The 115,343-nt window shown below is 61.5% G+C and carries 98 protein-coding genes and 1 pseudogene (2 of these 99 only partly in view); 47 read left to right on the top strand and 52 right to left on the bottom strand.

What is annotated here, in order from left to right; genetic code table 11:
- The 5 genes from LJX93_RS06230 to LJX93_RS06250 form a co-directional block, all read right to left on the bottom strand.
- On the bottom strand, window positions 1–54 hold the 5' end (the start) of the coding sequence (locus LJX93_RS06230) for an ABC transporter ATP-binding protein (protein WP_033700744.1). The gene continues 936 nt to the left of window position 1, outside the view; 54 of the gene's 990 nt are visible here — the first part of the coding sequence; its start codon is at window positions 52–54; its stop codon lies off the left edge, out of view.
- A 1-nt stretch (window position 55) separates the two neighbouring features.
- The gene (locus LJX93_RS06235) at window positions 56–847 is read right to left on the bottom strand and encodes an ABC transporter permease (protein WP_033700743.1); all 792 of its coding nucleotides are present in this window, start codon (window positions 845–847) and stop codon (window positions 56–58) included.
- On the bottom strand, window positions 837–1,676 hold the full coding sequence (locus LJX93_RS06240; RefSeq protein ID WP_033700742.1) for an ABC transporter permease: 840 nt from the start codon (window positions 1,674–1,676) through the stop codon (window positions 837–839). The genes LJX93_RS06235 and LJX93_RS06240 overlap by 11 nt, the downstream gene beginning before the upstream one ends.
- Window positions 1,673–2,479, bottom strand: a complete 807-nt coding sequence (locus LJX93_RS06245; protein ID WP_033700741.1) for an alkaline phosphatase family protein — start codon at window positions 2,477–2,479, stop codon at window positions 1,673–1,675. The genes LJX93_RS06240 and LJX93_RS06245 overlap by 4 nt, the downstream gene beginning before the upstream one ends.
- A gap of 144 nt (window positions 2,480–2,623) precedes the next feature.
- Window positions 2,624–3,688: an ABC transporter substrate-binding protein gene (locus LJX93_RS06250; protein ID WP_033700740.1), complete on the bottom strand. Its 1,065-nt coding sequence runs from the start codon at window positions 3,686–3,688 to the stop codon at window positions 2,624–2,626.
- A gap of 328 nt (window positions 3,689–4,016) precedes the next feature.
- Between LJX93_RS06250 and LJX93_RS06255 the strand changes: the two genes are divergently transcribed.
- Entirely contained in the window at window positions 4,017–4,730 is a 714-nt protein-coding gene (locus tag LJX93_RS06255) for a UTRA domain-containing protein (protein ID WP_047581729.1), read from the top strand.
- 9 nt (window positions 4,731–4,739) lie between these two features.
- Here LJX93_RS06255 and LJX93_RS06260 read toward each other — a convergent pair whose 3' ends face one another.
- From LJX93_RS06260 to minC, 7 genes are all read right to left on the bottom strand, one after another.
- Window positions 4,740–6,893: a mechanosensitive ion channel family protein gene (locus LJX93_RS06260; RefSeq protein ID WP_033700737.1), complete on the bottom strand. Its 2,154-nt coding sequence runs from the start codon at window positions 6,891–6,893 to the stop codon at window positions 4,740–4,742.
- Window positions 6,894–6,937: 44 nt separating this feature from the next.
- On the bottom strand, window positions 6,938–7,105 hold the full coding sequence (locus LJX93_RS06265; protein ID WP_167334464.1) for a hypothetical protein: 168 nt from the start codon (window positions 7,103–7,105) through the stop codon (window positions 6,938–6,940).
- Between the two features lie 144 nt (window positions 7,106–7,249).
- A complete protein-coding gene (locus tag LJX93_RS06270) occupies window positions 7,250–8,539 on the bottom strand; it encodes a M18 family aminopeptidase (RefSeq protein ID WP_033700736.1) in 1,290 nt (429 codons plus the stop codon).
- 88 nt (window positions 8,540–8,627) lie between these two features.
- Window positions 8,628–9,263, bottom strand: a complete 636-nt coding sequence (locus tag LJX93_RS06275; RefSeq protein ID WP_047581731.1) for an RluA family pseudouridine synthase — start codon at window positions 9,261–9,263, stop codon at window positions 8,628–8,630.
- A 151-nt stretch (window positions 9,264–9,414) separates the two neighbouring features.
- On the bottom strand, window positions 9,415–9,669 hold the full coding sequence (gene minE / locus LJX93_RS06280; protein WP_003252572.1) for a cell division topological specificity factor MinE: 255 nt from the start codon (window positions 9,667–9,669) through the stop codon (window positions 9,415–9,417).
- Window positions 9,670–9,672: 3 nt separating this feature from the next.
- Window positions 9,673–10,485, bottom strand: a complete 813-nt coding sequence (minD, locus tag LJX93_RS06285) for a septum site-determining protein MinD (protein WP_033700734.1) — start codon at window positions 10,483–10,485, stop codon at window positions 9,673–9,675.
- Window positions 10,486–10,584: 99 nt separating this feature from the next.
- A complete protein-coding gene (minC, locus tag LJX93_RS06290) occupies window positions 10,585–11,343 on the bottom strand; it encodes a septum site-determining protein MinC (protein WP_033700733.1) in 759 nt (252 codons plus the stop codon).
- 111 nt (window positions 11,344–11,454) lie between these two features.
- Between minC and LJX93_RS06295 the strand changes: the two genes are divergently transcribed.
- Window positions 11,455–12,390, top strand: coding sequence for a lipid A biosynthesis lauroyl acyltransferase (locus LJX93_RS06295; RefSeq protein WP_033700732.1), 936 nt, complete (start codon window positions 11,455–11,457; stop codon window positions 12,388–12,390).
- A 25-nt stretch (window positions 12,391–12,415) separates the two neighbouring features.
- Window positions 12,416–13,558: a patatin-like phospholipase family protein gene (locus tag LJX93_RS06300; protein WP_227696844.1), complete on the top strand. Its 1,143-nt coding sequence runs from the start codon at window positions 12,416–12,418 to the stop codon at window positions 13,556–13,558.
- Window positions 13,559–13,675: 117 nt separating this feature from the next.
- Here the strand turns inward: LJX93_RS06300 and LJX93_RS06305 are convergent, their stop codons facing one another.
- A complete protein-coding gene (locus tag LJX93_RS06305) occupies window positions 13,676–14,419 on the bottom strand; it encodes a VacJ family lipoprotein (RefSeq protein ID WP_050506139.1) in 744 nt (247 codons plus the stop codon).
- A 73-nt stretch (window positions 14,420–14,492) separates the two neighbouring features.
- Window positions 14,493–15,791, bottom strand: a complete 1,299-nt coding sequence (locus LJX93_RS06310; protein WP_033700729.1) for a serine/threonine protein kinase — start codon at window positions 15,789–15,791, stop codon at window positions 14,493–14,495.
- 190 nt (window positions 15,792–15,981) lie between these two features.
- Here LJX93_RS06310 and LJX93_RS06315 point away from each other — a divergent pair, with 190 nt between their 5' ends.
- Window positions 15,982–16,344, top strand: coding sequence for a hypothetical protein (locus LJX93_RS06315; RefSeq protein ID WP_156310818.1), 363 nt, complete (start codon window positions 15,982–15,984; stop codon window positions 16,342–16,344).
- Between the two features lie 13 nt (window positions 16,345–16,357).
- On the opposite strand, the gene LJX93_RS06320 is transcribed toward LJX93_RS06315, so the two are convergent.
- Window positions 16,358–17,926: a beta (1-6) glucans synthase gene (locus tag LJX93_RS06320; RefSeq protein ID WP_227696845.1), complete on the bottom strand. Its 1,569-nt coding sequence runs from the start codon at window positions 17,924–17,926 to the stop codon at window positions 16,358–16,360.
- 197 nt (window positions 17,927–18,123) lie between these two features.
- Between LJX93_RS06320 and LJX93_RS06325 the strand changes: the two genes are divergently transcribed.
- The 3 genes from LJX93_RS06325 (at window position 18,124) to LJX93_RS06335 (ending at window position 21,119) form a co-directional block, all read left to right on the top strand.
- Window positions 18,124–18,984, top strand: a complete 861-nt coding sequence (locus tag LJX93_RS06325; protein ID WP_033700726.1) for a glycine betaine ABC transporter substrate-binding protein — start codon at window positions 18,124–18,126, stop codon at window positions 18,982–18,984.
- 162 nt (window positions 18,985–19,146) lie between these two features.
- Complete coding sequence (locus LJX93_RS06330; RefSeq protein WP_033700725.1) at window positions 19,147–19,458, top strand: DUF485 domain-containing protein; 312 nt, start codon at window positions 19,147–19,149, stop codon at window positions 19,456–19,458.
- Entirely contained in the window at window positions 19,455–21,119 is a 1,665-nt protein-coding gene (locus LJX93_RS06335; RefSeq protein WP_033700724.1) for a cation acetate symporter, read from the top strand. The genes LJX93_RS06330 and LJX93_RS06335 overlap by 4 nt, the downstream gene beginning before the upstream one ends.
- A gap of 67 nt (window positions 21,120–21,186) precedes the next feature.
- Here the strand turns inward: LJX93_RS06335 and LJX93_RS06340 are convergent, their stop codons facing one another.
- On the bottom strand, window positions 21,187–21,339 hold the full coding sequence (locus tag LJX93_RS06340; protein WP_012271016.1) for a DUF3309 family protein: 153 nt from the start codon (window positions 21,337–21,339) through the stop codon (window positions 21,187–21,189).
- 206 nt (window positions 21,340–21,545) lie between these two features.
- Between LJX93_RS06340 and LJX93_RS06345 the strand changes: the two genes are divergently transcribed.
- Window positions 21,546–22,355, top strand: a complete 810-nt coding sequence (locus tag LJX93_RS06345; protein WP_033700723.1) for an SDR family oxidoreductase — start codon at window positions 21,546–21,548, stop codon at window positions 22,353–22,355.
- Window positions 22,356–22,475: 120 nt separating this feature from the next.
- Window positions 22,476–22,664 (top strand): carbon storage regulator CsrA, encoded by a 189-nt coding sequence (gene csrA / locus LJX93_RS06350; RefSeq protein ID WP_033700722.1) that lies wholly within the window; start codon window positions 22,476–22,478, stop codon window positions 22,662–22,664.
- A gap of 3 nt (window positions 22,665–22,667) precedes the next feature.
- Here csrA and LJX93_RS06355 read toward each other — a convergent pair whose 3' ends face one another.
- The 5 genes from LJX93_RS06355 to mnmC all read right to left on the bottom strand — a co-directional run bounded on the left by LJX93_RS06355 (window position 22,668) and on the right by mnmC (window position 29,992).
- A complete protein-coding gene (locus LJX93_RS06355; RefSeq protein WP_016501031.1) occupies window positions 22,668–22,895 on the bottom strand; it encodes a YheU family protein in 228 nt (75 codons plus the stop codon).
- Between the two features lie 87 nt (window positions 22,896–22,982).
- On the bottom strand, window positions 22,983–24,170 hold the full coding sequence (locus LJX93_RS06360) for an osmoprotectant NAGGN system M42 family peptidase (protein WP_033700721.1): 1,188 nt from the start codon (window positions 24,168–24,170) through the stop codon (window positions 22,983–22,985).
- 86 nt (window positions 24,171–24,256) lie between these two features.
- Window positions 24,257–26,002: an N-acetylglutaminylglutamine synthetase gene (gene ngg, locus LJX93_RS06365; RefSeq protein WP_033700719.1), complete on the bottom strand. Its 1,746-nt coding sequence runs from the start codon at window positions 26,000–26,002 to the stop codon at window positions 24,257–24,259.
- Window positions 26,003–26,005: 3 nt separating this feature from the next.
- The gene (locus tag LJX93_RS06370) at window positions 26,006–27,793 is read right to left on the bottom strand and encodes an N-acetylglutaminylglutamine amidotransferase (protein WP_033700718.1); all 1,788 of its coding nucleotides are present in this window, start codon (window positions 27,791–27,793) and stop codon (window positions 26,006–26,008) included.
- A 231-nt stretch (window positions 27,794–28,024) separates the two neighbouring features.
- On the bottom strand, window positions 28,025–29,992 hold the full coding sequence (gene mnmC, locus LJX93_RS06375; RefSeq protein ID WP_033700717.1) for a bifunctional tRNA (5-methylaminomethyl-2-thiouridine)(34)-methyltransferase MnmD/FAD-dependent 5-carboxymethylaminomethyl-2-thiouridine(34) oxidoreductase MnmC: 1,968 nt from the start codon (window positions 29,990–29,992) through the stop codon (window positions 28,025–28,027).
- A gap of 121 nt (window positions 29,993–30,113) precedes the next feature.
- Between mnmC and pap the strand changes: the two genes are divergently transcribed.
- Together pap and LJX93_RS06385 are read left to right on the top strand one after the other, a co-directional pair.
- Entirely contained in the window at window positions 30,114–31,607 is a 1,494-nt protein-coding gene (gene pap / locus LJX93_RS06380) for a polyphosphate:AMP phosphotransferase (RefSeq protein ID WP_047581747.1), read from the top strand.
- 130 nt (window positions 31,608–31,737) lie between these two features.
- On the top strand, window positions 31,738–32,703 hold the full coding sequence (locus tag LJX93_RS06385; protein WP_033700714.1) for a DMT family transporter: 966 nt from the start codon (window positions 31,738–31,740) through the stop codon (window positions 32,701–32,703).
- A gap of 37 nt (window positions 32,704–32,740) precedes the next feature.
- Here the strand turns inward: LJX93_RS06385 and LJX93_RS06390 are convergent, their stop codons facing one another.
- A complete protein-coding gene (locus LJX93_RS06390) occupies window positions 32,741–34,135 on the bottom strand; it encodes a class II fumarate hydratase (protein WP_033700713.1) in 1,395 nt (464 codons plus the stop codon).
- Window positions 34,136–34,289: 154 nt separating this feature from the next.
- Here LJX93_RS06390 and LJX93_RS06395 point away from each other — a divergent pair, with 154 nt between their 5' ends.
- The 7 genes from LJX93_RS06395 to LJX93_RS06425 all read left to right on the top strand — a co-directional run bounded on the left by LJX93_RS06395 (window position 34,290) and on the right by LJX93_RS06425 (window position 42,061).
- Window positions 34,290–34,814, top strand: coding sequence for a DUF2059 domain-containing protein (locus tag LJX93_RS06395; RefSeq protein ID WP_033700711.1), 525 nt, complete (start codon window positions 34,290–34,292; stop codon window positions 34,812–34,814).
- A 10-nt stretch (window positions 34,815–34,824) separates the two neighbouring features.
- A complete protein-coding gene (locus LJX93_RS06400) occupies window positions 34,825–35,121 on the top strand; it encodes a BolA family protein (RefSeq protein WP_033700710.1) in 297 nt (98 codons plus the stop codon).
- Window positions 35,122–35,237: 116 nt separating this feature from the next.
- Complete coding sequence (locus LJX93_RS06405; protein WP_047581751.1) at window positions 35,238–36,170, top strand: rhodanese-related sulfurtransferase; 933 nt, start codon at window positions 35,238–35,240, stop codon at window positions 36,168–36,170.
- Window positions 36,171–36,173: 3 nt separating this feature from the next.
- Entirely contained in the window at window positions 36,174–36,806 is a 633-nt protein-coding gene (locus tag LJX93_RS06410; protein WP_227696846.1) for a DsbA family protein, read from the top strand.
- A complete protein-coding gene (locus tag LJX93_RS06415) occupies window positions 36,799–38,631 on the top strand; it encodes an ABC transporter ATP-binding protein (protein WP_227696847.1) in 1,833 nt (610 codons plus the stop codon). Before LJX93_RS06410 ends, LJX93_RS06415 begins: the two co-directional genes overlap by 8 nt.
- 125 nt (window positions 38,632–38,756) lie before the next feature.
- Window positions 38,757–41,213, top strand: a complete 2,457-nt coding sequence (locus tag LJX93_RS06420) for an EAL domain-containing protein (protein ID WP_227696849.1) — start codon at window positions 38,757–38,759, stop codon at window positions 41,211–41,213.
- A gap of 62 nt (window positions 41,214–41,275) precedes the next feature.
- On the top strand, window positions 41,276–42,061 hold the full coding sequence (locus tag LJX93_RS06425; protein ID WP_047581753.1) for a TenA family transcriptional regulator: 786 nt from the start codon (window positions 41,276–41,278) through the stop codon (window positions 42,059–42,061).
- Between the two features lie 66 nt (window positions 42,062–42,127).
- Here the strand turns inward: LJX93_RS06425 and LJX93_RS06430 are convergent, their stop codons facing one another.
- The 3 genes from LJX93_RS06430 to ubiG are packed head-to-tail and all read right to left on the bottom strand — an operon-like array spanning window position 42,128 to window position 44,283.
- Window positions 42,128–42,868: a YciK family oxidoreductase gene (locus LJX93_RS06430; RefSeq protein ID WP_033700703.1), complete on the bottom strand. Its 741-nt coding sequence runs from the start codon at window positions 42,866–42,868 to the stop codon at window positions 42,128–42,130.
- Window positions 42,869–42,910: 42 nt separating this feature from the next.
- On the bottom strand, window positions 42,911–43,582 hold the full coding sequence (gene mupP / locus LJX93_RS06435; protein ID WP_227696851.1) for an N-acetylmuramic acid 6-phosphate phosphatase MupP: 672 nt from the start codon (window positions 43,580–43,582) through the stop codon (window positions 42,911–42,913).
- Between the two features lie 2 nt (window positions 43,583–43,584).
- Window positions 43,585–44,283, bottom strand: coding sequence for a bifunctional 2-polyprenyl-6-hydroxyphenol methylase/3-demethylubiquinol 3-O-methyltransferase UbiG (gene ubiG / locus LJX93_RS06440; protein WP_227696853.1), 699 nt, complete (start codon window positions 44,281–44,283; stop codon window positions 43,585–43,587).
- Between the two features lie 110 nt (window positions 44,284–44,393).
- Here ubiG and mtnA point away from each other — a divergent pair, with 110 nt between their 5' ends.
- The 16 genes from mtnA (at window position 44,394) to LJX93_RS06520 (ending at window position 65,010) form a co-directional block, all read left to right on the top strand.
- A complete protein-coding gene (gene mtnA, locus LJX93_RS06445) occupies window positions 44,394–45,470 on the top strand; it encodes an S-methyl-5-thioribose-1-phosphate isomerase (RefSeq protein ID WP_033700699.1) in 1,077 nt (358 codons plus the stop codon).
- Between the two features lie 245 nt (window positions 45,471–45,715).
- Entirely contained in the window at window positions 45,716–48,478 is a 2,763-nt protein-coding gene (gene gyrA / locus LJX93_RS06450; protein ID WP_033700698.1) for a DNA gyrase subunit A, read from the top strand.
- A 124-nt stretch (window positions 48,479–48,602) separates the two neighbouring features.
- The gene (gene serC / locus LJX93_RS06455; protein WP_033701507.1) at window positions 48,603–49,688 is read left to right on the top strand and encodes a 3-phosphoserine/phosphohydroxythreonine transaminase; all 1,086 of its coding nucleotides are present in this window, start codon (window positions 48,603–48,605) and stop codon (window positions 49,686–49,688) included.
- Window positions 49,688–50,782: a prephenate dehydratase gene (pheA, locus tag LJX93_RS06460; protein WP_033700696.1), complete on the top strand. Its 1,095-nt coding sequence runs from the start codon at window positions 49,688–49,690 to the stop codon at window positions 50,780–50,782. The genes serC and pheA overlap by 1 nt, the downstream gene beginning before the upstream one ends.
- 108 nt (window positions 50,783–50,890) lie before the next feature.
- Entirely contained in the window at window positions 50,891–53,098 is a 2,208-nt protein-coding gene (locus LJX93_RS06465) for a bifunctional prephenate dehydrogenase/3-phosphoshikimate 1-carboxyvinyltransferase (RefSeq protein WP_047581803.1), read from the top strand.
- A complete protein-coding gene (gene cmk, locus LJX93_RS06470) occupies window positions 53,095–53,781 on the top strand; it encodes a (d)CMP kinase (protein WP_033700694.1) in 687 nt (228 codons plus the stop codon). The genes LJX93_RS06465 and cmk overlap by 4 nt, the downstream gene beginning before the upstream one ends.
- Before the next feature lie 124 nt (window positions 53,782–53,905).
- Window positions 53,906–55,582 (top strand): 30S ribosomal protein S1, encoded by a 1,677-nt coding sequence (gene rpsA, locus LJX93_RS06475; protein ID WP_003252673.1) that lies wholly within the window; start codon window positions 53,906–53,908, stop codon window positions 55,580–55,582.
- A 287-nt stretch (window positions 55,583–55,869) separates the two neighbouring features.
- Complete coding sequence (gene ihfB / locus LJX93_RS06480; RefSeq protein WP_003252675.1) at window positions 55,870–56,166, top strand: integration host factor subunit beta; 297 nt, start codon at window positions 55,870–55,872, stop codon at window positions 56,164–56,166.
- Between the two features lie 19 nt (window positions 56,167–56,185).
- The gene (locus LJX93_RS06485) at window positions 56,186–56,449 is read left to right on the top strand and encodes a lipopolysaccharide assembly protein LapA domain-containing protein (protein ID WP_033700693.1); all 264 of its coding nucleotides are present in this window, start codon (window positions 56,186–56,188) and stop codon (window positions 56,447–56,449) included.
- A gap of 102 nt (window positions 56,450–56,551) precedes the next feature.
- Entirely contained in the window at window positions 56,552–57,979 is a 1,428-nt protein-coding gene (locus LJX93_RS06490; protein ID WP_227696854.1) for an MBL fold metallo-hydrolase RNA specificity domain-containing protein, read from the top strand.
- A 516-nt stretch (window positions 57,980–58,495) separates the two neighbouring features.
- The gene (locus LJX93_RS06495) at window positions 58,496–59,755 is read left to right on the top strand and encodes a glycosyltransferase family 4 protein (protein WP_227696855.1); all 1,260 of its coding nucleotides are present in this window, start codon (window positions 58,496–58,498) and stop codon (window positions 59,753–59,755) included.
- Window positions 59,752–60,612: a dTDP-4-dehydrorhamnose reductase family protein gene (locus tag LJX93_RS06500; RefSeq protein ID WP_033700691.1), complete on the top strand. Its 861-nt coding sequence runs from the start codon at window positions 59,752–59,754 to the stop codon at window positions 60,610–60,612. Before LJX93_RS06495 ends, LJX93_RS06500 begins: the two co-directional genes overlap by 4 nt.
- Window positions 60,613–60,633: 21 nt before the next feature.
- Window positions 60,634–61,644, top strand: a complete 1,011-nt coding sequence (locus LJX93_RS06505; protein ID WP_033700690.1) for a polysaccharide biosynthesis protein — start codon at window positions 60,634–60,636, stop codon at window positions 61,642–61,644.
- The gene (gene wecB, locus LJX93_RS06510; RefSeq protein ID WP_033700689.1) at window positions 61,637–62,761 is read left to right on the top strand and encodes a non-hydrolyzing UDP-N-acetylglucosamine 2-epimerase; all 1,125 of its coding nucleotides are present in this window, start codon (window positions 61,637–61,639) and stop codon (window positions 62,759–62,761) included. Before LJX93_RS06505 ends, wecB (LJX93_RS06510) begins: the two co-directional genes overlap by 8 nt.
- 195 nt (window positions 62,762–62,956) lie before the next feature.
- Window positions 62,957–63,883, top strand: a complete 927-nt coding sequence (locus LJX93_RS06515) for an NAD-dependent epimerase/dehydratase family protein (protein WP_033700687.1) — start codon at window positions 62,957–62,959, stop codon at window positions 63,881–63,883.
- The gene (locus LJX93_RS06520; protein ID WP_227696856.1) at window positions 63,880–65,010 is read left to right on the top strand and encodes a glycosyltransferase; all 1,131 of its coding nucleotides are present in this window, start codon (window positions 63,880–63,882) and stop codon (window positions 65,008–65,010) included. Before LJX93_RS06515 ends, LJX93_RS06520 begins: the two co-directional genes overlap by 4 nt.
- A gap of 48 nt (window positions 65,011–65,058) precedes the next feature.
- On the opposite strand, the gene LJX93_RS06525 is transcribed toward LJX93_RS06520, so the two are convergent.
- The 4 genes from LJX93_RS06525 to LJX93_RS06540 all read right to left on the bottom strand — a co-directional run bounded on the left by LJX93_RS06525 (window position 65,059) and on the right by LJX93_RS06540 (window position 70,562).
- Window positions 65,059–66,363 (bottom strand): hypothetical protein, encoded by a 1,305-nt coding sequence (locus LJX93_RS06525; protein WP_227696857.1) that lies wholly within the window; start codon window positions 66,361–66,363, stop codon window positions 65,059–65,061.
- Window positions 66,364–66,613: 250 nt separating this feature from the next.
- Window positions 66,614–68,233 carry a hypothetical protein gene (locus LJX93_RS06530; RefSeq protein ID WP_227696859.1) on the bottom strand — a complete coding sequence of 540 codons (1,620 nt, stop codon included), beginning with the start codon at window positions 68,231–68,233 and terminating at the stop codon, window positions 66,614–66,616.
- A gap of 60 nt (window positions 68,234–68,293) precedes the next feature.
- A complete protein-coding gene (locus tag LJX93_RS06535) occupies window positions 68,294–69,199 on the bottom strand; it encodes a glycosyltransferase (protein ID WP_033700682.1) in 906 nt (301 codons plus the stop codon).
- Entirely contained in the window at window positions 69,186–70,562 is a 1,377-nt protein-coding gene (locus LJX93_RS06540; RefSeq protein WP_047581772.1) for a lipopolysaccharide biosynthesis protein, read from the bottom strand. Before LJX93_RS06540 ends, LJX93_RS06535 begins: the two co-directional genes overlap by 14 nt.
- 300 nt (window positions 70,563–70,862) lie before the next feature.
- On the opposite strand from LJX93_RS06540, the gene LJX93_RS06545 reads away from it, so the two are divergent.
- From LJX93_RS06545 to LJX93_RS06560, 4 genes are all read left to right on the top strand, one after another.
- Entirely contained in the window at window positions 70,863–71,825 is a 963-nt protein-coding gene (locus LJX93_RS06545; protein WP_084213291.1) for an NAD-dependent epimerase/dehydratase family protein, read from the top strand.
- Window positions 71,822–72,835 carry an MraY family glycosyltransferase gene (locus LJX93_RS06550; RefSeq protein WP_047581776.1) on the top strand — a complete coding sequence of 338 codons (1,014 nt, stop codon included), beginning with the start codon at window positions 71,822–71,824 and terminating at the stop codon, window positions 72,833–72,835. Before LJX93_RS06545 ends, LJX93_RS06550 begins: the two co-directional genes overlap by 4 nt.
- A gap of 60 nt (window positions 72,836–72,895) precedes the next feature.
- On the top strand, window positions 72,896–74,893 hold the full coding sequence (locus tag LJX93_RS06555) for a polysaccharide biosynthesis protein (RefSeq protein ID WP_033700679.1): 1,998 nt from the start codon (window positions 72,896–72,898) through the stop codon (window positions 74,891–74,893).
- 227 nt (window positions 74,894–75,120) lie between these two features.
- On the top strand, window positions 75,121–77,037 hold the full coding sequence (locus LJX93_RS06560) for an acyltransferase family protein (protein WP_227696860.1): 1,917 nt from the start codon (window positions 75,121–75,123) through the stop codon (window positions 77,035–77,037).
- Between the two features lie 96 nt (window positions 77,038–77,133).
- On the opposite strand, the gene LJX93_RS06565 is transcribed toward LJX93_RS06560, so the two are convergent.
- From LJX93_RS06565 to wecB (LJX93_RS06615), 11 genes are all read right to left on the bottom strand, one after another.
- The gene (locus LJX93_RS06565) at window positions 77,134–78,243 is read right to left on the bottom strand and encodes a DUF6270 domain-containing protein (RefSeq protein WP_227696861.1); all 1,110 of its coding nucleotides are present in this window, start codon (window positions 78,241–78,243) and stop codon (window positions 77,134–77,136) included.
- Window positions 78,244–78,473: 230 nt separating this feature from the next.
- Complete coding sequence (locus LJX93_RS06570; RefSeq protein WP_227696862.1) at window positions 78,474–79,451, bottom strand: D-glucuronyl C5-epimerase family protein; 978 nt, start codon at window positions 79,449–79,451, stop codon at window positions 78,474–78,476.
- 235 nt (window positions 79,452–79,686) lie between these two features.
- Window positions 79,687–80,070 (bottom strand): hypothetical protein, encoded by a 384-nt coding sequence (locus LJX93_RS06575; RefSeq protein WP_186659330.1) that lies wholly within the window; start codon window positions 80,068–80,070, stop codon window positions 79,687–79,689.
- A 72-nt stretch (window positions 80,071–80,142) separates the two neighbouring features.
- Window positions 80,143–81,369: a glycosyltransferase family 4 protein gene (locus tag LJX93_RS06580; RefSeq protein ID WP_095064129.1), complete on the bottom strand. Its 1,227-nt coding sequence runs from the start codon at window positions 81,367–81,369 to the stop codon at window positions 80,143–80,145.
- 7 nt (window positions 81,370–81,376) lie between these two features.
- Window positions 81,377–82,612 (bottom strand): glycosyltransferase family 4 protein, encoded by a 1,236-nt coding sequence (locus LJX93_RS06585; RefSeq protein WP_095064130.1) that lies wholly within the window; start codon window positions 82,610–82,612, stop codon window positions 81,377–81,379.
- A complete protein-coding gene (locus LJX93_RS06590) occupies window positions 82,609–84,345 on the bottom strand; it encodes a hypothetical protein (protein ID WP_095064131.1) in 1,737 nt (578 codons plus the stop codon). The genes LJX93_RS06585 and LJX93_RS06590 overlap by 4 nt, the downstream gene beginning before the upstream one ends.
- A 42-nt stretch (window positions 84,346–84,387) precedes the next feature.
- Window positions 84,388–84,801 carry a hypothetical protein gene (locus tag LJX93_RS06595; protein ID WP_095064132.1) on the bottom strand — a complete coding sequence of 138 codons (414 nt, stop codon included), beginning with the start codon at window positions 84,799–84,801 and terminating at the stop codon, window positions 84,388–84,390.
- A 12-nt stretch (window positions 84,802–84,813) separates the two neighbouring features.
- On the bottom strand, window positions 84,814–86,613 hold the full coding sequence (locus LJX93_RS06600; protein ID WP_095064133.1) for a glycosyltransferase: 1,800 nt from the start codon (window positions 86,611–86,613) through the stop codon (window positions 84,814–84,816).
- Between the two features lie 8 nt (window positions 86,614–86,621).
- Complete coding sequence (locus tag LJX93_RS06605) at window positions 86,622–93,461, bottom strand: methyltransferase domain-containing protein (protein ID WP_227696864.1); 6,840 nt, start codon at window positions 93,459–93,461, stop codon at window positions 86,622–86,624.
- A gap of 13 nt (window positions 93,462–93,474) precedes the next feature.
- Entirely contained in the window at window positions 93,475–94,737 is a 1,263-nt protein-coding gene (gene wecC, locus LJX93_RS06610) for a UDP-N-acetyl-D-mannosamine dehydrogenase (protein WP_033700671.1), read from the bottom strand.
- Entirely contained in the window at window positions 94,734–95,876 is a 1,143-nt protein-coding gene (gene wecB / locus LJX93_RS06615) for a non-hydrolyzing UDP-N-acetylglucosamine 2-epimerase (protein ID WP_033700669.1), read from the bottom strand. Before wecB (LJX93_RS06615) ends, wecC begins: the two co-directional genes overlap by 4 nt.
- 687 nt (window positions 95,877–96,563) lie before the next feature.
- On the opposite strand from wecB (LJX93_RS06615), the gene LJX93_RS06620 reads away from it, so the two are divergent.
- Window positions 96,564–96,896, top strand: coding sequence for a ComEA family DNA-binding protein (locus LJX93_RS06620; RefSeq protein ID WP_033701499.1), 333 nt, complete (start codon window positions 96,564–96,566; stop codon window positions 96,894–96,896).
- Between the two features lie 82 nt (window positions 96,897–96,978).
- Here LJX93_RS06620 and LJX93_RS06625 read toward each other — a convergent pair whose 3' ends face one another.
- On the bottom strand, window positions 96,979–97,146 hold the full coding sequence (locus LJX93_RS06625; protein ID WP_077068581.1) for a DUF2897 family protein: 168 nt from the start codon (window positions 97,144–97,146) through the stop codon (window positions 96,979–96,981).
- Window positions 97,147–97,328: 182 nt separating this feature from the next.
- On the opposite strand from LJX93_RS06625, the gene pyrF reads away from it, so the two are divergent.
- Window positions 97,329–98,030: an orotidine-5'-phosphate decarboxylase gene (gene pyrF / locus LJX93_RS06630; protein WP_033700668.1), complete on the top strand. Its 702-nt coding sequence runs from the start codon at window positions 97,329–97,331 to the stop codon at window positions 98,028–98,030.
- 135 nt (window positions 98,031–98,165) lie between these two features.
- Here pyrF and LJX93_RS06635 read toward each other — a convergent pair whose 3' ends face one another.
- A complete protein-coding gene (locus LJX93_RS06635; protein ID WP_047581796.1) occupies window positions 98,166–99,167 on the bottom strand; it encodes an NADP-dependent oxidoreductase in 1,002 nt (333 codons plus the stop codon).
- Between the two features lie 183 nt (window positions 99,168–99,350).
- Here LJX93_RS06635 and LJX93_RS06640 point away from each other — a divergent pair, with 183 nt between their 5' ends.
- Window positions 99,351–100,112, top strand: coding sequence for an SDR family oxidoreductase (locus LJX93_RS06640; protein ID WP_095064136.1), 762 nt, complete (start codon window positions 99,351–99,353; stop codon window positions 100,110–100,112).
- Window positions 100,113–100,243: 131 nt separating this feature from the next.
- On the opposite strand, the gene LJX93_RS06645 is transcribed toward LJX93_RS06640, so the two are convergent.
- Entirely contained in the window at window positions 100,244–101,413 is a 1,170-nt protein-coding gene (locus LJX93_RS06645) for an MFS transporter (protein ID WP_227696866.1), read from the bottom strand.
- Window positions 101,414–101,549: 136 nt separating this feature from the next.
- Here LJX93_RS06645 and LJX93_RS06650 point away from each other — a divergent pair, with 136 nt between their 5' ends.
- The 3 genes and pseudogenes from LJX93_RS06650 (at window position 101,550) to LJX93_RS27440 (ending at window position 105,004) form a co-directional block, all read left to right on the top strand.
- Window positions 101,550–102,947 (top strand): PLP-dependent aminotransferase family protein, encoded by a 1,398-nt coding sequence (locus LJX93_RS06650; protein ID WP_227696868.1) that lies wholly within the window; start codon window positions 101,550–101,552, stop codon window positions 102,945–102,947.
- Window positions 102,948–103,615: 668 nt separating this feature from the next.
- Window positions 103,616–104,095 (top strand): annotated as a pseudogene (locus tag LJX93_RS27435) (methyl-accepting chemotaxis protein); the annotation flags it as partial.
- Between the two features lie 204 nt (window positions 104,096–104,299).
- Window positions 104,300–105,004 carry a methyl-accepting chemotaxis protein gene (locus tag LJX93_RS27440; RefSeq protein ID WP_413787241.1) on the top strand — a complete coding sequence of 235 codons (705 nt, stop codon included), beginning with the start codon at window positions 104,300–104,302 and terminating at the stop codon, window positions 105,002–105,004.
- A gap of 91 nt (window positions 105,005–105,095) precedes the next feature.
- Here the strand turns inward: LJX93_RS27440 and LJX93_RS06660 are convergent.
- Window positions 105,096–106,450, bottom strand: a protein-coding gene (locus LJX93_RS06660) for an IS3 family transposase (protein ID WP_186666575.1) whose coding sequence is annotated in 2 segments (ribosomal slippage) — window positions 105,096–105,977 and window positions 105,980–106,450 — 1,353 coding nt in all. Because the reading frame shifts where the segments join, the coding sequence is not laid out codon by codon here.
- A gap of 132 nt (window positions 106,451–106,582) precedes the next feature.
- On the bottom strand, window positions 106,583–107,773 hold the full coding sequence (locus LJX93_RS06665) for a benzoate/H(+) symporter BenE family transporter (protein WP_033700661.1): 1,191 nt from the start codon (window positions 107,771–107,773) through the stop codon (window positions 106,583–106,585).
- A gap of 144 nt (window positions 107,774–107,917) precedes the next feature.
- On the opposite strand from LJX93_RS06665, the gene LJX93_RS06670 reads away from it, so the two are divergent.
- Window positions 107,918–108,520, top strand: a complete 603-nt coding sequence (locus LJX93_RS06670) for a glutathione S-transferase family protein (RefSeq protein WP_033700660.1) — start codon at window positions 107,918–107,920, stop codon at window positions 108,518–108,520.
- A 19-nt stretch (window positions 108,521–108,539) separates the two neighbouring features.
- Here the strand turns inward: LJX93_RS06670 and LJX93_RS06675 are convergent, their stop codons facing one another.
- The 5 genes from LJX93_RS06675 to LJX93_RS06695 all read right to left on the bottom strand — a co-directional run bounded on the left by LJX93_RS06675 (window position 108,540) and on the right by LJX93_RS06695 (window position 111,237).
- Window positions 108,540–108,905 carry a glutaredoxin gene (locus tag LJX93_RS06675; protein WP_033700658.1) on the bottom strand — a complete coding sequence of 122 codons (366 nt, stop codon included), beginning with the start codon at window positions 108,903–108,905 and terminating at the stop codon, window positions 108,540–108,542.
- A 58-nt stretch (window positions 108,906–108,963) separates the two neighbouring features.
- Window positions 108,964–109,509 carry a GTP cyclohydrolase I FolE gene (gene folE, locus LJX93_RS06680; RefSeq protein WP_033700657.1) on the bottom strand — a complete coding sequence of 182 codons (546 nt, stop codon included), beginning with the start codon at window positions 109,507–109,509 and terminating at the stop codon, window positions 108,964–108,966.
- A gap of 69 nt (window positions 109,510–109,578) precedes the next feature.
- Window positions 109,579–110,139, bottom strand: a complete 561-nt coding sequence (locus tag LJX93_RS06685; protein ID WP_033700655.1) for a Smr/MutS family protein — start codon at window positions 110,137–110,139, stop codon at window positions 109,579–109,581.
- A gap of 96 nt (window positions 110,140–110,235) precedes the next feature.
- On the bottom strand, window positions 110,236–110,556 hold the full coding sequence (locus LJX93_RS06690; RefSeq protein ID WP_033700654.1) for a hypothetical protein: 321 nt from the start codon (window positions 110,554–110,556) through the stop codon (window positions 110,236–110,238).
- A 90-nt stretch (window positions 110,557–110,646) separates the two neighbouring features.
- Window positions 110,647–111,237, bottom strand: a complete 591-nt coding sequence (locus tag LJX93_RS06695) for a cysteine hydrolase family protein (RefSeq protein ID WP_033700653.1) — start codon at window positions 111,235–111,237, stop codon at window positions 110,647–110,649.
- A gap of 179 nt (window positions 111,238–111,416) precedes the next feature.
- On the opposite strand from LJX93_RS06695, the gene prmB reads away from it, so the two are divergent.
- Complete coding sequence (prmB, locus tag LJX93_RS06700; RefSeq protein WP_033700652.1) at window positions 111,417–112,325, top strand: 50S ribosomal protein L3 N(5)-glutamine methyltransferase; 909 nt, start codon at window positions 111,417–111,419, stop codon at window positions 112,323–112,325.
- A 21-nt stretch (window positions 112,326–112,346) separates the two neighbouring features.
- Here prmB and LJX93_RS06705 read toward each other — a convergent pair whose 3' ends face one another.
- Window positions 112,347–113,135: a hypothetical protein gene (locus LJX93_RS06705; protein ID WP_033700651.1), complete on the bottom strand. Its 789-nt coding sequence runs from the start codon at window positions 113,133–113,135 to the stop codon at window positions 112,347–112,349.
- A gap of 191 nt (window positions 113,136–113,326) precedes the next feature.
- Window positions 113,327–114,289: an alpha/beta hydrolase gene (locus LJX93_RS06710; protein WP_033700650.1), complete on the bottom strand. Its 963-nt coding sequence runs from the start codon at window positions 114,287–114,289 to the stop codon at window positions 113,327–113,329.
- 140 nt (window positions 114,290–114,429) lie between these two features.
- Here LJX93_RS06710 and aroC point away from each other — a divergent pair, with 140 nt between their 5' ends.
- Window positions 114,430–115,343 carry the 5' portion of a chorismate synthase gene (gene aroC, locus LJX93_RS06715; RefSeq protein WP_033700649.1) on the top strand. The gene runs 178 nt beyond the window's last position, so only the first 914 of its 1,092 coding nucleotides appear in the window; it begins with the start codon at window positions 114,430–114,432; the stop codon falls past the right edge of the window.

Raw genomic sequence — 115,343 nt, forward strand, 5'->3', positions numbered from 1 at the left:
CACCGGGGTGCCGGCATAGCGTTTGTGCAGTTGCTGTACGCTGACGAAGCTCATGTCAGGTCTTGTCCTTGTTCAGGCGGTTGGCGACCCAGGTGAGTACCAGCACGAAGGCGAAGTACGAGATCACCAGCGCGCTGTTGAAGTGGCCGCTGCTGTTGCGCATGTTGTTCAGGTACACCTGCAAGGTCTCATAGCGGGTGCCGACCAGCAGGTTGGCGAAGACGAACTCGCCGAACAGAAACGAGAACGACAGCAACAGGGCAACCATCAGGCCTTTGCGCAGGTTCGGCAGCACCACCAGGAACGCCGCCTGCCAGGTGCTGGCCCCGAGCAGTTGGGCGGCGTCCATCAGGTCGCGCAGGTTGATCGCCTGCAGGTTGTTGGTGATCGCCCGGTACATGAATGGCAGGGCGATGGTGAAGTAGCAACCGATCAGGATCCACGGCGTGCCGACCATGGCCATCGGCCCGCTGCCGTACAACTGCAGCAGGCCCACCGATGACACCACCGGCGGCACCGCGAAGGGCAGCAGGATGAGGACGTTCATCAGCGCGTCGAGTTTGGGGAAATGGTAGTGCACCACGAACAACAGCGGCAGGATCAAAACCACCGACAGCAGCAGCGCCCCCACGCACACCAGCAGCGACTGGCCAAAGGCGGCCAGGAAGCGCGGCTCGCTCCACAACGCCACGTACCACTTCAGGGTCAGCCCGCTGGGCAGCAGGCTGGCCGACCAACTGGTGGCCAGGGAGTAAAGCAGGGTGCCGGCCAGTGGCAGCAGCATGATCATGAACAGCAGGTACACCACCATGCGGTGGTAGAGGTTGGAATGGCCATCAGCGCGCATGGTAGCTCCTTTTCAGCAGCCATTGATGAACCACCGTGACCAGCGTCATCAGCGCCACAAGCACCATGGCCAGGGCGCTGGCCAGGTTGGGGTCGAGGCTGATGTCACCGGCCACCAGGCCGGCGATGCGGATCGTCAGCACGTTGAAGTTGCCGGTGGTCAGCGCATAGACGGTAGCGTAGGCACCCAAGGCATTGGCCAGCAGGATGACGAAGGTGCCGAGCAGCGCCGGGGTCAGCACGGGTAGGCCGATATGCCGCCAGTATTGCCAGTGGTTGGCGCCAAGCAGCGCGGCCGATTCACGCCAGTCTTCACGCAAAGCGTCGAAAGCGGGGTACAGCAACAGCACGCCCAAGGGGATCTGGAAGTAGGTGTAGACCAGGATAAGCCCGGTCTTGGAGTAGATGCTGAAGTCTTCCAGCAGGCCGATCTGCTTGAGCAGCAAGGTCAGGGCGCCGTTGAAACCGAGCAGAATGATGAATGCAAACGCCAGCGGCACGCCGCTGAAGTTGCTGGTCATGTTGGCGAAGGCACTGACGAAGTCGCGCAGGCGTGAATCCACCTGGCGTAGCGAGTAGGCGCCGAGAGTGGCGATGACGATGCCGAACAGGCTCGACCAGAAGCTGATCTCAAGGCTGCGTTGCAGGGCCTGCAGGTAGAACTTCGAGGCGAACACCTTGCTGAAGTTCTCTACACCCCAGCCCGCTTCCGACTGCACGCTGTTGATTGCCACCCAGGCCAGCGGGGCAATCTGGAAGATGACGAAGAACACGGCGAACGGCAGCAGGCAGAGCAGGGCAAGGTAACGGCCGCGATGGCTGGCATTCACTTGAGCAGCTCCCGGCACACCGATTTGTCGTGGGCCACGCCGAGCAGTTCGCAGAGGGTCCCACACAACTCGGTTTGCAGCGGTTTGGCTGCAGGGTCGAGGCTGAACCCGTCGCCAAAGACGAACAGCGGGACCTCGCGTTCCTCGGCCAGCAGGCCGTTGTGCGAGCGGTCGTTGTTCATGCCGTGGTCGGCGGTGACCAGCACCTGGTAGCCCTCTTCGAGCCAGCGCGGCAGGTAGTCGGCCAAAAGGATATCGGCACTGCGCGCCGCGTTGCGGTACTGGCTGCTGTCCAGGCCATGGCGGTGGCCGACATCGTCGATGCTCATCGGGTGCACCAGCAGAAAATTCGGTGCGTGACGGCGGCGCAGGTATTCGGCGTCGGCCAGCAAGTGCGAATCGGGGTAACGGTCGTCCCAGTAGAACAGCCCATGCTGGATCGGCAGCTTGGGCGCATGGGTGTGGCGGTCGCGCTGGGCGTCGAAGGGCGAGCGGTTGTATAGCTCGCTCATCCAGTGATAGGCCGCCGCCGCCGTGCCCAGCCCCGCTTCGCGGGCGTAGTGGAACACGCTGCGCTGGTTGGACAAGCGGTTGACGTTGTTGTGCACGATACCGCTGTCGATCGGCGATACGCCGGTGAGAATGCACTCGTACAGCGGGCGCGACAGTGATGGCAGCTCGCATTCGACGCGGTACAGCGCGGCGCGATCGGCCTCGACGTAGGCATGCAGGTGGCCCATGGCATGGTGGGCGACCTGGTGGTTGAGGCCGTCGAGCAGGACCAGGATGACGTTGTGTTGCATGGTGGCTCCAGTCAATAACCGCGTTGCCTGCTTCGCGGGGCAAGCCCGCTCCCAGGTGCACCACAGTGCTCAAGGTTGTGGTGACTCTGTGGGAGCGGGCTTGCCCCGCGAAAGGGTCGGTAGAGGCGCTAGACAGCTACCCCCTTACTCCATCTCGATGATCACTTGCTCGTTCCACATCTGCGGCAGCTTCTTCGAGGTCGCTTCCCAGACTGCGGCATCCTTGATCGGCTGCGCAGCCCCGTACTGGTCGTTGGGCAGCAGCTTGGCCTGCACATCAGCCGGCAACTTCAGGTGCTCGGCGCGGATCGGCCGGGCGTGGCCGATGGCCAGGTTGGTCTGCCCTGCATCACTGAAGATGTACTCACGCGCAAGCTTGGCCGCGTTCGGGTGCTTGGCGTACTTGTTGATGATGGTGGTATAGCCCGACGTGACCGAGCCGTCCGAGGGGATCAGCACCTCGAAGCGTTTGGGATCGATCTGATCACGGTAGCTCAGGCCATTGAAGTCCCACACCACGCCGACCTCCACTTCGCCCTTCTCCAGGGTTTGGATGGTCGGGTTGGCCAGTGACAGGCGCTTCTGCTGGGCCAGTTTGGTGAACAGCTGCAGGCCCGGCGCGATATTGGCTTCGTCACCCTTGTAGGCGATGGCAGCGGCCAGTACGCCGTTGGCGGCCTGGGCAGCGGTGCCGACGTCGCCGATGGCGACCTTGTACTTGCCTTTTTCCAGGTCATGCCAGGTTTTCGGGCGCTCCTCTTCCTTCACCAGGTCTTTGTTGATGATGAACGCGATGGTGCCGGTATAGGCCAGCGCCCAGTGCCCGTCCTTGTCCTTGGCCCACTCCGGCACCTGGTCCCAGGTGCTCGGCTTGTACGGCTGGCTCACGCCCTGGGTCACCGCAATCGGCCCGAAGGCGGCGCCAACGTCGCCGATGTCGGCGCTGGCGTTGTCCTTCTCGGCAGCGAACTTGGCGAGCTCCTGGGCCGAGCTCATGTCGGTGTCGCTGTGCTTGAGGCCATACTTGCTGGCGAGGTCTTCCCAGGTGCCTTTCCAGTTGGCCCAGGCATCGGGCATGCCCACGCTGTTGACGGTGCCTTCCTTGCGGGCGGCGTCTTCCAGGGCCTTGAGGTCGGTGCCGGCGGCCATGGCCGTGGTACACAAGGCGATGGCCGAACCGAGCAGTGACGCCATGAAGAACTTTTTCATCCGAAGCTCCTTGGGTGGGTGCCGTTTGCGATTGTTGTCATGAATGAAGCTATTGCCGACGACCTTTGGTCTAGGTCAGCAAACCTTGAGCCAAGGTAGGTCGCTTGCGTGACAGTTTGATGTAGGGAGAGGCCTGAAGCGGTGGCTCCGGTTGCCTGAAAATACAGCGTAGACCAGATCCCAAGCCCTGATTTGCCTGGCTTGGCCCGAATCTGGCAAAGCCCTTGTGGCGCCTTTGTCACGGGATGTTCATCAGCCCTGCCTAGGCTTGCACTACGCTCCAGATGCCCTGTCATGGGGCTGGACTAGTCCAGATAGGTAACCTTTGATGCAGCCAACGCCACCGCGTGCGGTAACAGCCATCTGCCACGCCCTGCAAGAGCAGATCAAACACGGCCTGCTGGCGCCGGGGGGCAAGCTGCCGGCCGAACGCAAGCTCAGCGAGGTGTTCGACACCACCCGCATCACCCTGCGCGAGGCCTTGGCGCAGCTGGAAGCCCAGGGGCTGATCTATCGGGAAGAGCGCCGTGGCTGGTTCGTCGCGCCCCAGCGGCTGACCTATGACCTGATCGAGCGTAGCCACTTTCATGCCATGGTGCGTGATCAGGGGCGGGTACCGAGTACCGAGTTGCTGTCGGCGCGGCTGCAGCCTGCCTCGGCCATTGTCTGTGCACGGCTGCGCATGCCGGCGTTGTCCAGTGTGGTGCGTATCTGCCGGTTGCGGCGTATCGATGGGCGGGCGGTGCTGTATGCCGAGCATTACCTCAACCCCGCGTACTTCCCCGGGATTCTCGAGCAGGACCTGGCCCAGTCACTGACCGAGATCTACGGTCGCGTCTATGGCATTGGTTACGGGCAGGTGTGTTTCGAGATCTTGCCCACGGCGTTACCGGTGGACGCAGCAGCAGCGCTGAAGGTGTCGGTCGGCAGCCCTGGGCTGCATATCACCCGGGTCAACAGCGACCAGCATGGGCATCTGATCGACTGTGACCTCGAGTATTGGCGGCATGATGCGATCCGCATTCGTGCCCAGGCCGGTTGAGGGGGGACGCTAGCTGGACGAACCGGCTTCGCTCATGCCGCCACCGCCCGCCGTCACCACCTGCACCGACAACCGCGGCGTTGCCAGGTCCAGCCCGGCCTCATCCAGCTGGCGCTTCAACGCCAGGTTGAACGCCCGTGACACTTCCCACTGCTTGATCGGCGCGGTCTTGAAGCGTGCCCGCAAGATCGCCGAGCCCGACTCGAAGCTCTCTACCCCCTGCAGCTCCAGCGGCGACCAGATATTGCGGCGCATCAACGGGTCGTTACGCAGCTTCTGCCCGACCTCGCGGATCAGTGTGATCGCCTGGTCGATGTTCATGCTGTGCGGAATCGCCACGCGGAATATCGCGTAGCCGAACTCCCGCGAGTAGTTCTTGATGCTCTTGATCTCGCTGAACGGGATGGTGTGCACGATGCCGTCGATGTCGCGCAGGCGCACGGTGCGAATGGTCAGCCCCTCGACCGTGCCCAGGTGCCCGCCGACATCTACGTAGTCGTCGATGGCCAGCGAATCCTCGATGATGATGAACAACCCGGTGATCAGGTCGGCCACCAGTGACTGCGCGCCAAAACCGATGGCCAGGCCGATCACACCGGCACCGGCCAGCAGCGGGGTGACGTTCATGCCCATGTTGGCCAGGGCGACGATCACCGCGATGATGAAGATGGCCACGAACATCACGTTGCGGATCAGCGGCATCATGGTTTGCGCGCGGGCGTTGGCCAGGCCGCGGCGCGAGCGTACCAGCGCATGGTGCACGGCCGTGTCGGCCAAGATCCACACCAGCCAGGCGGCAATCAATGTGCCGGCCAGGCCCAGCAGGCGCAGGCTCACTTCATGGCCGTCGCCCTCGGCGAAGCTGATCATCGACAGGCCCCACACGCGCAGCCCCAGTTCGATGAACAGCAGCCAGATGAACAGGTGCACCAGGGCGTAGGCGAAGTTGCGCAGGCGCTCGGTGTACACCGCCTGGCGCTTGTTGGCGCGCTTGGGGTTGGCGGCGTGGCGGCGCACCAGGCCGTTTAGCACCATGCACACCACCACCAGTACCGTGCACATCAGCGACTGGCGCAGGGCGGTGCTGGTGTCGCCGGCCGAGATGAAGGTGGCGAACAGCGAAATGGCCACCAGGATCATCGCCGGTACGAACCAGAAGCTGCCCAGAATCTCAATGGTGTCGCTCAGGGTGCGCCGGGTCAGGCGCCGGTCCAACGGTTGGTTGCGGATCAGGTGGGCGATCGGGCGGCGGAACCGCAGAATGAACAGCCCGGTGCAGATCGCTGCGATGACATTGGCCAGGGTTGCCAGGGCGTGTGCCAGGTGGGTGCCGAGGGCGACGGTCATGCGTGGGTCGCTCATGGCTTCGCCGAAGGCGGCAAAGCTGCCGATCAGCCACAGCGGGCGGAAAGCCTGGTGCCGCAGGATGTGCAGGGCGCGGTGGCGATGGGGGCCGTCGAGCAGCGAGAAGGCGATCACGCAGATGGCCGAGAAGCAGGTGCCCACCACCAGCGCGTACGCCAGCACCATGGCCATGGACTTGCCCAGCGAGGAGGGCAGGGCAAAGCTCAAGTACACGGTGAACACCAGGGCCACCAGCCAAGGCCCGAGTTTGCGCAGGGCAAAGCGCACCAGGTCCCAGGTCCGGGGGTGCTGGGGCAATTCTTCGGTGAGGCCGAAGCGTAGCCGTACCCGGTGGCCGACCCAGTTGAAGGCATACGCCAGCAGGCTCCAGACGGCGATGATCGCGGCAAAACCGAACAGGATCGCCGGCCATTGGTGCACCGGCACCATCAGTTCGGTCAGTTCAGTCTGGGCCTGGTCGATTTCCATCGACCAGCGGTGGAAGGGGCTGGCGTCGCCGCTGAACTGCCGTTCGAAATCATGCAGCGCACCGCCGATCAGGCCTAATACGCCTTGTTCGACGGTGGGTTGCGATTGCTGGGTAGCGTCGCGCAGTTTTTTCAGGTCGGCCAGCAGCTTGGCACGCTGCTGGTCGTTTTCCAGGTTCTTGATCACCTCGTCCAGCGACTTGCCCAGCGGCTCGGTGGCCGCAGGCTGGGCAGGCGTACCGGCGCCGAGCAGGCTCGGCAGGCCAGCGGCCTGAACCGGGGAGATGAGCAGAAACAGCAGCAGGGACAGGTAACGCAGGAGGGCAGGCACCGGGAAATCTACCTCAGGTCAAACGATTGACCGAGTGTAGAGGTTTATGTGGGCAGTTTCTCCAGGATCTTCCAGCAGGTGAGGCCGAAGATGCCCAGCGTGCCGATCCACATCATCAGCACACCGATGTTGCGCTCGCGCAGGCTGAAGCCGATGGTCAGCAGCAGCAGGAACAGGAACACCGGCACGAACAGGGACAGGAAGGGGGACATGGACAGCAATCCTTTTGCAGTGGGGCCATGTAACAAGCATAGCGGTTAGCAGGCGAAGCGGGTTGATCCGAGGCAGTAGCAAGACCTGTTTCGGCTTCTTCGCAGGGGTGTGCTGTGAAGAAGCCGTCAGTTACACCCTTACACTCAGGGCAGCTCGCGGCTGCGATAGAACGCGGTCAGCACCTTCACCAGGTGCGCCAGGTCGTGGCTGCCGCACAACTCGCGGATCGAGTGCATGGCAAAGGTCGGCAAGCCGATATCGACCGTGCGCACGCCCAGGTGGCTGGCGGTGATCGGACCGATGGTCGAGCCGCAGCCCATGTCGCTGCGCACCACGAAGCTCTGCACCGGCACTTCCTCGGCCATGCACAGGTGGCGGAAGAACCCGGCGGTTTCGCTGTTGGTGGCGTAGCGCTGGTTGTTGTTGACCTTGATCACCGGCCCTGCGTTGAGCTTGGGCCCGTGGTTGCCGTCATGCCGGTCCGCGTAGTTGGGGTGCACGCCGTGGGCGTTGTCGGCCGAGACCATCAGCGAGCGCTGAATGGTGCGCACGTAGGTGTCGCCTTCGGGCAGCAGGCGTTGCAGGGTCTGCTCCAGCATCGGGCCGTCGGCGCCGCAGGCCGAGCACGAGCCGACTTCTTCGTGGTCGTTGCACACCAGCACGCAGGTCTCGTCGCTGTCGGCGGCCAGCAGTGCCTGCAGGCCGGCATAGCATGACAGCAGGTTGTCCAGGCGGGCACCGGCGATGAAGTCACGGTTGATGCCGATCAACGCGGCATCCTGGGTGTCGTAGAAACTCAGCTCGTAGTCCAGCACCACGTCGGCATTGAGCTCGTGCTCGCGGGCCAGCTGCTCGGTGAGCAGGGCGCGGAAGTCGATGCGCTCATCGCCGGCGACCTGGGCCAGGATCGGTGGCAGTTCGTTCTGCGGGTTGATCTGCCAGCCTTCGTTGGCGGTGCGGTTGAGGTGGATCGCCAGGTTGGGGATGACCGCGATGGGCAGCTTGAAGTCGATGAGCTGGCTCTCGACCTTGCCGTCACGGCGGAACGTGACCCGCCCGGCCAGGGACAGGTCGCGGTCGAACCAGGGCGCCAACAGCGCACCGCCGTACACCTCGACGCCCAGCTGCAGGAAGCCTTGGCGCTGTAGTTCGGGTTGTGGCTTGACCCGCAGGCACGGGCTGTCGGTGTGGGCGCCGACCATGCGGATACCGCTCAGCAGGGGCGCTTGCTTGCCCAGTTTGATGGCGATGATCGAGGAGTCGTTGCGGGTGACGTAATACCGACCGCCAGGCACCGTGGCCCAGCTGTCGCGCTCGTCCAGGCGCTGGTAGCCGGCTGCCTCGAGGCGCAGGGCCAGGCTGGCAGTGGCGTGGAAGGGCGTGGGGGAGGCCTTGAGGAAATCGATCAGGCCAGTGTTCAGTGCTTCGCGCATAACTCACTCCAGACAGCAGTGGCGCGAGTTTAACGCAGATAGATCACAAATTGTGTCGGGCCAGTCGCGGGCAAGCCCGCGAAGGTCATCAGAAGGGTGCCGGGCACTCGAACTTCAACCGTTCCCCGGAAACCGGGTGGGTAAAGCTCAACATCGCGGCATGCAGGCACAAGCGCTCATGCGCTGCCAGGGCCGCAGGGTTGGCGTACAAGCGGTCGCCCAGCAGCGGGTGGCCGATCGACAGCATGTGCACGCGCAACTGGTGCGAACGCCCGGTAATCGGGGTCAGCTCGACCCGGCAGTAATCGCCGCAGCGTTCCAGGATGCGCCAGAAGGTCAGGGCATGCTTGCCCTGCTCGTGGTCCACCACATGCCGAGGCTTGGTCGGCGGGTCGTAGCGCAGGGGCAGGTCGATGCTGCCGCTGTCCAGCGCCGGCTGGCCCCAGCACAGGGCGGTATAGGCCTTCTCGGTCTCGCGGTCGTGAAACTGGCGCGACAGCTCGCGGTGGCTGTCGGCATCGCGGGCCAGCAGGATGATGCCGGAGGTTTCCCAGTCCAGACGGTGCACGATCAGCGCATCGGGGTAGCCGTTTTGCTGCAGGCGGGTGATCAGGCAGTCCTTGTTGTCATCGGCACGGCCGGGTACCGACAGCAGCAGGGTTGGCTTGTTGACCACCAGGATGGCGGCGTCTTCGTGGAGGATCTGGACGTTTGACAGCGGCATTGCGTGGTCTCGGTTGAATCAGGGGAAAAAAGCGGGGCCGCTTTGCGGCCCATTCGCGGCACAAGGCCGCTCCTACAGGGGAACGGGAGCCCTTGTAGGAGCGGCCTTGTGCCGCGAATGGGTTGCAAAGCAGCCCCAGCTTTCAGCCAGATCAGCGATCCGGCAGGGTAATGTTCAGCTCCAGAATCGAGCAGCTGCCCTGGTTCTCCAGCTCGATGTGCACATCATCGTTGCCGATGTTCACATACTTGCGGATCACTTCGAGCAGTTCTTTCTGCAGGGCCGGCAGGTAGTCCGGTTCGCTGCGTTGGCCGCGCTCATGCGCCACGATGATCTGTAGACGCTCTTTCGCCACCGACGCGCTGGTCTGTTTCTGTCTGCCACGAAAGAAGTCAAAAAGGTTCATGGTTTACTTGCCTCCAAACAGGCGCGCGAAGAATCCTTGCTTCGGCACTTCGATGAACCGCAGGGGCTTTTCTTTGCCCAGCAAGCGGTCGACGGTGTCGCTATAGGCCTGGCCGGCATCGCTCTGGTCGTCGAGGATGACCGGAATGCCCTGGTTGGAAGCCTTGAGCACTGCCTGGGACTCGGGGATCACGCCCTTGAGTTTGATCGCCAGGATGTCGGTAACGTCGTCGATGCTCAGCATTTCGCCTTTTTCGACGCGCTCGGGGTGGTAGCGGGTGATCAGCAGGTGTTCCTTGATCGGCTCTTCGCCGTTCTCGGAGCGGCGCGACTTGCTCGACAGAATGCCCAGCATGCGGTCCGAGTCACGTACCGAGGAAACCTCAGGGTTGGTCACGACAATGGCTTCGTCGGCGAAATACATCGCCAGGTGCGCACCTTTTTCGATACCGGCCGGGGAGTCGCAGATGACGTACTCGAAGTCTTTCTTGAGCTCCATCAGCACTTTCTCGACGCCTTCCTGGGTCAGCGCGTCCTTGTCACGGGTCTGGCTGGCGGCCAGCACGTACAGATTCTCGAGGCGCTTGTCCTTGATCAGGGCCTGCTGCAGGTTGGCTTCGCCGTTGACCACGTTGACGAAGTCATACACCACGCGGCGCTCGCAGCCCATGATCAGGTCGAGGTTACGCAGGCCGACGTCGAAGTCGACGATGACCGTCTTGTGGCCGCGCAGTGCGAGGCCGGTGCCGATGGCGGCGCTGGTGGTGGTCTTGCCCACACCCCCCTTGCCGGAAGTAACGACGAGAATCTTGGCCAAGGTGTTTCACCCCTAAATAAGTTGGGACAGGTGTCCCAGCAATATGCAAAAAACGGCAACAGGTAAAAAAGTTGCTCTAAAAATGACGGCAAGTATCCGTTAAAGACGGGTGATGTTCAACACGTCACCGGACAGGCTGACTTGCACGCCGGAGCCCCACAGCGGGTCGCGGCGCAGGTCTTCGCAGACCTTGTACTGGCCAGCGATCGAGACCATTTCCGCAGTCATCTGCTGGCAGAAGATGCGCGCTTTGGTGTTGCCCTTGATGCCCGCCAGGGCGCGCCCGCGCATGGCGCCGTACACATGGATGTTGCCATCGGCCAGAAGTTCCGCACCCGGGCTGACCGAACCGGTCACCACCAGGTCGCCACCCTGAGCGTAGATCTGCTGGCCGCCACGCACGGGCGCAGTGATGATGCGCGTCGGGCGCACCTGTGGCTCGACCGCAGGCGCAGGCGCCGGGGCTGGCTCGGGCTGCTTCACCTCAGGCTCTGGCTCCAGCGGCCGCTCGCGGGCACCGGACGGCGGCAGTACCGGCAGGTCGATGGCGATCGCTGCGGCGATGTCTTCGATGCGGTTGGCGCGGATCGCCAGGGTACGCAGGCCATGATGGCGGCAGATACGCATCAGGCCGGGCAGGTCGATCGCGCCTTCGCTGGCCGGCAGTTTGTCCAGCGCCAGCACCAGCGGCGTGTTGCTGAAGAAGTTGGGCGCCTGGGCGACTTTGGCCGCCAGTTGGCGGTCAAGGGCTTCAAGGTCATTGCGCGCCAGTTCCAGCACTGTGATGGCGAGCATGCTGCCCTTGAGCTGGAACACGGAGGCGGTGTCGGGGGTCTGGTTTAGGCTCATGGTCTGCATAGACGGCTTGTTGCGAAAAAAGTGCCCTGACTTATAACGAGAACACCCGTTGCCCGCAACATGCGCTGATCCGTTGTAGAATGCGCGGCCTTTGTCTTTCCGGAAGCTTCAATGGAACGCCCGCGTTTTCGTCCCTATTTCCTCCACCCACGATTCTGGGGCCTGTGGCTGGGCCTGGGCCTGCTGTGGCTGGTGGTCCAGTTGCCGTACCGGGCCTTGCTGTGGCTCGGAAGCGCCCTGGGCGCGCTGATGTACCGGGTGGCCGGTGAGCGTCGACGCATTGCCGCGCGCAACCTGGAGCTGTGCTTCCCGGAGCTGTCTGTCGACGAACGGCAGCGTTTGTTGAAGGCCAATTTCGCCTCTACCGGTATCGCCTTCTTCGAAATGGCCATGAGTTGGTGGTGGCCCAAGGCCAGGCTTGCGCGCCTGGCCCATATCGAAGGCCTCGAGCACCTGCAGGCAGCCCAGCAGGCAGGGCAGGGCGCGATTCTGATGGCCGTGCATTTCACCACCCTGGAAATCGGCGCCGCGCTGTTGGGCCAGCAACACACCATCGATGGCATGTACCGTGAGCACGGTAACCCGCTGTTCGACTTCATCCAGCGCAGCGGCCGTGAGCGGCATAACCTCGACTCGCTGGCGGTGGAGCGTGAGGATGTGCGCGGCATGCTCAAGCTGCTGCGTTCCGGCCGGGCGATCTGGTACGCGCCAGACCAGGACTACGGTGCCAAGCAGAGCCTGTTCGTGCCGCTGTTCGGCATCCCGGCAGCGACCGTGACCGCCACGACCAAGTTCGCCCGTTTGGGCAAGGCGCAGGTCATCCCGTTTACCCAGAAGCGCCTCGAAGACGGCAGCGGCTATCGTTTGGTGATTCACCCGCCTCTGGCAGATTTCCCTGGGGAAAGCGAAGAGGCGGACTGCCTGCGCATCAACCAGTGGATCGAAGGTGTATTGCGCGAGTGCCCCGAGCAGTACCTGTGGGCGCACCGGCGCTTCAAGTCACGGCCCGAAGGGGCGCCCCGGCTGTACGACAAGAAAAAGCGTTGATCGTTGAGCGGTCAGTGAGGCATCGATGTCCCCAACCACCGGCCTGATCCTCTCAGGCGGCGGCGCCCGCGCCGCCTATCAGGTCGGCGTACTGGCCGGCATCGCCGAACTGCTGCCACCCGGCGCGCCCAATCCCTTCCCGGTCATCGTCGGCACTTCGGCCGGCGCCATCAATGCGGTCACCCTGGCCAGCGGCGCCACCCGCTTTACCGACACCGTGCAAAACCTCACCGCGTTCTGGCAGAACTTGCGCAGCCACCGGGTGCTGCGCAGCGACTGGCCGGGGGTGGTCCGCCAGGCCAGCCGCTTCGTCGGCCACAGCCTGCTGGGCCTGGGCGGCCAGACGCCGGTGGCGCTGCTCGACAGCAGCCCACTGCGTGCCCTGTTGCAGGCGCAGCTGAACCTGGACGGCATCGGCCATGCCCTGGCCAGCGAACAGCTACGCGCCGTCGCGGTGACTGCATTCGGCTACGAGTCCGGCCAGGCGGTGACCTTCTACCAAGGGCGGGGCACCATTGATGCCTGGTTGCGCCACCGGCGTATCGGCGTACCGACAGCGTTGAGCATCGATCACCTGCTAGCCAGTGCGGCGATCCCGCTGTTGTTCGCGCCGGTCAGGCTGGGGGATGAGTATTACGGTGATGGCGCGGTTCGTCAGTCGGCGCCAATCAGCCCGGCCTTGCACTTGGGGGCCAGCCGGGTGCTGGTGGTCGGGGTCAGCGGCAACCCGCAGCGGCCGTCGCCGCCGCTGCCTACCCAGCGCGTGTTCAGGGGGCAGCAACCGAGCCTGGCGCAGATTGGCGGGCACATGCTCAACAGCACCTTCATCGACAGCCTGGAAGACGACATCGAACTGCTCCAGCGCCTCAATCACCTGAGCCACCTGCTGCCTGCCCACCTCGATGCACGGCGCCTGGGGCTGGCGCCGGTGGAGGTCCTGGTGGTAGCGCCCAGCCAGCCGCTGGACGAAATCGCGGCACGCCACCGGCGTGAACTGCCAGCGCCGTTGCGGCTGTTCCTGCGTGGGCCGGGGGCGACGCGTACCAGCGGTGCGGGGGTGTTGAGCTACCTGCTGTTCGAGGCCAGTTACTGCAGTGAGCTGATCGAGCTGGGGCGGCGCGATGCCTTGGTCAAGCGGCGGGAGCTGGAGCAGTTTCTGGGGATTTGATGGAGGCAGTGCTGGCCTCTTCGCGGGGCAAGCCCGCTTCCACAGGTTTGGATACAACCCCAAGGGAGTGAAGATCCTGTGGGAGCGGGCTTGCCCCGCGAAGGGGCCGACAACTACTTACTCGGCAATTTGCAACTTGCGCGCCTGGGTATACACATACCGAACCTTCTCATACTCGAACGGCGAGTTGAGCTGCCCATAGCGGAAGTTGGTGGTGTAACGCTTGTCCACCACGCGCAGGGCAAAGATTTCCGGGTGGTCGGTGCTGGCCTCGGCCACGTTCAGGTAATTCACCGCCTGCTCGCCGGCATAGTCCACCACCAGCCCGGTGGTATCGCGCAGGTTCGAAGGGCCCAGCACCGGCAGCATCAGGAACGGCCCGTCCGGCACGCCATAAAAGCCCAGCGTCTGGCCGAAGTCTTCACTCTGGCGGGGCAAGCCCATCTTGGTCGCCGGGTCCCACAGCCCACCCACCCCGATCAGGGTGTTGAACATCAGCCGTGCGGTAATTTCGGCCGAACGCTTGGCCTTGAGTTGCAGCACGCTGTTGAACAGGTTCGGCACATCGCCCAGGTTGTTGAAGAAGTTGCTCACCCCGGTGCGCACGAAGCGCGGGGTGACGTATTGATAGCCGCTCACTACCGGCAGCAGCACCCATTGGTCGAGGCGATAGTTGAAGTGATAGATGCGCCGGTTCATCGACTCCAGCGGGTCGTAGACGTTCAGCGCCTCCAGCGTGGAGCGCTCGAACTCGCGCTGGTCGAGCCCGGGGTTGAATTTGAGCTCGCGCAGCGGGTCGATAAAACCATCGGATTCAGGTGCCAGCGAGGCGCCGGTAATCTGCGGGTCGGCCTCGATCACGCTGGCCCGCGGTGCCGTCTCTGCGGCCAGGGCGTTGCCGGCGACAAGCAGGGCAGTGGCGAAGAGGAGTTTGTTAACCACGGAAGAACTCCAGCATGGCGTCGCTGTTGACGCGGTAGTTGAGGTTGCCGCAATGGCCGCCATGGGGGTAAAGGGTCAGGCGGTCGCCGAACACCTTGCGCAAGAAGCCGATATCGCCGGGGCCGAGGATGACGTCGTCGGCGTTGTGCATCACGGCAATCTTCGGGCTGTCGCGCAAGTAGTCTTCCAGCGCGTACAGGCTGACCTGGTTGACCAGCTGCAGGATGCTGTTGCCGTCGGTGCGGGCGCGCCACATGGGGATCACCTGCTCGGTCATGTAGCAGTCGAAATCGCACTGCAGGGCACGTTTGAAGAACGGCGTAAGGCTACTGCCCTCGGTGATCGGAAACTTCGGCGGAATGATCAGGCCGCGGCGGTTGATCAGGTCGGAGGTAAAGGCGATGTCCGCTGCCGAAAAACGGAACGAAGTGCCGATCAGCATCGCCATCTGCTCGTTGGACAGGTGCTGGCGTGACTGCTGGAAGTCGTATAGCAGGGCCTCGTTGAGGTCGATGTAGCCTTTGTCCTGGAAGTAACGGGTCAGCTTGGTCAGCATCAGTTCGTAGAAGGTGGTGCTGCGGTCGATGCCCTTGACCTGGGTCTGCACCAGTTTGTCGAGGTTGTTGATCGAGGTGTACAGGTTGACCGGCGGGTTGAGCAGCAGCACGCGCTTGAAGTTGAAGCTGCGCCGGGTTTCGTCCAGGTGGCTGACGAACGCCGCGTCCAGGGCACCGAGGCTGTAGCCGGTGAGGTAGAAGTCGCTGACCGGCAGGCGCGGATGCTGGGCCCGCACGGCCTGCATGACACGGTACATGTCTTCGGCGTCTTCCTGGCTGATACCGGGGGTGGCGAAGCGCGAGGCCGCACTCATGAAGTCGTAGCTGGTGGGCGAGGACAGTTGCACCACGTGGAAGCCGGCCTGGTAGAACAGTTTTTTCAGGTATTCGTTGATGCTGCTCGAATAGGGCGCACCGGTACCGGCGATGACGAAGATCAGCGGTGCTTCGCGGTCTTGACGGGCCAGGCGGTACTTGAGTTTTTTCACCGACCAGAAGTTGTCGGGCAAGGTGAATTCACGCTCGGGGCGCAGGTTGAGGCTGTAGTCGGCCTGGTCGATTTCATCGTCGCTGGGCAAGGTCGGGCGTTGCTCGGGCGGCGTGGTGGCGATGGTTGCCTCGAACGGGTTGGTCAAGGGGTAGCCATAGCTCGCGGCGTCGATGTCCCGCGCCGAAGCGGCCGCAGCCATGAGCAGGCCGCCGAGCAAGGCAGCGAGGCGCAAAGTTCGAAGCATGTAATCCCCCAAAAAGACGCAAGGTGGTGCAATGTGCAGGCTAGGACCACGGCGGCATGGGCAAAGTTGCCAAGTGCGGTGGCCTTTGGTGTGCTCGTTATCTGCAACATAGCTGCAGGATGGTGATTTTGCCTTACAACAGGGCTTGGGCGATCATGCACGATTTCGATTACTGCTATTGGAGAACTGGATGTCTCGGTCGTTGCCGATCGTTGCCCTGCTGCTGTTCCTGCCGTTGTGGCTGGCCGCCAGCTATGGCGTACGTTATGGGCTGATGGAAGATGCGCAGTGGGTGGGGCTGTGTGCCGCGCCCGGTGCGTTCTGGCAGTGCCAGGTGCGTTCGCTGCTGGGGATGGGCATCCATTTTCAGGTAATCGCCTGGAGTGGGCTCGGCCTGGCGCTGATCGCGCAGGTGGTCGCCGGGCGGGCCGGCAGGTGGCTGGCAGGCGCTGCGCTGGTGTTCGCGATCCCGGCGCTGGTGCTGTATACCGCGAGCATTGCGGTGTTTGCCGTGGTGCTGGCGGGGTTGCGGCTGGTGCGGCAACCCCGCTGACGGGGCGTTGTGGTCACTCGGCCCTGCGCAGTCGCAAACTGCGCCACAAGGCCGCTGTCATCAGCACGCTCACTACCGCCCAGCCCCAGGCCTGCTGGTTCTGCAGGCCTTCGAGGTACAACTGCGGCGCCACCCCCGCCCCTACGATAAACGCCAGCAACGCGGCCTCGGCCCGCCGCGCCAGCACCGGCCGCAGCAGGTAAACCACCGCCGGCAATGCCAATGCAGCGCTGGGGAAACTGCGATAACGCGGGTCGAATACCAGCGCCAGCATGCTCACCGCCGCCGCAAAGCCTGCGGCGAGCAACAGCCAGCCCGCACGGGCCTCGAACCAGGCGAACAGGCGCGCACGCCACCCTTCAGCACGCACCAACGCCAATGCCGCATGGGCCAGCACCAGCAGGTTGAGCCCCACCAGCAGCGCGGCCCACAGCCATTCCCCGGCAAAGCGCGCATGGCTGCGCATCAGCTCGCCCCACAACCCCAGGCAACCCGCGCCAAACGCTGCCAACAACGGCAACAGCACGGCCCCAGCGGTTGTCGCGGGGCGCCCGGCCAGCAGCAGCACGGCCAGCATCAACGCCGTACTGGCCGCCAGCCACTGCGGCCAGTAGGGCAGGTTGCTGACCGGCCCTTCGAGCACGCCCTTGTCCTGCCGGTCGGCATCGTAAAGCCCCCAATAGCCGCCCACGGCGCCTTCGCTGGCACGCTTCCACGGTTGGTCGAAGGCCTCGATCAGGTTGTACTGCCAGCCATGCTGTTCGGCCAGGCTGACGAAGCCGCGGATGAAGCGCGCCTCGTTGACCCGGCTGGGCACTGCGGTTTCGCGCTGGCGGCCTTCACTGGGCCAGCCGGTCTCGCCGATCAGGATGCCCTTGGGCGCAAAGCGCGTGCCGAATACACGGCGCACCTCGGCGACATGGGCCAGGGCATCGTCGATGCCGCGCGGGTCGTCTTCCCAGTAGGGCAGCAGGTGAATGGTCAGAAAGTCCACGGCAGGGGCCACCTGCGGATGCTGCAGCCAGAATTCCCAGACATCGGCATAGGTCACCGGTACCGTGACCTGGCGCTTCACTTTGGCGATCAACTCGGCCAGGCGCGGGCCGGTGACCTCCTTGCGCAGCAGCGCCTCGTTGCCGACGATCACCGCGCTGACCACGTCAGGGTAGGCGTTGGCCGTGGCGATCAGCAGGTCCACTTCCTTTTCGGTGTCCACCGGGTTGGCGTTGACCCAGGCGCCGAGCATCACTTTCAGGCCATGTTTGCGCGCCAGCAGCGGGATTGCCTCCAGGCCGGTCATCGAGTACGTGCGGATGCACTGGAAACGCTCGGCCAGCAAGGCCAGGTCGGCGTCCATGCGCGCCGGACGAAGGCGAAACGGCTGGTCGAAGGGCGACTGATCCTTGTCGAACGGTGTGTACGAAGCACACTGCAGTTTATGCGTGGGGCTGGCCGCATCGGGCAGCTGTACCGGCTTGCCAAGCCCGTACCAGAGCGCCCCCAGCCCGATCAGGGCAAGCAGGCAGGCAAACAGGTAGAGCGGCAGGTGCAGGCGGGTAGGGCTGGGCATCGGGCGGTCCATCGTCAGGCGCAAAAGGGTAGATAGTAGCCCGGCGCCAAACCTTTGGCATGCAAGGATCGCGCAGGCTGGCGTGAGTCAATGGCGCTAATGGCATAGTGCTGTCGCATATGGGGCGGTTGGATGTCGTACACGGAGCAGGTTGCTCTTTGTTGCAGGAAGATGATGCAATCTCCGAGACCTGACGAGGGGATGCTTTGATGGCGACTTTGAAGACAGTGCGACGTTTCCTGGGGGCGGGCACCGCCCTGGTATTGGCCATGAGCGCTGCGCAGGCAATGGCTAAAGAAGTAAGCATCGGTTACGTGGATGGTTGGGCCGACAGCGTGGCGACCACCAACGTTGCCGCCGTAGTGATCAAGCAGCAACTTGGCTACGACGTGAAGTTGCAGGCCGTGGCCACTGGCATCATGTGGCAGGGCGTGGCGACCGGCAAGCTCGATGCGATGTTGTCGGCCTGGCTGCCGGTGACCCACGGCGAGTACTGGGCCAAGAACAAGGACAACGTGGTCGACTACGGTGCCAACTTCAAGGATGCCAAGATCGGCCTGATCGTCCCTGAGTACGTGAAGGCGAAGAGTATCGCCGACCTCAAGACCGACGAAAGCTTCAAGCAGAAGATTGTCGGCATCGACGCCGGCTCCGGCGTGATGATCAAGACCGACCAAGCCATCAAGGACTACGACCTGACGGGTTACAAGCTGCAGGCAAGCTCTGGCGCCGCGATGACGGCTGAACTGGGCCGTGCCTACTCCAAGCAGCAGTCGATTGCAGTGACCGGTTGGGTGCCGCACTGGATGTTCGCCAAGTGGAAGCTCAAGTTCCTGGAAGACCCGAAGGGTGTTTATGGCGCTGCTGAAACCGTCAATAGCATCGGTAGCAAAGAACTGGCGACCAAGGCGCCGGAAGTGGCCGAGTTCCTCAAGAAGTTCAGCTGGCAGTCCAAGGACGAGATCGGCGAGGTGATGCTGGCGATTCAGGAAGGTGCCAAGCCTGAAGCGGCAGCCAAGGATTGGGTGGCCAAGCACCCGGATCGGGTCAAGGAGTGGACCGGTAAGTAAGCGCTAGGATTGTTGATCTTGGGGCTGCGCAGCGGCCCCAAGCTTTGTTACACATATCGCAAAACACTGTTGCATCTAAGACTAAGGTCGTCTGGTTGGCGTCCAACGGCAGCATAAAGTGAAGGTGGGTTCTCCCTGATCTGTGCTGCTAGGACAAAAACAATGAACGACAGCATTTACCTCTCGATACAAAACAGCCCGCGCTTCAAGGAGCTGGTCACCAAACGCGAACGGTTCGCCTGGATTCTCTCGGCGATCATGCTCGGACTCTACTGCGCCTTCATCCTCCTGATCGCCTATGGTCCTCAGATTCTGGGCGCCAAGCTCAGCCCTGAGTCGTCGATTACCTGGGGCATTCCCCTGGGCGTCGGCCTGATCCTTTCGGCATTCGTGCTGACCGCCATCTACGTACGCCGCGCCAACGGCGAGTTCGATGAGCTGAACAAGGCTATCCTGAAGGAGGCGCAACAATGATTCGCCACGCCAAAGCCCTGGCCGTTCTGGCCTGCGGCGTTTTCGCACCCGCCGTGTGGGCCGCCGATGCCCTGACCGGCGAGGTGCAGAAACAGCCGCTGAACGTTTCCGCGATCGCCATGTTCGTGGCCTTCGTCGCCTTTACCCTTGGCATCACCTACTGGGCCTCCAAGCGCAACAAGTCGGCGGCGGACTACTATGCTGCCGGTGGCAAGATCACCGGTTTCCAGAACGGCCTGGCGATTGCCGGTGACTACATGTCGGCGGCCTCGTTCCTGGGTATTTCTGCCTTGGTGTTCACTTCTGGCTACGACGGCCTGATCTACTCGATCGGCTTCCTGGTCGGCTGGCCGATCATCCTCTTCCTGATCGCCGAACGCCTGCGCAACCTGGGCAAGTACACCTTCGCCGACGTGGCCTCGTACCGCCTCGGGCAGAAGGAAATCCGTACCTTGTCGGCCTCCGGCTCGCTGGTGGTGGTGGCGTTCTACCTGATCGCGCAGATGGTCGGCGCCGGCAAGCTGATCGAGCTGCTGTTCGGCCTCGACTACCACGTGGCGGTGATCCTGGTTGGCATCCTGATGTGCCTGTACGTACTGTTCGGCGGCATGCTGGCCACCACCTGGGTACAGATCATCAAGGCCGTGCTGCTGCTGTCCGGTGCCAGCTTCATGGCGCTGATGGTGATGAAGCACGTCAACTTCGACTTCAACACCCTGTTCTCCGAAGCGATCAAGGTGCACGCCAAAGGTGAGGCGATCATGAGCCCTGGCGGCCTGGTCAAGGACCCGATCTCGGCGTTCTCCCTGGGCCTTGCGCTGATGTTCGGTACCGCCGGCCTGCCGCATATCCTGATGCGCTTCTTCACCGTCAGCGACGCCAAGGAAGCGCGCAAGAGCGTGCTCTACGCCACAGGCTTCATCGGCTACTTCTACATCCTCACCTTCATCATCGGCTTCGGCGCGATCTTGCTGGTCAGCACCAACCCGGACTTCAAGGACGCCGCAGGCGCCCTGCTGGGTGGCAACAACATGGCAGCGGTGCACCTGGCCAATGCCGTGGGTGGCAGCGTGTTCCTCGGCTTCATCTCGGCGGTGGCCTTTGCCACCATCCTGGCGGTGGTAGCGGGCCTGACCCTGGCCGGTGCCTCGGCGGTGTCCCATGACCTGTACGCCAGCGTATGGCGCAAGGGCAAGGCCAACGACAAGGACGAGATCCGCGTGTCGAAGATCACCACCATCGCCTTGGGCGTGCTGGCGATCGGCCTGGGTATCCTGTTCGAGAAGCAGAACATCGCCTTCATGGTCGGCCTGGCGTTCTCGATTGCCGCCAGCTGCAACTTCCCGGTACTGCTGCTTTCGATGTACTGGAAGAAACTGACCACCCGCGGCGCCATGATCGGTGGCTGGCTGGGCCTGGTGAGTGCAGTGGGCCTGATGGTGCTTGGCCCGACCATCTGGGTGCAGATCCTCGGCCACGAGAAGGCGATCTACCCGTACGAGTACCCGGCGCTGTTCTCGATGCTGATTGCCTTCGTTGGTATCTGGTTCTTCTCGGTCACCGACAAGTCCAAGGCAGCTGAAAACGAACGTGCGCTGTTCTTCCCGCAGTTCGTGCGTTCGCAGACTGGCCTGGGCGCTTCCGGTGCTGTCTCGCACTGATCGTTGAGGTCATAAAAAACCGCGATACGGGTGATGCCCGTATCGCGGTTTTTTCATTCATGGCCGGCTAGATCATGCCTAACAACAACAGCACCAGCAGAATCACCAGCACTACGCCGACGATGCCGGATGGGCCGTAGCCCCAGCTGCGTGAGTGTGGGAAGACGGGTAAGCCACCGATCAGCAGCAGGATCAGGATGATGATGAGGATCGTGGTCATGGCGGAGTCCTTGCGTGGTTAGGGGTCAAGGGCCTCGGACTGCTGGCCTCTTGTTAATTCGGACCGGTGCCGCTTGTGAAAGATTCCATTTGCTCGGTACTGACCGCTTGGTCATGCCCGCCCATTCACTACCCTGATGGATCCTGCCTGATGCCAATGCCTTGATTAGACTCGCCTGACAACCCATCAGAACAAGGCCTGCCACCATGCAAAACCGCATCATGATTACCGGCGCCGGGTCCGGCCTGGGTCGCGAGATCGCCCTGCGCTGGGCACACGAGGGCTGGCGCCTGGCGTTGGCCGACGTCAATGAGGCAGGCCTGCGCGAAACACTGGAGCTGGCCCGTGAGGCCGGTGGCGAGGGCTTCGTGCAGCGCTGTGATGTGCGCGACTACAGCCAGCTCACCGCCCTGGCCCAGGCGTGCGAAGAGCGCTTTGGCGGCATCGATGTGATCGTCAACAATGCCGGCGTCGCCTCGGGCGGCTTTTTCGCGGAGCTGTCGCTGGAGGACTGGGACTGGCAGATCGCGGTCAACCTGATGGGCGTGGTCAAGGGCTGCAAGGCATTCCTGCCGTTGCTGGAGCGCAGCAAGGGCCGAATCATCAACATCGCCTCGATGGCCGCGCTGATGCAGGGCCCGGGCATGAGCAACTACAACGTGGCCAAGGCTGGCGTGCTGGCGTTGTCGGAGAGCCTACTGGTCGAGTTGCGCCAGTTGCAGGTGGCGGTGCACGTGGTGTGCCCGTCGTTCTTCCAGACCAACCTGCTCGATTCGTTCCGTGGCCCGAACCCGGCCATGAAAGCCCAGGTCGGCAAATTGCTGGAAGGCTCACCGATCAGCGCGGTCGATATTGCCGCGTATATCCACCGGCAAGTCGCCGCCGGCGAGTTCCTGATCCTGCCGCACGAGGCCGGACGTCAAGCCTGGCAGCTCAAGTGCGAGGCGCCCGCGCGACTGTATGACGAGATGGCCGAAGTGGCGGTGAAAATGCGCGCCAAAGCCCCGGCGCGATGATCTGTCTGTAGGGGGTTTTACCTATGAATGTAGGTCTGTTCTGAATTGCCCCGGAGCCATTGTGTAGCCATCTGTACCCGAGGCAGGCTCCGGTTTTCCCTGTCGCAGGAGGATCGGATCATGCTGGTAATAGGGCGCGAAGTGGGCGAGGTCATCACTATCGGCGATGACATCCGCATCATGGTGGTGGAGACGCGAGACGGGATGGTGCGTTTCGGGATCAGTGCGCCGCGCGAGGTGCCAGTGCACCGCGCTGAAGTGTACAAGCGCATCAAGGAGGGTGAGGCGCGCAAGGCTCGTATTGCCTGAAGGTCAGTCCAGCAGTTCGCGTGGCACATCGTGTTTGGCCAGTAACTGGCATTGCTGGCTTTCCGGGTCGAACAGGATGAACGCCTGGCCCTTGGCCAACGCCTGGCGCACGCGCAGCACGCGGGTTTCCAGGGGGGTATCGTCGCCATTGTCGGTGCCATCGCGGGTGACGAAGTCCTCGATCAGCAGGGTCAGGGTTTCGGCTTGCAGTTGGTCGTAGGGGATCAGCATGGGCAGGGGCGATTCTGGGGAATTAAGTGTGTGGGCATGCTACGCGAAAAGTTCGAGGGTTTGGGGCCGCTGTGCGGCCCCAGGGGCTCAGCCTTTATTACCAACCAGGCTGTCCACCGCCGGCACCCGGGTATCGCTCTCCATCTGCGCATCGTGCTCCAGCTGGTGGCTGAAGCGTTCGAGCGAGGCATTGGCCGGCTGCGAGTCGCTGGCGAATACCGGTGGGCTCAACAGGTACGCTGACAACAACCGGCTGAGCGCCGCCAGGCTGTCGATGTGGGTGCGCTCATAACCGTGGGTGGCATCGCAACCGAACGCCACCAGCGCGGTACGGATGTCATGCCCTGCCGTTACCGCCGAGTGGGCATCGCTGAAGTAGTAGCGGAACAGGTCACGCCTGACCGGCAGCTCATGGTCGCCCGCCAGTTTCAGCAGGTGGCGGGACAGGTGGTAGTCGTAAGGCCCTGAAGAGTCCTGCATGGCCACGCTCACCGCATGCTCGCTGGAGGCCTGCCCTGGCGCTACCGGGGCAATGTCGATACCGACGAATTCGCTGACGTCCCAGGGCAGGGCGCCTGCCGCGCCAGAGCCGGTTTCTTCGGTGATGGTGAACAGCGGGTGGCAGTCGATCAGCGGCTGCTGGCCACTTTCCACCACCGCCTTGAGCGCCGCCAGCAAGGCGGCTACCCCGGCCTTGTCGTCCAGGTGACGGGCACTGATGTGGCCGCTGTCGGTGAACTCGGGCAAGGGGTCGAACGCCACGAAGTCGCCAATCGATACCCCCAGGGCTTCACAGTCGGCGCGGGTGGCGCAATAGGCGTCCAGGCGCACTTCGACGTGGTCCCAGCTCACGGGCATCTGGTCGATGGCGGTGTTGAAGGCATGCCCGCTGGCCATCAGCGGCAACACGCTGCCGCGGAACACGCCAGTGTCGGTGAACACACTGACCCGGCTGCCCTCGGCAAAACGGCTCGACCAGCAGCCAACCGGGGCCAGGGCCAGGCGGCCGTTATCCTGCACCTGCCGCACGCTGGCACCGATGGTGTCCAGGTGGGCGGACACGGCCCGGTCGGGCGAGCTTTGCCGGCCTTTGAGGGTGGCGCGGATGGTGCCCCGGCGGGTCAGCTCGAAGGGGATGCCCAGTTCGTCCAGGCGTTCGGCTACGTAGCGCACGATGGTGTCGGTGAAGCCGGTGGGGCTGGGGATGGCGAGCATCTCCAGCAGGACGCGTTTGAGGTAGTCCAGATCGGGTTCGGGGTGGTGATGTTCAGACATATGCACTCCTTACCGGCCTTTTCGCAGGCTCACCGCAGCGATAACCTGTGGGCGCGTGCTTGCCCCGCGAAGAGGCCGTCATTGATTCACGCCAACGCCCGGCTATGCGGGAACAGCAGGTCGACAAAGCGCTCGGCTGTTGGCTGCGGTTCATGGTTGGCCAACCCGGCCCGCTCGTTGGCTTCGATGATCACGTAATCCGGGTGTTCGGCATCACGCACCATCAGGTCCATGCCCACCACTGGAATATCCAGCGCCCGTGCAGCCCGCACGGCGGCATCCGCCAGCACCGGGTGCAAGCGCTCGGTCACGTCCTCCAGCGTGCCGCCGGTGTGCAGGTTGGCGGTACGGCGCACGGCCAGGCGCTGGCCGGCAGGCAGCACGCTGCCATAGTCGAGGCCGGCGGCACGTACGGTGCGTTCGGTCTCATCGTCCAGCGGTATGCGGCTTTCGCCACTGGTCGCGGCTTGCCGGCGGCGGCTCTGGACTTCGATCAGCGCCTTGATGCTGTGCTTGCCGTCACCTATTACCTGGGCCGGGTGGCGAATGGCGGCCGCTACCACTTCGTGACCGATTACCAGGATGCGCAGGTCCTGGCCGGGGTGGAAGCTTTCCAGCAGCACGCGACTGTCGAAACGCCGGGCATGTTCGATGGCCTGGCTGACGTCGTCATAGGTGGTCAGGTTGACCGCCACGCCCTGGCCTTGTTCGCCATCCACCGGCTTGACCACCACAGCGCCGTGCTCGTCGAGAAACGCCAGGTTGTCGTCGGCATTGCCGGCCAGTTGCTGCACCGGCACGTGCAGGCCGGCGTTGTGCAGGGTCTGCTGGGTCAGCCGTTTGTCCTGGCAGAGGGTCATGCTAACCGCGCTGGTCAGGTCGCTCAGCGATTCGCGGCAACGCACCCGGCGCCCGCCGAGGCTGAGGGTGAACAGCCCGCCTGCGGCATCGTCCACCTGCACCTCGATGCCACGCCGATAGGCCTCGTCGACGATGATCCGCGCATAGGGGTTGAGCCCGGTTTCAGGGCCTGGGCCGAGGAACAATTGCTGGTTGATGCCGTTCTTGCGCTTGACCGCGAAGGTCGGCAGGTTGCGAAAGCCGAGCTTGTCGTACAGGCGCTTGGCCTGGCGGTTGTCATGCAGCACCGACAGGTCCAGGTAGGCCAGGCCTCGGCTCATGAAGTGCTCGATCAGGTGGCGCACCAGCACCTCACCCACGCCAGGGCGGGTGCAGTGCGGGTCGACGGCCAGGCACCACAGGCTGCTGCCGTGCTCAGGGTCGTCAAAGGCCTTGCTGTGGTTCAGGCCCATGACGCTGCCGATAACCGCGTGGGTGTCTTCGTCTTCGGCCAGCCAATACACCGGCCCGCCGAGGTGGCGTGGGGTCAGCAGTTCGGGCTGCACCGGCAGCATGCCACGGGCCTGGTACAGGCCGTTGATCGCCTGCCAGTCGGCGTCACTCTGTGCCCGGCGGATGCGAAAGCCGCGGAACACCCGTTGCGCCTGGCGGTAATCGGTGAACCACAGGCGCAGGGTGTCGGACGGGTCGAGAAACAGCTGTTGTGGCGCCTGGGCCAGCAGCTGCTGCGGCGCCGCCACGTACAGGGCGATGTCGCGCTCGCCGGGGCGCTCTGCCTGCAGCGCCTCGGCCAAGCTGGCCGGGTCCGGGTAGGTGTGACCGATCAGTAGCCGGCCCCAGCCGCAGTGCAAGGCACGTGGCTGGTCGTGGGGCTCGCTGCCATCGCCGGCCAGGCGCGCCTGCAAGCGCTCGTAGGACGGTGCCTGGCCGCGCAGCAGGCGCTGGCCGTAGGCGATTTCGTGGGCTTTCATCGATCAGATTCCTTGTTCGCTCAGCCACAGGTTGAGCGCTGCCAGCTGCCACAGCTTGGAGCCACGCAAAGGGGTCAACTGGCCGTGCGGGTTGCTCAGCAAGCGGTCGATCATGGCCGGGTTGAACAGCCCACGGTCCTGGCTGGGGTCGGTCAGCAGCTCGCGCACCCAACCCAGCGTTGCGCCTTCCAGGTGCTTGAGGCCAGGGACCGGGAAGTAACCCTTCTTGCGGTCGATCACTTCATGCGGGATCACCCGTCGGGCGGCCTGTTTGAGCACCTGCTTGCCGCCATCGGGCAGCTTGAAGCGCGCCGGGATGCGTGCCGACAGCTCCACCAGGCGGTAGTCGAGGAACGGCGTACGGGCTTCCAGGCCCCAGGCCATGGTCATGTTGTCGACCCGTTTGACCGGGTCATCGACCAGCATCACCGTGCTGTCCAGGCGCAGGGCCTTGTCTACCGGGTCGCGGGCGCCGGGGCGGGCGAAGTGTTCGCGGACAAAATCGCCTGCGGCGTCGCTTTCCAGCAGCCAGGGCGCTTGCACGGTGTCACGGTACTCGGCGTGGCTGCGGTCAAAGAATGCGTCGCGGTAGGCGCCGAAGGCATCCTCTGCGCCGTCGACTTGTGGGTACCAATGGTAACCGGCGAACAGCTCGTCCGCGCCCTGGCCGCTTTGCACGCCCTTGCAGTGCTTGGCCACTTCGCGCGACAGCAGGTAGAAGGCGATGCAGTCATGGCTGACCATCGGCTCGCTCATGGCGCGGAACGCGGCCGGCAACTGGTCGATGATCTCGTGTTCGGCGATGCGCAACTGGTGGTGGCGGGTGCCGTAGTGGCGGGCGATCAGGTCGGAATACTGGAACTCGTCGCCGCGTTCGCCGCCGGCATCTTCGAAGCCGATGGAGAAGGTCGACAGGTCGTCTACGCCGGCCTCGCGCAGCAGGCCGACCAGCAAGCTGGAGTCGACACCGCCGGACAGCAGCACCCCAACATCCACCGCAGCGCGCTGGCGGATCGCCACGGCATCACGCGTGGCGTCGAGCACGCGGGTGGTCCAGCCTTCCAGGTCGAGCTCACGCTCGTCGGGGTGGGCGCCGTATTGCAGTTGCCACCAGGTCTGGCGTTCGACTTCGCCGTGACGGTCGACGCGCATCCAGGTGCCCGGCTCGAGCTTTTGTACATTGGCCAGCAAGGTGCGCGGCGCCGGTACCACGGCGTGGAAGTTGAGGTAGTGGTTGAGCGCCACCGGGTCGATGACCGGGTCGATGTCGCCGCCCTTCAGCAGTGCAGGCAGCGTCGAGGCGAAACGCAGGCGCTCGCCGTTGCGCGACAGGTAGAGGGGTTTGACGCCGAGGCGGTCGCGGGCCAGGAACAGGCGTTGGTTGTCACGCTCCCAGATGGCCAGGGCAAACATGCCGTTGAGCTTGGGCAGCAGGGCTGCGCCCCAGGCGTGGTAGCCCTTGAGCAGCACTTCGGTGTCGCCGTCGGACCAGAAGGTGTAGCCCAGGTCCTGCAGCTCCTGGCGCAGCTCGGGGAAGTTGTAGATGGCACCGTTGAAGGCCAGCGACAGGCCCAGGGTATTGTCGACCATCGGCTGCGCCGAGCCGTCGGACAAATCCATGATTTTCAGCCGGCGGTGGCCGAGGGCGATCGGGCCTTGGCTATGAAAGCCCCAGGCGTCCGGGCCGCGAGGCGCCAAGTGGTGAGTGATGCGCTCCACAGCGGCCAAGTCGGCCGGGCGTGGGGCTTGGTCGATGGGGGTAAAACGTAACTCTCCTGCTAATCCGCACATAAGTCCTTACCGGTTTTTCCGTTGGGGAGGCGGCGCCCGGAAGCAGGCGCCTTAAGGAACTGACCGGGGAGGTTTGCAGGAGTTTTAGATCAATCTGTTATATGGGTGGGGTGCTGGGGGTTTGGCTTGGGGGGTGTTGCGCCTGTGGGAGCGGGCTTGCCCCGCGAAGCGCCGCGCGGGCGGCGCTCGATCTCACAGGCGCAACTGATCTCCAGCCATGCCCCAACCCTTTCACTTACCGCGAATCAACCTGCGCAACGCAAACCGGTTCGGATGGCACGCTTCAGCCACTGCACGAGGCACCGGCAAGGGCTCGCCACACACCCATGCAGCAATCAATTCGCCCGACAGCGGCGCCGTGATCAACCCCCGTGACCCGTGCCCACTGTTCACATACAGCCCGTCGAGCCAGGGGCAGTCCACTTCCGGCACCTGCCGCGCATCCCTGGCCAGCACGGCAAAGGTTTCGGCGAACACCAGCGGGTCGGCCATCGGCCCGACGATCGGCAGGTAATCGGGGCTGGTGCACCTGAACGCTGCACGGCCCTGCAACTGCTCGGCGTCGAGCGAGGCAATACCCAGTCGCTGTGCCAGGTCGGTGGAGATCTCATCCAGCAATGCCAGGTTGCCTGTATGTTCGGCAACGGTCGGCGCCAAGTCTTCACTGTGGAAGTCGAAGCTGGCGCCCAGCGTATGTTCGCCCTCCCGAGGGGGCGCTACATAGCCGTCTGCGCACACCACCGTGCGCAGGGCACGGCTGCCGTCGGTCGCAGGCAGGCGGGTGATCTGCCCGCGGATGCGCTTGAGCGGCAACTGTGCGCAGGGCTCGAAACGCCGTACATCGGCGGCACCTGCCAGCACCACCAGGGGGGCGCTGGCCAGCAGGCGCTCGCCATCCCAGGCCTGCCACAGGTCATCGACCTTGCGCAGCGCGACCGCCTCATGGTGCACCAGCAGCCGAACCCCGGGGTGCTGCAACTGCGCCAGGCACAGGGCCGGCGGGTGTACCCAGCCGCCTTCCGGGTAGAACAGGCCGCCTGCCGGCAGGGCCACCCCGGCAAGCGCCTCGGCTTCTTCACGGCCCAGCGCGCGCAACAGGTCAGGGTCGAAGGCTGCGGCCAGCTTGCCCTGGCGTTCGGCTTCCTTGTTGTCGAACGCCAGTTGCAGCACCCCACAGGCATCCCAATCGCGGCCACGCTGCAGGCTTTCGAGCTGGCGCCTGGTATAGCCGAAACCGGCCAGGATCATCTGCGAAAGGGCGGTGCCATGGGCGGACAGCTTGAGGTACAGCACCCCTTGCGGGTTGCCGGACGCTTCCCGGGCGGGGGCGTCGTGACGTTCCAGTACCGTAACCTGCCAGCCACGCCTGGCCAGGCTGGCGGCAGTGGCACTGCCCGCCAGCCCGGCCCCGATCACCAAGGCTTCGCGCGGCCCTTCGACACTGTGCGGGCGGCCATACCAGGGCACGTACTGACGGGTGGCTGTCGGCCCAGTGTAGGCGCCGCTCATCACCTCCCACTTCTTGCCGATCCCCGGCACTTTCTTCATGGCGAAGCCGGCTTCGACCAGGCTGCGCCGCACCCAGCCAGTGGTGGTGAAAGTGCCCAGTACGGTGCCCGCGTGTGACAGCCGCGCGAGTTGCGCGAACAGTTCAGGGGTCCACATGTCGGGGTTCTTGGCGGGGGCGAAGCCATCGAGGAACCACACATCGATGTGTGCATCGAGCTGCGGCAGTTGTTCGAGCACATCACCGATCAACAGCGTCAGGGTGACCCGACCGTTGTCGAAGGTGAACTGCTGGAACCCCGGGTGCACCGCCACGTACTGCTCAAGCAATGGCTCGGTAAAAGCAGCCAGCTCTGGCCACAGGCGTACTGCCCTGGCCATGTCGGCGTGGCCGAGCGGGTACTTTTCGACACTGACGAAATGCAGGCGGGCGTCGGCATGGGCGTGTTCGTCAAACAACTGCCAGGCGCAGAAAAAATTCATGCCGGTGCCAAACCCGGTTTCGCCGATCACCAGGCAGGCGTGCGGCGCCAGGTCGGCGAAGCGTTCGCCCAGGCGCGTCTGGCCGAGGAAGACATGTTTGGTTTCTTCGATGCCTTCGTTGACCGCGAAGTACACGTCGTCGTACTGCCGCGAATGGGGGCGGCCCTGGTCGTCCCAGTCGATCTGGGCATGCTGGAGGAGGGTGGACATGGTGGGCTCGGTTGCAGCGGATGCCGGGATTTTATGCCATCTACGCTCTTTGCGCAGGTTGCAGCGGCACAGCCACAGCACAAATCCGCTAGTCTTGTTTATCCATTGAAGGAGCCACTGCATGTTCGAATCCGCCGAAATCGGTCACAGCATCGACAAGGAAACCTACGACGCCGAAGTGCCTGCCCTGCGCGAAGCGCTGCTCGAAGCCCAGTACGAGCTCAAGCAGCAGGCGCGGTTCCCGGTGATTGTGCTGATCAACGGCATCGAAGGGGCTGGCAAGGGCGAGACGGTCAAGCTGCTCAACGAGTGGATGGACCCGCGCATGATCGATGTGCTCACCTTCGACCAGCAGACCGACGAGGAACTGGCCCGGCCACCGGCTTGGCGCTACTGGCGGGCGCTGCCACCGAAGGGGCGGATGGGGGTGTTCTTTGGCAACTGGTACAGCCAGATGCTTCAGGGGCGTGTGCACGGGGTATTCAAGGACGCGGTACTCGACCAGGCCATCACTGGCGCCGAACGGCTGGAACAGATGCTGTGCGACGAAGGCGCGCTGATCATCAAGTTCTGGTTCCACCTCTCCAAGAAACAGATGAAAGCCCGCCTCAAGGCGCTCAAGGACGATCCACTGCACAGCTGGCGGATCAGCCCGCTGGACTGGCAGCAGTCCGAGACCTACGACCGCTTCGTGCGGTTTGGCGAGCGCGTACTGCGCCGTACCAGCCGTGACTACGCGCCCTGGCACGTGGTCGAGGGGGTCGACCCTTACTATCGCAGCCTGGCGGTGGGGCGCATTTTACTGGAGAGCCTGCAAGCCGCACTGGCCAACAACCCCAAGGGCAAGCACCACGGCAACGTCGCGCCGTTGGGCCGCAGCATCGACCAGCGCAGCCTGATCGGCGCCCTGGACATGACCCTGCGCCTGGACAAGCAGGATTACCAGGAGCAACTGGTGACCGAGCAGGCGCGCCTGGCCGGCCTGCTGCGCCACAAACACATGCGCCGGCATGCCTTGGTGGCGGTGTTCGAAGGTAACGATGCGGCCGGCAAGGGCGGCGCGATCCGCCGGGTGGCAGCCGCGCTGGACCCACGCCAGTACCGTATCGTGCCGATTGCCGCGCCCAGCGAAGACGAGCGGGCGCAGCCGTACCTGTGGCGGTTCTGGCGGCAGATACCGGCGCGGGGCAAGTTCACCATCTTCGACCGGTCCTGGTATGGCCGGGTGCTGGTGGAGCGGGTCGAGGGTTTCTGCACCCCGGCCGACTGGATGCGCGCCTACAGCGAGATCAATGATTTCGAAGAGCAGTTGGTGAATGCGGGCGTGGTGGTGGTCAAGTTCTGGCTGGCGATCGACCAGCAGACCCAGCTGGAGCGCTTCGAGGAACGCGAGCAGATACCGTTCAAGCGCTACAAGATCACCGAGGACGACTGGCGCAACCGCGAGAAGTGGGACCTGTATACCGAGGCGGTGGGCGACATGGTAGACCGCACCAGCAGTGAGATCGCACCGTGGACGCTAGTCGAAGCCAACGACAAACGCTGGGCACGGGTGAAGGTATTGCGCACTATCAATGAGGCGCTGGAAGCGGCATTTGCCAAAGACAAAAAATAGCCCCAGTGGGGGTTCAGCCATGCCGCGGCGGAATGACCTGATGAATTCTTTTCACGGCTGTTTGCCCCGCTGCCGCCCGTCAAGCCCGTAGAATCCAACCACCCCCACCACGGGCTTGAACGAGGGCTTTATGCACACCACTTCCGGACGCAGGGTCTATGGCCTGTTCCTGGCACTTCTGACCGCGCTGCTGTGGGGCATCCTGCCGATCAAGCTCAAGCAGGTGCTGCTGGTGATGGACCCGGTCACCGTCACCTGGTACCGCCTGCTGGTTTCCGGTGGGCTGTTGTTCGCCTGGCTGGGGGCCAATCGCCGGCTGCCAGCGTTCGGCAAGCTCGGGCGCAAGGGCAAAGGGCTGGTGGCTGTGGCCGTGCTCGGCCTGATGGGCAACTACGTGCTGTACCTGATCGGCCTCAAGCTGCTCAGCCCTGGCACCGCACAACTGGTTGTACAGGTCGGCCCGGTACTGTTGCTGGTGGCCAGCGTGTTCGTGTTCAAGGAGCGGTTCAGCCTGGGGCAGGGGGTGGGCCTGCTGATTCTGATCGGGGGGTTCGGCCTGTTCTTCAATCAGCGCCTGGAAGAACTGCTGACCTCGCTCGGCGCATACACCACAGGCGTGTTGACCATTTTGCTGGCGACCAGCATCTGGGTGTTTTACGCCCTGAGCCAGAAGCAGCTGCTGACGGTATGGCACTCACAGCAGGTGATGATGGTGATCTACCTGTGTTGCGCCGCGCTGCTCACGCCTTGGGTGCATCCGCTGGAAGCGTTGCAACTGTCGCCGCTGCAGGGCTGGCTGCTGCTGGCCTGCTGCCTGAATACCCTGGTGGCTTATGGTGCCTTCGCCGAAGCCCTGGCGCATTGGGAGGCTTCGCGGGTGAGTGCGACGTTGGCGTTGACGCCGCTGGTGACTTTTGTGGCAGTGGCTATTGCGGCCTGGATGTGGCCGGCGTATGTGCATGCCGAGGACATCAATGCCCTGGGGTATCTGGGTGCGGTGACGGTGGTGCTGGGGTCGGCGTTGGTGGCGCTGGGGCCTTCGTTGGTCGCTGGCTGGCGGGCGAGAAAGGCCCGCCTGGCGCAGGTGCATCTATAACCTGCGCCGCTAAGGGCCAGTAGCGGCAGCCGCTGAATCAGCCCTTGCCGCCCGGTGCCAGCATGTTCTCCGGCCGCACCCACTGATCGAACTGCTCATTGGTCAGGTACTTCAACTCCAGTGCCGCCTCGCGCAAGGTCTTGCCCTCGCCATACGCCTTCTTGGCAATCTCCGCTGCCTTGTCATAGCCGATATGCGGGTTCAGCGCCGTCACCAGCATCAAACCGCGCTCCAGGTGCGCCGCCATCTGCTCGGCGTCGGGCTCGATGCCGGCCACGCAGTGTTGCTGGAAGTTGCGGCAACCGTCGGCCAGCAGTTCCACCGACTGCAGCAGGTTGTGGATGATCACCGGTTTGAACACGTTCAGCTGCAAGTGGCCCTGGCTGGCGGCAAAACCGATCGCCGCGTCGTTGCCCAGCACCTGGCAGGCCAGCATCGACAGCGCCTCGCACTGGGTCGGGTTGACCTTGCCAGGCATGATCGAGCTGCCCGGTTCGTTGGCTGGCAGGCGCACTTCGGCAAGCCCCGCACGTGGGCCGGAGCCGAGCAGGCGCAGGTCGTTGGCGATTTTCATCAATGCCACGGCCAGGGTCTTCAAGGCCCCGGCCAGGCTGGTCAGCGGTTCATGGCCGGCCAGCGCCGCAAACTTGTTGGGCGCGGTGACGAACGGCAAGCCGGACAGCGCGGCCAGCTCTGCGGCGATGGCTTCGGCGAAGCCGTGTGGCGCGTTCAGGCCTGTTCCCACGGCCGTGCCGCCCTGGGCCAGCTCACAGACCGGGGGCAGGGTGGCGCGGATGGCGCGCTGGGCATAGTCGAGCTGGGCGACGAAGGCGGAAACCTCCTGGCCGAAGGTGATCGGCGTGGCGTCCATCATGTGCGTGCGGCCGGTCTTGACCAGCTTCTGGTGGCGCGCCGACAGCTCGGCCAGCCCTGCCGACAGCTCGGCGATCGCCGGCAGCAGCTGTTCATGCACCGCCTGGGCTGCGGCAATGTGCATGGCCGTGGGGAAGCAGTCGTTGGAACTCTGCGAGCGGTTGACGTGGTCGTTGGGGTGCACCGGCGTCTTGCCGCCGCGGCCCTTGCCGGCCAGTTCGTTGGCACGGCCGGCGATGACTTCGTTGACGTTCATGTTGCTCTGGGTGCCGCTGCCGGTCTGCCAGACCACCAGCGGGAACTGATCGTCATGCTGGCCGTCGAGCACTTCGTCGGCGGCTTGCTCGATCAGCCGGGCGATTTCGGCCGGCAGGTCACCGTTGCGATCGTTGACCCGTGCTGCAGCCTTCTTGATCAGCGCCAGGGCGTGCAGCACCGCGAGGGGCATGCGTTCTTTGCCAATGGCGAAGTTGATCAGCGAACGCTGGGTCTGCGCACCCCAGTAGGCGTCCTCAGGAACTTCGACCGGGCCCAGGCTGTCTGTCTCGATACGGCTCATTCTGCGCTCACTCCTTTGTGGTTCGAAATCGCAGTTTAGGCCCTGATTCGACAGAGCGGTTCCATCGCTCGTCGTCCCCACTTGAGCACATCGCCACCACAGCGCAGAATGCTCATCTCTGAGGTACCCGCCTCCCTCTCTTGAAGGAAATGCAATGACCCGTCTCCGTGTCCTCTGTGCCGCCGTCGCCCTGGCCTGTGCCAGCGGCCAGGTACTCGCTGCCACCGCCAGTCACAACGCTGCCGCCGAGAAATTCCTGACCCTGGCCAACGCCGACAAGCTGGGCACTCCGGTCTATATGCAGGTCCAACAGATGTTCGCCCAGCGCTTTGCCCAGACCAAAGCGCCTTCGTCGAAGCAGCCGGTACTGGAAAGCTACCAGGCCAAGGCCAATGCCGCCCTGGACAACGCCATCGGCTGGAACAAGCTGAAGCCGAAAATGGTCGACCTGTACACCGCGACCTTCACCGAGACCGAGCTCAAGGACCTGGTCAAGTTCTACGAGTCGCCGCTGGGCAAGAAAGTGTTGCGCGAAATGCCAAAGGTTACCCAGCAGTCGGCGCAGCTGACCCAGCAGAGCCTGGAACCTGCAGTGCCGGTGGTCAACAAGCTGCTCGAAGACATGACCAAAGAGCTTGATCCGAACGCTGGCAAGGCTGCCGTCCCCGCCAAGAAGTGAGTAACGCGTGATGAGCATGCAGCACCGCATCGAGCAACAACTGGCAACGCTGGCGCCGCAACACCTGGAAGTGCTCAATGAAAGTCACATGCACAGTCGTGGTCAGGAGACCCACTACAAGGCAGTGATCGTCAGCGAGCAGTTTGCCGGGCTGAACAGCGTCAAGCGCCACCAGAAGGTCTACGCCACCATGGGTGAGCTGATGGGCGAGATTCATGCCCTGGCCATCCACACGTACACTGCCGAGGAGTGGGCCAAGGTGGGTGTTGCACCGGCCTCGCCGGTGTGTGCAGGCGGTGGGCACTGAATCCTTTTTGTTGATCTGGTAGAATCTGCACCATCCGGGGGCCGCTTTGCGGCCCCCTGCTTTTTGTCCAACCCGGTCCGCCCCTTACGAGGGCAACCACCAGGAGATTCAGTTTCATGTCACAACCGATCGTCGTCGCGGCGCTGTACAAGTTCGTCACCCTGCAAGACTACGTCGAACTGCGCGAGCCACTGCTCAAGGCCATGCTCGACAATGACGTCAAAGGCACCCTGCTGCTGGCCAACGAAGGCATCAACGGCACCGTGTCGGCCACCCGCGAAGGCATCGACGGCCTGCTCGCCTGGCTGCGCAGTGACCCGCGCCTGGTGGATGTCGACCACAAGGAATCGTACTGCGACGAGCAGCCGTTCTACCGCACCAAGGTCAAGCTCAAGAAAGAGATCGTCACCCTCGGCGTACCGGGCGTTGACCCCAACCAGCAGGTGGGGACCTACGTCGAGCCCAAGGACTGGAACGCCCTGATCAGCGACCCTGAAGTGCTGCTGATCGATACCCGCAACGACTACGAAGTGGCCATTGGCACGTTCAAGGGCGCCGTCGACCCCAAGACCGAAACCTTCCGCGAGTTCCCCGACTACATCAAGGCCAACTTCGACCCGAGCAAGCACAAGAAGGTGGCGATGTTCTGCACCGGGGGCATCCGTTGCGAAAAAGCCTCCAGCTACATGCTCGGTGAAGGCTTCGAGGCGGTCTATCATCTTAAAGGTGGCGTCCTGAAGTACTTCGAAGAAGTGCCTCAGGAAGAAAGCCTGTGGGACGGCGATTGCTTCGTCTTCGACAACCGCGTCACGGTGCGTCATGACCTGAGCGAGGGCGAATATGACCAGTGCCATGCCTGCCGCCATCCGATCAATGCAGAGGAACGCGCGTCCGAGCACTACTCGCCAGGTGTGAGCTGCCCGCACTGCTGGGACAGCCTGAGCGAGAAGACTCGCCGCAGCGCCATCGACCGGCAGAAGCAGATCGAGCTGGCCAAGGCGCGCAACCTACCGCACCCGATCGGTTACAACTACAAAGCCGAGGCCTGATGCATGTCTGCACGCCTGCTTTATGTGATGGACCCGATGTGCTCCTGGTGCTGGGGCTTCGCGCCGGTGGCTGCGGCCCTGATCGCCCAGGCACGTGATGCCGGCGTGCCGACCCGCGTGGTGCCAGGCGGCCTGCGCACGGGCGGCAGCGCCCTGGATGCCTCGACCCGCAAGTACATCCTCGAACATTGGCAGGCGGTGGCCGAAGCCACCGGTCAGCCGTTTCGTTTCGAGGGCGCCATGCCCGATGGGTTCGTCTACGACACCGAGCCTGCCTGCCGCGCCCTGGTCACTGCCCGCGAGCTGGACGCCGAGCGCGTCTGGCCACTGCTGGCGCTGATCCAGGGCTCGTTCTACGCGGCCGGCGTCGACGTCACCACCGCGCCGCAACTGGTCGAACTGGCCGAACAGGCAGGCTTTAACCGTGCGGCGTTCGCCGAGGCCTTCGCCCGCGCCGACACCCGTGTGGCCACCGCCGCTGATTTCACCTGGGCGCAGGACCTGGGTATTGCCGGTTTCCCCACCCTGCTGGCCGAGCGCAACGGCCAGCTGGCGTTGCTGACCAACGGCTACCAGCCGCTGGAGCGCCTGCAACCCTTGCTCGGCCGCTGGCTGCAGCAGGCTGCCTGTGCTTGATGTGCCTGGGTCACCCGACCCTGTGCCTGGGAAGCCTCACAGTGCGGCCGATCGCCTGAGCTGGGCGGAAATCCGCCGCTTGGCCCTGCATCACAAGAAAAACCTCTGGTCCGCCAATCTGATTGCCGTACTGGCGGCCTGTTGCAGCGTGCCGATCCCTTTGCTGCTACCGCTGCTGGTGGACGAAGTGCTGCTTGGCAACGGCGATGCTGCGCTGAAGTGGATGAACCAGGTGCTGCCGGCCAACTGGCAGGTGGCCGCTGGCTATATCGGCCTGATGCTGGCGCTGACGCTTTGCCTGCGCCTGGCGGCCCTGGCCTTCAACGTGGTGCAGGCCAAGCTGTTCGCCGGGTTGGCCAAGGACATCGTCTACCGCCTGCGCATCCGCCTGATCGAGCGGCTCAAGCGGATTTCCCTCAAGGAATACGAAAGCCTGGGCAGTGGCACCGTGACCACTCACCTAGTCACCGACCTGGACACCCTCGACAAGTTCGTCGGCGAGACCCTCAGCCGCTTCCTGGTGGCCATGCTGACCCTGACCGGTACGGCGGCGATACTGATCTGGATGCACTGGCAGCTGGCGCTGCTGATCCTGTTGTTCAACCCCCTGGTGATCTACTTCACCGTGCAGCTGGGCAAACGGGTCAAGCACCTGAAGAAGCTTGAAAACGACAGCACCGCGCGCTTTACCCAGGCGCTGTCGGAAACCCTCGACGCCATCCAGGAGATCCGTGCTGGCAACCGCCAGGGCTACTTCCTCGGTCGGCTTGGCCTGCGTGCGCGGGAAGTGCGCGACTACGCCGTGGACTCGCAATGGAAAAGCGACGCCAGTGGCCGCGCCAGTGGTTTGTTGTTCCAGTTCGGCATCGACATCTTCCGCGCTGCGGCGATGCTTACGGTGCTGTTATCCGACCTGTCGATCGGCCAGATGCTGGCCGTGTTCAGCTACCTGTGGTTCATGATCGGCCCGGTGGAGCAACTGCTCAACCTGCAATACGCCTACTATGCCGCTGGCGGTGCCCTGAGCCGGCTCAACGAGTTGCTGGCGCGTGCCGACGAGCCGCAGTACCCGGCCGCCACTGACCCGTTTGCGGGGCGCGAAACGGTGGGCATCGAGGTTCGCGACCTGCGCTTTGCCTATGCCGAGGAGCCAGTGCTCGACCACCTCGACCTGTCCATTGCCCCGGGCGAGAAGGTGGCCATCGTGGGGGCCAGTGGCGGCGGCAAGAGCACCTTGGTGCAACTGCTGCTTGGCCTGTACAGCGCCCAGGCGGGGACCATCCGCTTTGGCGGTGCCAGCCTGCAGGAGATCGGCCTGGAGACCCTGCGTGAAAACGTCGCGGTGGTGCTGCAGCACCCTTCGTTGTTCAACGACAGCGTACGCGCCAACCTGACCATGGGTCGCGACTGCAGCGACGACGCCTGCTGGCAGGCGCTGCGCATTGCCCAGCTCGACGCCACCATCGCGGCTTTGCCGCAAGGCCTGGACAGTGTGGTCGGGCGCTCTGGCGTGCGCCTGTCCGGGGGGCAGCGGCAACGGCTGGCCATCGCCCGGATGGTGCTGGCCGAACCCAAGGTGGTGATCCTCGACGAAGCCACCTCGGCGCTGGATGCCGCCACCGAGTACAACCTGCACCAGGCCCTGGCACGTTTCCTCGATGGCCGTACCACGCTGATCATCGCCCACCGCCTGTCGGCAGTGAAGCAGGCTGATCGGGTGCTGGTGTTCGATGGCGGGCATGTGGCCGAAGATGGCGACCATCAGCAACTGATTGCCGACGGTGGGTTGTACGCCAAGCTATACGGGCACCTTCAGCAAACCTGAGCCCCCCAACAGGCTGAATAGGCTGCCAGGCTGTCATAAAAATCCCCTCCACGCAGATGGCAAATGGCCTACGCTGTGCTTGTCTGGGTTGATTCGAGCCTTATCTGCTCTGTGACAGGGACTCCATGAAGGGACATCGCACTCTAGAAGCGCCGAAGTTGCTCGGTATCATCTGGCCCTTCATCGCCGTCGTGGTTTTCCAGGCGGCGCTGGGCAGTATCAGCCTTTATACGCTCTCGGCGGTGCGGGCCTATGTAGCGGGCGAGAGCTTGTGGTCCAAGGCTCAGAAAGACGCCATCTATTACCTCAACCTGTACGCCGACAACCGTGATGAAGGCACGTACCAGCGTTACCGCCAGGCCATCACGGTGCCCCAAGGCGACCACCAGTTGCGTGAGGTACTCGATCAGCCCAACCCAGACCTGAACGCTGCGCGCCAAGCTGTGTTGCAGGGCGGCAACCACGCCAACGATGTCGAGCGCATCATCTGGTTCTATCGCAACTTCCGCAACATCAGCTACATGCAGACGGCCATCGACTACTGGGACATCGGCGACCGCTACCTGGGCCAGCTGGATGTGCTTGCCAGCGAAATGCGCAAAGGGTTTGCCGACGGCCCGGTCGATGCCCGCACCATCAGCGACTGGAAGGCCCGTATCGTCGCCATCAACGAAGGGGTCACCCCGGCCGCCAGGGCCTTCAGCGACGCGCTGGGGGAGGGGTCGCGCGTGCTGCTGCAAGTGTTGCTGATCACCAACTTGCTCACCGCGCTGGTCCTCATCACCATCGCCTGGCGCCGTTCCAGCAAGTTGCTGGCCCAGCGCCAGGCATTCGCCAGTGCCTTGCAAGCAGAAAAGGAGCGGGCGCAGATTACCCTGCAGGCCATTGGCGATGCAGTCATTACCACCGACGTCGAAGGCAGCATCGGCTACATGAACCCCGCCGCCGAACAGCTTACCCACTGGCAGGCCGGGCAGGCCCAGGGCTTGCCGCTTTCGGCGTTGTTCAGCCTGGTGGACGAACAGGCCGAGGAAGATGGCCGCAGCCTGGTCGAGCAGGTACTCAGCGGCAGCCTCAGGGGTGGCGCCGAGCATGCCAGGCTGATCCAGCGCCTGGATGGCAGCACCGTGTCGATCAACCTGGTGGGTTCGCCCATTGTCAGCGACGGGCAGGTCAGTGGCATCGTGCTGGTACTGCACGACATGACCCAGGAGCGCCAGTACATCGCCAACCTGTCCTGGCAGGCGACCCATGACGCCTTGACCGGCTTGGCCAACCGCCGCGAGTTCGAATACCGCCTGGAGCTGGCGCTCAACGGCCTGGCGCGCCAGGCGGGGCGGCATTCGCTGATGTTCCTCGACCTGGACCAGTTCAAGCTGGTCAACGATACCTGTGGCCATGCTGCGGGTGACGAGCTGTTACGGCATATCTGCGCCGTGTTGCAGTCCGGCCTGCGTGAAGGCGACACCCTGGCCCGGCTGGGCGGTGACGAGTTCGGCGTGCTGCTGGAAAACTGCCCGCCGGACCAGGCCGAGCGCATTGCCGAGCAGTTGCGTCAGATGGTCCAGAGCCTGCATTTTGTGTGGAAGGGGCGGCCGTTCGTCACCACGGTGAGCATTGGCCTGGTGAACATGGCGCAGGCACCCGGCACCCTGGAAACCTTGCTGCGCGCCGCCGACATGGCCTGCTACATGGCTAAGGAAAAGGGTCGCAACCGGGTCCAGGTGTACCACGCCGACGACAGCGAGCTGTCCATGCGCTTTGGCGAGATGGCCTGGATACAGCGCTTGCACGTGGCCCTTGAAGAAAACCGCTTCTGCCTGTATGCCCAGGAAATCGCCGCGTTGAAGGCCATCGATGGCCCTGGGCATATCGAGATCCTGCTGCGCCTGCATGATGAGAGTGGCCGTACCATCCTGCCCAGCAGCTTCATCCCGGCGGCCGAACGTTACGGCCTGATGACCGCCCTTGACCGCTGGGTGGTGCGTAATGTGTTTCAGGTCATCCGCCAGTGCCTGGATGAAGGCCGCGAAGGGCCATTGTCCATCTGCGCGATCAACTTGTCGGGGTCGAGCATTGGTGACGACAAGTTTCTCGAGTACCTGCAGCGGTTGTTCGTCGAGTACGCCATCCCGCCGCGCATGATCTGCTTCGAGATCACCGAAACCAGTGCGATTGCCAACCTTGGCAGTGCTATTCGCTTCATCAACGAACTGAAAGGGCTAGGCTGCAGGTTCTCGCTCGACGACTTCTGTGCCGGGATGTCGTCGTTCGCCTATTTGAAGCATTTGCCCGTGGATTTTCTGAAGATAGACGGTAGTTTCGTCAAAGACATGCTCGACGACCCGGTCAATCGAGCCATGGTGGAGGTCATCAACCACATCGGTCATGTGATGGGCAAGCGGACCATTGCCGAGTTCGTCGAAACCCCCTTGATCGAACAGGCCCTGCAGGAAATCGGCGTGGATTACGCCCAGGGCTACCTGATCGAACGCCCCCAGGTGTTCACCTGTGACAGTCTGCAACGCCAACGGATCGCCGCCAGGCCTCTGTTGCAGCGGGCACCTGGCACATTTCGCTAGCTAGACAGCGGCTTTCGCTGACACAAGACGTCCGAAAAATCACATGGATCAAGGAGCTGAAAGTGATTGATGCATTCGTTCGTATCGGGCCATTGATGGACCCCGCCAGTTACCCCCAATGGGCTCAGCAACTCATTGAAGAGTGCCGCGAAAGCAAGCGCCGGGTGGTCGAGCATGAACTGTACGAGCGCCTGCGCGATGGTCGGCTGAAGCCATCGACCATCCGTCAGTACCTGATCGGCGGCTGGCCGGTGGTCGAGCAGTTTTCGCTGTACATGGCCCATAACCTGACCAAGACCCGCTATGGCCGCCACCCTGGCGAAGACATGGCGAGGCGCTGGTTGATGCGCAACATCCGGGTCGAACTCAACCATGCCGACTATTGGGTGCACTGGTGCCATGCCCATGGCATTCACCTGCATGAGCTGCAGGCCCAGGAAGTACCGCCTGAATTGAACGGGCTAAACGACTGGTGCTGGCGGGTGTGTGCCACCGAAAACCTGGCGATTTCCATGGCGGCGACCAACTATGCCATCGAAGGCGCGACCGGGGAGTGGTCAGCGGTGGTGTGCGCCAATGACACCTATGCCCTGGGCTTCCCCGAGGACCAGCGCAAGCGCGCCATGAAGTGGCTGAAGATGCATGCGCAGTACGACGATGCGCACCCGTGGGAAGCGCTGGAAATCATCTGCACCTTGGCGGGGGAGAACCCGACGTTGGGGTTGCGTACCGAATTGCGTCGGGCGATCTGCAAGAGCTACGACTGCATGTACCTGTTCCTGGAGCACTGCATGCAGCTGGAAGGGCGTCAGCAGGGGCGGGTACGGCCGGCGTTGGCGGCAGGCTGATCGTCTGCCTGTGCTGGCCTCTTCGCGGGCTTACCGACAAAGAGGCCAGCACAGACAGCCCACAAATCACTGGGCGTTGAACGCCTGCCCATTCACCCCGGTGCTGTCCGGCCCCATCAGGTACAGGTACACCGGCATGATCTCTTCCGGCAGCGGGTTGTTCTGCGGGTTCTCGCTCGGGTAGGCCTGGGCCCGCATCGCCGTGCGCGTGGCGCCTGGGTTGATGCTGTTGGAACGCACGGGTGCAACCCCTTCCAGTTCGTCGGCCAAGGTCTGCATCAGGCCTTCGGTGGCGAACTTCGACACCCCGTAAGCGCCCCAGTAAGCCCGGCCTTTGCGCCCGACGCTGCTGGAGGTGAACACCACCGAGGCGTCCTCCGACAGCTTGAGCAGCGGCAACAGGGTGCTGGTGAGCATGAAGGTGGCATTGACGTTGATGTGCATCACGCGCATGAAGTTGTCACCCGACAACTGCTCCAGTGGCGTGCGCGGGCCGATGATCGAGGCGTTGTTGAGCAGGCCGTCGAGGCGCCCGAACTGGTCTTCGATCATGACCGCCAGCTCGTCGTACTGGTGGGGCAGGGCGGTTTCCAGGTTGAACGGGATCACCACCGGTTGCGGGTGCCCGGCGGCCTCGATCTGGTCGTAGACCTCGTTGAGGTTGGCTTCGGTCTTGCCCAGCAGCAGCGTGGTGGCGCCCAGTGCGGCATAGGCCTTGGCGGCCGCGGCACCGATGCCGCGGCCGGCACCGGTAACCAGGATGACCCGGCCTTTGAGCAGGTCGGGGCGGGCGGTGTAGTCGAACATTGTCTATTCCCTATTTCTATGGGCGGTGCTGGCGCTTGACGCTCAGCAGCCGCACAGCGCGCTGTCGATCACCTTGCGCAGTTCCAGCGGGTGGTCCACCACCACGTCGGCACCCCAGTTGTTGGGGTTGTCTTCTGGATGAATATAGCCGTAGCGCACCGCCGCCGTGCGGGTGCCGGCATCGCGGCCAGACTCGATATCGCGCAGGTCATCGCCGACGAACAGAACGCTGGCCGGGTCCAGGTTCAGGGTCTTGCAGGCCAGGATCAGCGGCTCGGGGTCGGGCTTGCTGTTTTTCACGTGGTCCGGGCAGATCAGCAGCGCCGAGCGCTCGGCCAGGCCCAGGCGTTGCATGATCGGTTCGGCGAAGCGCATCGGTTTGTTGGTGACCACGCCCCACAGCAGGTTGCCTTTTTCGATGTCGGCCAGCAGCTCGCTCATGCCGTCGAACAGCTTGCTGTGCACCGCGCAGTCGCGCTGGTAGCGCTCGAGGAATTCCAGGCGCAGGGCCTCGAAACCTTCGGCTTCCGGGTCCATGGCGAAGGTGGTGGCGACCATGGCGCGGGCGCCACCGGAAATCACCCCGCGGATCAGGTTGTCGTCCACCGCCGGCAAACCGCGTTCGGCGAGCATGCTCTGGCAGATGGCGATGAAGTCCGGCGCCGTGTCGAGCAGGGTGCCGTCCATGTCGAAGAGTACCGCTCGCAAACGCATGCTCATTCCTCGCGCAGGGTCTGGATCATGTAGTTGACGTCCACATCGCCGCACAGCTTGTAGTGCTTGGTCAGCGGGTTGTAGGTCAGGCCGATGATGTCCTTGACCTCAAGGCCGGCAACGCGGCTCCAGGCGCCAAGCTCCGAGGGGCGGATGAACTTCTTGAAGTCGTGGGTACCGCGCGGCAGCATCTTCAGCACGTACTCGGCGCCGACGATGGCCAGTAGGTAGGCCTTGGGGTTGCGGTTGATGGTGGAGAAGAACACCTGGCCGCCGGGCTTGACCATGCGGTAGCAGGCGCGGATCACCGACGAAGGGTCGGGGACGTGCTCGAGCATCTCCAGGCAGGTGACCACGTCGAACTGCTCGGGCATCTCTTCGGCCAGCGCCTCGGCGGTGATCTGCCGATACTCCACCTCGACACCGGATTCCAGCTGGTGCAGTTGGGCCACCGCCAACGGTGCCTCGCCCATGTCGATGCCGGTTACCTTGGCGCCACGCAGGGCCATGGATTCGCTGAGAATGCCGCCACCGCAGCCCACGTCCAGCACCTTCTTGCCAGCCAGGCCGACCCGCTCGTCGATCCAGTTGACGCGCAACGGGTTGATTTCATGCAGCGGCTTGAACTCGCTTTCACGGTCCCACCAGCGGTGGGCCAAGGCTTCGAACTTGGCAATTTCGGCGTGGTCGACGTTGCTCATTTAAGAGTCCTCTGAAACTTCGCTAAATTGGGCCGGAGTATACCCGAGCGCTCAAGGCCGAGGGTCGCTATAATCGCCGGCTTTTGATATCCGAACGACGGGGAGAGGCGATGCGCGAGCGACTTTTGGCGGCGGAGAAGGTGACCGCGATCCGCTGGCAAGGCGGCGTTCTGCATCTGCTCGACCAGCGCTTGCTGCCGTCGCAGGAATGCTGGCTGGCCTGCGACAATGTCGCGCAGGTGGTGGCAGCGATCCGTGACATGGCCGTGCGCGGCGCATCGGCCATCGGTATTGCTGCGGCCTACGGCCTGGTCCTGGCCCTGGAAGAACGGCTGGCCGAGGGCGGCGACTGGGAGCTCGACCTGGAAGAGGACTTCCTCAGCCTGGCCGAGGCGCGCCCCACTGCTGCCAACCTGTTCTGGGCGCTGAACCGCATGCGCGAGCGCCTGCAGCGCCTGCGCCCGGAAGACGACGTGCTGGCGGTGCTGGAGGCCGAAGCGGTGGCGATCCATGAAAGCGATCGCGAAGCCAACCTGACCATGGCCCAACACGGCATCGAGCTGATTCGCCGTCATCAGGGCAATGCCCAGACCCTGCTCACCTACGGCAATGCCGGCGCCCTGGCCAGCGGTGGTTTCGGCACCGCGCTGGGGGTGATCCGCGCGGGGTACCTGGAAGGCATGGTCGAGCGGGTCTACGCCGGCGAGACCCGCCCCTGGCTGCAAGGCTCGCGCCTGACTGCCTGGGAGCTGGCCAACGAAGGCATCCCGGTCACGTTGTGCGCCGATTCGGCCCTGGCCCACCTGATGAAGACCAAGGGCATTACCTGGGTGGTGGTCGGTGCCGACTGCATTGCCGCCAATGGCGATGTGGCGAGCAAGATCGGCACCTATCAACTGGCGGTCAGTGCCATGCACCACGGTGTGCGCTTCATGGTGGTGGCGCCGAGCACCAGCATCGACCTCAACCTGGCCACGGGCGAGGATATCCCGCTCGAAGAGCGCGATGCCGACGAGTTGCTGGATTACGCTGGCACCCGCGTAGCACCGGATGTCGAGGTGTTCAACCCGGTATTCGATGTGACCCCGGCGGACCTGATCGACGTGATCGTGACCGAGCGTGGCATGGTCGAGCGCCCGGATACCGCCAAGCTGGCTCAATTGATGTGCCGCAAGCGCCTGCACTGAAGGGGTGTCCGGCGCGGCATCATTGGCGGCTGTGAGAAACCATGGCGTACACTTGCCGGCCGCCTTTGTGATAACATCCGGCAGTTTCCAAGACCGCCCATCACGGCGGCCAAATTTGCGCAGATCCATGGCACAACTCATTGATTTGTCGTAAGTCGTCGCACCACTGCGCGTCGCGGCGGCGAGCTTCGTTCGGCCCTTGATGGAGCTGCGAAGTTTCACCAGAAAAAGGAATCAGGCTTCTCATGGGCGAACTGGCCAAAGAAATCCTCCCGGTCAATATCGAAGACGAACTGAGACAGTCTTACCTCGACTACGCGATGAGCGTGATTGTCGGGCGAGCGCTGCCCGATGCACGTGACGGCTTGAAGCCCGTGCATCGTCGCGTTCTCTATGCGATGAGCGAACTGGGCAACGACTGGAACAAACCGTACAAGAAGTCCGCCCGTGTGGTCGGTGACGTGATCGGTAAGTACCACCCGCACGGCGACACTGCGGTCTACGACACCATCGTGCGTATGGCCCAGCCGTTCTCGCTGCGCTACCTGCTGGTCGACGGCCAGGGCAACTTCGGTTCGGTGGACGGCGACAACGCTGCAGCCATGCGATACACCGAAGTGCGCATGGCCAAGCTGGCCCACGAGCTGCTGGCCGACCTGCACAAAGAGACTGTCGACTGGGTGCCCAACTATGACGGCACCGAGCAGATCCCTGCGGTCATGCCGACCCGGATCCCCAACCTGCTGGTCAACGGTTCCAGCGGTATCGCCGTGGGCATGGCGACCAACATCCCGCCGCACAACCTCGGCGAGGTCATCGACGGCTGCCTGGCGCTGATCGACAACGCGGAAATCACCATCGATGAGCTGATGCAGTTCATCCCGGGGCCGGACTTCCCGACTGCCGGCATCATCAACGGCCGTCAGGGCATCATCGAGGCGTACCGCACCGGCCGTGGCCGCATCTACATGCGTGCCCGCTCCGAGGTCGAGGACATCGACAAGGTCGGTGGCCGCCAGCAGATCGTCGTCACCGAGCTGCCGTACCAGCTGAACAAGGCGCGCCTGATCGAGAAGATCGCCGAGCTGGTCAAAGAGAAGAAAATCGAAGGCATCACCGAGCTGCGCGACGAGTCCGACAAGGACGGCATGCGCATTGTCATCGAGCTGCGTCGCGGCGAGGTGCCGGAGGTAGTGCTCAACAACCTCTATCAGCAGACCCAGCTGCAGAGCGTGTTCGGCATCAACGTCGTGGCATTGATCGACGGTCGCCCGCGCCTGCTCAACCTCAAGGACCTGCTCGAAGCGTTCGTCCGTCACCGCCGTGAAGTGGTCACGCGCCGTACCGTGTTCGAGCTGCGCAAGGCCCGCGAGCGTGGCCACATCCTTGAAGGCCAGGCAGTTGCGCTGTCCAACATCGACCCGGTCATCGCCCTGATCAAGGCTTCGCCGACGCCGTCGGAAGCCAAGGAAGCGCTGATTGCCACTGCCTGGGAGTCCAGCGCTGTGCAGGTGATGGTCGAGCGCGCCGGCGCCGACTCCTGCCGCCCTGAAGACCTGCCAGAGCAATTCGGCCTGCGCGAAGGCAAGTATTACCTGTCGCCGGAACAGGCCCAGGCGATCCTCGACCTGCGCCTGCACCGCCTGACTGGCCTCGAGCACGAGAAGTTGCTGGCCGAGTACCAGGAAATCCTCGAGCAGATCGGCGAACTAATCCGCATCCTCAGCAGCGCCGAGCGCCTGATGGAAGTGATCCGCGAAGAGCTGGAAGCGATCCGTGCCGAATACGGCGATGCTCGCCGCACCGAAATTCTCAACGCCAGCCACGACCTCAACTACGGTGACATGATCCCGGAAGAAGAGCGCGTGGTGACCATCTCCCACGGTGGCTATGCCAAGACCCAGCCGCTGTCCGCCTACCAGGCCCAGCGCCGTGGCGGCAAAGGCAAGTCGGCGACCGGTGTGAAGGACGAGGACTACATCGAGCACCTGTTGGTCGCCAACAGCCATGCCACCCTGTTGCTGTTCTCCAGCAAGGGCAAGGTGTACTGGAAGAAGACCTACGAGATCCCGGAGGCCTCCCGCGCTGCCCGTGGCCGCCCGCTGGTCAACCTGCTGCCGTTGGAAGAAGGTGAGCGCATCACCGCCATGCTGCAGATCGACCTTGAAGCCCTGCAGCAAAGCGCCGATCCGGATGAAGAGCTGGAAGACGGCGACGAGAGCGTGATCGAAGGCGAAGTGGTAGAAGCCGAAGAAATCGACGAAGAAGATGGCGACACCCTTGAGTGGGTGGCTGAGCCGACTGGCGCGTACATCTTCATGGCAACCGCTTCGGGTACCGTCAAGAAAACCCCGCTGGTGCAGTTCGCCCGTCCGCGCTCCAACGGCCTGATCGCCCTGAAGCTTAAAGAAGGCGACACCCTGATTGCCGCGGCCATCACCGACGGTGCCAAGGAAGTCATGATGTTCTCCGACGCCGGCAAGGTGATCCGCTTCGCCGAGAGCGTGGTGCGCGAAATGGGCCGTACCGCCCGTGGTGTGCGCGGCATGAAGCTGGGCAAGGGGCAGCAGATCATTTCGATGCTGATCCCTGAGTCCGGCGCGCAGATCCTTACCGCCTCCGAGCGTGGCTTCGGCAAGCGTACGCCGTTGTCCAAGTTCCCGCGTCGCGGCCGTGGTGGCCAGGGCGTGATCGCCATGGGCACCAAGGGGCGCAACGGTCTGTTGATCGGTGCCATCCAGGTCCAGGAAGGCGAAGAGATCATGCTCATCTCCGACCAGGGCACCTTGGTGCGGACACGGGTTGGCGAGGTGTCCAGCCTGAGCCGTAACACCCAGGGCGTGACGCTGATCAAGCTGGCGGCGGACGAAACGCTGGTCGGCCTGGAGCGTATCCAGGAGCCATCCGAGGAAGAGCTCGACGAGTTGGTCGAGGCGGGCCCGGAGGGTGACGCGCCGGAGGCTGTCGATGATGACGGCGCGGGTGCCGAAGAGGCACCGCAAGAGTAAGCACACGCAACAACCCGAACGGGGCGACCAAGGTCGCCCCGTTTGACTGATTGAGCAGGCCGCTCCTACAGGGGCGGGGCCAGCAAGTGACGATTTGTTCTATTTTGGCAGAGCGAGAGTGGATGTGAGCAAACGAGCCTTTAACTTCTGCGCAGGCCCTGCTGCGCTTCCTGACGCTGTCCTGCAGCGCGCCCAGGCCGAAATGCTGGACTGGCATGGCAAGGGCTTGTCGGTGATGGAAATGAGCCATCGCAGCGACGATTACGTGGCCATCGCCGAGAAGGCCGAGCAGGACCTGCGTGACCTGCTGTCCGTCCCCTCCAACTACAAGGTCCTGTTCCTGCAGGGCGGTGCCAGCCAGCAGTTCGCCGAAATCCCACTGAACCTGCTGCCGGAAAACGGTACCGCCGACTACGTCGAAACCGGCATCTGGTCGAAGAAGGCCATCGAGGAAGGGCGCCGTTTCGGCAACATCAATGTCGCCGCCAGCGCCAAGCCCTACGATTACCTGGCTATCCCGGGCCAGAACGACTGGAACCTGACCAAGAACGCAGCTTACGTCCACTATGCGTCCAACGAGACCATCGGTGGCCTGCAGTTTGACTGGGTTCCCGAGACCGGCGACGTTCCGCTGGTGGTCGACATGTCGTCCGATATCCTCTCCCGCCCGATCGATGTGTCGCAGTTCGGCCTGATCTACGCCGGCGCGCAGAAAAACATCGGCCCAAGCGGCCTGGTGGTGGTGATCGTTCGCGAGGACCTGCTGGGCCGGGCCCGCAGCAGCTGCCCGACCATGCTCGACTACAAGGTCTCGGCCGACAACGGCTCGATGTACAACACCCCGGCCACGTATTCCTGGTACCTCTCGGGCCTGGTCTTCGAGTGGCTCAAGGAGCAGGGTGGTGTCGAAGCGATGGAGCAGCGCAACCGCGCCAAGAAAGACCGCCTGTACGGCTTCATCGACGCCAGCGACTTCTACACCAACCCGATCAGCATCAATGCCCGTTCGTGGATGAACGTGCCGTTCCGCCTGGCCGACGAGCGCCTGGATAAAGCGTTCCTGGCCGGTGCCGACGCCCGTGGCCTGCTCAACCTCAAGGGCCATCGTTCGGTCGGCGGCATGCGCGCCTCGATCTACAACGCCCTGGGCCTGGAAGCGGTTGAAGCGCTGGTTGGCTACATGGCCGAATTCGAGAAGGAGCACGGCTGATGTCCGAACACGAGTTGAAGGCGCTGCGTGTTCGCATCGACAGCCTCGACGAGAAGATCCTCGAGCTGATCAGTGAGCGCGCCCGTTGTGCCCAGGAAGTTGCCAGGGTCAAGACCGCCACGCTCGCCGAGGGCGAAAAGCCGGTGTTCTACCGCCCTGAGCGCGAAGCAGCTGTGCTCAAGCGGGTCATGGAACGCAACAAGGGGCCGCTGGGCAATGAAGAGATGGCGCGGCTGTTCCGCGAGATCATGTCGTCCTGCCTGGCCCTGGAAGAGCCGCTGAAAATCGCCTACCTGGGCCCTGAAGGCACCTTCACTCAGGCCGCGGCGATGAAGCACTTCGGCCATGCCGTGATCAGCCGCCCGATGGCGGCCATCGACGAAGTGTTCCGCGAAGTGGCGGCTGGCGCCGTCAACTTCGGCGTGGTGCCGGTGGAAAACTCCACCGAGGGTGCGGTCAGCCATACCCTGGACAGCTTCCTCGAGCACGACATGGTGATCTGTGGTGAGGTCGAGCTACGCATCCACCACCACTTGCTGGTGGGTGAGAGCACGAAGACCGACAGCATCACCCGCATCTACTCCCACGCCCAGTCCCTGGCCCAGTGCCGCAAGTGGCTGGATGCGCATTACCCGAACGTTGAACGCGTGGCGGTCTCGAGCAATGCCGAGGCAGCCAAGCGGGTCAAGGGTGAGTGGAATTCGGCAGCGATCGCCGGCGACATGGCGGCGAACCTGTATGGCCTGACCCGCCTGGCCGAGAAGATCGAAGACCGTCCGGACAACTCGACGCGCTTCCTGATGATCGGCAACCAGGAAGTGCCGCCGACCGGCGACGACAAGACCTCGATCATCGTTTCGATGAGCAACAAGCCAGGTGCCCTGCACGAGCTGCTGGTGCCGTTCCATCAGAACGGTATCGACCTGACCCGCATCGAGACTCGTCCGTCGCGCAGCGGCAAGTGGACCTACGTGTTCTTCATCGACTTCGTCGGCCACCACCGTGACCCGCTGATCAAGGCGGTGCTGGAGCAGATCAGCCAGGAGGCTGTGGGGCTGAAGGTGCTGGGGTCGTATCCGAAGGCGGTGCTTTGATTGATGGCCTTGGGGCTGCACAGCAGCCCCAGTGGCCCCGCAGACTGTCTTGATTTCTGAACAGGGTTCGCACTCGTGGTAGATGCCGTAACAAACAAACCCGCGCCAATCATCGGGCGCCTGGTCGTCGTAGGCCTGGGCCTGATCGGCGGCTCCTTCGCCAAGGGCCTGCGCGAAAGCGGCCTGTGTCGCGAAGTGGTCGGCGTCGACCTGGATGCCCCCTCGCGCAAGCAGGCCGTGGCCCTGGGCGTGGTCGACCGCTGCGAAGAAGACCTCGCCGCCGCTTGTGTCGGCGCCGACGTCATCCAGTTGGCAGTCCCCATCCTGGCCATGGAAAAGCTCCTCGCGCGCCTGGCCCCGCTCGACCTTGGCAACGCCGTGATCACTGACGTCGGCAGCGCCAAGGGCAATGTGGTTCGCGCCGCGCGCCAGGTGCTGGGTGAGCGGCTGTCGCGCTTCGTCCCCGGCCACCCGATCGCTGGGTCCGAGCAAAGCGGGGTAGAGGCCTCCAATGCCACCCTGTTCCGCCGCCACAAAGTCATCCTCACGCCGCTGCCGGAAACCGACCCGGACGCCCTGGCCAAGGTCGACCGCCTGTGGCGCGCACTGGATGCCGATGTCGAACACATGCCGGTCGAGCGCCATGACGAAGTGCTGGCTGCCACCAGCCATCTGCCGCACCTGCTGGCCTTCGGCCTGGTCGATTCGCTGGCCAAGCGCAATGAAAACCTCGAGATCTTCCGGTACGCTGCGGGGGGCTTTCGCGATTTCACGAGAATCGCTGGCAGCGACCCGACCATGTGGCACGACATCTTCCTCGCCAACCGCGAAGCTGTCCTGCGCACGCTTGATACATATCGCAGCGATCTCGACGCCTTGCGCGACGCGATCGATGCAGGGGACGGGCATCAGTTGCTGGGTGTATTCACCCGCGCACGTGTTGCCCGCGAGCATTTCAGTAAAATCCTGGCCCGCCGGGCCTATGTGGACGCTATGAACGCCAACGATCTGATTTTCCTGGCCCAACCGGGTGGCCGCCTGTCCGGACGAATCCGCGTACCGGGCGACAAGTCGATTTCCCACCGCTCGATCATGCTCGGCTCGCTGGCCGAAGGCACGACCGAGGTCGAAGGCTTCCTCGAAGGTGAGGATGCGCTGGCGACCTTGCAGGCCTTCCGTGACATGGGTGTGGTCATCGAAGGCCCGAACCAGGGTCGCGTGACCATCCACGGCGTCGGCCTGCACGGCCTCAAGGCGCCACCCGGGCCAATCTACGTGGGCAACTCCGGCACCTCGATGCGCCTGTTGTCCGGCCTGCTGGCCGGCCAGGCGTTCGACGTGACCATGACCGGTGATGCCTCGCTGTCCAAGCGCCCGATGAACCGGGTGGCCAACCCCCTGCGTGAAATGGGCGCAGTGGTCGAGACCGGCCCCGAAGGCCGTCCACCGCTGACCATTCGTGGTGGCCACAAGCTCAAGGCGCTCACCTACACGCTGCCGATGGCCAGTGCGCAGGTTAAATCGTGCCTGCTGCTGGCCGGCTTGTACGCCGAAGGCAAGACCACCGTCACCGAGCCTGCGCCGACCCGTGACCACACCGAGCGCATGCTGCGTGGCTTTGGTTATGCGGTGCAGACCAATGGCCCGGTGGCGTCGCTGCAGTCCGGCGGCAAGCTCACTGCAACCCGCATCGAAGTGCCTGCCGATATCTCGTCGGCGGCGTTCTTCCTGGTCGCGGCCTCGATCGCCCAGGGCTCGGAGCTGGTGCTCGAGCATGTCGGCATCAACCCGACTCGTACCGGTGTAATCGACATCCTGCGCCTGATGGGCGGCGATATCACCCTGGAGAACCAGCGTGAAGTCGGCGGCGAGCCGGTGGCCGACCTGCGCGTGCGCGGCGCCCAGCTGAAAGGTATCGACATCCCTGAAAACCTGGTGCCATTGGCCATCGACGAGTTCCCGGTGTTGTTCGTTGCCGCTGCCTGCGCCGAAGGGCGCACCGTGCTGCGCGGTGCCGAAGAGCTGCGGGTCAAGGAATCCGACCGCATCCAAGTGATGGCCGACGGCCTGATCAGCCTGGGCGTGAAGTGCGAGCCGACCCCGGATGGCATCATCATCGACGGCGGCCAGATTGGCGGCGGTGAAGTGCACGGCCACGGTGACCACCGTATCGCCATGGCCTTCAGCGTTGCCTCGCTGCGCGCCAGTGCGCCGATCCGTATCCATGACTGCGCCAACGTCGCCACCTCGTTCCCCAACTTCCTGGCGCTGTGTGCCGAAGTCGGCATTCGTGTGGCTGAAGAGGGCAAGTCGTGAACACCCAGGCGCCAGTCATCACCATCGACGGGCCAAGCGGTTCGGGGAAAGGCACAGTTGCCGGGCTGCTGGCCCGCGAGCTGGGCTGGCGGCTGCTGGACTCCGGCGCGCTGTACCGTCTGCTGGCCTTCAACGCGAGCAACCACGGTGTCGACCTGACCAACGAAGAGCTGCTCAAGCAGCTTGCCGCCCATCTGGATGTGCAGTTCATCGCGGCCGAGCCCGGTAAGCTGCAACAGATCATCCTCGAGGGTGAGGACGTCAGTAACGTCATCCGCACCGAAACCGTCGGTGCGGGCGCCTCGATGGTGGCTTCGCTGCCCGCCGTGCGCGATGCCTTGCTGATGCGCCAGCGCGCATTCCAGGAAGCTCCAGGCCTGATTGCCGACGGGCGTGACATGGGCACCGTGGTGTTCCCGGATGCGCCATTGAAGGTCTTTCTCACCGCTAGCGCGGAGGAGAGGGCACGTCGCCGTTACCTGCAGTTGAAGGGCAAGGGCGAAGATGTTAGTCTGTCGAGTCTGCTGGATGAGATTCGTGCACGCGATGAGCGTGACACCCAACGTGCAGTGGCCCCGCTGAAACCAGCGGCCGATGCCATTCAGTTGGACTCCACCGAGTTGTCTATCGAGCAGGTGTTGCAACGTATCAGGAGTGAGATCGCACTGCGCGACCTTCACTGATCGCCAGGAGAGCAGGCAGGTGCACCAGTCAACGTCCTGCCCGCTTTCCTTTTAAATAACGAAACCCACATTGTCTGGAATGTGGCGATGGGCGTCTGTTTCGCCCGAATCTACAGGAATTAAAATGAGCGAAAGCTTTGCAGAACTCTTTGAAGAAAGCCTGAAAACCCTCAATCTTCAGCCGGGTGCGATCATCACCGGTATCGTTGTCGACATCGACGGCGACTGGGTTACCGTACACGCTGGCCTGAAGTCCGAGGGCGTCATCCCGCTCGAGCAGTTCTACAACGAAGCTGGCGAGCTGACCATCAAGGTCGGTGACGAAGTTCACGTTGCGCTGGACGCGGTCGAAGACGGCTTTGGCGAAACCAAACTGTCCCGTGAAAAAGCCAAGCGCGCCGAGTGCTGGATTGTTCTGGAAGCAGCTTTCGCCGCCGAAGAAGTGGTCAAGGGCGTTATCAACGGTAAGGTTAAGGGCGGCTTCACTGTCGACGTTAACGGCATCCGTGCGTTCCTGCCGGGCTCCCTGGTTGATGTCCGCCCTGTGCGCGACACCACCCACCTGGAAGGCAAAGAGCTGGAATTCAAGGTCATCAAGCTGGACCAGAAGCGCAACAACGTTGTCGTTTCCCGTCGCAGCGTGCTGGAAGCCGAGAACAGCGCCGAGCGCGAAGCCCTGCTGGAGACCCTGCAGGAAGGCCAACAAGTCAAAGGTATCGTCAAGAACCTCACCGACTACGGCGCCTTCGTGGACCTGGGCGGTATCGACGGCCTGCTGCACATCACCGACATGGCCTGGAAGCGCATCAAGCATCCTTCCGAAATCGTTAACGTTGGCGACGAAGTCGACGTTCGCGTTCTGAAGTTCGACCGTGAGCGCAATCGCGTTTCGCTGGGTCTGAAGCAGATGGGCGAAGATCCGTGGGTTGCTATCACTGCCCGCTACCCAGAAGGTACTCGCGTACAAGCTCGCGTTACCAACCTGACCGACTACGGCTGCTTCGCTGAGCTGGAAGAAGGCGTTGAAGGTCTGGTACACGTTTCCGAAATGGACTGGACCAACAAGAACATCCACCCGTCGAAAGTCGTTCAGGTTGGCGACGAAGTGGAAGTCATGGTTCTGGACATCGACGAAGAGCGTCGTCGTATCTCCCTGGGCATCAAGCAGTGCAAGTCCAACCCATGGGAAGACTTCTCCGGCCAGTTCAACAAGGGTGACAAGATCACCGGTACCATCAAGTCGATCACCGACTTCGGTATCTTCATTGGTCTGGACGGCGGCATCGACGGCCTGGTTCACCTGTCCGACATCTCCTGGAACGAAACCGGCGAAGAAGCCGTACGTCGTTTCAAGAAGGGCGACGAGCTGGAAACCGTCATCCTGTCGGTCGATCCAGAGCGCGAGCGCATCTCCCTGGGCATCAAGCAGCTGGAAGACGATCCGTTCTCCAACTTCGTTGCTGTCAATGACAAGGGCGCTATCGTCAAGGGCATCGTGAAAGAAGTTGACGCCAAAGGCGCCATCGTCACCCTGGCCGACGACATCGAAGCCACTCTGAAAGCTTCCGAAATCAGCCGTGACCGCGTTGAAGATGCGCGTAACGTTCTGAAAGAAGGCGAAGAGATCGAAGCCAAGATCATCAGCGTTGACCGCAAGTCCCGCGTTATCAGCCTGTCGATCAAATCGAAAGACGACGCTGAAGAGCGTGAAGCCATCCAGAGCCTGAAAAACGCTCCGGAAGCGGCTGCCGACACCACCATGGCTGCGCTGCTGCGCGAAGCAATGGCCAAGCAGAACTAAGTTCTGTTTGATCGGTAAAAAGGGCGACCCTCGGGTCGCCCTTTTTTTTGCGTTTGCGTGGGCTTTTTGGTGTTTGCCTTTAGTTTTGGGGCGCCTGGACGATCGAGCGCCGCGTCACCGTAAATCCACCGCAGAACACCCATAGGCCCTTGCCGGCTAGACCATTCTTGTAAAACTTCAATCTTGATTTTTTTTATTAAGTCAATAACCGCCCTGTTCAAATCCTTCCCGGCGTGCTACAAACTGGATAAGCAATGATCTAGCTGCTTGATAACGAAGGGAAAAATATGACGAAGTCGGAGCTGATCGAACGTATTGTCACCCATCAGGGGCTGCTCTCCTCGAAGGATGTGGAGCTAGCCATCAAGACCATGCTTGAGCAGATGTCACAATGCCTGGCCACAGGCGATCGCATCGAGATTCGCGGATTCGGCAGCTTCTCGCTGCACTATCGTGCGCCCCGTGTCGGCCGCAACCCCAAGACCGGCCAGTCGGTCAGCCTCGAAGGCAAATTCGTGCCGCACTTCAAGCCCGGCAAAGAGCTGCGTGATCGGGTCAATGAAGAAGACGAGGCTGAAGCCTGATCAACCAAGGAGCAATCTGATGCGGAACCTCAAGCGCGCCCTCGCGGCGGTGTTCGTGCTGTTGTTGGCGGCTGTGGTGCTGTTCTTCGTGCTGGAGAATCAGCAGGCGGTCTCGCTGGTCCTGTTCGGCTGGGCGGCACCGGCCGTGCCGGTTGCGGTGCTGGTGCTTGCGGCCCTTGTCATTGGTTTGGCGGTTGGGCCATTGCTGGGCGCCTACGGCGTACAGCGCAGCAAGCGCAAGATTCGCGCTTCTGCCCGTGAGGCGGCGCTAAGCGGTAACTAAGGAAATCTCTTACGCATACTTGGGGCGTTTCCTCTATGCCTGAAACGGCTGTCGTGAAGTAATAGCGGACTTCATTGTCGGCCCAGGCGAGTACGCGGCAGCATGGAATTCCCCGTCCTTTCTCATCATGGCGGCACCCGAGGTGTCACCGGTTCTTGTCACCAGCTTCACCTTGACCACGGTGTCAGCCTGCTGATCGATTGTGGTCTGGAGCAAGGTGCCGATGCATCGCCGGGCGCAGAGTCCGCACCCCTTGGTTTCGACGTGGGTAGCGTCCAGGCGCTGATCCTCACCCACGTGCACATCGACCATGTCGGCCGTATTCCGGCGCTACTGGCAGCCGGCTACCGAGGCCCCATTCTCTGTAGCGAACCTTCTGCAAAGCTTCTTCCGCTGGTATTGGAGGATGCGTACAGGTTGAGCATCAGTCGTGAACCGGTACACGTGGCACATTATCTCGACATCCTCGATGAGCTGATCATATCGGTGCCGTTCGGGCATTGGCATGATGTTGCCGTTCGCGCTGGTGTCGAATGCCGCATCCGCTTGCAGCGTGCTGGCCACCTGCTGGGCTCTGCCTATGTAGAGTGCGATGTGCGCTTGGTTGAGGGTGATAGTCGTTGGGTGTTCTCGGGGGATCTGGGCAGCGGTCGTAATCCCATGTTGCGCCCTGTGCAGCCGCCAGAACGTGCCGACGTGCTCGTACTCGAAAGCACCTATGGTGACCGTCTGCACCCGCAGCGCAGCAATCGCCGGCGCCAGTTGGAAGCCGCCATCGATCATGCGCTGGCAGACCGCGGAACCCTGCTTATCCCCGCATTCAGTCTCGGCCGGACCCAGGAGTTGCTGTACGAGATCGAGGACATCCTGCATCACAAGTCATTGCTGTCTGATACGGCAGCATCCGCGCGCGATGGCCTCGATTGGTCACAGTTGCCCGTCATTCTCGACTCGCCCCTGGCGCAGCGCATCACCAGCGCCTACCGTGAACTGCACGATTACTGGAGCGCCGAGGCCAGGGGGCGAGTGGGTGAGGGGCGCAATCCGCTGGGGTTCGACCAACTCGTTGCCGTTGATACCCATGCCCGGCACCAACAGGTGGTCAATTACCTCAAAAGTACGGGCCGTCCAGCGATCGTGCTTGCGGGTAATGGCATGTGCTCGGGCGGCCGTATCGTCAACTACCTGAAGGCGATGCTGGAAGACCCGCGGCATGAGGTGCTTTTTGTTGGCTATCAAGCAAAAGGCACGCCTGGCGCCGCCATACAGGCAAGCGAAGGCAAACAGGGCTTGGTGCAGATTGATCTGGACGGGCAGGGGTATGAGATACGTGCGAAGGTGATGACCGTCGAAGGCTACTCGGGGCATGCCGACCAGGCGGGGCTGGTGCGGTTCGCTTCGCAAGGCGCGCAGCCGGCCAGCCATGTGGTGCTGGTTCACGGTGAGCAGGCGGCAAAAAAAACCTTGGGCAAGGCTATTGAAGCGCAATTCAAACAGCAGGGATGTACGGTAACGGTCAGCGTTCCTTGAGCGGCCGATCCATGCAGAGGCAGGTTGGCAATTTCGCCAAATGGGGATCTATCTCCACGTTATGCGATGAAATGCTACGTACTATCCGATGGATGGCGGCTTTTTTTCGCGTGTGTGTGGAACTTGCAATCGCAAATGAGAGACTTACCGTGGGTGTTGCGCCAAGGGGTTGAAGCCGCTGGCGCAGGGTAGTAGCTTGATGGCCGTGTGTTGGCATGGGTTGCAGCAAAACATTAGCAAGCTACAGTTTATTAATTGATGGCCAAAGGATGGCGATCCTTGGGTAACTACAATAACATGCGTCAACATCGGGAAGTGGCTAGGGCAATAGTAGTGGGTTGCTTGTCTTCTGGTATTCCGGCGGTCGTGGAATGGCAGTGGATTAGTGGTGATGGCGCAATGACTCTATTCCGCAGGCCAGCGCTTGCCATCTGGTAGCTTCCGCGCCCGCTACCGCGAGGGTTCAGGGCACTTCATGCAGCACCGATACCGCCACGCCCAGAAGGATAAGTCAGTGTGACGCAAGCCCCTTTGAAAATTGCTGTGGTCAGCCAGTATTTCTACCCTGAGAACTTCATCATCAATGATATCGTTCGGGAGTTGAGTGCGCTGGGCGTGCATGTCGAAGTGTTCACGGGCAAACCTAACTATCCAGGTGGAGAGGTTTTCCCAGGTTATACCGCCAATGATCCTGTCGAAGATCGCTTCGCCGACACGGTTACAGTTCACCGTGCGCCCCTGCGGCCGCGCAAGCACGGTGGCGCGAAAAACCTCATCCTTAATTACCTGTCGTTTGTTGCCAATGGTGTCAAGTATTTCAGGCGCCACGCAAAGCGCAGCAAGTTCGATATCTATTTCGTCTTTGCGCCGTCACCGATCATTTCCGTCATCCCTGCCCTAGCGATGAAGCGCGTACACCGCGCGCCGGTTTTTCTGTGGGTTCAGGATCTGTGGCCAGAAAGCCTGGAAGCTACCGGCTTCGTGCGTAACAAGTTCCTTCTGTCCATTGTCGGGCTGCTGGTGCGCGGGCTGTACTGGGCGGTCGATGTGTTATTAGTACAGTCGCGGGCGTTCATCGAGCCGGTCAAGCGCTATGCGCGGGCAGACAAGATCAACTATTACCCCAATTCTTACCTGCAGCAAGACGAGTCTGGCGAAGTCAGCCCCTTGCCCGAATCGCTGACGGCGCTGCTGCGAGCGCATTTCTGCGTCGTCTTTGCCGGCAACCTTGGCAGTGCCCAGGGGTTGTCAACCGTCATCGAAGCCGCACGTACCCTGCAGGCCGAGCAGTCGCAAGCCAGAATCGTGATGGTAGGCACGGGTAGCAAGGCCGTATGGCTGAGCGAAGAAAAACACAAGTGGGGGCTGGATAACCTGATCATCACCGGGGCCTACCCGCGGTCGGCAATGGCTGAACTCTTCGCGCTCAGTTCGGCGTTGCTGGTTACACTCAAGCGTGATGAGATTTTCAGTTTTACAATTCCAAGCAAGGTGCAGGCTTATCTGGCAGCCGGCCGGCCGATCATTGGTTGCCTGGACGGGGAGGGTGCCCGCGTGATCAACGACGCTGGCGCCGGTATAACCTGCCCGGCGCAAGACGGTGCCGGGCTCGCAGCCTGCATACAGACGATGCAGACGATGCCCATGGAGCGGCGCGAGCAGATGGGCGCCAAGGCACGTGCCTACTTCTTGAAACATTTCGAACTCAGGGCGCAGTGCAAGACACTGGTGCGAATGTTCGAACAACGGATTGAACAGGACAAGACGACGCGATGAACATATTGGTATTGGGTGTCTCGGGCATGTTGGGGAGCGCCGTCTTCCGGTATTTCTCGGCGAATTCGCAACATCGTGTATTGGGCACCCTGCGGTCCTCGTCCGCGCTCAGGTATTTCACGCCGCAACAGTCAGAGTGCCTGTTGACCGGGGTCGACGTGCTCGATGCCGACGCGCTGATGGCGGCGTTTGCCAAAGCGCGCCCCGACGTGGTGATCAACTGCGTGGGCCTGATCAAGCAACTGGCCGATGCCAAGGACCCGCTGACCGCCTTGCCCATCAACGCCATGCTGCCTCATCGGCTGGCAACCTTGTGTCGGGTAGCGGGCGCGCGCCTGATCCATGTCAGCACCGACTGTGTGTTTTCAGGTACCAAGGGCATGTACCGTGAGCAGGATGAGTCTGATTGCACCGACCTGTACGGTAAATCCAAGTTCATCGGCGAACTGCATGACCTGGACGATGCGGTGACGCTGCGCACTTCGATCATTGGCCATGAATTGCAGAGCAACGCCTCGCTGGTTGACTGGTTCCTGTCCCAGCAAGGCAGCGTCAAAGGTTTCAACAAAGCGATCTTCTCTGGGCTGCCGACTGCCGAGCTGGCCCGGGTCATGCTGGAGTACGTGATTCCAAACCCCGCCTTGAAGGGGCTTTATCACGTCTCGGCCGAGCCTATCGACAAATATGAGCTGCTCAAGCAAGTGGCGCAGGTATACGGCAAGGACATCCAGATCGTGCCGGATGACAAGCTGGTGATCGACCGCTCGCTGGACTCCTCGCGCTTTCGCGCCGATGCCGGGTACCAGCCGCCAACCTGGCCGGCGCTCATAGAATTCATGCACGCACAGCGTCAATAACGTATTACAAGGAGCGCACACGTGTTCGATAACAAAATTCTAATGATCACCGGTGGTACCGGCTCTTTCGGCAATACGGTACTCAAGCGTTTTTTAAACACCAGGGTCAAGGAAATCCGCGTCTTCAGCCGTGACGAGAAGAAGCAGGAAGACATGCGTATCGCCCTGGGTAATGACAAGGTGAAGTTCTACATCGGCGACGTGCGCGACTATCAAAGTGTTGCCGAGGCGATGGTCGGGGTCGACTACATCTTCCATGCCGCAGCGCTCAAGCAAGTGCCGTCCTGCGAGTTCTACCCCATGGAAGCGGTCAAGACCAATGTCATCGGCACCGAGAACGTGTTGAACGCGGCCATTGCCAACGGCGTGAAGCGCGTGGTGGTACTCAGTACCGACAAGGCGGTGTACCCGATCAATGCAATGGGCATTTCCAAGGCCATGGCCGAAAAGCTCATGGTCGCCAAGTCGCGGATGATCCCTCAGCAAGGCCCGGTGATTTGTGCGACCCGTTACGGCAACGTGATGGCTTCGCGTGGCTCGGTGATTCCGCTGTTCGTCGACCAGCTCAAGGCCGGTAACGAGTTGACGGTGACCGACCCGAACATGACGCGCTTCCTCATGTCGCTGGAAGACTCCGTCGACCTGGTGCTGCACGCATTCGAAAATGCCGAGCAGGGCGACATCTTCGTGCAGAAAGCGCCAGCGTCGACCGTCGCAGACCTGGCAGAAGCACTCAAGCAGCTGTTCAAGCGGGAAAACCCGGTAAAAGTGATCGGCACCCGCCATGGCGAGAAGCTCTATGAGTCGCTGATTTCCAGAGAAGAGATGGCCAAGGCCGATGACATGGGCCGTTACTACCGTATCCCTGCTGATAACCGCGACCTGAACTACAAGAAGTACTTTGTCGAAGGCGAGCAGCATATCTCCGAGCTGGATGACTACACCTCTCACAATACCGAGCGGCTTGATATCGAGGGCATCAAGGCCCTGCTGCTGAAACTCGACTACATCCAGGAAGAACTCAATGCTTAAGGTCATGACCCTGGTCGGTACTCGGCCCGAACTGATCAAGATGAGCCGCGTCATCGCTGAACTCGATGAGCAGGCTAACCACATCCTGGTGCACTCCGGGCAGAACTACGATTACGAGCTCAACCAGGTGTTCTTCGACGACCTGGGTATTCGCAAGCCGGACCACTTCCTGGGCGCCGTGGGTACGACGGCGGCCGGTACGATCGCCGAAGTGATTGCCAAGTCGGATGAAATCTTCGAGCTGGAAAAGCCCGATGCGCTGCTGCTTTACGGCGATACCAATACCTGCCTGGCGGTGATCGCCGCCAAGCGTCGCAAGATTCCTGTTTTCCATATGGAAGCGGGTAACCGCTGTTTCGATCAGCGCGTGCCGGAGGAGCTCAACCGCAAGGTGCTCGACCACCTCAGCGACATCAACATGGTACTGACCGAGCATGCCCGGCGTTACCTGTTGGATGAAGGTATTCGCCCGGAAACCATCATCAAGACCGGCTCGCACATGCAGGAAGTGCTCGACTACTACCGGCCGCGAATCGATGCCTCGACGGTGCTGGAGCGTGAGGCGCTGGAGGAGGGCAAGTACTTCATCGTCAGCACGCACCGCGAAGAGAACGTCGATACGCCGCAGAACTTGCGCGACCTGCTTGCCTCGTTGCGCGCGCTTGCCGATGCCTATGGCCATCCGATCATCGTCTCGACCCACCCACGCACCCGCAAACGCCTCGAAGACCTGGGCGAGAGCCTCGATCACCCGCTGATCCGCTTCGTCAAACCTTACGGCCTGCTGGACTACATCCGCCTGCAAATGGGTGCGTTGTGCGTGCTCTCCGACAGCGGGACCATTACCGAAGAGGCTTCGCTGCTCAATCTTCCAGCAGTGACCATTCGTAATGCCCATGAGCGGCCCGAAGGCATGGACGAAGGTACGCTGATTATGTGCGGCCTCACGCCGGATCGCGTACTGGATGCCGTTCGCGTGGTGATCAGCCAGCATGACCGCACCCATCGGGTGATGCCGGTTGTGCAGGACTACCTCGGCGGCCCGGTGTCCAAGCAGGTCGTGCGTATCGTCTACAGCTACACGGACTACATCAACCGCACGGTCTGGTCCAAGTAAAGCAACTCGCCAAGGCTGCCCGTCGGTTGATCGCGGGCAGCCCTGCATCTCTGCCGTGCCCAGCACCGGCATGCCCAGGCGTGCCGCCCCCCGCCCCCCGCAATGCCTGCCCCTCTGTTACGCGAGGCCCGGTGGTGCGACCGAGTGGGGCAAAGGCGACTGCCGAAACAGGCCGCATGGAGGATTGAACAGCACATGAACAAGCTGGTGGTTATTGGGGGAAGCGGCTTTGTCGGCCGGCACTTCCTGGATTCATGCAGTGCACTTCGTGACACCGAAGTCGTCTATGCGATTCACCGTACCGAACCTGACTGGTTGCGCGCCGCCAACGTGCGCATCGAACGGTTCGATGTGAATGACCCCGAATCGCTGGCGGTCATCCTGGCGCCCGGTTGTACCGTGATCAACCTGCTCAGGCCAGATGGCAGCGGCTGGTTCGAACCTGCCATCGTCAATGTGCTGAAAGCCTGTGAGCAAGTGCCGGTGAAGCGCTATGTGCATGTATCCAGTATCGATGTCTTCGGCGCTGCCCCGGACCCGGTGGTCGATGCCGCTACCCCGATCCAGCCCCGAACCCCCTACGAGCGCGAGCATGCCGCTGCCGAGACCTTGGTGCGGGCGGTGGCTGCCAGCCGTTTTGAAGTACTGGTGCTGCGCCTGGGTGCGGTGTTTGGCGATGGTGGGTTGAACATCGTGTCGTTCGTGCGTGAAGTTTCCAGTGCCCCGGCCTGGAAGCTGGGCTTGCGCCGGGTGCTGTACGGGCCGCGGCGGATGCACCTGGTCAGTGTCGAAAAGGTGGTGCAGACGTTGGTGTTCGTGGCGCAAGTGCCCGAGATACGTCAAGGCGAGGTGGTGCTGGTGACCGATGATGCGGCGGCCGAGAACAACTTCGGCTACCTGCAGGATGCCCTGCTGAAGGCATTCGGGCGACCATCGATCAGCTACCTGCCGCATGTGCCCCAGGCCCTGTTAGGGCTGCTGCTACGCCTGCGCAAGGTCAGCAATGCCAACCCCATGCGACGGTTCAGCGAAGCCCGGCTTGCCGAATGGCGGCAGCCCCCGACGGCAGACTTCAAGCAACAACTGCACCGCTACATTGCAGTGCTCAAGGAGTCGGCATGAAGGTACTGCTGGTCAACATTTCACTCGATGCCAAGCTGGGCGGTGGCACGGCCGAGCGTACCCGCCACCTGGCCACCCATCTGGCAAAGGCGGGGAGCGGTTGTGCAGCCATCGCCATGACCGGCAACTCTTGGCAGCGCGAGTTCGATGAGCACGGCGTGCAAAGCTACATCACCGGCCGTATCGGCCAGCACTTTCCCATCCCGTTGCTCAACCCCTGGCGTGCCTGGCGCCTGGTGCGCAATGCCGATGTGCTGCACATCATGGGTTACTGGAACCTGCTGAGCGTGGCCATGGGCCTGCTCGCGCTGTTCGCAAGGCGCCCCTACGTTTTGTGCCCGGCAGGGGAATTCGCTTCGGTGGGGGCGCCATCAACGATCAAGAAAGCCTTCCACTTGAGCGTCGGGCGCTGGTTGATCAAAGGCGCCTCGGGCTTCATCGCGATTACCGACCTGGAGCAGGGCGTGATTGCGCGGGTAGCTGACGTCCCTCAGGCCAGTGTGCCGGTGATCGGCAACGCCGTGGCCGAGCCAGGCGAGCAGCAGCAGGCACCCAGCATCGCTGTTCCAGACGAACCCTTCATTCTGTTCATGGGGCGGCTAGCCCCGGTCAAGGGGCCGGATTATCTGATTCAGGCCTACCTCGATACGCCGGCCGCGCAGCGGTACCCGCTGGTGATGGCCGGGCCGGATTTTGGCATGCAACAAGCTTTGCAGGCACAGGTGAGCGCGTCAGGGTTGGCCGAGCGGATCCACTTCATCGGTTTTCTGAATGAGGCGCAACGCACCCAGGTCTATCGCCAGGCGATGCTGCTGGTCATCCCGTCGCGCTCGGAAGCCATGTCGCTGGTTGCACTGGAGGCAGGCGTGGTCGGGCTGCCGGTACTGCTGACCGACACCTGCGGGTTCAACCAGGTCGAGGATGTACAGGGCGGCATGGTGGTTCCAGCCAGCGCTGACGGCATCGCTTCGGGGTTGCAACGGATGCTGGAAGATGAGGCTGAGCTCAAGGCCAAGGGCGCGCGGCTCAAAGCCTTCATCCTTGGGCATTACACCTGGTCGGCGACGGTTCAGGTCATGCTGCGTCGCTTCACCCAACTGCTGCGCAGTGGGTCGATGAAGGATTGAGGTTGCGCCGTGCCCGTAGCACGGGCTACGTGCACGGCGCCAGCGGCTTCAGGTAGCTGGCTGCTGCAGGTTCGATGCAGACTTGCGGCGCCCGGCCAGCGTCGAGCTGCAGATGAACATGGTGAAGGCATAGGGCATCCAGACGATGGGCCGCTGGTAGATGCTCAGCGCGAACAACGCGAAGAACAGCAACACCCACAACCGGCGCTTGGCATTATGCGTAATGGCCAAGGTCAGGCTTATCATGCTCAGGGCGAACAACAGCGACCCTATCAGGCCGAAGTCCGTGAGCAATCGCGTGACAACCTGGGACACCCCGCCATACACCACGCTGGAGTCAGCGCCCATGCCGAACAGCAGGGTTTTGGTGTCAGCATCGAAATAGCGCGCCAACAGTTTGTCCATTTCCGGCAGCGACCGGTTATTGAGGTACTGAGTCTGGCGAAGGTGCTGTTCTGGCTGCTGGGCTGCCGGCACTTGCGGCGTTGTCGCAGCATCACTGGCTGACCCGTTGGCGGAGTCGGCGGCGGGTGAGAACAGTAGATCCCCACTCTGAGTCACTGCTTTTTCATCGGCTGCCTGCGTGGCTGCCTGCGCGACAGGTGGCGGCGGTGCGCTGGGCTTGATGATGCCCAGCACCAGCAGGCCGAACAGGCCAAGCACGGCCAAGGGCAGCAACGTGATCGGTGAACGGGCCTGTACCAGGCGGAACAGGAAGCCCAGCGATGCCATGACGATAAAAGCCAGCGAGAACGACAGCACGCCGCCGACGAAAATGATCAGAAACGGGAAGGGCTTGAGGCGGAACCGGTTTCCTGCCAACAGGAAGGCGGCGAGGGTGCCGACCATGCCGGGTTCATCGTACATCGCGCACAGCCGATACAGTTCGCCTCCCCAGGGAAGCGACAGGTTGTTGCCCGACAACAGCAACGCACCCGGGGCATGCAGGTAGTACCCACCTGCTTCGGCCATTGTCGGGTTGAGCAGGGGCACGCGGTCCAGCGTAATGGGGATGTTGGCGATGGCGCACAGGGATACAACGATGCCGGGGATCAGGCTGATAGCAAAGATCCAGCCAAACCACTGCAGCACCTTGCCGCGTCGCTGGTCGGAAAACACACACAATGCCATCAGCGTTGGGAGTACGAAATACCAGCGTGTGGTGGTGCCGTCGATCTTGGGCAGCATGCTGATATAGACCACGAACAGGCAGATCAGGATGAACCCTGGCAGCTCGCGCCGGCGTGGCCGATCACCGAGCAGGAATGCAACGACGGCCAGGCAACCTGAGAGCAGCCCTGCAACCGCCATATGCCGCAACGAATACCAGAGAAAATACGGGTTCAGCGTCACCCATGCACACAGTGCAAAAAGCGGCGCTACGCATGCATCGAGGGACGGGGTCGCGCTGTAAGTCCTGATAGCTGCTGTCATCGTAGGGGATCTGCCTGATCACACCTGGGCATGCCGCTTGCTGGGTTCAGCAGCGGCATGTGCCTGGTCTGTAATAATGAGGGTTGACCTAACTGTGACAAAAGTTGAGCGAAAGTGTGCGCTACAAAACACGACGTTCGTCGGAATTTTCTTACAACTGCGACAGCGGCTAAGGGGTCGGTATGAGGGATGCCTGACCTGGCCGTGGCGCAGTCACCAGGATGCGTGCCAGATATAACCCTGCGATGAAACCCAGCAGTTCGATCAGGAAGAAGAACTGCACGCGAGGGAAGTTGGTTTGCACCACCAGATACGCCAACGCTACGCCTATGGTGGCTTGGGTGAAGATATTGCCGACCAGCTGGCTGGCCAGCCGTTCGGCCAGGGTGCCGACCAGGAACAACAACGCCAGGCCCCCTGCCAACAACGCAAGATTACCGCTGTAGAGCAGGATGGCAATCGGGCCCGGAATGGTCATGAAGGTGAAGTTTTCGAAGGTCTGGTACTGCGCATCCGACATCCGCTGGTAAATTGCCTGGGTGCCGCTTTCCGGGCGCTCGGCGAGGCTGCGGACAAACAGCGGCCAGCCGGTGTCCTCGTGGCTGACGACTGCCAGTACGCCTTCCAGGCCTACCCAACGGTCCACCACCAGCTTGCTCAGTTCCATGAGCATGCCTTTCCAGCGTTCGCGCTTGATCTGTGCTGTTTCTTCGGGTGGCATCACGGGCAGCGGTACTGCCTGGGTGGCGATGCGCAACAACGGCATGGCGGGGGCGAGCATGGCCGTGACGGCTTGGGCGGCGTCGGCGGGGACCAGGGTCATGCCGCCGAGCGCGAGGTTCGGTTGAGCGCTGGTTTGGTTGGCGGCGCTGGCCAGTAGCTGGCTGCTGACGGCAACCGGCGCCCCGACCGGCCTGGCCTGGGCGAACGAATGCAGGCGATCGGCGGAAACCAGCAGCAGCGAGGCCACGAACAGCGCTGCGGTGACGGCCAGGATCCTGACCCACTGGACCACGCGTAACGCCGTGACCAGCTCACGGCTGTGGGTAAGGTAGACCACGAACGGAGCCGCAACGTGGAGGATCATTTGCGCCCGGCTGCCCATGGAAACCGCCGTTATCGCGCCTTCCAGAATGAGGATGTAGAACAGCACCTCCAGCTTCATCCTGCGTGCCTGCACCAGCCAGTAACCCAGGGTGGCCAGAAGGATCAGGTTGCCCCAGGCGATCATGAACGATACCAGCACATAAACGACGCTGGGCAGCTTGAGGGCGGGTTCGGTGCCTACCTTGAGAATGGCGTACTTGAAGTTGAGTGCCAGCAGCAGGCCAGTCAGCGCGAACGCCAGCCACAGGGCAGGTACCAGCAGTGCCCGGGGCTTGTCGACAGAGATGGCCACCGGGGGCCGCTGGCGTGAGGCGATGGTTTGGCAGACCAGCAGTGTGGCGAAGGTGATGTTCAGCGCCATCAGCGCGGCGTCCCACAGCTGCGGCGAGTCGTCGAAGGCGCCTATCGGTTCGATGAACTGGGTATCCAGGATGAAGTGCAGCACCAGCTTTGCCCAGCAGCCAAGGATCAGAAAGGCCAGCAGGAAGAACGAAAAGAAGCTGGTGCGGTTGTTCAGCACGCTGCGCACCAGCAGCGCCGCCAGCGCGCCATTGAGCAACAGCGGCAGCAGCGAGGCAGGATAATTCAAGGCCGCCGCGACCGTGGCAATGGCCACGACCATCATCGCCGTGGCTTGCAGGTAGCGATTGCCCAGCAAGTGCCCTTGGACAGCTTGAATCATTGACGCACCCCGGTGTTGCTGTTCAGTTGAGTGTTGCGCTGACGCTGCCCTGGCCAAGGTTCAGGCTTTGGATTTAGGCCTGACGATAGTCAATACATAGCTGACCATCTTGCGTGACAGGAGCGAAGAAGGGTCGAGCAGGGCCGCCTTGCCCATGCGCGCCAGGAACAGCGTATAGCGGCCAGAGAAGCCGTGCATGAAGCCAGACAGCATCAGGGCATTGGCCAGCGCCTTGCGCTTCCAGCCCAGGATGGAGGGCGACAGCCCGCGCGTCTGGTATAGGCTGTTGATGACCCGAAGCGGCTCGTCGGAGCGTTCGGCGTTGCAAGGGTTGTAAGTGGTCGAGCCGGAATGGATGCGAAAATCTGCAAGCGGTGTCGGCACGCGGGTAAAAGGCCCGTGTTGGCAAAGACGCAGGAAGAAGTCCATGTCGGGGATGTTGCGCAGGCCAGTGTTCCAGCCGCCCACTTGCTCCCATACCGAACGGCGGAACAACGCCCCCGGCCCAGGCAGGCACTGGAAGTTGGCGATCAGCAGGCGCTCTTCATAATCAGGGGTGTGCACGGTGCGTACAGGTTTGGAGTCTTCGTCGATGACGCAGAAGTCCGGGTAGGCCAGCACCGCCTCGGGCGCTTGGGCCATGGCGGCGACAATGGCCTCGACCGCGCCCGGATGCAGCCGATCATCAGCGCTGAGGTAGCCCAGCAGCTCACCGCTGCTCTGTTGCCAGCCAAAGTTCATCGCTGCGCTCTGCCCGGCGTTGGCCTGCCGATAGCGAATGAAATTGCCCGGGTGCTGCTCGAGCAGGGCAGGGGTCTCGTCGCTCGAACCGTCGTCGACGACGATCAGCTCGACATGCGGATAGGTCTGCGCAAGCACACTGTCGATCGCATCCAGCACATAACGCCCAGTATTGTAGGTAGGAATGACGATCGAAACCTTGGGCTGTATGTTACTGGCGACCATGAGAGACCTTTCGACGGTAATAAAGGCGCACGAAACGGCGCAATGAAGTGTAATCCGCAGTGGTGTTCAGATTGAATATCCGCTTGACGCAATAGATTTGCGCCAGTGACTGGCAGACCCCGCCGAGGCTGTATACCACGGCTAATCCGATGATTCCATACAGCCACATCGCCAGTAGCCCGACGGCGATCATGCACGCGCCACTGACTACCGAAATGCGCATGGCGACATGTTGCTTCTGCAGCATCATCAGTACGAATCCGGCAGTGCCTGCGTAGGTCTGCGCCAGTTGCGACATGCCCAATATGGCGAAAATATAGTAAGCATCGGCATAGTCGCTGGACCATACGTGGGTCAGCAAGAACTGGCCGCACGCAATGAACAGCAGATAACCCACCAGGCCGAGCAGCGTCGCAGCACCGGCACCGACCCCCAGCACGCGTTGCAGGTAGCGCTTCTTGCCACGCACCCAGATGCGCCCGATCGACGGTGCTACCACGGTGTTGATCACTGCCAGCGGTATCAGTACCAGCGCCGCCAGGCGCGTGGCCAGGCCATAGATGGCCAGCCCTTCGGCATCGCCAAACCAGGCGATGATCCACAAGTCGGCCTGCGACATCACGAACAGCACCACGGTGGTGGTGAGGTTGGGACGGGTTTCCCGTAGCAGGGTGGCATAACCGATGTCTGTCGCGGGCTTGCTGGCGGCTTGCGCCCGATACCAGCGCCTGAGGCTGTAGGCACCCAGCAGCGCGGTACAACTGGCCCCCACTGCGCCCGCCAGGACCAGCATGTCGAGGTTGAGTTGCAGTTCGCCCCGCCAGGCAAGGATGACGGTCGCCGCACTGGCCACACTAGCCCCGGTGGTGAGGAAGCTGGCCTGTACGAAATGGCCAAGCGCCCGGTGCTGCTCGGACAGGATGGTGGTCATCGCGGCCAGGACCATGCTGATCGAGACCAGGGGGGCAATGGCGTGAAGCAGACGCAGCAAGTCGGCGCCTTCATAGCGCGAAAACACCTGCATGAAGAGGTTGAAGCCGATCGCCAGTGCCAGGGTGGAGAGTACGGCAATCAGCAGTGTACGGCGGATTACCTGCTTCACCTGCCCGCTATCGCGGTGCCCTTGGGCTGTGGAAATACAGGCTGGTGCGGTGATGCTCAAGCCCAGTTGCCCCACGGTGGCGAGGGCCGCGATCAGCGATTGGGCCAGAAAAAACACGCCTACCGAAGCCTGCGGCATGGTCAGCGGAATGATGATGCCGGTCAGGGCTCCCGCCCCAAGAAGCAGAAAACGGCCAAATATAGCGGCAATACTCGCGGCAATCGGGGAGGAGAGCGCGTTGGTGACTTTCCCTTTGGACATGAGTTCTTATTGGCACTTGAATGGGAGCAGGGATTCTGTTTTGTTTTGCAAACCCTGTCCATGGTCTGCAAGCAGCGAGCTTAGGGCACTTTGATATCGATTAGCCGATTTGTAGTTTTCTTTCAGATTCTTTAGGGTCGTGTGCATTGAGTCAGTTTGATGACGCGCAATAGGCTATTGTGTCGTCGTTCAAGGCTGGTTTTTGTCGGAAATTTCATCGCGTGATGCAGATGCCTTCCGTTGTCATGCGATCTATCCGATAGTAATAGCCAATAAACCAAAAAAAGCGATCAGGTGAGAATGAGAGTACTTTTGACTGGCGCGTCCGGCTTTGTGGGCGCAGCGGTGCTGCAGGCGCTCAGTCGCAACGCAAATGTCGAAACCGTCGTACCTTTGCGTTCACCCCTGCGCCATGTGCCTGCCGGGGTCATCACTTACCCCATTGGCGATCTCACAGACGACCAGACAGCCGAATTGCAGGCGCACAAGCCCGAGGTTGTCGTGCATTGCGCATCGCGGGTGCATGTCATGTCGGATACCGCCGTCGACCCGTTGGCCGAATTTCGCCGGATCAACGTCAACGGCACCCTGGCGTTAGCCCGTGCGGCGAGTGCTGCTGGTGCCCGACGTTTCGTCTTCGTCAGTTCGATCAAGGTCAATGGCGAGCAGACCGAACCCGGCAAAGCGTACACCGCAGACGACCTGCCACGCCCGGTCGACCCATATGGCGTCTCCAAGCACGAGGCAGAGCAGGGCTTGCTGGCGCTCGGCGCACAGACCGGCATGCAGATCGTCATCATTCGCCCTGTGCTGGTGTATGGCCCGGGCGTGAAGGCCAATTTCCTCAGCATGATGCGCTGGCTCGACCGTAGTGTGCCCTTGCCCTTTGGTGCCATCCACAACCGCCGCAGCCTGGTGGCGCTGGGCAACCTGGTCGACCTGGTGCTGACCTGCATCGACCACCCGGCAGCCGCTGACCAAGTGTTTCTGGTGAGCGACGGCGAAGACCTGTCCACCACCCAACTGCTCGGGCGCATGGCCCAGGCGTTGGGCAAGCCGGCACGTTTGCTGCCGGTGCCGGCCTGGGTGCTGAGCAGCGCTGCCAAAGCGTTGGGCAAGGCCGCGTTGTCGCAGCGCCTGTGTGGCTCATTGCAGGTGGACATCCGCAAGACCCGCGAATTACTCGGTTGGCAACCACCTGTGAGCGTGGATGCGGCACTTCTGGCAACTGCCAGGCACTATCAGGAAAACGACAAGAAATGATGCTTTTGTGGTCTCTTCCCGCTGTACTGGTGCTGTCCTTGTTGATGACCGCAGGCCTGCGCCGCTACGCCTTGGCACGCAGCGTCATCGACGTGCCCAATGCCCGCAGCTCGCATACCGTACCGACGCCCCGTGGCGGTGGTGTCGCCATTGTCCTGACCTTCCTGCTGGCCATCGTCGGGCTCATGCTGACCGGCGCCGAGGGCATCCACTCGCTCGTCGCGCTGGGCGGTGGGGGTGCCCTGATCGCGATCATCGGCTTCATGGATGACCACGGCCACATTGCCGCACGCTGGCGCCTGCTCGGGCATTTCGTCGCCGCAACCTGGATGCTGGCGTGGATGGGCGGGTTGCCACCGCTGGCACTGTTCGGCTGGGTGCTGGACCTGGGGTGGCTGGGCGGTGTGCTCGCTGCCGTATACCTGGTCTGGTTGCTCAACCTCTACAATTTCATGGACGGCATCGACGGCATCGCCAGTATCGAGGCCATTACCGTGTGCCTGGGCGCGGCGTCGCTATACTCTCTGACGGGCCTGGGCAGCCATGCCGTTCTGCCCTTGTTGCTGGCCGCTGCTGTCGCCGGGTTCCTGTTCTGGAATTTTCCCCCAGCAAAAATTTTCATGGGCGACGCAGGCAGCGGTTTCCTCGGTATCGTCCTCGGCGGCCTGTCGCTGCAAGCTGCCTGGGTTTCACCGCCGATGCTCTGGTGCTGGCTGATTCTGCTCGGCGTGTTCATTGTCGATGCGACCTACACCCTCGTCAGGCGCTTGTTGCGCGGCGACAAGGTCTATGAGGCTCATCGCAGCCATGCCTATCAGTTTGCTTCCAGGGAATTCGGCAAGCATCTGCCGGTCACACTCGCGGTTGCCGTGCTGAACCTGTGCTGGCTGCTGCCGATCGCGTTCTGTGTTGCAAAGCTTGGCCTGGATGGCGCCGTGGGCGTGGTGCTGGCCTATATCCCATTGATTGTGTTGGCGGTCCGCTTCCACGCAGGCGAATGTGAAGATTGACACTAAGGTAATGTGAGCAACTCGATGTCAGGGAATTTCTGGAAACGTTTCAGAGGAGCGATGGATAAGGTGCGCGCTAAACTGCTTGCTCTACCTCGTAGGCATAAACGCTTGCTGCAGGTGTTGACCGACATCGTGCTGATCTGGGCCGCCCTGTGGCTGGCCTTTGTGGTTCGCCTTGGCATCGATGAGCTGGCCAACCCCATCATCGACCACGGCTGGCTGTTCCTCACCGCACCGGTGGTAGCCATCCCCCTGTTCATCCGCTTTGGCCTGTACCGCGCGGTGATGCGCTACTTCGGCAACGACGCGCTGATTGCCATCATCAAGGCCGTGACCCTGTCGTCGCTGATCCTGGGCTTTATCATCTACTGGGCCAGCAACCATCAGAACGTCGTACCCCGGTCCATCACCTTCAACTACTGGTGGCTGAGCCTGATCATGATCGGCGGGCTGCGCCTGGCCATGCGCCAGTACTTCCTCGGCGACTGGTTTGCAGCCGCCGTGCAGCACGTGCCCTTCGCCAGCCGTGACAACGGCCTGCCCAGGGTTGCCATCTATGGCGCTGGCGGTGCCGGCAACCAGCTGGTCGCCGCCTTGCGCACCGACAAGACATTACGCCCAGTAGCGTTCATCGACGATGACACCAGCATCACCGACCGGGTAATCGCCGGCCTGCAGGTTTACCGCCCCGAACAATTGCAGGAAATGATCGACGCCACCGGCGCCCAGGAAATCCTCCTGGCCATCCCGTCTTCCACCCGCACCCGACGTCGCGAAATCCTCAATTTCCTTGAAGGTTATCCGCTGCACGTGCGCAGTATTCCGAGCTTCGTCGACCTGGCCAGCGGCAAGGTCAAAGTCGACGACATCCAGGAAGTGGACATTGCCGACCTGCTGGGCCGTGACACCGTGCCGGCGCAGGCCGACCTGCTAGAACGCTGCATCGTCGAGCAGACTGTCATGGTCACCGGCGCCGGTGGTTCGATCGGCTCGGAGCTGTGCCGGCAGATTCTCGGCCAGTCGCCGAAAACCCTGCTGCTGTTCGACCACAGCGAGTTCAATCTCTACAGCATCCTCTCCGAGCTGGAGCAGCGCATTGCGCGCGAATCGTTGTCTGTGTGCCTGATCCCGATCCTCGGTTCGGTGCGCAACCAGGCGCAACTGCTCGACATCATGAAGACCTGGCGGGTCGAAACTGTCTACCACGCCGCGGCCTACAAGCACGTGCCGATGGTCGAGCACAATATTGCCGAAGGCTTGCTGAACAACGTCATCGGCACCTTGCACACAGCCCAGGCCGCCTTGCAGGCTGGGGTAGCCAACTTCGTGCTGATCTCCACCGACAAGGCGGTACGCCCGACCAATGTGATGGGCAGCACCAAACGCCTTGCCGAAATGACCCTGCAAGCCCTGAGCCGCGAAGTAGCACCGGTGCTGTTCGGTGATAGCGGCAAAGTCTCGCAGGTCAACAAGACCCGTTTCACCATGGTGCGTTTCGGCAATGTGCTGGGTTCTTCGGGCTCTGTGATCCCGCTGTTCCACAAACAGATCAAGGCCGGCGGCCCACTGACCGTTACCCACCCGAAAATCACCCGCTACTTCATGACCATCCCCGAAGCCGCGCAGCTGGTGATCCAGGCCGGCTCCATGGGCAAGGGCGGTGACGTGTTCGTCCTCGACATGGGCGAGCCGGTGCGGATTGTCGAGCTGGCAGAGAAGATGATTCACCTGTCCGGGTTCAGCGTCCGTTCCGAACGAAACCCGATGGGCGACATCGCCATTCAGTTCACCGGCCTGCGGCCAGGGGAGAAGCTCTACGAGGAGCTGCTGATTGGTGACAACGTGATTGCCACCCGGCATCCAATGATCATGAGTGCCAATGAAGATTTCATGTCGTGGGACGTGCTCAAGGATGCGTTGCGGGAGCTGTTGGCGGCGGTGGCGCATGACGACTTTGTGCGGGTTCGGCAACTGTTGCGGGAGACGGTGATCGGGTATGCGCCGGATGGCGAGATTGTGGACTGGATTTATCAGCAGCGGCGGTTGGAGCCGTGAGGTAATGAGCTAAGGGTAGGTGTTCGGGTGTGCGCCGGGTACTTCAATGCGGTTTGCAGATGTAAGTGCGTGGCGTGCCCGGATGAAGAATGACGCTTTCACTCTGCGCGGTGTGCTTGTGAGGCTGTCGGCACCCGCTCGTGAGCACCTCGCGGCAGCCTTTGTCGTCCTTGGTGCCCTCAATATTTAGATATACAATTCGCGGCTGTCGAACGAAACGAGCCGGGATGTCGATGTCTACAATCAGGGTTGATATACAAGTCCTAAGGGGACTTGCCGTTGCATTTGTGGTGCTTGAACACTTGGCGATCCCTGGATTTCAGTATGGATACCTGGGTGTAGATATTTTCTTCGTGATCTCAGGCTTCTTGATCACATCGATTGTGTCCAAGGGACTGGCGCGCGATAACTTTTCATTCAAGCAGTTCTACCTCCGTCGAGCAAAGCGCCTGCTACCGGCGTCTTTCGTTACCCTCCTGGCGACAATCATTGCAGCTAAATTCTTCCTGCCACCGATGCAGATCGAATCGATGAAGCAGCAAGTCATTGGCGCGTTGACGTTCTCCACGAACTTTGTATTGCTTAGCCAAGCTGGATATTTCGATATCGAATCCGCCACCAAGCCACTGCTGCACATGTGGTCGCTGGCGGTAGAGGAGCAGTTCTACTTCGTCGTTCCTGCGCTCCTGGCTTTCACGCCCGCCAAGCATTGGAAAAAGATCCTCATTGTGCTTGCCATTGCAAGCTTCATGGGTTGCCTCTACCTTTCTGCAAGCAACCCGTCAGCGGCGTTCTACTTGCTCCCCACTCGAGCATGGGAGCTACTCATTGGTAGTGTCGCGTCGATGGTCGTTCATAACGGCATTGTCAAAAGCGTCTCGTTAAAACTGGCAGTACCTGCTTTTGCGGTTCTGTTGGCGTCGCCATTTGTTAACTCGGGCCTTTCGCATCCGGGCCTCGATGCCGTGGTGGTTTGCTTTGCAACGGCGATTATACTGCTGGCCAATCACCGTTTATTGAATGGTCAGGCGCGGATGCTGTTCGTCAATAAGCTTGGCGATCTTTCGTATTCGCTGTACCTCGTTCACTGGCCAATAATCGCGTTGGCTAATGCCTCGATCGATACTGATAGCCTGGTTGTCAAAGGTGCATTACTCGCGGCATCGCTCTTGTCGGCTATTGCGTTGCACAGGTGGATAGAAGAGCCGTTCAGGAAAATGCCTTATGGCTTCAAGCCGTCGATGGTCGTTTTCCCTGCGCTGACCCTAGCGTTGTTCGGTCTTTCGCATACGTTCCTGAAAGGCCAGTCTGCTGAGAAGATAAACGAACTGTTCGCTCCAAACTATGGGCTTGACAGGTCTTGCGGTGCCAATATTTATAAAGATACTGAGCAGTGCCGGACTTCGGCAAACCCCAAGATTATTGTTTGGGGTGACTCTTTTGCCATGCACAACATTCCAGGAATGTTACAGTCGCAGAAAATCGACATTCGCCAGGCTACCCGCAGCGCATGCGCGCCCTTCTTGAACGCAGCGCCCAATACGAAGCGTAGCGACTTCGAGGTGCAGGCGCGGCAGTGTGTAGGGTTCAATGACAGTGCTTTCAAATTTATTAGTGAGCACCCATCGATTACGACCGTTATTTTGGCAGGGTCGTACGGGCAGTATGTGCAGGATACATTCGAGACGATTTCTTTTGACGGGGGCGGTGCGATGCAAATCGCTAAATCGACACCCGAACGTGCGAAGCAAGATATGCACAATGTTGTCGAAAAGCTTAAATCGCTTGGAAAGGACGTGGTGATTATCTCGCCTCCACCACGTATTGATAATGCGCTTGTTTCGTGCATTCAGAATGAAGTGGCCAAGCCCTCATTCTCTGATCCGTCGGCTAAATGCATGCTGGCAAGGTCAGCCTTTGACCGGGCGAATAAAAAGATGAATGACCTGATGAAATACGCTGAAACGGCCCTGGGTGCCAAGGTGGTGTACTTGTCTGATGTCTTGTGTGACGAAAAGGCGTGTAAAACCATCATCGATGGGGTCCCCATCTATCGTGACAATGGGCACCTGAGCATTACAGGTTCGGTAAAACTGTACCAGAAAATGCCCAATATCCTCGCCGGCGTGAAAGGCAATACGTAGGGCTGTCCGGGTATTCGATGAGTGGCATGCAGTGGTTGCTCTAATGGCGGCCACTGCTTGAAAGTCAGATGTCAGCGTTGGGTTTGCCTTGCCTGGTTAACGTGTCAGGCAACTGACGCTTCGTTTATTGGAAGTTTGTTGATCTTGCGGGTCCTTGTAAAATGCCACCACTACGAGTTCGCCAGGTGTATCAGGGATAGGGAATCGTGCGCGCGGTGACGGCTCGTACCAGCGTACATCATGGCGAACGCCATCAATCAGCAAATAGAAAGCGAAGTTGCCATTTTCATAGATCTTGCCGTCCATGACCAATGAGCAATGCGCGAAAATTTCACTTTCTGTTCTGTAAGCCGCCACCGTGATTTTGGCGCCGTCGGACACCAGGGGGGCTTTGCCTGACGCGTCGTTGATCGCGGGGTTATCACCACCAATCGACTTTTGCTTGGAGGTTAACTGCGAGAGCGCTTCTTTGTAATAGCCCTCACAATAATGGAAGGGCGATGCGCCCCAGCGATGAGACTCATCGGCGGTTAGGAGTTCAGGCGGGAAGGTGAGGAATTGGTTGTCTTCCAGCTGGCTATGAAGCGCAGCATACATCCATTCCAGCTCCTGGTTGGCCTTGTTTACTGCAGTAAGGGTAACTGGGAAGTTTGAATCGCTCGGTGTTTCAAACTGGGAAGCCCAGTAGACTTTATTGACAAGTACGCTGTCCAGCTTGTTGTGCTGCTTCAGCAGCTCAATGAACTTCTGCATGCCTTCAAGCCACAGCGCTCTGCGTTCTTCAGTGCCTTGCTGAATTAATCGAAACCCTTGTATGTCGCTGTCAGCCAGCAGGCCGCTTTCGGTAAGCTCGCTTGAGTGGGTGATGACTTGGCCTGTCGGCAGGGCGACGAGGTCGAACCGCTCGTCAATCAAGTCGATCAATATGATGTCGGCGCTGGACAGTCGTTCAGGCTGGAGGATCAGCTCTTTGGAAAAGTCATACCCGACCATACGTCGTCGGAAAGCTGAGGGTATACGGTCTAATGCCGCATCATTGGCATAGGGCGAGCTCGACAGTGACGCCATTGAAGACCTGGCAAAGTAATCGGTTAACTTAAAGACCCGGCTATCCTCTAAGTTGAATATATCTCTGGATACACAGCTACCGTAAATCAGTAAGTTCTTGATCACTGTTCCTGTCAGCCTCATGTGGTGATGTTTCAAACAGCAATCCATAAGCGGGCATGCTGCGTACGTCTCGGACAATCCATTATCCCTAGGCTCCAGTAGGAATGCAACGCAGTCGCGCTCTCGGGCTGGAGTACATGCGTACTCTTAACAAGCATTCAGTTAACGCTCGGGATGTCCCGCGATGAGGGGGTCGAGATGGGGGGAACCCAATGACGCGCCTTTGGCCTCGCTTGGGTTCCTGCTGCACTGCACGTCGCTATCGATCATATCGATTTGAGCGGGGTGTACAACTCGCGTGCAGTTGCTCTTCCCGCGGCATAAACCTCTTTCTCGCGGTCCTTGATTGACTCACGGTAGAACTTATCAAAAGCTTGATACGTGAGTTTTAGTTGCTCATCATCCGTGGCTTCGGACAGTTGCTTGGCAAGATGGACTGCTCTCGCTTGCCCGTAATCCGGAAGTTGTGGGGCTTCAATCGAGTAGGAAAAAAACTGATTATCTAAAAGCTGGCCCCCCAGATTTTTCGACATTGTTAAAAGGGCTTGTTCGATGGTTTCATCGACAAATCCCATGTTTGTCAGTTTTCTGAATTTTAGCAGTGCAATCAAGGCGCCGATGTGGCCGTTATAAATCCGGAAGCGCATGGTGCCGTCCGGCTGGCTTTCAGTGCCTAACTTCTTGAAATGCTCTGCGTCTGTCTCCAGGGGGGTGAAGACATATTCGTAAAGCCAGAGGTCGCCACGCGAGTCTTTCTCGGATAACTTGAGCTTGGTGTCGTTGGATGTTATCGTCGAAATGAGCTTCAATGCTTTGTTTAAATGTTTCTCATCATGGGTGGCTTCAAATATGCGCATGTAGCCGTAGGCGGTGTACGCATTCATGAAGGCGCCATAGAAAGGTTTTTTCATGGTGGCCCAATACATTGGGAATGAAAAATCGTTTCTGATGTAGTTGTGATTGCCCAGTGTGTCAGTGTAGATAGAGGCCGCCAGGTCCAGGTAGTCGATCTGGTCGAGTATTACTTTTGACGGGCCCTGAATCTTGCAGGCGCTCGCCAATGCACAGGCGTTAATAGCGAAGGCGAAAGGGTTGAAGGGTTGATTGAAATCAACCACATACTGCTCTGGCCATTGCCTGTATAGGTCGAGGTGATGCTTTGGTTTCCACTTACCGCCTTGTGGGCCCGTTCCCATGGCTCTGTCGAACCAGTCGGTAGTGAGCGCTTCGTAGTTAATGTGCATAGGTAGCCTAACCTGAGTGTGGGGCGGTGACAGATTGATTATTATTGAGGTGCTGGGCGCTGATTGTGTGAGGATTGATTGATCGTTTATGCAGGTATAAGTCTGTTGGGGGGCACAGACCCAGGGTGGGGCGCCGAGCGCAATGCAGGTCAGTGATTGACACTAAAAGATATTCCCACTGTGAGTGCTCGGCAGTGGGAATATTCGTCTTTCGATGCGCGGGTGCCGGAGCAGCTTATTGCTGCTTTTCTTGCCAGTAGATGCTCACCAGTGCTGGGTTTTTATCATTGATCAAAACACCAATGGTTGGAGAGTTTTTCTTCATGTAATGTACTTTAACTGCCGCGGATTCAGCGTTTGGCTGCTCGGCAGCAACATACCCCAGTGCGCGGAAGCGCTCGTCGACTTTAGCCTTGGTTTCAGCTTGAGCCAGGTTGTACTGGATTTCGAAAGTCTTGAAAGTACCGTTTTCGATAGGTTTGGTAACATTTTTTGTCATGTTACCTTCGAGCGTCAGCTTTTCGCCGGAAGGAAGTTGGATGTCAGTCCCTTTTTCTTCATTGCAGCCGCCCAAAGCGAGCAGGCAGGACAAAACCGCGACGTAGGTGATTTTTTTCATGTTAAGCGTTAGACCTTGGGTTTGTTAATGTAAATTTAAACTCTGAATTCTAGCAAACTTGTCGACCCTTGACTATTCAGTTTGCTCGAACTCCGAATGCTTGGGTGATGTGGTCAGCAAGTCGAAGGCCATCCTCCTTTTGATAGCTGTTCGCGAGTATTTTTGTATGAAATCATTTCGAGCTGTGGGGCCCAGTTCCAGGCTCCTGAATGATCTGATAGCGGCTTCGAGATCACAGGGGCTGAATACCGCCGTATTGTGAATGCGTCTGCTTGCAAATCGACCTGGGTACCCGGACAAACCTGCCAAAATAGGTTTCTGGGTTGCTGCGTACTCGAACAGCTTGGAGGGCAATACTCGACGGAACGCCTTCATGTCATTCAAGTGCAAGAACAGTACATCGGCTTCACGATAAAGCTTCAATAAAGAGTCACGTTTCATCGGGGGCGCGAGATAGACGTTCGTCACCTGCTCGCGAGCCAGTGCTTTCTTCAAGCGCTCGATGGCCCCGCCAGATCCGATCAGATGAAAGTCGGCTTCATCCTCGAGGTGCTTGGCCAATTGCGGGACAATGAGGTGCAGGCCTTGCCCGGTACCAATGTTGCCTGCGTACACAATTTTCAATCGGCGCGGTAGCGCAGGCAGGTATTGCGTGACGACCGGTGCCGTCGGCAACGGCGGCGGCGTGAGGAAGAGCTCATCGATCCCGTTGGTATGCAAGGTGAATACCTTGTCGGGGTAGCGCTTGTTAAAATAGGGCGTAAACCCAGGTGAAATAAGATTAACTTTGTCAGCCTGTCGGATCGTGCTAGCTTCAATAGATGAAAAGACAACAGAAGCTAGTTTGCCGAGGGTAGGTGGCAGTACCCCTTGCAAGGTGTCGACAAAAATATCTCGAATGTCCAGATACAGCTTGGTACCTGTTTTTCGGGAGATGTAAGCGCCCAGCGAGGCTGTCATCAAGCGCGAAGAGGTGGCAAAGATCAGGTCGTACTGTTTGCTGTTGGCTACTTTGCATACTTGGTAGGCAAACGAGCCGAATGAAAACGCCTGGTCAATGAAACCACTTTTATGGGCAGGCACCGCCAGTCGCCGTACGGTCAGGCTCGGCGACTGCTCAAAGCTCGAGGCCGTGGTCTTGAAGGTATGGTACCGGTTGGGCTGTGTGGTAACGACATCGATTTCCACATGGTCGCCGACATTATCCAAGAGTGCTTTTACCAATGCCTCGGCACGGAAGGAGCCTGCCGACAGGTCCGGCGGGTAGTAAAAACTCAAAAAGAGAATGCGTGTCTTCACGGCCGGGTTACCTGGTGTGAGCGTGGGTGAGCAGCACCCGCTCGTAGAGATCAACTAAACACTTTTCCTGGCTTTCCCAATTCAAGTTTTGCGCCGTCTTCCTGGCGTTGCTGGCGAACCGTGCGCGCAGCGCGGGGTCTTCCAGCAATTGAATGATTGTGCGGCTGAGGGCTTGCTCGTTATTGGCCGGTACCAGCAGGCCGATGTCATTGCTTCTGACAATCCTGCGGATTTCAGGGAAGTCAGTGGCAATCACCGGTAGCCCGGCGATTACATACTCGAAGAGTTTGTTCGAATCCGTGGTGTAATGATTGAGGCAGGTGTTTTCAATAGGTTGCACACCCACGTCGGCAGAGGCCGTATAGCTTGGCAGTTCGGCCAGGGCCACCGTTGGAATGAAATGCACTTTGTGCTGCAGGTTCAGTTCTTGCGCCAACTGCGTGAGCGGTTGGGTCAACCGGCCTCCGCCGATCAGCACAAAGTAACAATCAGGCACGTGCTGCGCCGTGCGGACCAGTTTTTCCAGCCCGCGGCCTTGCTGTAAACCACCTTGATAAAGAACGATCGGCCACGGCTCGACCAGGCCGAGCTCTTCTCGAATGCGGTTCGAGGGTGGGCTTTCAATCAGCCTGGGTCGGTTTTGTAGAACCAATGGCCGCTCCACGCCATAGGCGCGAGCAAAGTACTTGGCCCGTGCATCGGTTGTGGTGATCGTGCCATTTGCCGAGGGCATCAGCTGTTTTTCTACAAACCCGACGACCTTCCGCAGGCTCTTGTAGCCTTCTCGGCTGGTACTGATTTCGTGTGCGTCGTACACCAGCCTGGCGCGTGACAACTTTGCTGCCAGCCAGGCGGTGGGCAGGGTATTGACGTCATGCGAGTGCACGACCGTCGCCCGGTACTCAAGCATCTTGAACAGCAGCGCGAGGTGCGTCCACCCGCGTGATACAGCTCTTAGAACAAGCAATTTCAGGCTGGGCTTCACCGGCGCGGACTGCTGAGACTCGCCACCGGCTTTCACCGCAGGCTGCAGGTTCTTCTTACGCAGTTTCCAAAGCGGCGAGCGGGCCACTCGAACAACTTCTATGCCATCGTCGAGCACCGCCTGCTGTTGGGTGACGCCTGGCGTGTGCAGTGCGAACACGCGAACTTGATAACCGGCCCGTTGCAGCGTTTGAGCTTCCTTCATCACGCGCGCGTCGTTGAGGAACTCATTCCATACAATCATCGAGACTTTCGTCATTGCGTCGCGCCCTCTACAGCTGTGGGTGTATCAAAAATCTCGATGCAGCTGACGATGTCAGGTGTCAATGCAAGGGCTGCCGAATAGTCTTTACGCACAATATGTCTTTCCAGCATGTACATCAGTGCAGCCAGCCAGACCTTTTGCTGCTCGGCGTTAGCAAGTGCCGGGCGCTGGTCGCTAGAGCCGAGCGTTTCGAAAAGCGCATCTTTTTGCGCGATTGGCCAACTGCAGCCAATCGCTTCAATGCGCCAATTACTCCAGTGGCTGAGGACAAAGCCGGAGGAGGGGGACGCCAGTAGTGTGTTATTGGTGACATCCAGGGGCACGATCTGGCGAGGAAGCTCGGCCAGTTGCCGGGTAATGCACGGCAGGGTGTTGATGATGCGCTCGACACGTTGAGTGTCGTCATCATTGATACACGCCAGACGGAGCGAGCTGATCGTGGCTTCATCAAGACGTTGTTCGAGGTACAAGCGCGTGCGGGTGAATTGGGCAATCAGCTCTGCAGCGGGCTCCAGTAGTATCAGCCTCTTTGCCACGCCAAGTATGCCTTCGCCAATCTGCCGGCCGGCCAGCTTGTCAGACGCTTCAAATCGATAGACATGGCAATCTATATTGCTGACCTTGTAATGACCCACAAAGGGCAAGACTGGCAAGCCGCGTTGCGTCGTCAGCAGCGCCCGTTCCTGCAGCGCCGAGGATGAGATGTTGTTGCCAAACACTTTGACCAGCAGGCTGTGCTCAACGGCGTCATCGGCGAACTGCAGGGTGAAGGCGTAGATATCGGTAAAGCCCACCTGATGCCATTGCATCTGATAGCTGTCGACCGCCTCAGCATTCAGTTTTTGAAGCAGCTCGCGCACCCATTTGTCTCTGTTTTCTGCCTGCAGGATATAGTCCAAGCCATTGCTTTGCGGGCGCAGTTCGATGAGCGGCTGAGACTGATAAAACAGCGCATTGACCTGCCGATGCTGAATGCGCAGGCCGATAACGTCCAGCATCATGCTCGACAGCCGCTGCAAGCCCTGGCGCATGATCAGAACGGCGATGACGGCGTTGAAAATCTTGGTGTGCTGGAAATACAGGAAGTCAGTCACCAGGACGAAGAAACTCAGCAGGAACCCTGTTGCCGCCAAGGCATTCAGAATAGGGCTGTAGTGCTGGTGGAAGCTATCGCGAATGCGCTTGCTGTGGTTGTAGGCCAGCACGCAAACGGTCGATGCTACGGCCAGATACGCGAAAATCGCCAGCAGCAGGCTCGGGTATACAAAGGCAAGCGCCACCGTGCTCAAGCCGAAAAAAGCCCCCCCTGCCATCGCTCGGTTGAAGCGAGAGTAGGCGTTGGTGGCAATTTTTTCCTGGTTCTCGAACAAATTGAGCTTGGACGTGCGAGCGAGGAGGGTCTGGGTGCCTTTACGGCACAGCAGTGCGGTCGCCAGTTCCGCCAGCAGATAGGCGATATAGGAAAGGGCCGCCGCTGCCGTCAATGCATAGATCAAATGATCCTTCTCGAGCGTATGCAGGATCGAAGGAAAATAGGCAGGCGTTTTTTCTGAGCCCAGGAGAATGATGACTTTGAGGGGCAGGAAGAAAGCCAGTAAAAGAAATATCTGGCTCGCCAAAGTACTGATTTGCACCAGGCCGGTAATGATCGGCACCACCTTGACGAATTTCACGCCCAGGGAAATACACCAGCCGATGGTGGCTTTTATCTGCTGCTGAAGTTTCATGCTAACGTGAAACCGTATAAGCAAATGTGAGGTGCGCGTGCATTATTTTTCCTGCCAATAAATATTGGCGAGGGTCTCATGCCCACCTTCTTTGGCGCGCGTCACAAAAATAGCGCCGATCGGTGGCTGGGACTTTTTGTAATACTGCACTTTGAACTGGGTTGCATCATTGCCGATAATCTTGCGCGTGTAGCCGTTGTTTTTCAGGACAGCGTAAACGTCGTTTTCAGCGATTTTGTCAACGCCGGCATAGACGAACTCATGCATGCTCATGAAGCCCGCGCTGTTCGGTTTCTTATACGACTTCTGATGTGTGCCCCGGAGGAGCACATAGGTAGCGTCACTCAGGCGCAGGGTGTTGGCCGATTTTTCCGCTGGCATCACCTCGCCTGTCGGTTGTTGATCGCAACCGGCCAACATCGTCAGGAGTGCAATAAGGAAGAGGTACGGTTTCATGATCTGATCACTTCAATTGATGATCCGCGCCAGCAATTGTTTGGCGAGGGTTCTGTAATAGGTGCCGTGGTAGTAATACGGGCAAAACGCCCATTTGTGCTCGTTTTTTGAGACGTGTTGCACCATCTTGGCAAATACTTGTTTGGCGATGGTTCTGTAGTACGGGCTGTCATAGTGATACGGGCAATAGGCCCAGCGAGGCGCCCCCCCTGCAATCAAGCCAGCGTCCTTGCCGCCGATTCTCTCGACTGGGATCGTCGAGTTCTCCAGGCCTTCCAGCATCGGGTCAATGATTGCATTGTTGAGGTCGATGAGGTTCTCGAAGGTGCTCCCGGCGAAGCTTGCAACGGTTTCCTTGCTTTTGTACTGGCTCGCCCAGTTGGCCTGGTGCACGAAAATGTTCGGGCACAGGCTAGCCAGGCGCTCAAGGAACATGGGCAGCGCCCAGGTGCGCAATTGCTTGGCCTCCTCACTCCAGGGGGCCTGCAACTTGAACTCGATACCGCAACGCGACAGGGTTTTGAGCATGAGCGGGCTGGCCGAAACGATGGAACTTCCAAGCGTTGCGATGCCGATGCTTTCGTCAAAAAAATCGACAATGACGATGTCGGGCCGAGCTTGCTCAAGCTGTTTCCAGTGGTCTTTGGAGGCGTCCCACTGAACACGTTTAGCCTCGGCGTCTTCGGTATCGACCTTGAACCGGGCATCGAGGCAGGGCGGTGCCATGTAAGAGATGACCGACGATTGAGACATGTAAAAACACACCTCGAAGCGTTCGAGGGCTTCTTGTTGAAACGTGAACAAATTGTGCGAAGCACTTGAACCGAGAATGGCAACGCGAATCTTCCCTGCCTTCGCTTTCACGGGGTTCGGGCGCGAGGCCTTCACTTCAAGGCGAGCTCTTTGCGACAGGAGTTTGTTCAATACTTCTTGGTCGGCACCAAAGACGTTCTGTTGTTCAGCCTTGATTTGCTGACGGACCGTATTTAGCTTTTCAAGGTATTTGTGCGGCATGCCCAGCGGAGACTCTCGCAGCAGCTGGGTCAGGTATTCAAGCTGGGCAGTCTGTAGGCCGAACCGCGCAAACAGCGCCGGATCAAACCCTTTCACGCACTCGGGCGAGCTGAGTATGCGTGCGCGCGCGCCAAAGAAGTACGAATCGCTGAGCGGGTGCTTGGTATACAGATAAAGCGGTTCCGCTCTGCTCAGATGAATGTGCTCGGCGGAAATCCGATGCTGTTCCAGCGTCGAGACGACCAAGTGGTGCGCATACTGAGTAATGGAGTGCGACTTGGGGCCTGCTGTCTTGTCCACCAGGGTCAGTGCAAGTGCCAGCGTGTCGTATTCGACCGGGCGATAGCACTCATCCGAAGGCAGGAATTCGATACCGTTTTTCAGCGATATCAGCAGCACCTCCGAGATGTTGTGCTCGGAGGTGGCCTCGGCCTGGATCAGGTCGATGACGTGCTCATCAATGCAGTCGTCATCATCCATGCGCGAAGTTACCAGGACCGCCTCGTCAACGTCCTTGATCAGGCGCAGGATTTCGCGACTGACCATAGAATAGTCGCTGACCCGAAGCGTGCGCGCATTCAGGCCAGAACCACGCAGCAACGTCTCCAGTCGCGTCCGGTGCAGTGTCGGCAGTGCTTCATCAACGAAGATGATCCATTCGAAACCCTGATTGCTCTGGTTGGCCAAAGACGGGAGGGCAGTATTGCTAAAGACCTCCAGCCTGTAGGACAGCCACAGTTCATCCTTGATGCCGATACCAAAATTGGTAAAAACGAAATGCTTCAAAGCGGGTTTCATCATCGTCTTCAATGATTCTGTATCACAGCAACTTCCCGCTCGGCCATCTTGACGCTGGCGCTTTGCTCGCGAACACGCTTGGCTGCAGCTTTGGACTTCACGACGAAGGTGCTGCCATTGAGGTACATGTCCTCGATCGCTTTCGCCAGTTGCTCGTGGCTTTCGGGTTCGACCACGTAGCCGGATTGGTTGTCGACGAACTCGGGTACTGCCGCGACGGCGGTAGTCACAGGTACCAGGCCTGACGACATGGCCTCATCACGGGATACGCCTTGGGTGTCCATGCGGCTCGGGCACAGGAAAATGCCGTAGTCCTTATGGGTTTGAGCGATCTCCGTGTGGTTGAGGAAGCCCTGCTGGATTTTCACGTTGGCGTAGCTGCGTAGCGGAGCCAGCGTTTCTTCAAACAGAGGGCCATCACCGATCAGGCAGAACTCCATGTCATTGAACCAGGGCTTGCTCGTCAGGCTCTGGATTGCCTTGACAGTCAGGTCGTTGGCGTAGGTCTTCGAGGTGTAAGGACGAATCGAGAGCACCTTCTTGCGCTGCTCGGCCGACTTTTCCCGATGGTCGAACAAGTCGGTGTTGATCGGGTTGTGAATGATCTCGTACTGAGCTTCCGGCAGGCGGAACCCGAGGTCTTCCATGACTTCTTCGGCGAAGTAGCGAGACACGAACACCAGCTTGAGGTTCGGGTGCATGGGTTGCAGCAGCCCACGCCAGAAGGTCATGCGTTTTTCGCTGGCGAGCTTGCCCAGGTGCAGTTGTTCGTCGGTCGCGAAGTTGAACTCACGACGCCACCAAGGCTGAATATCCGCGCCGTGTACCCAGACAGTGATGCGTGTGCTGTTCAGGAACGGACGCAGCACATTCCACATCTGCTCGTCGAGGAAATGCACGAGGATCGATTTGTAGCGATTCTTCTCGAGCATCTTCGTCAAGGTCGATGTGCAACCTGTGACTACATCGATGTTCTGGAACTCGTGGTAGCTCACGGTCTCATTGGGGCGCAAACGGAACACGTCTACATCGATACCGTGTTCCTGGTAGGCCGTTACCCGGGTGTGCACGAACTTGTTGCGGTACAAGTCGGAGTAGGTCGGGTAGTGATTGGTCAGCAGCAGGTGCTCGCCACGGCCCATCATTTCAGAGGGCTGCAGGTTGCGATGCCCCAGCACCAGTGCTTTCAGGTCGGTGCTGCCCGCCGCGTAGGCGCGCAGGCCAAAACGCACGAACACAGCTTCTGGCGGAACATCGGCGGTCTGGTTGCGGTTCGGATACTGCATGACGTGGCTGATGCGCTGTTTGTCGGCATCCAGGAACAGCACGACCAACTGCAGGTTCAAGCCGGGTGTGCAGTCGAGGAACAGCTTCAGGCGGCCCTCTTCGCAACCCAGTTCATCCACACGGACTTCCTGTTGGGCGTAGATGTATTCGTGCTTGCCGTCTGCGAGCTTGGAGTGCACGCGCCAGTTATCGCCGTCGACGATCAGGTCCACGAACTTGTTGCGAATGACGCCAAACATGTCGGCCAAACCGCGGCCAGTGATCTCAGGCGCATCGTGGCTGACCTGCAGCGGCGCGATCGACTGTGCCCGGGCTTGCAGCTGATCGATGGTCATGCCCAGGTTCAGCTCGAGGTCGTTGACCTTGGTGCTGACAGCCTCGTGCTGTGCCGCGGCGTTCTCGCAGTAGTTGAACGGATCAATGGCCAACCCTTGAGCATGGGTGTACTGCAGTGATTGCAGGTTCTTCAGCCAGCTGCGCAGGGGTTGGGCGGCGACGATCTCGGTTGCCACCAGCGAACGGCGGGCGGCAAGTGTTTGCGTCGGGCGGTAGGCCTGTTCGTTGGACAGCAGTTCGGCTTGCTGGCCTTTGCAGGTGAAGTGTGCAGCTTTACCAATCACCTGAGCACGGCTGTAGCGGGTTGCCAGTGCCAGGTCGAGCAGGTAGTTGGGGCCGTAGTAGTCGCCAGGCACGAAGGCGGCAACCCAAGGGGTATTGCCAACCAGCTCACCGAGAGAAGTCTTCTTCAGTTGGGCAGGCTTGAGCACCAGGATTCGCGGGTCGTCAGTCACGATGCTGCTCTGGTAGGCATCGCTGATGATGACCATGCGCACCTGGCTGTAGGTCTGACGGTTCAGGTGAGCGCGCAGCATGTCGAATTGCTGGCGATCCTGAGCCTCACAGACAACCACGATCTCCGGCAGGCGCTGGGCCTTCGAGGTGCCGGTGACTTTGCTCATCACGTATTCCAGACGCTGGGTATAGGTGTGCTCCTGCATCACTTTACGCAGGGCGGCCAGCCTCAGCTTGTCGCTGTTCAGCGGGTCTTCTGCCAGCAGTTGCAGGCGACGGAGCATCTCTTCGCCATTGTCGGTGGTTACGACCAGGTCGCCGAACAGCAGGCGCACACCGCGCGAGAAGTTGCTCACGGTCAGGGTGTTGCAGCCGAGCAGTTCGAAGACACGTCGGGCAAACATCGATTGCGACTGTTTGATCGAGTTGAGGTTGATCGCGTAGCGGTAACCTTTGTATGCCGTGTCGATTTTCTCGAAGGGCAGGGTGCCGACGATGTACGGTTGGTATTCCTCGGGGAACTGATAGTTGACATCGTTTTTACCGAAGTTACGGTCGAAGATTTCCAGTGGGCGGAACTTCGGCAGCTCGGTGACGAAGTTGCCCAGGTCGCGGGTGCGCTCAGGGTAACGGGCGTAGTAGGCACCGGCGAAGCAGAAGGCATCCTTGCGTTCGTACAGTTCGATCGGGTTGTGCAGCGCAGGCTGGCAAGCGAACGGCAGCAGGTAGACGCGGTCGTGACCGAGTGCGCCCTTGTAGCGGTGGATGCAGTCGATATCGGTGGTGAACACGTGGTCGAACTGCTTGGCCGTGGTCAGGAAGGTCTCGAAGTGGACCGGGTCTTCCTTGTTCCAGAAGACGGTCGGCACTTTGTTCTGGCGGCACCAGGCGAGAATGTCTTGCAGCTCCTGGCCGTTGTGGCCAACCTTGCTGCCCCACAGGTCATCCTTGCCGCGCCAGGCGGACTCGATGAACAGCAGTTCTGGACCGAAGCCTTCGATTTCCACTTTCCAGTTGGCTGGCGTGAGTGGCATCAGGTCGCATTCGTAGCGGTACGAGCCGAAGGTGAACTCATCCATCACGCACGCTACTTTCAGGCGGCTGACGGGCTGGTCGGCCTGGCGCAGCAGGGTAGTGCGGCTCTGCTCGCTGGTTGCCAGGGCAGCTGGCAGCTTGAGGTAGTTCTCGTCCTGCACCACAGGTGGCGGCGGCAGCAGTGCCTTGAGCGGTTCGTTGGCCAGCAGTTTCTGCTCGTTTTGCTGGCGTTGCTGGTTGGCCTTGCGGTACAGCCGCAGCAGGCGCACCGGCAACTTGACCAGGCCGCCCAGGGAGCTGGCGCTGTTCTTGATCTGGTAGCCGAGCTGGTAGGTCATGCTGGAACGCGTCTTGACCAGGCGCTGTTCAGCCAGGTGACGCTGGGTGTTGGCTCGGCCCAGGTTTTCGTTGAGCTCGTCGATCTTGCGTTGCTGAGCTGAGCTGCGTTCCAGCAGCTGATTGAGGCTGGCCTTCAACTGCGGAATCTGTTCGCCGGTGAGGGCGCGGTACTTCATGTTTGCCGCACCAAGACCTGCCTTGGACGAGTTGAGTTCGGCTTCCAGTTGCTGACGCAGGCCCTGCCATTCTTCGTTGGTGGCGGCGAGACTGGCTTCGGCAGCTTGGCGGCTGACGCTTTCCAGCTGGAGTTGCTCTTCGAGCATGTCCTTGGCTTGATTCAGCGACGCAATGGTCTCTGCCAGCGAGGCCCGGGCTTCTTCGGACTGGGTGTTGGCGAGCGTCAGCGCCTGCAAGCGGTCTTCCAGCACGGCACGTTGTTCAACCAAAGCATTGATGGAGTTGACTTGTGCTGCATGCTCGCGCTGGCTTTGTGCCTGAACGTCGTTCATCACCTGCAACTGGACTTCCAGCTCAGTCTGACGGTTCTGCAATGCGGTAATCGTGGTCGCGTGTACGGCATTGGCCTGCTGGCTCTGAACCTGCAGTTCGTTCATGGTCTGGCGCTGATCGGCCAGCTCTGTTTCCAGTTCAGCTTGACGGGCTTTCAACAGAGCGATGGTCTCAGCCTGAGCAGCGTCGGCCCGTTGGGTTTGGGCCTGCAATTCGTTCATATACTCCAACTCGCTTTCAAGTTCGGCTTCCAGTTCCGCTTGGCGCATGCGCAGCGTAGTGATCGTGTCGTCTTTCTCGGCAATATCCTGATTGCTTTGGGTTTGCAGACGGGTCATTGCCTGAATCTGGTTTTCCAGCTCGGCTTCCAGTGCTGCCTGGTGTGCTCGCAAGGCAGTAATGTCTTCCATGTGGGCTGTATTGGCCTGATGGGTTCTCTCCTGTAGCTCGGCAGCCTCCAGCAGCTGGTTTTCCAGCTGTTCATGGCTCGACTGCAACGCTGCAATGGTGTCGAGGTGCATTGCGTTGGCCTGATTGGCCAGGTCCTGCAATTCGGCGGCCTGTTGCAGTTGGCTTTCGAGGTCGGCATGGCCCGACTGCAATACTGCAATGGTCTCGAGATGAGCTGCGTTGGTCTGGTTGGCCTGGTCCTGCAGTTCGAAGGCCTGTTGCAGTTGGCTTTCAAGGTCGGCATGGCCCGACTGCAACGCTGCAATGGTGTCGAGGTGGGCAGCGTTGGCCAGGTCGGTCTGGCCCTGTAGCTCGGCTGCCTGCTGCAGCTGGGCTTGCAGGTCGGCATGGCCAGACTGCAATGCAGCGATGGTGTCGAGGTGGGCGGCTTCCTGCTCTTGAGCCTGAGTTTGGTACTCGCTCATGGCTTGCGCCTGGTCTTCAAGCTTGGCCTGGACTGCCGCTTGATGTGCGCGCAACGCCGTAATGGTGTCTATATGCTCGACATTGGTCTGTTGTGCCTGCGCCAACAGGTCGTTCGACTGTTGCCGTTGGTTTTCCAGCTCGGCTTCCAGTGCCGTCTGGTGGGCGCGCAAGTCGGTGATGGTGGCAACGTGGCCCTCGTTGACCTGCTGTGCCTCGGCCAGTTGTCCGGCTACCGAGCGGAACTGGTTTTCCAGGTCACTGTGCTGCTCACGAAGCGCGCTGATGCTATCGCCCAAGGCAGCGTTTTCTCGCTGGTCCTCGGCGCGCAGTGCAGACATCTGCTCGAGCTGGGCTGCGAGCGCATCGTGCTCCGCCCTCAATGTTTCGAGTCTTGCGGCCTTGTGCGCTGCCCGCTCTTCAGCGGCAGTTCGCTGCTGTGCCGTTGCCTGCAGTTGCTCTTCGATGGATTGATGCAACTGCTGCAAGGATTCCAGCGCTGCTTCCCGCTGGCTGAGTTCCGAGCTGAGCTGGCTGATGTGGCCGGCTTTTGCGTCGGTACTTTGCTGGGCTTCTTGCAACTGAGCCTGAGTGCTTTGCAGTTGCTCTTCCAAGGCCTGCTGCTGCCCTGCAGAGGTGGCCAGGTTGTCATGCAGTGCGCGATTGCTTTGAGCCAGCTGAGCAAGTTCGTCGCTTGTTTCGCTCAATTGCTTGCGCGCGTCTTCATGCTGGCTCAGCAGCGTGTCATATCGTTGCTCGGCGTCTGCAAGGCTCTGCACGCTGGCTTCTTCGAGCGCTGCAAACTGTTGCTCCAGAAGGGCGTACTGCTCCGCAGCCGTAATGCACTTCTGGTTTGCCTCGGTCAGTTGCGCTTTGACGGCGTCGAGTTCTTCGCTCAGTTGTTGAACGTTGCGAACGCTGGCTTCAAGGGACTCCCGGCTCGACTGTTCAAGCGAGGCGATATCCGCTTCACGTTCCTTGAGCTGACGGGAGAGGGCCTCGGCCTTCTGTGCTTCAGGTTTAAGCAGGGCTAGCTGCTCGGTCGCTACGCGATACTTCCTGTTGGCTTCTTCCAGCCGCTGTTTGATTTCCTCAAGCTCCTGGACCCGCTGGGCCTTGGCATCGAGGATTTCACGGTTGGATTTCTGCAGGGTTGCAATGTCCGCGTCGCGCGTTTGCAACTGCTTGGACAATGCCTCGGCCTTCTGGGCCTCAGGCTTGAGTTGGGCGATCTGCTCGGTGGCGCCGCGATACTTCTTGTTCGCCTCTTCCAGACGTTTGCTGATCGCGCCGATGTTCTCGCGCAGGGTGCGCTCGATGGACTCAAACGCCTTTTCCAGTTCACGTACGCGCTCGACCGTCAGCGAGTCGATGATGCCGGGTTTATGCGTTTCGCTTTTAACGGCGACAATGCCCAGCCACTTGCCCAGCATCTTGATCTCGATGATCTGCAAGTGCTCGGCCAGCAGCCGGAAAGGTTCCATCAGGTAGAACGTGTGCTTGTGGTCAATGAAGTCATTGACCCCGAACGGCACGGTGATCACCAGGCGGCCACCCTGCTTGAGCAGTTCGTTGGCCTTTTCGACGAACAGCTCCGGGCGGACCAGGTGTTCGAGTACTTCGCTGATGACGACGGTGTCGGGTTCGACCTCGAGCGTGTCCAGCGCGAGGAAGTCAGAATTGATATACGTGACGTTTTGCTGGATGTGGGCCGGCTCGGTCGACAGGTAACCCTTGGCCTCTTCGATGGCCTGCGGGCTGGTGTCCACACCGGTGACCTGGCAGCCTTCACGTGCCAGCAGCAGGGGCACGATGCCCTGCGAGCAGCCGACATCCAGGATCCGGCGCCCTTTGACCTGGGCGCAGATCCAGTGGATGCGGGCTTGGGTTTCCCGCATGAACTGATCACCCAGCTTGCCGTAATAGGCTTCCATCACACGGTCATGAATATCGGCCAAAGGTGACGGCAGCTCATTGTTCACGGTAGGTTTCTCAAGCGTGGTGTTGTTCATGCGGACTGTTCCATCAACCCTGGGTAACGCCTGCGGCGTCGATCACGAATGCAGCATCGCGGACGGTGAAGGTGCCGCGGAATTCACGGTGCTTGACCAGCAGCACGTGAATGTCGGCGCTGTCCTGGGCGAAGTCGAATTCCACGTGCTCGTGGCGCGACAGGCGCTGCGGCAGGGCTTCGATGTTCGGCTCGACCAGTTGCAGGGTGGCTTCCAGCTCGTTGCCCAGGCGCTCGGCAATGCTCAGGGCCGGGCTTTCGCGCAGGTCGTCGATGTCGGCTTTGAAGGCCAGGCCGTAGCAGGCGATCTTGACTTGCTGGGCCGATTTGCCCGGGTTCTTGATCAGGAAGTTGGCCAGGGCCATCTTGACCTTGTCGATCACCCACTCAGGCTTGCTGTCGTTGACCACACGGGCGGTACGGATCAGGCGCGCCTGCTCTGGGGTCTGGCTGACGATGAACCATGGGTCGACGGCGATGCAGTGGCCGCCTACGCCTGGGCCAGGCTGCAGGATGTTGACGCGCGGGTGGTGGTTGGCCAGGCGGATCAGTTCCCAGACGTCGATGTCCAGCTTGTCGCAGATGATCGACAGTTCGTTGGCGAACGCGATGTTCACGTCACGGAAGCTGTTTTCGGTCAGCTTGCACATTTCGGCGGTGCGGGCGTTGGTCACGATGCACTCGCCTTCGACGAAGGTGCGGTACAGGCGTACGGCAGCGTCCGAGCACTTCTTGGTCATGCCGCCGATGATCCGGTCGTTTTCGACCAGCTCACGCAGTACGTGGCCTGGCAGGACGCGCTCAGGGCAGTGAGCGATGCGGATGTCGGAGTCTTCACCGTGGGTCTGCGGGAAGCTCAGGTCCGGGCGCGCCTGGGCCAGCCAGAAGGCCATCTGCTCAGTGGCGCCGACCGGGGAGGTCGATTCCAGAATGACCAGATCGCCCTTTTTCAGTACTGGAGCGATGGCTTTGCTGGCGGACTCGATGTAGCTCAGGTCCGGCTCGTGGTCGTCCATGAACGGGGTCGGCACGGCGATCAGGAAGGCGTCGGCAGCTTCCGGAACGGTGGAGGCACGCAGGAAACCTTCGGTCACGGCAGCGTGAACGACCATGTCCAGCTCAGGCTCGACGATGTGGATTTCGCCGCGGTTGATGGTGTCGACCGCGTGCTGGTTGACGTCGATGCCGATGACCTGCTTCTTGCGGGCGGCGAAAACGGCGGCAGTTGGCAGGCCGATATAGCCCAGACCTACGACAGAAATCTTGTTGAAGCTCATGCTGCGTCCTTGGAGTTAGAGAATACGGAAAGGGCATCGAGGATTCGCGCGCACGCTTTTCCGTCGCCGTAGGGGTTGTGGGCCACGCTCATCTCGCGATAGGTCGCTTCATCAGTGAGCAGTTGCACCAGGTGTTGCTGGATCGAGTCGACGTCGGTGCCAACCAGTTTGACGGTGCCAGCCGCGACCGCTTCCGGGCGCTCGGTGGTGTCACGCATGACCAGTACCGGCTTGCCGAGGGCTGGGGCTTCTTCCTGGATGCCACCGGAGTCGGTGAGGATCAGGTACGAGCGGCTCATCAGGTAGACGAACGGCAGGTAGTCGAGCGGCTCGATCAGGTGGATGTTGCTGACCCCGGCCAGCAGGCGGTTCACCGGCTCGCGCACGTTGGGGTTGAGATGCACCGGGTACACCACGTCCACATCCGGGAACTGGCGAGCGGTCTGCACCAGGGCTTGGCAGATGCGCTCGAAGCCATCGCCGAAGTTTTCGCGGCGGTGGCCGGTGACCAGCACCATGCGGCGGTTGGCGTCGAGGAAGTCGAACTGGCTTTCGAAGTGGCTCTTCAGCGCTGGGCTTTCCAGCTTGCGAACCACTTCCAGCAGCGCGTCGATCACGGTGTTGCCGGTGGTGTAGATGGTCGCGGCGTCGGTGCCTTCCTTGAGCAGGTTGTCACGCGAGGTCGAAGTCGGCGCGAAGTGCAGCGCTGCAAGCGTGCCGGTCAGGCGACGGTTGCCCTCTTCAGGCCACGGCGAATACAGGTTGTTGGTGCGCAGGCCAGCTTCGACGTGGGCGATCGGGATTTGCTGGTAGTAGGCCGCCAGGCTGGTCGCCAGGGTCGTTGCGGTGTCGCCGTGGACCAGTACCACATCCGGCTTGAACTCGGCCAGTACGGGCTTGAGCCCCTGCAGAATGGCCGTGGTCACGTCTGTCAGGTCCTGGCCTGGCTTCATGATGTTCAGGTCGTAATCGGGCGTGATCTCGAACAGCTCCAGTACCTGGTCAAGCATCTGGCGGTGCTGGCCAGTAACGCAGACACGGGACTCGAAACGGTCGTCCTGGTCAAGGTTGAGGGCCAGAGGTGCCATTTTGATGGCTTCTGGGCGGGTGCCAAATACGATGAGGGTCTTGAGGGACACGGCGACGGTCTTCTTTGTGTTGAGTGAAGGCGGTTGTTACTGGGCTAGGGCTGTGAAACTCAGGGGTTGTGCAAGTCGGCCGGGGGGGTTGGCCTGGCTGGCACCGCGTACGAGGAAGCGAGCGGTTCCAGTGGGGGGTGTGAAAAAAAATTCATCTTGCTCGGATCCTTCAAGCACAGCGGTTGTCCAATGGCCGCAAATTTATCACTTAGTCATCAGAATGACATCCCGTCTGGCACGTTTTTTTCCCCTGATTCAGGGGAAATGCTTATTGACATCGAAATATCGGATCCGATTTTTCTCGGAGCAATCAACAAAAACGATTGTTTGATGTTATTCAGGCATCATGCCAATAGAGACGATGTGGCGAGAGTTCGCGACGAGCGGGTAGGGGCCATATCCGGCAAGGCTTGTAGGAAAAGCAACAGCGTTTGGTCTGAATGAAACGCAGGTTAAACGGGAATTCACCTAAACGCCATCGTCTATCTCAACTAGTTCATGAAGTTAGCGCGAAACATGGCATTGCGCCATTATTTCTGGGGGCGTGAAGTTGGTTTTCTTGCTGTTCGATTCGGTAACGATTCGCTGGGGTGAGTGCCTGTTGCGAAATCAGGCGAACCGCTAGGGTTGATTGCGCAGCCACAGGAAAACGGCTGTTCGATTAGACCAACTCAAGGAATATTCATGATGCGTAATACCGTACTGTCCTACCTGCTGCTGCCGCTATTCGCCAGCCTGTCCTTTACCCTCAGCGCCGCTCCCGCGACTACCACTGCGGTACCAGACCCAGTGCCAGTGGTCAGCCATGTGGCGGCGCAGCCGTTGCGGGTGGATCTGAACAAGGCTGATGCCGCTACCCTGCAAAAAGAGCTCAACGGGATTGGCAAGGCCAAGGCTGAGGCCATCGTTGCCTACCGGGAGACCCATGGTCCGTTCGCCTCGGTGGATGAGCTTTTGGAGATCAGGGGTGTCGGTAGCGCGTTGTTGGAGCGTAATCGCGACAAGGTGATGGTGGAGTAAGCGAAGGGGGGGGCTTGCCCTGCTTAATTGCGGGGCAAGCAAGGTGCTCCCGCCAGGGGAGGACTGGGGCTGGCAACAGTGGCTAGCGGTCCTGCGAATCCTTGGCATCCGCCTCGGCATTGCGCTCGTGCACCTTGCGCAGCTGGTCGTCGGTCAGCGGCAGTTTTTTCGCTGTATCTCGCAGCATCATCAAGCCGCCGACAATCGAGCCGAGGGCTAAGATGAGTATCAGCCAGGCATACCAGGGCATTGTCGTTCTCCTTTGATCGTCAGTGGGCGGCGCTTGTACGCATGTTGAGCAATTGCCGGATCCTTTGGTTCAATTATAGGAGCCGTGCACCGCAGGGCCAATTCCATGACCCGCGGCCCCCAAAGCCTGCGCCACTTCGTTTACAATGCGCGCCGTTTTCGACTTGCCAAGAGACCCTCACCATGTCCGCCTGCCAGACGCCCCTGATCGTCGCCCTCGATTTCCCTACCCGTGAGGCCGCTCTGAAGCTGGCTGACCAGCTCGACCCTGCGCTGTGCCGGGTAAAGGTGGGCAAGGAACTGTTCACCAGCAGTGCCTCCGGCATCGTCGAGACCCTATGTGCCAAGGGCTTCGAAGTGTTTCTCGACCTCAAGTTCCACGATATCCCCAACACCACGGCAATGGCGGTAAAGGCCGCCGCCGAGATGGGGGTGTGGATGGTCAACGTACATTGCTCCGGTGGCCTGCGCATGATGTCGGCTTGCCGTGAAGAGTTGGCCAAGCGCAGTGGCCCCCAGCCATTGCTGATTGGCGTGACCGTGCTGACCAGCATGGAACGTGAAGACCTGGCCGGTATTGGCCTGGATGTCGACCCGCAGGAGCAGGTACTGCGCCTGGCGGCGCTGGCCGAGAAGGCGGGTATGGACGGCCTGGTGTGCTCCGCGCTGGAAGCACCGGCGCTGAAGGCTGCGCACCCGCTGCTGCAACTGGTGACCCCGGGTATCCGCCCGGCCGGCAGCGCCCAGGATGATCAGCGCCGTATCCTCACTCCGCGCCAGGCACTGGATGCAGGTTCGGACTATCTGGTGATTGGCCGGCCGATCAGCCAGGCCGCAGACCCGGCGCAGGCGCTGGCTGCGGTGGTGGCGGAGATTCGAGGGTAAACACCCGCGTATATGAAAAAGGCCAACACGCGCGTGTTGGCCTTTTTCATATACGGCTGATGCCGAGAGTGCTGGGGCTGCTGCGCAGCCCTTTCCGACCGGTCCGGCGCCCCGGCAAGGCCGCGCCTACAGGGGTTAGACCTTCAACACCAGCTTGCCAAAATTCTCCCCGCTGAACAGCTTGAGCAGCGTCTCTGGGAAGGTATCCAACCCTTCCACCACATCTTCCTTGCTCTTCACCTTGCCACTGGCCAGCCAGCCGGCGATCTCCTGCGCGGCCTTGCCATAGTCCTTGGCATGGTCGAACACCACAAAGCCTTCCATGCGCGCACGGTTCACCAGCAGCGACAGGTAGTTGGCCGGGCCTTTGACGGCTTCCTTGTTGTTGTACTGGCTGATGGCGCCACAGATGACGATGCGGGCCTTGAGGTTGATGCGGGTGAGCACGGCGTCGAGGATCTCGCCACCGACGTTGTCGAAGTAAACGTCTACGCCTTTGGGGCATTCGCGCTTGAGGCCGGCGAGCACGTCTTCGGCCTTGTAGTCGATGACACCATCGAAGCCCAGCTCGTCCTTGAGGTATTGGCATTTTTCGGCGCCGCCGGCGATGCCGATTACGTGGCAGCCTTTGAGCTTGGCGATCTGCCCGACGATGCTGCCCACCGCACCGGCGGCGCCCGAGATGACCACGGTGTCACCAGCCTTGGGCTGGCCGACTTCGAGCAGGGCGAAGTAGGCGGTCATGCCGGTCATGCCCAAGGCCGAGAGGTAGCGGGGCAGGGGCGCGAGGCTGGGGTCAATCTTGTGCAGGCCTTGTGGCTCGCCGGTGAAGTAGTCCTGTACGCCGAGCGCGCCGCTGACGTGGTCGCCGGGCTTGTAGTCGGGGTGGTTCGAGACCACCACTTCGCCGACGCCGAGGGCGCGCATTACCTGGCCGAGGCCTACTGGGGGAATGTAGGACTTGCCTTCGTTCATCCAGCCGCGCATGGCGGGGTCGAGGGACAGGTACAGGTTGTGCACCAGGACTTGGCCTTCGCCGGGCTGTTCGGCGGGCACTTGCTCGAAGCTGAAGTCGTCACGGCGCACGGCGCCGACGGGGCGTTTGGCGAGCAGGAAGCGGCGGTTGGTCTGGGTCATGTCGGGTCCTTGTGGGCAGTGGAAGGTGAAGTGCATTCAATCTACCTTGCTGATGCAACCAGGTGGGTAACATCACTGGTAAGCATGGTAGACCAACCGTTGGCCTGATGATGCTGCCCAGCTTGGCTGGGCGCTGACTATGCTTGGCTGCGATATCACAAATGGCCGCGTCAGGAGCAAACGATGAGCATGACCTTTTCCGGCCAGGTAGCCCTGGTCACCGGCGGCGCTGCGGGTATTGGCCGGGCGACGGCGTTGGCTTTTGCCCGTGAAGGCTTGAAAGTGGTGGTGGCCGATCTCGACCCGGTCGGCGGCGAAGCCACGGTGGGCCTGATCCACGATGCGGGCGGCGATGCGATGTTCATCGCCTGCGACGTGACCCGGGAGGCCGATGTGCGCCAGCTGCATGAACGGCTGATAGCCGCCTATGGCCGGCTGGACTACGCCTACAACAATGCTGGCATCGAGATCGAGCAGGGCCGTTTGGCCGAGGGTAGCGAGGCGCAGTTCGACGCCATCATGGGCGTCAACGTCAAGGGTGTGTGGCTGTGCATGAAGTACCAGCTGCCGCTGCTGGTTGCCCAGGGCGGTGGGGCGATCGTCAATACCGCATCGGTGGCAGGGTTGGGCGCGGCGCCGAAGATGAGCATCTACAGTGCGTCAAAGCACGCGGTGATCGGCTTGACCAAGTCGGCGGCAATCGAATATGCCAAGAAAGGCATCCGGGTGAACGCGGTGTGCCCGGCGGTTATCGACACCGACATGTTCCGCCGTGCGTATGAGGCGGACCCGCGCAAGGCCGAGTTCGCAGCGTCGATGCACCCGGTGGGGCGCATCGGCAAGGTCGAGGAAGTTGCAGGTGCGGTGCTGTACCTGTGTAGCGATGGCGCGGCTTTCACCACCGGGCATAGCCTGACTGTGGACGGCGGAGCGACGGCGATCTGACTTGCGGTGTGTGTGTAGGAGCGGCCTTGCGTCGCGAAAGGGGCGCGTAGCGGCCCCAGCAATCTATGCGGCGAAGCTGAGACCGCGGGGCCGCTACGCAGCCCGTTCGCGACGCAAGGCCGCTCCTACAATCAGTGGCGTACCTGCACCAGCGGCTTTTCTGGCAAAGCTGCTCGGGCAGACACCACAAGTGCCAGGCCAACCAGCACACACCCCAGCACCAGCACCCCACCAAACACCAGCAAGGCCACCCGCGCGCCCAACCGGTCGCTGAGCAACCCGGTAAAGATCACCGGCAAGCTGAACCCCAGGTACGCCAGCAAGAAGAACCCGGCACTGGCTCGGGTTTTCTCGCTGCCGGCCAGTTGGTTCACCGCCGCCAGGCCGCCCAGGTAGATAAACCCATAACACGCACTGCTGGCCGCCACGGCGCCCAGCCAGACCGCAGCCAGTTGCCCGCTGTCGGCACCCCAGGCCAGCACCGCGTAGCTGCACGGCAAAATCACCAGCCCCAGCAGTGTGGCCTTCAGGCTCGAAAGGCGACGGGCCATCGGCTGGAACAACAAGCCGCAACTGATCACACAGAAGGTCGAGAACCCTGACCACGCGCTCAGGCCATGCTGGCGCAGGATCCCCGGCAGCAGGGCGATGACCAGGCCCACGCAGGCCCAGGCCAGCAGAATGGCCAGGCCATAGGCAACGCTGCCACGCGGGTAGTACGGCAGGCGCAGCATGGCGCTGCGTTGCGCCGGGCATGGGTCGGGCAGGCGCCACACCAGCACCAGGGCAACGACGGCCAGCAGCAGTTGCAGGTGGAAGCTGCCAGGGGTCAGGCTTGGGCCGCGCAACAGGAACAGGCTGGTAAGCGCCGCGCCCAGGCCAAAGCCCAGCGAGGTGCTGGCGGTAACCCAGTTGGCAGCGCGGCTGCTGCCGTCGCTGCCCATCAGCTCGCTCATGTAGGCGGTGGCCGTGGCCGAGGCCAGGCCGGTGCCCAGGCCCAGGAACAGCCGCGCCAGGCCGAGGGTTTGCAGGCTGGGGGCCAGCAGCATCAGCACCGTGGCGACCATCGATAGCAACAGCGCGGCGATTATCAGCGGCCGGCGCCCGACGCGGTCGGCCAGCCCGCCCAGGGCCAGCAGCACTGGCAGCACGCCCAGCACGTAGCCGGAGAAGGCCACTGCGGTGGCGGCGGCGCCTTGCCCGGAGAGGTCGGCGTAGGTGATGTAGAGCGGGGCCTGGAGGTTCACCGCCAGGGTGATCAGGCACAGGGCGAAGGCCAATCGGGTGGAAGCGCAGGGCATGGGTGGGATCCTGAAGTTTATGTATCTGCCCCGCGAAGAGGCCCTGCCCACACTGACCTTTATCCGCCGCCGCAACCAGACACACCCACCGCTCATTTATGCTTAACTGTTCGCTCAAAATCCGCGAACACTTACCATGCACTTCTCCCTGGACCGCTCCAGCAGCACCCCCCTGGTGCAACAACTCACCGACCACCTGCAAACCTGGATCGACCAGCAGCGCCTGCGCCCCGGGGCGCGCCTGCCGTCGATCCGTGCACTGGCGCACAGCCAGGCGGTCAGCGCGTCTTGTGTGATCGAGGCCTATGATCGCCTGGTCGCCAGCGGCTGGCTGGAGGCGCGGCACGGCACCGGTTTCTTCGTCGCCGAGCGCAAACCAGGGGGCGGGGCCGATGATGGCCAGCCCTGGGGCGAGGCCGGCGATGGTCACTGGCGGCAATTTCGCGAGGGCCATGACGAACTGCTCAAGCTCGGTTGTGGCTGGTTGCCCAACAGCTGGCGTGCCACCACCGAGCTGGCCCAGGCCGTACGCCTGGTCAGCCGCGGCAACCCGCAAGACCTGCTCGACTACTGCCCACCCCTGGGCCTGGCCAGCTTGCGCCAGCAACTGCACAAGCGCCTGGCGCGCCTGGATATCGCCGCCGGCCCGGAGCGCATCCTCACTACCCAGGGAGCCAGCCATGGCCTCGACCTGTTGGTACGCACGCTGCTGCGCCCAGGCGATACGGTGCTGGTGGAAAACCCCGGTTACTACAACCTGTTCAACCTGCTGCGCCAGCACCAGGTGCGCATGTTGCCCGTGCCGCGCCTGGCCGAGGGCCCAGACTTGGCTGCGCTGGAGCGCTTGCTTGCCGAGCATCGCCCACGATGCCTGTTCATCAACAGCCTGTACCACAACCCGACGGGCACCAGCCTCACCCCCAAAGTGGCCTACCGCCTGCTGGAACTGGCCCGCGAGCACGACCTGCGCATCATCGAAGACGATATCTACGCCGACTTCCAGGAGGGCCCGGCAACGCGCCTGGCTACACTGGACAGCGAACAGCGGGTGATCTACATGGCCAGCTTCTCCAAGACCCTGAGCAGCTCGTTGCGGGTCGGCTACCTGGTTGCCGAGCCCTTGTTGCTGGCGCGGCTGGCTGAACTGAAAATGGTCAGCGGCATCGGCACATCGCGGTTTGCCGAGCAGGTGGTCGGGCAGATGCTGGCCAACGGCAGTTACCGCAAAAGCGTGCAACGCCTGCGGTTGCGCCTGGGTCAGCACATGGCCAAGCTGCTTGGGCAACTGGAGCAAGCAGGCTGGGAGGTGTTCTGTGAACCCTATGGCGGCATGTTCGTCTGGGCCAGGGTACCGGGGCGTGACTTCGCCAGCCTCGAGCAACTGGCGCTGGAGCATTCGGTGCTGCTCACCCCTGGTAGCGCCTTCGATTACCAGGGCGCCGCCAGCGCCTGGCTGCGCATCAATGTCGCTTACGGGCAGGATTCTCGCGCCCAGACCTTCTTGAAATACGCAGGGCGACCCCCAGCACACTGATAGCGACACGCTCATAGCTATTTGACACTATTCTGGCGTCAGGCCCTTGTGAGTGGACTGGCATCGTTGCCACGCTTGGCCTTCGGCAAACCTGACAAGGTGAAGGGGAATCGGCGATGGGTGCGACCAAGCACGGTGTTCTGGCCAACCTGGGCATGGCCCGCAAACTGGGCCTGGGCTTTACCCTGGTGCTGTTGCTGACCCTGGCGGTGGCGGCCATTGGCATCGCCGCGTTGCACAGTGTGGGCCAGCGCTTTGACGGCTTGCGCCAGCTGGCCCAGTTCAATACCGACCTGCTCAGGTTGCGCCAGCACGAACAAGCCTTTGCCCTGAGCTCTGATATCAAGCAGGCCGAGGCGTTGCGCAGCGGTTTGCAGGGGTTGGCCGAGCGCGCCCGTGGCTTGCCGGCGCTGGCGGCGGCCGAGGCTGAGCTGGGCGCTTACGGGCAGGCGTTCGAGGCCTTTGTCGAGGCGGTGCAGGCCAAGGAGCTGGCGCTGGACATGGCCAGTTGGTCGGTGTCCAGCGTGGCCAACAACCTTGATGTGCTGCAGGCCGGGCTGGCCGATGACGGCACCTACACCCTCAAGCAATCCCAGGGCCAGCAGGGCGGTGAGTTTCTTGAGCAGGCTGGGCAAGTGGCGCAGGTTTCACGGCTGATGCTGCAGGCGATGGACGAAGCCCGCGTGCGCCTGGAAAAGAGCCGCAAGGGTGAAGAGGGCGTCGGCCAGGCGCGCATCGCCCAGACCCTCGAAGCCGCGAACCTGGTCGAACAGCTCAAGGGCGCCGTCAGCGATGCCGGCTACCAGAGTGTGCTGGGTGAAGTAGCCGGGCACATCGGCAGCTTCTCCGACAAGCTCAACGAATACACCGACCTGCTGGCCAAGGAGCAAGGCCTCAAGGCCGAGTTGCAGGCGCGGGCCGAGCAGGTCACCGGCCGGGTCGACCAGGCCTACCTGGGACAGGAGCAGGCCTTGCAGGGCGAATTGTCCCGCAATGCCCTGGCCATTGCCCTGGCCACGGGGCTTGCACTGTTGGCCGGCGTGCTGGCTGCCTGGCTGATCACTCGCGCGGTGGTTGGCCCGCTCAAGCGCGTCATCGCCCGCGCCCAGCGCATTGCTGCGGGCGAGTTAGGCCTGGAGGCAGAAGCGCCGCGCAGCGATGAGGTTGGGCAGTTGTTGCAGGCCATGCAGCAGATGGCGGCCGGCCTGTCGGGCATTGTCAGCGGGTTGCAGCAGGGCATCGAGCAACTGGCCGGCAGCGCCCAGGCGTTGTCAGCGGTGACCGAGCAGACCAACCGCGAGGTGGGCAGCCAGAAGGAGGAGACCGAGCAGGTGGCGACCGCCATGCAGCAGATGACTGCCACTGTGCACGATGTGGCGCGCAATGCCGAGGAGGCAGCGCAGGCGGCCCAGTCGGCCGACGACAAGGTCGAGTCCGGGCAGCAGGTGGTGCGTCAGAGCATGCAGCGTATCGAACAGTTGGCGACAGCCGCAGAGGCGGCCAGTGCCGGCATCGACAGCCTCAGCGCAGAGATCCATACCATTGGTGATGTGCTCGAAGTGATCAAGAGCGTCGCTGAGCAGACCAACCTGCTGGCGCTCAACGCCGCGATCGAGGCGGCTCGTGCCGGCGAGCAGGGGCGTGGGTTCGCGGTAGTGGCTGACGAGGTTCGGGCGCTGGCCCGACGTACCCGGCAATCGACCGAGCAGATCGAAAGCCTGGTCGCCAGCCTGCGCGGCAATGCCCAGCAGTCGGTGGCACAGATCCGCGGCAGCACCGAGCTGGTGCGCCTGGCGGTGGCCGATGCGTTGCAGACCGAAAGCGCGCTGGGCAGCATCGCCGTGGCGGTTTCATTGATTCAGCAGATGAACCAGCAGATTGCGGCGGCGGCCGAGCAGCAGAGCTCGGTAGCCGAAGAGATCAGCCGCAGCGTCACGCAGATCCGCGGCAGTGCCGATCAGGCGGCGTTGGCGATGCAGGACAACGCCAGGTCGAGTGTCGAGCTGGCGCAGTTGGGCACTGATTTGAAAGGGATGGTGGGGCATTTCAGGTTGTGAGCCTGGCCCCTATCTCTGTTGCCTGTACTGGCCTCTTCGCGGGGCAAGCCCGCTCCCACAGTATGGACTGCCCCCAAAAAGTTGGACAGTTCTATGCTGCCGCCTGGGTCCTGTACTCGACAGGGCTCAGGCCATTGAGCCTCAGCTTGATGCGGTCATGGTTGTAGTAGTGGATGTACTCATCCAAGCCCGCTTTCAATTCATCAACATTCTCAAACCGCTTGAGGTAGAAAAATTCTGACTTGAGCGTGCCGAAGAAGCTTTCCATAGCTGCATTATCTAGGCAATTGCCTTTACGAGACATGCTCTGCTTCACTCCACAACTGCGCAGTTTCTGGCGATACTGAGCCTGCTGGTACTGCCACCCCTGATCGGTGTGGAGCACGAGTTTCGGCTTCTCCCCCAGGGTCTTGAGTGCCTTGTCGAGCATGTTCCCAACCAGGCTGTACTGTGGGCGACTGGCCGTCTCGTAGGCGATGATTTCCCCGTTATACAAATCCATCACAGGCGAAAGATAGAGCTTCTGTTGCGCCACCTTGAACTCGGTTACGTCACTCACCCATTTCTGGTTGGGGCGCTGGGCGACGAAATTACGCTCCAGCAGATTCATCGCTATCTTGCCGACAGTACCTCGGTACGACCGATATTTCTTGGGTCGCACCAGTGACTTCAGACCCAGCCCAGTCATCAGTTTCTCAACGACCTTCTTGTTGACTAGCGGCCCCTCTTTTCTGATTGCTAGTGCAACGCGCCGATACCCGTAACGCCCCTTCTCTTTGTGATAGACCTGCCGAATTCTCTCTTTAAGCTCCGCGTATTTATCCGGCTTCTGTTGGCTCTGTACCTGGTAGTAAAAAGTGCTGCGAGCCAGTCCGATCAGCCGCAGCAGGTCAGGCAAAGGGAATCTACGTTTGAGTTTGGAAACGATCAGGACTTTTTCGCCGGTATTCGTTCCTTTTCCTCGCGCAGAGCCTTGAGCTCCTTTAGGACAGCGTTCTCCATGCGCAGATACTCAAGCTCAGCCATCAGCTGGTCTCTGGGCTTTTGCGAATCGTCGGTATCTGTGGGCTTTGCTGGTTTAATCTTCTTCGGCACTTTAATCGGCTTTTTCTGGCGGATGACAGGGGCTACAGGGCTACCACTGTAGTACTGCCGCTGCCAGTTGCCTATCTGCGAGGACTGGCCGAGGCCAAAATGCGCAGCGGTTTGGCGAAGAGAGAGACGATGCTCGTGCATGTGGCTCAGCACTTGGCGCTTGAAGTCGTCGTCATAGCGCTGCCCGTGCGAGCGCGGACTAAGGCTGGACTTGCTCTGATAGCTGGAGACCCACCGGCGCAGCAGACTGACGTCGATACCGAAACGCTGGGCTACTTTTCGGAAGCCATCGCTACCATCTAGGTAGGCTGAGATGGCTGTGAGTTTGAACTGCTCTGTGTATTTGCCCATCGGTCCCCCCAAGGGTTGGATTTTTTGTCCAACTTCTTGGGGGCAGTCCAGTAAGCACAGTCTCTGTGGGAGTGCAGTCTCTGTGGGAGCGGGCTTGCCCCGCGAAGAGGCCGACACAAGCTACAAAAACCGTCAGGCTCTACGTGGGTTGAGGATCAGCAAGGTCAACACCCCCGCCACGATCCCCCAGAACGCCGAGCCAATGGAGAACAGCGTCAACCCTGAAGCCGTGACCATGAAGGTGATCAACGCCGCCTCACGCTCACGCGCCTCACCCATGGCTACGGTCAACCCGTTCATGATCGAGCCGAACAACGCCAAGGCCGCAATTGACAGCACCAGCTCTTTCGGCAGCGCGGCAAACAATGCCGCCAAGGTCGCCCCGAATACCCCGGCAATGCCATAGAAAATCCCGCACCACACTGCCGCGGTATAACGCTTGCTCGGGTCTTCATGGGCGTGCGGCCCGGTGCAGATCGCCGCGCTGATCGCCGCCAGGTTGACCCCGTGCGAGCCGAACGGTGCCAGCAGCAACGAGGCAAACCCGGTAGCCGAGATCAGCGGCGAGGCGGGCACCTGGTAGCCGTCGGCACGCAGCACGGCCACGCCGGGCATGTTCTGCGAGGTCATGGCCACCACGAACAGCGGAATACCGATGCTGATGGTCGCCGCCAGCGAGAAGCTCGGCGTTGTCCATACCGGCGTTGCCACTTCCAGGCTGAACCCGCTGAAGTCCAGCAGGCCAAGGGCGCCGGACAGCGCGGTGCCGACCAGCAGCGCAGCCAGCACGCAGTAGCGCGGTGACAGACGTTTGACCAGCAGGTAGCTGAAGAACATGCCAAGCACCAGCAGCGTGCGGTGCTGGGCGGCGACGAAGATCTCGCTGCCGATCTTGAACAGGATGCCGGCCAGCAGCGCCGAGGCCAACGAGGCCGGAATACGCTTGACCAGTCGCTCGAAACTGCCAGTCAGGCCGCAGATCAGCACCAGCACGGCGCAGGTGATGTAGGCGCCGATGGCCTCACCATAACTCACCCCGCCCAGGCTTGTGATCAGCAGCGCGGCGCCGGGGGTCGACCAGGCCACGGTGATCGGCGTGCGATAGCGCAGCGACAGGCCAATGCTGCACACCGCCATGCCGATCGACAGCGCCCAGATCCAGGACGAAATCTGCGCGCTGGTCAGCCCTGCCGCCTGGCCGGCCTGGAACATCAGCACCAGTGAGCTGGTATAGCCGGTGAGCATGGCAATGAAGCCGGCGACAACCGCCGACGGGGAGCTGTCTGCCAGGGGCCGCAGGCGGGCGGAGGTGGCATCGGTCATGAAAAAAATCCTTGTAAAGGTGTAAGCAGTTTTTTCAGACTAACGCGAGCAAGGTTGATCCTTGCCATACAGCGGCCATTGCTTTTAGCCGTACAGTCGCCAACTATTGGGCACGAATGCACAACTGCATGGGAGGGGAGGGCGATGTACAAGGTCTATGGGGACTACCAGTCGGGCAACTGCTACAAGGTCAAGCTGATGTTGAGCCTGCTGGGTCGGCCGTATGAGTGGCACCCGGTGGATATTCTCAAGGGGGAGACCGAGACCCCCGAGTTCCTGGCGATGAACCCCAATGGCAAGGTGCCGGTGCTGGAGCTGGAAGACGGCACGTACCTGTGGGAATCCAACGCCATCCTCAACTTCCTTGCCGACGGCAGTGACTTCCTGCCTACCGAGCCGCGCTTGCGCACGCAGGTGTTGCAGTGGCAGTTCTTCGAGCAGTACAGCCATGAGCCTTACATCGCCGTGGCGCGGTTCATTCAGTTCTACCTGGGGCTGCCGGATGACCGGCTGGAGGAATACCGCAAGCTGCACAAAGGTGGCTACAAGGCGCTCAAGGTCATGGAGCGGCAGTTGCAGATGACGCCGTACCTGGTCGGCGAGCGCTATTCGATTGCCGATGTGGCGCTGTATGCCTATACCCATGTGGCCCAGCAGGGTGGGTTCGACCTGGCGGACTACCCGGCGGTCAGGGCCTGGCTGGAGCGGGTGGCCAGCCACCCTCGGCATGTGCCGATGGTGGGCTGAGCCGGCCCGTGCCTAGAGGTCAGGCGAAGCGCTTGTCCAGGTAGGCAATGATCGCCTTGGACTCGTACATCCAGCTCACCTTGCCGTCTTCCTCGATGCGCAGGCACGGCACTTTGACCCGGCCTCCGCCTTCGAGCAGCGCCTGGCGATGCACCGGGTCGTTCTTGGCGTCACGCAACGCCATCGGCACATTCAGGCGGTGCAGGGTGCGGCGGGTCTTGACGCAGAATGGGCAGGCATGGAACTGGTACAGCGCGAGGCTACTGGCCGCTTGCTCGACGCGCGCCTGGGCGGCGGCATCGCGCTTGCGCTTGGCTGGGCGGCTGATCCAGTCGCCGAACACGATGAGCTGGCCGAGGCCAACCCGTAGGGCTTTGACGATCATGGGCAACTCCTGAAAAGAAAAGCCGACCCCGCAGGGTCGGCTCGGGATCACCAGCCGATCACTTGATCAGGCTGAGGAACTCGCTGCGGGTGGCCGCGTTTTCGCGGAACTCGCCCAGCATCACCGAGGTGATCATGCTCGAGTTCTGCTTCTCGACACCGCGCATCATCATGCACATGTGCTTGGCTTCGATCACCACGGCCACGCCAGCGGCGCCGGTCACCTTCTCGACAGCTTCGGCGACCTGGCGGCTGAGGTTTTCCTGAATCTGCAGGCGACGGGCGTACATGTCGACGATGCGGGCAACTTTCGACAGGCCCAGAACCTTGCCCTTGGGCAGGTAGGCAACGTGAGCCTTGCCGATGAAAGGCAGCATGTGGTGCTCGCACATCGAGTACAGCTCGATGTCCCGGACCAGCACCATCTCGCTGTTATCGGAGGTGAACAGCGCGCCGTTGGTGACTTCTTCCAGCGTCTGCTCATAACCGCGGCAAAGGTACTTCATGGCCTTTGCAGCCCGCTTGGGCGTGTCGAGCAGGCCCTCACGGGAGACGTCCTCGCCGATCTGGCTGAGAATCTCGGTGTAGTTCTGTTCCAGGGACATGTATCTACCTGTGGGAAAAATCGCAAAAACGAAGGGTACGGCGGCAAGGGCGGCGCTGCAAGCGCGGCGTTACTCGTCGCGTCCTTCAAGCATGGTTCGTTTGAGCATCACGTAGACTGCGCCGGTGCCGCCATGGCGCGCATTGCACGAGGCAAAACCGAGCACTTGCGGGTGCTGACGCAGCCAGGTGTTGACGTGACTCTTGATCATCGGGCGCTTGCCGTCGAGGCGTGCGGCCTTGCCGTGGGTGACGCGCACGCAGCGCACTTCCAGCTTGGTGGCCTCGGCGATGAAGTCCCAGAGGGTCTCACGGGCTTTCTCGACGGTCATGCCGTGCAGGTCGAGGCTGCCCTCGAAGGCGATCTGGCCGAGTTTGAGTTTGCGCAGCTGGGTTTCTTGCACGCCGTCACGGCGCCACATCAACTCGTCTTCGGCGCCGACGTCGATGACGAACTGGTCGGACATGCCATCGATCACCAGTGCCTTGTCGCTGCGCACGGTGGCCGCCTGCCGCAGGCCGGCCAGTTGCTTGCGGTCGGCCTTGGGTTTGCCGACCTCGGCACGGTCGTGCTTGATCGGCTTGACGCCGCGCACTTCGGCATGGAACAGGGAAAAGTCGTTGTCTTGCATGATGCCTCCACGTGGGCGGCGTAGTTTACGCGACTGTGGGCGGCTGTGCAGCCATGTGTAGTCTGCGCGGGCTTCTTCGCGGCATCAGTGGAAACGTCAGTCGTGTTTTTTCATCAAATGCGGCGACAGGTTCAGCTCACGGCCACGGCGCAGGCGAATGCGGCTACGCCGCCAAAACCTCACGCCCAGCCACAGCAATAACAACCCCCCTGCCGTGAGGGTGGCCGACAGCGGCCGGTTGGCATTGAGTTCGGCCAGGGCCGGGTAATTGCCCAGCAGGCCGGCGATGCCGGCCATGGCCAGCAGCACACCCAGCGTTGCCAGCAGGGCCGACAGGCCGGCGGCCAGGCGAGCGCCCCAGTTGCGTGGTTCGCGCGGGCGCAGGCGCTTGGCGTCGAAACTGCCTTTAAGCTTCATTCCGATTTTCTCTGTGGATATCCGGAATTCGACCTGCGCTCGCCCGTTGGGTTCCGCCCGGCTGCCGGGCGGTAATTACCGGCCTTTGGATCAGATCAGGCTGGCGGTAGGGGCGACACAGGCGAAGTTGTCGGCCATCACGGCCATTTCACACTGGTGGATCTGCGCGGCCGGGATCACCCCGTCCTTGAACGCCAGGTCGCGGGTCGCCGAGGCGTCTTCCACCAGGGTGCACCGATAACCATAGTCCTTGGCGCGGCGCACGGTGGTGCTGACGCTGGAATGGCTCATGAAACCGCAGACGATCAGGTCCAGGTGGCCAAGCTCCTGCAAAGTGTCGTGCAGCTTGGTGTTCTTGAACGCGTTGGGCATGCGCTTTTCAATGACGATTTCGCCATCGTGCGGCTCCAGCCCGGGGATGAACTGGCCGCCGCTGCCTTGTGGGTCGAAGCGGCCACCGACAGTGCCCAAGTGGCGGACGTGGATGATCGGGCGGCCGCTCTTGCGCGCAGCGTCGAGCAACCGGGCGATGTTGGCCACGGCCTCGTCCATGCCCGACAGCGCCAGGGGACCACTCAGGTACTCCTTCTGCGCATCGATGATGATCAGGCTGGCGTGGCTCAACTTGGCCGGCGGGTAGTCGCGGCCAGTGAGGCGGAACATCGTGGTTGGAACGGACATCAAGGGCTCCTTGGAAGGGCTTTTGTATACCTATTGTCCCTTGCCTTGGCGTCAATGGGAATGGTTGACATCGCAAGCGGCGTAGTTACTGGCCTGTGGCTAGCCTTTGAGCGACCCGAAGGAACATTTGTGCGGGTTGGGCTGTTAGACTTTTGTACGGTCTGAATTAGGAGTACCCCGTGATCACATCCCGTCTGCGCACGCTGCGCGACTACATCCGCTGGGCGGTCAGCCGCTTCCACGAGCGCGAGCTGTTCTTCGGCCACGGTGCCGACAACGCCTGGGACGAAGCCCGCTTGCTGGTGCTGGGCGCCGTGCACCTGCCGTGGGAGGTGGCCGACAGCTACCTGGACTGCATGCTCGAGGACGACGAGCGCGTGCGCCTGCAGCACCTGTTGAAGCGGCGCATCGAAGAGCGTGTGCCAACAGCCTACTTGTTGGGCGAGGCGTGGTTTTGCGGCATGTCGTTCATCGTCGACGAGCGGGTGCTGGTGCCCCGTTCGCCCATTGGCGAGCTGATCGAAAAACGTTTCGAGCCGTGGCTGGCGTCAGAGCCTGCGCGCATTCTCGACCTGTGCACAGGCTCCGGTTGCATCGGCATCGTGGCGGCCGAAGTGTTCCCCGAGGCTGAAGTGGTGCTGGGTGACCTGTCGTTCGATGCCCTTGAGGTGGCGAACCAGAACATCGAACGGCATGGCCTGGACATGCGCGTCTACACCGTGCAGGGCGACGGCTTCGATGGCCTTCCAGGGCAGCGTTTCGACCTGATCCTGTCCAACCCGCCGTACGTCGACGCCGAAGACTTCGATGACATGCCGGCCGAGTACCACCACGAGCCCGAACTGGGCCTGGCCTGCGGTAACGATGGCCTGGACCTGGTGCGGCGCATGCTTGCCGAGGCGGCAGACCACCTCAACGACAAGGGTTTGCTGATCGTCGAAGTGGGTAACAGCCAGGTGCACGTCGAGTCGCTGTACCCCGAGGTGGATTTTGCCTGGCTGGAGTTCGAGCGTGGCGGGCATGGGGTGTTCATGCTGACGGCCGAGCAGTGCCGCCAGCATCAGGAGCTGTTCAAAGCCCGCGTTTGACTTGGGGCCGCAGCCACCCTTTCAGCGGGTTGCAATCCAGATCAGCAACCCGGCCTGAAACACCGCAAAGGCCACCAGGCAGGTGATGGTAAAGCGCAACCCGCCGTCTTCGCGCCGGTACTTGGCCACACGCTCATCCCGCTCACGCAGTTGGCCTTCCTTCTCTTGCAACTGCTGGTCGGCCTGCTGCAGCAGGTTGGCCGCGTCGAGAATCTCGACCCGCTGCAGCCGCTCGTTGCTCCAGGCGGCCTTGAGCTGGCCCACCGTGATTTCCACGGTGCGGCCTTTCAGGTGCTGAGGGTCTTCATATTCGACCTTGATGCCAACCCCATGCAGGAACTGGTCGCGGCGCAGGCGTGAATCCTCGCTCAGGGCATCCTTGTTCGGCAGTGCCATGCCTTCGACCTGGTAATGCGACCACTTGCGCTGCAACCATTGCACGGCCTGGGCCAGCATGAAGCGGCCGATGCCGCGGTTCAGCGGCTCCAGTTGCAGGCCCTGGTCGCTGCCAATGCGCACCCGGCGCTCGGCGTGGTCGACGCGGATGTCCAGGTGGTTCTGCTCTTTGCGCACTTTTTGCCCAGGCAGCTGGATTTCCATACGCAGCAGGCTGTGCGCCTTGTCGTGGCGCTCGGCATAGCCGAACTGCACGAACCGCAGCGGGCGGGCGCCGGTGGCGCGGTCGGTGGGCAGGGGCGCCAGGCGCAACAGCTGGAAGTGTTCGACGGCAAGGTCTGCCCAAGGCAGCGTGGCGCCGTCCTCGGGTTGTGGCTGTTCGGCCGGGTCTACGGCGGTAGGGGCAATGGTCATCAGGGCTGTCCTTATGTACGTGCTGGCAGCCTGAGGGGGCACTGCGTGCCCCTTTCGCGACGCAAGGCCACCCCTACAGGGCATCGCGTGCTTTTTTGTAGGAGCGGCCTTGCGTCGCGAAAGGGCTGCGCAGCGGCCCCGGATTCTCGCCACCACCCACGTTATCGGCAGCGGCGTTCAAGACCTGAGGGTCAGGCCGATGGCAAATGCTGGATGAACGTCACGATTCGCTCCCCCAGTTCGCGAGCCAGAGGCAGCTCTGGGTTGAGGTAGCTGTCACGTTGCTGGCTCATGCCCTTGGGGCTGATGCGCAGCATGTGGTTCATGCCATCGATCAAGACCAATTGCGCATCAGGTTTAGCTGCCTTCAGGCGTTCGGCATCGGTCACGTCTACCTGCACGTCATTACGGCCCTGGACAATCAGCGCCGGCATCGGCAGTTGCGCGAACGCCGCCGCCGGGTTCTGCCGGAACAGCGAAATCAGGTAGGGCTGCACGCTGGGGCGGAACACCTGGCGCAGCGGAGCGGGTACGTCCAGGCTGGTCTGCCCAGCCTGCAGGCGGTCGAGCAAGGCACTGCCACGGGCCAGTTGGGCGGGCGGCAGGCGCTGGGCCAGCTGTTCGCGCAGCACCTCAGCCAGCGGCCGGCCGCTGCCGGCCAGGGTGATCACCGCGCTGGCGCCGGCCTGCTCGGCAGCCAGGCTGGCGATCAGCGCGCCTTCGCTGTGGCCGACCAGAATCAGTGGGCCGAAACGCGGGTCGGCCTTGAGCTTGCGGCTCCAGGCCACCACATCGGCGACATAGCGCTCGACGCTGAGGTCACGTTCGTCGGGCGTCGCCGGTTGGCTGGCGGCCACGCCACGTTTGTCGAAGCGCACGCTGGCAATGTGGTCGCCGGCCAGCAACAGGGCCAGCCGCTTGAGGTTGTCGATACGCCCCGAGGCCGGGTTGTTGCCGTCGCGGTCCGTCGGGCCGGAACCAGCGATGATCAACACCACGGGGGGCGGGGTGGCCTGCTGCGGCAACAGCAGGCTGCCGTGCAGCACGCCCTGGCCGGTGTCCAGGTCGATGGGGCGTTGCAGGACGGTGGGGGAGGCGGCCTGGGCGAGGCTGGCACAGAGCATGAAAAGCAGGGCGACGAGGCGCGGCATCATGGGGTACTACGGTGGGGAGGTGATGAATATGACCTAATGTTTGCGTGAAGGTTCGCAAGGCCAGTACAGACGACCATTCCTGTTGAAATTTTCCGTATACTGCCGCTTTCGTTCATCTCAGGCAGACTCGCGGAGCGTCCATGTCCGGCAATACCTACGGCAAGCTGTTCACTGTCACCACCGCTGGCGAAAGCCATGGCCCGGCGTTGGTCGCCATTGTCGATGGATGCCCACCGGGCCTGGAGATCTCCCTGGCCGACCTGCAGCATGACCTCGACCGGCGCAAGCCCGGCACCAGCCGGCACACTACCCAGCGCCAAGAGCCGGACGAGGTGGAAATCCTCTCCGGCGTGTTCGAAGGGCGCACCACGGGCTGCTCGATCGGCCTGCTGATCCGTAACACCGACCAGAAGTCCAAGGACTATTCGGCGATCAAGGACCTGTTCCGCCCGGCGCACGCCGATTACACCTACCACCACAAGTACGGTGAACGTGATTACCGCGGCGGCGGGCGCAGCTCGGCCCGCGAAACCGCCATGCGCGTGGCGGCGGGGGCCATCGCCAAGAAGTACCTGGCCACCCAGGGCATCACCGTGCGCGGCTACATGAGCCAGCTCGGCCCGATCGAGATCCCGTTCAAGACCTGGGCATCGGTAGAGCAGAACGCCTTCTTCAGCCCCGACCCGGACAAGGTGCCGGAGCTCGAGGCCTACATGGACCAGCTGCGCCGCGACCAGGATTCGGTTGGGGCCAAGATCACCGTGGTCGCCGAAGGGGTGATGCCGGGCCTGGGCGAGCCCATCTTCGACCGCCTCGACGCGGAACTTGCCCATGCGCTGATGAGCATCAACGCGGTCAAGGGTGTGGAAATCGGCGCGGGCTTTGCCAGTGTCGCCCAGCGTGGCACCGAGCACCGTGACGAAATGACCCCGGAAGGCTTCCTCAGCAACAACGCTGGCGGCATTCTTGGCGGTATTTCCTCGGGGCAGCCTATCGTTGCGCACCTGGCGCTGAAACCGACGTCGAGCATCACGGTGCCGGGCCGCTCGATCGA

It is taken from the genome of Pseudomonas sp. HN2-3 (genome assembly GCF_020691745.1).
GTDB lineage: Bacteria > Pseudomonadota > Gammaproteobacteria > Pseudomonadales > Pseudomonadaceae > Aquipseudomonas > Aquipseudomonas capeferrum.

Excerpts from the sequence above, each read along its gene's own strand:
- LJX93_RS06235 (WP_033700743.1), bottom strand. The coding sequence starts at position 847 with ATGCGCGCTGATGGCCATTCCAACCTCTACCACCGCATGGTGGTGTAC.
- LJX93_RS06245 (WP_033700741.1), bottom strand. The coding sequence starts at position 2,479 with ATGCAACACAACGTCATCCTGGTCCTGCTCGACGGCCTCAACCACCAG.
- LJX93_RS06250 (WP_033700740.1), bottom strand. The coding sequence starts at position 3,688 with ATGAAAAAGTTCTTCATGGCGTCACTGCTCGGTTCGGCCATCGCCTTG.
- LJX93_RS06255 (WP_047581729.1), top strand. The coding sequence starts at position 4,017 with ATGCAGCCAACGCCACCGCGTGCGGTAACAGCCATCTGCCACGCCCTG.
- LJX93_RS06265 (WP_167334464.1), bottom strand. The coding sequence starts at position 7,105 with ATGTCCCCCTTCCTGTCCCTGTTCGTGCCGGTGTTCCTGTTCCTGCTG.
- LJX93_RS06270 (WP_033700736.1), bottom strand. The coding sequence starts at position 8,539 with ATGCGCGAAGCACTGAACACTGGCCTGATCGATTTCCTCAAGGCCTCC.
- LJX93_RS06275 (WP_047581731.1), bottom strand. The coding sequence starts at position 9,263 with ATGCCGCTGTCAAACGTCCAGATCCTCCACGAAGACGCCGCCATCCTG.
- minE (WP_003252572.1), bottom strand. The coding sequence starts at position 9,669 with ATGAACCTTTTTGACTTCTTTCGTGGCAGACAGAAACAGACCAGCGCG.
- minC (WP_033700733.1), bottom strand. The coding sequence starts at position 11,343 with ATGCAGACCATGAGCCTAAACCAGACCCCCGACACCGCCTCCGTGTTC.
- LJX93_RS06295 (WP_033700732.1), top strand. The coding sequence starts at position 11,455 with ATGGAACGCCCGCGTTTTCGTCCCTATTTCCTCCACCCACGATTCTGG.
- LJX93_RS06300 (WP_227696844.1), top strand. The coding sequence starts at position 12,416 with ATGTCCCCAACCACCGGCCTGATCCTCTCAGGCGGCGGCGCCCGCGCC.
- LJX93_RS06310 (WP_033700729.1), bottom strand. The coding sequence starts at position 15,791 with ATGCTTCGAACTTTGCGCCTCGCTGCCTTGCTCGGCGGCCTGCTCATG.
- LJX93_RS06315 (WP_156310818.1), top strand. The coding sequence starts at position 15,982 with ATGTCTCGGTCGTTGCCGATCGTTGCCCTGCTGCTGTTCCTGCCGTTG.
- LJX93_RS06320 (WP_227696845.1), bottom strand. The coding sequence starts at position 17,926 with ATGGACCGCCCGATGCCCAGCCCTACCCGCCTGCACCTGCCGCTCTAC.
- LJX93_RS06325 (WP_033700726.1), top strand. The coding sequence starts at position 18,124 with ATGGCGACTTTGAAGACAGTGCGACGTTTCCTGGGGGCGGGCACCGCC.
- LJX93_RS06330 (WP_033700725.1), top strand. The coding sequence starts at position 19,147 with ATGAACGACAGCATTTACCTCTCGATACAAAACAGCCCGCGCTTCAAG.
- LJX93_RS06335 (WP_033700724.1), top strand. The coding sequence starts at position 19,455 with ATGATTCGCCACGCCAAAGCCCTGGCCGTTCTGGCCTGCGGCGTTTTC.
- LJX93_RS06340 (WP_012271016.1), bottom strand. The coding sequence starts at position 21,339 with ATGACCACGATCCTCATCATCATCCTGATCCTGCTGCTGATCGGTGGC.
- LJX93_RS06345 (WP_033700723.1), top strand. The coding sequence starts at position 21,546 with ATGCAAAACCGCATCATGATTACCGGCGCCGGGTCCGGCCTGGGTCGC.
- csrA (WP_033700722.1), top strand. The coding sequence starts at position 22,476 with ATGCTGGTAATAGGGCGCGAAGTGGGCGAGGTCATCACTATCGGCGAT.
- LJX93_RS06355 (WP_016501031.1), bottom strand. The coding sequence starts at position 22,895 with ATGCTGATCCCCTACGACCAACTGCAAGCCGAAACCCTGACCCTGCTG.
- LJX93_RS06360 (WP_033700721.1), bottom strand. The coding sequence starts at position 24,170 with ATGTCTGAACATCACCACCCCGAACCCGATCTGGACTACCTCAAACGC.
- ngg (WP_033700719.1), bottom strand. The coding sequence starts at position 26,002 with ATGAAAGCCCACGAAATCGCCTACGGCCAGCGCCTGCTGCGCGGCCAG.
- LJX93_RS06370 (WP_033700718.1), bottom strand. The coding sequence starts at position 27,793 with ATGTGCGGATTAGCAGGAGAGTTACGTTTTACCCCCATCGACCAAGCC.
- mnmC (WP_033700717.1), bottom strand. The coding sequence starts at position 29,992 with ATGTCCACCCTCCTCCAGCATGCCCAGATCGACTGGGACGACCAGGGC.
- pap (WP_047581747.1), top strand. The coding sequence starts at position 30,114 with ATGTTCGAATCCGCCGAAATCGGTCACAGCATCGACAAGGAAACCTAC.
- LJX93_RS06385 (WP_033700714.1), top strand. The coding sequence starts at position 31,738 with ATGCACACCACTTCCGGACGCAGGGTCTATGGCCTGTTCCTGGCACTT.
- LJX93_RS06390 (WP_033700713.1), bottom strand. The coding sequence starts at position 34,135 with ATGAGCCGTATCGAGACAGACAGCCTGGGCCCGGTCGAAGTTCCTGAG.
- LJX93_RS06395 (WP_033700711.1), top strand. The coding sequence starts at position 34,290 with ATGACCCGTCTCCGTGTCCTCTGTGCCGCCGTCGCCCTGGCCTGTGCC.
- LJX93_RS06400 (WP_033700710.1), top strand. The coding sequence starts at position 34,825 with ATGAGCATGCAGCACCGCATCGAGCAACAACTGGCAACGCTGGCGCCG.
- LJX93_RS06405 (WP_047581751.1), top strand. The coding sequence starts at position 35,238 with ATGTCACAACCGATCGTCGTCGCGGCGCTGTACAAGTTCGTCACCCTG.
- LJX93_RS06410 (WP_227696846.1), top strand. The coding sequence starts at position 36,174 with ATGTCTGCACGCCTGCTTTATGTGATGGACCCGATGTGCTCCTGGTGC.
- LJX93_RS06420 (WP_227696849.1), top strand. The coding sequence starts at position 38,757 with ATGAAGGGACATCGCACTCTAGAAGCGCCGAAGTTGCTCGGTATCATC.
- LJX93_RS06430 (WP_033700703.1), bottom strand. The coding sequence starts at position 42,868 with ATGTTCGACTACACCGCCCGCCCCGACCTGCTCAAAGGCCGGGTCATC.
- mupP (WP_227696851.1), bottom strand. The coding sequence starts at position 43,582 with ATGCGTTTGCGAGCGGTACTCTTCGACATGGACGGCACCCTGCTCGAC.
- ubiG (WP_227696853.1), bottom strand. The coding sequence starts at position 44,283 with ATGAGCAACGTCGACCACGCCGAAATTGCCAAGTTCGAAGCCTTGGCC.
- mtnA (WP_033700699.1), top strand. The coding sequence starts at position 44,394 with ATGCGCGAGCGACTTTTGGCGGCGGAGAAGGTGACCGCGATCCGCTGG.
- gyrA (WP_033700698.1), top strand. The coding sequence starts at position 45,716 with ATGGGCGAACTGGCCAAAGAAATCCTCCCGGTCAATATCGAAGACGAA.
- pheA (WP_033700696.1), top strand. The coding sequence starts at position 49,688 with ATGTCCGAACACGAGTTGAAGGCGCTGCGTGTTCGCATCGACAGCCTC.
- rpsA (WP_003252673.1), top strand. The coding sequence starts at position 53,906 with ATGAGCGAAAGCTTTGCAGAACTCTTTGAAGAAAGCCTGAAAACCCTC.
- ihfB (WP_003252675.1), top strand. The coding sequence starts at position 55,870 with ATGACGAAGTCGGAGCTGATCGAACGTATTGTCACCCATCAGGGGCTG.
- LJX93_RS06485 (WP_033700693.1), top strand. The coding sequence starts at position 56,186 with ATGCGGAACCTCAAGCGCGCCCTCGCGGCGGTGTTCGTGCTGTTGTTG.
- LJX93_RS06490 (WP_227696854.1), top strand. The coding sequence starts at position 56,552 with ATGGAATTCCCCGTCCTTTCTCATCATGGCGGCACCCGAGGTGTCACC.
- LJX93_RS06500 (WP_033700691.1), top strand. The coding sequence starts at position 59,752 with ATGAACATATTGGTATTGGGTGTCTCGGGCATGTTGGGGAGCGCCGTC.
- wecB (WP_033700689.1), top strand. The coding sequence starts at position 61,637 with ATGCTTAAGGTCATGACCCTGGTCGGTACTCGGCCCGAACTGATCAAG.
- LJX93_RS06515 (WP_033700687.1), top strand. The coding sequence starts at position 62,957 with ATGAACAAGCTGGTGGTTATTGGGGGAAGCGGCTTTGTCGGCCGGCAC.
- LJX93_RS06520 (WP_227696856.1), top strand. The coding sequence starts at position 63,880 with ATGAAGGTACTGCTGGTCAACATTTCACTCGATGCCAAGCTGGGCGGT.
- LJX93_RS06530 (WP_227696859.1), bottom strand. The coding sequence starts at position 68,233 with ATGATTCAAGCTGTCCAAGGGCACTTGCTGGGCAATCGCTACCTGCAA.
- LJX93_RS06535 (WP_033700682.1), bottom strand. The coding sequence starts at position 69,199 with ATGGTCGCCAGTAACATACAGCCCAAGGTTTCGATCGTCATTCCTACC.
- LJX93_RS06540 (WP_047581772.1), bottom strand. The coding sequence starts at position 70,562 with ATGTCCAAAGGGAAAGTCACCAACGCGCTCTCCTCCCCGATTGCCGCG.
- LJX93_RS06545 (WP_084213291.1), top strand. The coding sequence starts at position 70,863 with ATGAGAGTACTTTTGACTGGCGCGTCCGGCTTTGTGGGCGCAGCGGTG.
- LJX93_RS06550 (WP_047581776.1), top strand. The coding sequence starts at position 71,822 with ATGATGCTTTTGTGGTCTCTTCCCGCTGTACTGGTGCTGTCCTTGTTG.
- LJX93_RS06555 (WP_033700679.1), top strand. The coding sequence starts at position 72,896 with ATGGATAAGGTGCGCGCTAAACTGCTTGCTCTACCTCGTAGGCATAAA.
- LJX93_RS06560 (WP_227696860.1), top strand. The coding sequence starts at position 75,121 with ATGTCGATGTCTACAATCAGGGTTGATATACAAGTCCTAAGGGGACTT.
- LJX93_RS06570 (WP_227696862.1), bottom strand. The coding sequence starts at position 79,451 with ATGCACATTAACTACGAAGCGCTCACTACCGACTGGTTCGACAGAGCC.
- LJX93_RS06575 (WP_186659330.1), bottom strand. The coding sequence starts at position 80,070 with ATGAAAAAAATCACCTACGTCGCGGTTTTGTCCTGCCTGCTCGCTTTG.
- LJX93_RS06585 (WP_095064130.1), bottom strand. The coding sequence starts at position 82,612 with ATGACGAAAGTCTCGATGATTGTATGGAATGAGTTCCTCAACGACGCG.
- LJX93_RS06590 (WP_095064131.1), bottom strand. The coding sequence starts at position 84,345 with ATGAAACTTCAGCAGCAGATAAAAGCCACCATCGGCTGGTGTATTTCC.
- LJX93_RS06595 (WP_095064132.1), bottom strand. The coding sequence starts at position 84,801 with ATGAAACCGTACCTCTTCCTTATTGCACTCCTGACGATGTTGGCCGGT.
- LJX93_RS06600 (WP_095064133.1), bottom strand. The coding sequence starts at position 86,613 with ATGAAACCCGCTTTGAAGCATTTCGTTTTTACCAATTTTGGTATCGGC.
- LJX93_RS06605 (WP_227696864.1), bottom strand. The coding sequence starts at position 93,461 with ATGAACAACACCACGCTTGAGAAACCTACCGTGAACAATGAGCTGCCG.
- wecC (WP_033700671.1), bottom strand. The coding sequence starts at position 94,737 with ATGAGCTTCAACAAGATTTCTGTCGTAGGTCTGGGCTATATCGGCCTG.
- LJX93_RS06620 (WP_033701499.1), top strand. The coding sequence starts at position 96,564 with ATGCGTAATACCGTACTGTCCTACCTGCTGCTGCCGCTATTCGCCAGC.
- LJX93_RS06625 (WP_077068581.1), bottom strand. The coding sequence starts at position 97,146 with ATGCCCTGGTATGCCTGGCTGATACTCATCTTAGCCCTCGGCTCGATT.
- pyrF (WP_033700668.1), top strand. The coding sequence starts at position 97,329 with ATGTCCGCCTGCCAGACGCCCCTGATCGTCGCCCTCGATTTCCCTACC.
- LJX93_RS06635 (WP_047581796.1), bottom strand. The coding sequence starts at position 99,167 with ATGACCCAGACCAACCGCCGCTTCCTGCTCGCCAAACGCCCCGTCGGC.
- LJX93_RS06640 (WP_095064136.1), top strand. The coding sequence starts at position 99,351 with ATGAGCATGACCTTTTCCGGCCAGGTAGCCCTGGTCACCGGCGGCGCT.
- LJX93_RS06645 (WP_227696866.1), bottom strand. The coding sequence starts at position 101,413 with ATGCCCTGCGCTTCCACCCGATTGGCCTTCGCCCTGTGCCTGATCACC.
- LJX93_RS06650 (WP_227696868.1), top strand. The coding sequence starts at position 101,550 with ATGCACTTCTCCCTGGACCGCTCCAGCAGCACCCCCCTGGTGCAACAA.
- LJX93_RS27440 (WP_413787241.1), top strand. The coding sequence starts at position 104,300 with ATGACTGCCACTGTGCACGATGTGGCGCGCAATGCCGAGGAGGCAGCG.
- LJX93_RS06665 (WP_033700661.1), bottom strand. The coding sequence starts at position 107,773 with ATGACCGATGCCACCTCCGCCCGCCTGCGGCCCCTGGCAGACAGCTCC.
- LJX93_RS06670 (WP_033700660.1), top strand. The coding sequence starts at position 107,918 with ATGTACAAGGTCTATGGGGACTACCAGTCGGGCAACTGCTACAAGGTC.
- LJX93_RS06675 (WP_033700658.1), bottom strand. The coding sequence starts at position 108,905 with ATGATCGTCAAAGCCCTACGGGTTGGCCTCGGCCAGCTCATCGTGTTC.
- folE (WP_033700657.1), bottom strand. The coding sequence starts at position 109,509 with ATGTCCCTGGAACAGAACTACACCGAGATTCTCAGCCAGATCGGCGAG.
- LJX93_RS06685 (WP_033700655.1), bottom strand. The coding sequence starts at position 110,139 with ATGCAAGACAACGACTTTTCCCTGTTCCATGCCGAAGTGCGCGGCGTC.
- LJX93_RS06690 (WP_033700654.1), bottom strand. The coding sequence starts at position 110,556 with ATGAAGCTTAAAGGCAGTTTCGACGCCAAGCGCCTGCGCCCGCGCGAA.
- LJX93_RS06695 (WP_033700653.1), bottom strand. The coding sequence starts at position 111,237 with ATGTCCGTTCCAACCACGATGTTCCGCCTCACTGGCCGCGACTACCCG.
- LJX93_RS06705 (WP_033700651.1), bottom strand. The coding sequence starts at position 113,135 with ATGACCATTGCCCCTACCGCCGTAGACCCGGCCGAACAGCCACAACCC.
- LJX93_RS06710 (WP_033700650.1), bottom strand. The coding sequence starts at position 114,289 with ATGATGCCGCGCCTCGTCGCCCTGCTTTTCATGCTCTGTGCCAGCCTC.